At 61.8% G+C, this 81,505-nt stretch carries 86 protein-coding genes (1 of these 86 cut by a window edge); 43 read left to right on the forward strand and 43 right to left on the reverse strand.

All coding sequences use genetic code 11. From position 1 onward, the window contains the following. The 5 genes from G8767_RS23315 to G8767_RS23335 all read right to left on the reverse strand — a co-directional run. Positions 1-563, reverse strand: partial view of a GGDEF domain-containing protein gene (locus G8767_RS23315; protein ID WP_124569072.1) — the start only. Its footprint begins 580 nt before the window's first position; only the first 563 of its 1,143 coding nucleotides appear in the window; the start codon lies at positions 561-563; the stop codon falls past the left edge of the window. A 116-nt stretch (positions 564-679) separates the two neighbouring features. After that, positions 680-1,144, reverse strand: coding sequence for an Rrf2 family transcriptional regulator (locus tag G8767_RS23320; RefSeq protein ID WP_124569073.1), 465 nt, complete (start codon positions 1,142-1,144; stop codon positions 680-682). Between the two features lie 62 nt (positions 1,145-1,206). Then, positions 1,207-1,956 carry an SDR family oxidoreductase gene (locus G8767_RS23325; protein ID WP_124569074.1) on the reverse strand — a complete coding sequence of 250 codons (750 nt, stop codon included), beginning with the start codon at positions 1,954-1,956 and terminating at the stop codon, positions 1,207-1,209. Between the two features lie 74 nt (positions 1,957-2,030). Next, the gene (locus G8767_RS23330; protein ID WP_172436651.1) at positions 2,031-2,879 is read right to left on the reverse strand and encodes an LLM class F420-dependent oxidoreductase; all 849 of its coding nucleotides are present in this window, start codon (positions 2,877-2,879) and stop codon (positions 2,031-2,033) included. Between the two features lie 44 nt (positions 2,880-2,923). Then, on the reverse strand, positions 2,924-3,244 hold the full coding sequence (locus tag G8767_RS23335) for a GYD domain-containing protein (protein ID WP_095972012.1): 321 nt from the start codon (positions 3,242-3,244) through the stop codon (positions 2,924-2,926). An 81-nt stretch (positions 3,245-3,325) separates the two neighbouring features. Here G8767_RS23335 and G8767_RS23340 point away from each other — a divergent pair, with 81 nt between their 5' ends. From G8767_RS23340 to G8767_RS23355, 4 genes are all read left to right on the forward strand, one after another. Beyond that, the gene (locus G8767_RS23340; RefSeq protein WP_095972013.1) at positions 3,326-3,508 is read left to right on the forward strand and encodes a hypothetical protein; all 183 of its coding nucleotides are present in this window, start codon (positions 3,326-3,328) and stop codon (positions 3,506-3,508) included. 30 nt (positions 3,509-3,538) lie between these two features. Next, entirely contained in the window at positions 3,539-4,354 is an 816-nt protein-coding gene (locus G8767_RS23345; protein WP_166812048.1) for a DUF72 domain-containing protein, read from the forward strand. A gap of 70 nt (positions 4,355-4,424) precedes the next feature. Beyond that, positions 4,425-4,949, forward strand: coding sequence for a hypothetical protein (locus G8767_RS23350; protein WP_166812050.1), 525 nt, complete (start codon positions 4,425-4,427; stop codon positions 4,947-4,949). 33 nt (positions 4,950-4,982) lie between these two features. Then, entirely contained in the window at positions 4,983-5,438 is a 456-nt protein-coding gene (locus tag G8767_RS23355) for a PPOX class F420-dependent oxidoreductase (protein ID WP_030536493.1), read from the forward strand. A gap of 2 nt (positions 5,439-5,440) precedes the next feature. Here G8767_RS23355 and G8767_RS23360 read toward each other — a convergent pair whose 3' ends face one another. After that, a complete protein-coding gene (locus G8767_RS23360) occupies positions 5,441-5,881 on the reverse strand; it encodes a helix-turn-helix domain-containing protein (RefSeq protein WP_166812052.1) in 441 nt (146 codons plus the stop codon). A gap of 121 nt (positions 5,882-6,002) precedes the next feature. On the opposite strand from G8767_RS23360, the gene G8767_RS23365 reads away from it, so the two are divergent. Then, positions 6,003-6,407, forward strand: coding sequence for a PaaI family thioesterase (locus tag G8767_RS23365; RefSeq protein WP_019745591.1), 405 nt, complete (start codon positions 6,003-6,005; stop codon positions 6,405-6,407). 1 nt (position 6,408) lies between these two features. On the opposite strand, the gene G8767_RS23370 is transcribed toward G8767_RS23365, so the two are convergent. Then, positions 6,409-6,924: a MarR family transcriptional regulator gene (locus G8767_RS23370; RefSeq protein ID WP_166812054.1), complete on the reverse strand. Its 516-nt coding sequence runs from the start codon at positions 6,922-6,924 to the stop codon at positions 6,409-6,411. A gap of 58 nt (positions 6,925-6,982) precedes the next feature. Here G8767_RS23370 and G8767_RS23375 point away from each other — a divergent pair, with 58 nt between their 5' ends. Both G8767_RS23375 and G8767_RS23380 read left to right on the forward strand, forming a co-directional pair. After that, the gene (locus G8767_RS23375; RefSeq protein ID WP_124569078.1) at positions 6,983-8,416 is read left to right on the forward strand and encodes an FUSC family protein; all 1,434 of its coding nucleotides are present in this window, start codon (positions 6,983-6,985) and stop codon (positions 8,414-8,416) included. A 42-nt stretch (positions 8,417-8,458) separates the two neighbouring features. Then, positions 8,459-9,058 (forward strand): TetR/AcrR family transcriptional regulator, encoded by a 600-nt coding sequence (locus G8767_RS23380; protein ID WP_095972116.1) that lies wholly within the window; start codon positions 8,459-8,461, stop codon positions 9,056-9,058. 21 nt (positions 9,059-9,079) lie between these two features. On the opposite strand, the gene G8767_RS23385 is transcribed toward G8767_RS23380, so the two are convergent. Continuing rightward, on the reverse strand, positions 9,080-9,520 hold the full coding sequence (locus tag G8767_RS23385; RefSeq protein ID WP_166812056.1) for a VOC family protein: 441 nt from the start codon (positions 9,518-9,520) through the stop codon (positions 9,080-9,082). A 175-nt stretch (positions 9,521-9,695) separates the two neighbouring features. Between G8767_RS23385 and G8767_RS23390 the strand changes: the two genes are divergently transcribed. Continuing rightward, the gene (locus tag G8767_RS23390; protein ID WP_166812058.1) at positions 9,696-10,859 is read left to right on the forward strand and encodes a lipase family protein; all 1,164 of its coding nucleotides are present in this window, start codon (positions 9,696-9,698) and stop codon (positions 10,857-10,859) included. 65 nt (positions 10,860-10,924) lie between these two features. Here G8767_RS23390 and G8767_RS23395 read toward each other — a convergent pair whose 3' ends face one another. After that, positions 10,925-11,656 (reverse strand): TetR/AcrR family transcriptional regulator C-terminal domain-containing protein, encoded by a 732-nt coding sequence (locus G8767_RS23395; protein ID WP_166812060.1) that lies wholly within the window; start codon positions 11,654-11,656, stop codon positions 10,925-10,927. Between the two features lie 146 nt (positions 11,657-11,802). Here G8767_RS23395 and G8767_RS23400 point away from each other — a divergent pair, with 146 nt between their 5' ends. From G8767_RS23400 to G8767_RS23425, 6 genes are read left to right on the forward strand one after another with little or no spacing between them, the layout of a single operon-like run. Further along, positions 11,803-12,825 carry an ABC transporter substrate-binding protein gene (locus G8767_RS23400; protein ID WP_166812062.1) on the forward strand — a complete coding sequence of 341 codons (1,023 nt, stop codon included), beginning with the start codon at positions 11,803-11,805 and terminating at the stop codon, positions 12,823-12,825. Continuing rightward, positions 12,822-14,369, forward strand: a complete 1,548-nt coding sequence (locus tag G8767_RS23405; protein WP_166812064.1) for a multicopper oxidase family protein — start codon at positions 12,822-12,824, stop codon at positions 14,367-14,369. The genes G8767_RS23400 and G8767_RS23405 overlap by 4 nt, the downstream gene beginning before the upstream one ends. Positions 14,370-14,379: 10 nt before the next feature. Beyond that, positions 14,380-14,727 (forward strand): cupredoxin domain-containing protein, encoded by a 348-nt coding sequence (locus G8767_RS23410; protein WP_095972024.1) that lies wholly within the window; start codon positions 14,380-14,382, stop codon positions 14,725-14,727. After that, on the forward strand, positions 14,724-16,538 hold the full coding sequence (locus G8767_RS23415; RefSeq protein WP_346843026.1) for an ABC transporter ATP-binding protein: 1,815 nt from the start codon (positions 14,724-14,726) through the stop codon (positions 16,536-16,538). Before G8767_RS23410 ends, G8767_RS23415 begins: the two co-directional genes overlap by 4 nt. Continuing rightward, entirely contained in the window at positions 16,535-18,268 is a 1,734-nt protein-coding gene (locus G8767_RS23420; RefSeq protein ID WP_166812066.1) for an ABC transporter ATP-binding protein, read from the forward strand. The genes G8767_RS23415 and G8767_RS23420 overlap by 4 nt, the downstream gene beginning before the upstream one ends. A 25-nt stretch (positions 18,269-18,293) precedes the next feature. Further along, positions 18,294-18,983 (forward strand): YdcF family protein, encoded by a 690-nt coding sequence (locus G8767_RS23425; protein ID WP_166812068.1) that lies wholly within the window; start codon positions 18,294-18,296, stop codon positions 18,981-18,983. A gap of 95 nt (positions 18,984-19,078) precedes the next feature. Here G8767_RS23425 and G8767_RS23430 read toward each other — a convergent pair whose 3' ends face one another. From G8767_RS23430 to G8767_RS23465, 8 genes are all read right to left on the reverse strand, one after another. After that, positions 19,079-19,915, reverse strand: coding sequence for a methylamine utilization protein (locus tag G8767_RS23430; protein WP_166812070.1), 837 nt, complete (start codon positions 19,913-19,915; stop codon positions 19,079-19,081). Between the two features lie 74 nt (positions 19,916-19,989). Further along, a complete protein-coding gene (locus G8767_RS23435; protein WP_166812072.1) occupies positions 19,990-20,313 on the reverse strand; it encodes a cupredoxin domain-containing protein in 324 nt (107 codons plus the stop codon). Then, complete coding sequence (locus tag G8767_RS23440) at positions 20,313-20,660, reverse strand: plastocyanin/azurin family copper-binding protein (protein ID WP_003940240.1); 348 nt, start codon at positions 20,658-20,660, stop codon at positions 20,313-20,315. The genes G8767_RS23435 and G8767_RS23440 overlap by 1 nt, the downstream gene beginning before the upstream one ends. A gap of 26 nt (positions 20,661-20,686) precedes the next feature. Continuing rightward, the gene (locus G8767_RS23445) at positions 20,687-22,276 is read right to left on the reverse strand and encodes a multicopper oxidase family protein (protein ID WP_166812074.1); all 1,590 of its coding nucleotides are present in this window, start codon (positions 22,274-22,276) and stop codon (positions 20,687-20,689) included. After that, positions 22,273-23,592 (reverse strand): hypothetical protein, encoded by a 1,320-nt coding sequence (locus G8767_RS23450; protein WP_166812076.1) that lies wholly within the window; start codon positions 23,590-23,592, stop codon positions 22,273-22,275. Before G8767_RS23450 ends, G8767_RS23445 begins: the two co-directional genes overlap by 4 nt. Next, positions 23,589-24,260: a methylamine dehydrogenase light chain gene (locus G8767_RS23455; protein ID WP_029256402.1), complete on the reverse strand. Its 672-nt coding sequence runs from the start codon at positions 24,258-24,260 to the stop codon at positions 23,589-23,591. The genes G8767_RS23450 and G8767_RS23455 overlap by 4 nt, the downstream gene beginning before the upstream one ends. A gap of 75 nt (positions 24,261-24,335) precedes the next feature. Then, positions 24,336-24,944, reverse strand: coding sequence for a redoxin domain-containing protein (locus tag G8767_RS23460; RefSeq protein ID WP_095972032.1), 609 nt, complete (start codon positions 24,942-24,944; stop codon positions 24,336-24,338). A 43-nt stretch (positions 24,945-24,987) separates the two neighbouring features. Beyond that, positions 24,988-25,578 carry a MauE/DoxX family redox-associated membrane protein gene (locus G8767_RS23465; RefSeq protein WP_166812078.1) on the reverse strand — a complete coding sequence of 197 codons (591 nt, stop codon included), beginning with the start codon at positions 25,576-25,578 and terminating at the stop codon, positions 24,988-24,990. Positions 25,579-25,926: 348 nt separating this feature from the next. Here G8767_RS23465 and G8767_RS23470 point away from each other — a divergent pair, with 348 nt between their 5' ends. Together G8767_RS23470 and G8767_RS23475 are read left to right on the forward strand one after the other, a co-directional pair. Next, the gene (locus G8767_RS23470; protein ID WP_166812080.1) at positions 25,927-27,465 is read left to right on the forward strand and encodes an APC family permease; all 1,539 of its coding nucleotides are present in this window, start codon (positions 25,927-25,929) and stop codon (positions 27,463-27,465) included. Continuing rightward, positions 27,462-28,247, forward strand: a complete 786-nt coding sequence (locus tag G8767_RS23475) for an IclR family transcriptional regulator (protein WP_166812082.1) — start codon at positions 27,462-27,464, stop codon at positions 28,245-28,247. Before G8767_RS23470 ends, G8767_RS23475 begins: the two co-directional genes overlap by 4 nt. On the opposite strand, the gene G8767_RS23480 is transcribed toward G8767_RS23475, so the two are convergent. Genes G8767_RS23480 through G8767_RS23495 form a run of 4 tightly spaced genes read right to left on the reverse strand, consistent with a single transcriptional unit; the run spans position 28,231 to position 32,357 of the window. Then, a complete protein-coding gene (locus G8767_RS23480) occupies positions 28,231-29,571 on the reverse strand; it encodes a bifunctional adenosylcobinamide kinase/adenosylcobinamide-phosphate guanylyltransferase (RefSeq protein WP_166812084.1) in 1,341 nt (446 codons plus the stop codon). The two genes, G8767_RS23475 and G8767_RS23480, sit on opposite strands and share 17 nt — an antisense overlap. Further along, positions 29,571-30,359 carry an ABC transporter ATP-binding protein gene (locus G8767_RS23485; RefSeq protein WP_166812087.1) on the reverse strand — a complete coding sequence of 263 codons (789 nt, stop codon included), beginning with the start codon at positions 30,357-30,359 and terminating at the stop codon, positions 29,571-29,573. The genes G8767_RS23480 and G8767_RS23485 overlap by 1 nt, the downstream gene beginning before the upstream one ends. Next, positions 30,356-31,390, reverse strand: a complete 1,035-nt coding sequence (locus G8767_RS23490; RefSeq protein ID WP_095972038.1) for an iron ABC transporter permease — start codon at positions 31,388-31,390, stop codon at positions 30,356-30,358. Before G8767_RS23490 ends, G8767_RS23485 begins: the two co-directional genes overlap by 4 nt. Before the next feature lie 7 nt (positions 31,391-31,397). Then, positions 31,398-32,357: an ABC transporter substrate-binding protein gene (locus G8767_RS23495; RefSeq protein WP_095972118.1), complete on the reverse strand. Its 960-nt coding sequence runs from the start codon at positions 32,355-32,357 to the stop codon at positions 31,398-31,400. 308 nt (positions 32,358-32,665) lie between these two features. On the opposite strand from G8767_RS23495, the gene G8767_RS23500 reads away from it, so the two are divergent. Genes G8767_RS23500 through G8767_RS23510 form a run of 3 tightly spaced genes read left to right on the forward strand, consistent with a single transcriptional unit; the run spans position 32,666 to position 35,003 of the window. After that, positions 32,666-33,082: a GntR family transcriptional regulator gene (locus tag G8767_RS23500; protein WP_095972039.1), complete on the forward strand. Its 417-nt coding sequence runs from the start codon at positions 32,666-32,668 to the stop codon at positions 33,080-33,082. Further along, positions 33,079-33,948 (forward strand): ABC transporter ATP-binding protein, encoded by an 870-nt coding sequence (locus G8767_RS23505; protein WP_166812089.1) that lies wholly within the window; start codon positions 33,079-33,081, stop codon positions 33,946-33,948. Before G8767_RS23500 ends, G8767_RS23505 begins: the two co-directional genes overlap by 4 nt. Next, positions 33,945-35,003: an ABC transporter permease gene (locus tag G8767_RS23510; RefSeq protein WP_166812092.1), complete on the forward strand. Its 1,059-nt coding sequence runs from the start codon at positions 33,945-33,947 to the stop codon at positions 35,001-35,003. The genes G8767_RS23505 and G8767_RS23510 overlap by 4 nt, the downstream gene beginning before the upstream one ends. Before the next feature lies 1 nt (position 35,004). Here G8767_RS23510 and G8767_RS23515 read toward each other — a convergent pair whose 3' ends face one another. Then, on the reverse strand, positions 35,005-35,646 hold the full coding sequence (locus tag G8767_RS23515; protein ID WP_166812094.1) for a DUF4232 domain-containing protein: 642 nt from the start codon (positions 35,644-35,646) through the stop codon (positions 35,005-35,007). Between the two features lie 191 nt (positions 35,647-35,837). Between G8767_RS23515 and G8767_RS23520 the strand changes: the two genes are divergently transcribed. Both G8767_RS23520 and G8767_RS23525 read left to right on the forward strand, forming a co-directional pair. Further along, complete coding sequence (locus G8767_RS23520; RefSeq protein WP_166812096.1) at positions 35,838-36,683, forward strand: alpha/beta hydrolase; 846 nt, start codon at positions 35,838-35,840, stop codon at positions 36,681-36,683. Positions 36,684-36,707: 24 nt separating this feature from the next. After that, positions 36,708-37,781, forward strand: a complete 1,074-nt coding sequence (locus G8767_RS23525) for a VIT1/CCC1 family protein (RefSeq protein WP_166812098.1) — start codon at positions 36,708-36,710, stop codon at positions 37,779-37,781. Between the two features lie 8 nt (positions 37,782-37,789). On the opposite strand, the gene G8767_RS23530 is transcribed toward G8767_RS23525, so the two are convergent. Both G8767_RS23530 and G8767_RS23535 read right to left on the reverse strand, forming a co-directional pair. Continuing rightward, on the reverse strand, positions 37,790-39,622 hold the full coding sequence (locus tag G8767_RS23530; RefSeq protein ID WP_166812169.1) for an APC family permease: 1,833 nt from the start codon (positions 39,620-39,622) through the stop codon (positions 37,790-37,792). 94 nt (positions 39,623-39,716) lie between these two features. Further along, on the reverse strand, positions 39,717-40,928 hold the full coding sequence (locus G8767_RS23535) for a DUF2254 family protein (protein WP_166812101.1): 1,212 nt from the start codon (positions 40,926-40,928) through the stop codon (positions 39,717-39,719). 117 nt (positions 40,929-41,045) lie between these two features. On the opposite strand from G8767_RS23535, the gene G8767_RS23540 reads away from it, so the two are divergent. Both G8767_RS23540 and G8767_RS23545 read left to right on the forward strand, forming a co-directional pair. Continuing rightward, complete coding sequence (locus tag G8767_RS23540) at positions 41,046-43,412, forward strand: arylsulfatase (RefSeq protein ID WP_166812103.1); 2,367 nt, start codon at positions 41,046-41,048, stop codon at positions 43,410-43,412. A gap of 47 nt (positions 43,413-43,459) precedes the next feature. Beyond that, positions 43,460-43,597 (forward strand): hypothetical protein, encoded by a 138-nt coding sequence (locus G8767_RS23545; RefSeq protein WP_153211511.1) that lies wholly within the window; start codon positions 43,460-43,462, stop codon positions 43,595-43,597. Positions 43,598-43,603: 6 nt separating this feature from the next. Here G8767_RS23545 and G8767_RS23550 read toward each other — a convergent pair whose 3' ends face one another. The 3 genes from G8767_RS23550 to G8767_RS23560 all read right to left on the reverse strand — a co-directional run bounded on the left by G8767_RS23550 (position 43,604) and on the right by G8767_RS23560 (position 47,393). Beyond that, the gene (locus tag G8767_RS23550; RefSeq protein WP_166812105.1) at positions 43,604-45,259 is read right to left on the reverse strand and encodes an FAD-binding dehydrogenase; all 1,656 of its coding nucleotides are present in this window, start codon (positions 45,257-45,259) and stop codon (positions 43,604-43,606) included. Then, the gene (locus G8767_RS23555) at positions 45,256-45,921 is read right to left on the reverse strand and encodes a TetR/AcrR family transcriptional regulator (RefSeq protein ID WP_166812107.1); all 666 of its coding nucleotides are present in this window, start codon (positions 45,919-45,921) and stop codon (positions 45,256-45,258) included. The genes G8767_RS23550 and G8767_RS23555 overlap by 4 nt, the downstream gene beginning before the upstream one ends. A 140-nt stretch (positions 45,922-46,061) precedes the next feature. Continuing rightward, positions 46,062-47,393 carry an MFS transporter gene (locus tag G8767_RS23560; protein ID WP_166812109.1) on the reverse strand — a complete coding sequence of 444 codons (1,332 nt, stop codon included), beginning with the start codon at positions 47,391-47,393 and terminating at the stop codon, positions 46,062-46,064. A 157-nt stretch (positions 47,394-47,550) separates the two neighbouring features. Here G8767_RS23560 and G8767_RS23565 point away from each other — a divergent pair, with 157 nt between their 5' ends. Both G8767_RS23565 and G8767_RS23570 read left to right on the forward strand, forming a co-directional pair. Next, positions 47,551-48,714: an LLM class flavin-dependent oxidoreductase gene (locus G8767_RS23565; protein WP_095972049.1), complete on the forward strand. Its 1,164-nt coding sequence runs from the start codon at positions 47,551-47,553 to the stop codon at positions 48,712-48,714. A 150-nt stretch (positions 48,715-48,864) separates the two neighbouring features. Beyond that, on the forward strand, positions 48,865-49,401 hold the full coding sequence (locus G8767_RS23570; RefSeq protein ID WP_206029692.1) for a hypothetical protein: 537 nt from the start codon (positions 48,865-48,867) through the stop codon (positions 49,399-49,401). Positions 49,402-49,410: 9 nt separating this feature from the next. On the opposite strand, the gene G8767_RS23575 is transcribed toward G8767_RS23570, so the two are convergent. The 7 genes from G8767_RS23575 to G8767_RS23605 form a co-directional block, all read right to left on the reverse strand. Further along, positions 49,411-50,130 (reverse strand): maleylpyruvate isomerase family mycothiol-dependent enzyme, encoded by a 720-nt coding sequence (locus tag G8767_RS23575; protein ID WP_166812111.1) that lies wholly within the window; start codon positions 50,128-50,130, stop codon positions 49,411-49,413. Continuing rightward, the gene (locus G8767_RS23580; protein WP_166812113.1) at positions 50,127-50,969 is read right to left on the reverse strand and encodes a fumarylacetoacetate hydrolase family protein; all 843 of its coding nucleotides are present in this window, start codon (positions 50,967-50,969) and stop codon (positions 50,127-50,129) included. Before G8767_RS23580 ends, G8767_RS23575 begins: the two co-directional genes overlap by 4 nt. A 5-nt stretch (positions 50,970-50,974) precedes the next feature. Next, positions 50,975-52,051, reverse strand: a complete 1,077-nt coding sequence (locus tag G8767_RS23585; RefSeq protein ID WP_166812115.1) for a cupin domain-containing protein — start codon at positions 52,049-52,051, stop codon at positions 50,975-50,977. Further along, on the reverse strand, positions 52,048-53,733 hold the full coding sequence (locus G8767_RS23590; RefSeq protein ID WP_166812117.1) for an AMP-binding protein: 1,686 nt from the start codon (positions 53,731-53,733) through the stop codon (positions 52,048-52,050). The genes G8767_RS23585 and G8767_RS23590 overlap by 4 nt, the downstream gene beginning before the upstream one ends. Continuing rightward, a complete protein-coding gene (locus G8767_RS23595) occupies positions 53,733-55,844 on the reverse strand; it encodes an acetate--CoA ligase family protein (RefSeq protein ID WP_346843027.1) in 2,112 nt (703 codons plus the stop codon). The genes G8767_RS23590 and G8767_RS23595 overlap by 1 nt, the downstream gene beginning before the upstream one ends. After that, positions 55,841-57,538, reverse strand: coding sequence for an FAD-dependent monooxygenase (locus tag G8767_RS23600; RefSeq protein ID WP_166812119.1), 1,698 nt, complete (start codon positions 57,536-57,538; stop codon positions 55,841-55,843). The genes G8767_RS23595 and G8767_RS23600 overlap by 4 nt, the downstream gene beginning before the upstream one ends. 106 nt (positions 57,539-57,644) lie before the next feature. After that, positions 57,645-58,457, reverse strand: coding sequence for a PaaX family transcriptional regulator C-terminal domain-containing protein (locus G8767_RS23605; RefSeq protein ID WP_166812121.1), 813 nt, complete (start codon positions 58,455-58,457; stop codon positions 57,645-57,647). A 205-nt stretch (positions 58,458-58,662) separates the two neighbouring features. On the opposite strand from G8767_RS23605, the gene G8767_RS23610 reads away from it, so the two are divergent. Together G8767_RS23610 and G8767_RS23615 are read left to right on the forward strand one after the other, a co-directional pair. After that, on the forward strand, positions 58,663-60,012 hold the full coding sequence (locus G8767_RS23610) for an MFS transporter (protein ID WP_166812123.1): 1,350 nt from the start codon (positions 58,663-58,665) through the stop codon (positions 60,010-60,012). 46 nt (positions 60,013-60,058) lie between these two features. Further along, the gene (locus G8767_RS23615; RefSeq protein ID WP_166812126.1) at positions 60,059-60,886 is read left to right on the forward strand and encodes an alpha/beta hydrolase; all 828 of its coding nucleotides are present in this window, start codon (positions 60,059-60,061) and stop codon (positions 60,884-60,886) included. 485 nt (positions 60,887-61,371) lie between these two features. Here G8767_RS23615 and G8767_RS23620 read toward each other — a convergent pair whose 3' ends face one another. Further along, positions 61,372-61,887: a CGNR zinc finger domain-containing protein gene (locus G8767_RS23620; RefSeq protein WP_166812128.1), complete on the reverse strand. Its 516-nt coding sequence runs from the start codon at positions 61,885-61,887 to the stop codon at positions 61,372-61,374. A gap of 25 nt (positions 61,888-61,912) precedes the next feature. Here G8767_RS23620 and G8767_RS23625 point away from each other — a divergent pair, with 25 nt between their 5' ends. The 4 genes from G8767_RS23625 (at position 61,913) to G8767_RS23640 (ending at position 64,994) form a co-directional block, all read left to right on the forward strand. Then, complete coding sequence (locus G8767_RS23625) at positions 61,913-62,101, forward strand: hypothetical protein (protein ID WP_124569108.1); 189 nt, start codon at positions 61,913-61,915, stop codon at positions 62,099-62,101. 103 nt (positions 62,102-62,204) lie between these two features. After that, a complete protein-coding gene (locus G8767_RS23630) occupies positions 62,205-63,812 on the forward strand; it encodes an AMP-binding protein (protein ID WP_166812130.1) in 1,608 nt (535 codons plus the stop codon). 127 nt (positions 63,813-63,939) lie between these two features. Further along, positions 63,940-64,224: a hypothetical protein gene (locus G8767_RS23635; protein WP_095972054.1), complete on the forward strand. Its 285-nt coding sequence runs from the start codon at positions 63,940-63,942 to the stop codon at positions 64,222-64,224. Between the two features lie 38 nt (positions 64,225-64,262). Then, positions 64,263-64,994, forward strand: coding sequence for a hypothetical protein (locus G8767_RS23640; RefSeq protein ID WP_166812132.1), 732 nt, complete (start codon positions 64,263-64,265; stop codon positions 64,992-64,994). 46 nt (positions 64,995-65,040) lie between these two features. On the opposite strand, the gene G8767_RS23645 is transcribed toward G8767_RS23640, so the two are convergent. The 3 genes from G8767_RS23645 to G8767_RS23655 form a co-directional block, all read right to left on the reverse strand. Then, on the reverse strand, positions 65,041-65,235 hold the full coding sequence (locus tag G8767_RS23645) for a DUF1737 domain-containing protein (RefSeq protein WP_095972056.1): 195 nt from the start codon (positions 65,233-65,235) through the stop codon (positions 65,041-65,043). 49 nt (positions 65,236-65,284) lie between these two features. Next, the gene (locus tag G8767_RS23650; protein ID WP_240952681.1) at positions 65,285-67,240 is read right to left on the reverse strand and encodes an AarF/UbiB family protein; all 1,956 of its coding nucleotides are present in this window, start codon (positions 67,238-67,240) and stop codon (positions 65,285-65,287) included. A 269-nt stretch (positions 67,241-67,509) separates the two neighbouring features. Continuing rightward, positions 67,510-67,647, reverse strand: coding sequence for a hypothetical protein (locus G8767_RS23655; RefSeq protein WP_166812135.1), 138 nt, complete (start codon positions 67,645-67,647; stop codon positions 67,510-67,512). A 549-nt stretch (positions 67,648-68,196) separates the two neighbouring features. Here G8767_RS23655 and G8767_RS23660 point away from each other — a divergent pair. Together G8767_RS23660 and G8767_RS23665 are read left to right on the forward strand one after the other, a co-directional pair. Beyond that, positions 68,197-68,391 carry a hypothetical protein gene (locus tag G8767_RS23660; protein ID WP_166812137.1) on the forward strand — a complete coding sequence of 65 codons (195 nt, stop codon included), beginning with the start codon at positions 68,197-68,199 and terminating at the stop codon, positions 68,389-68,391. Positions 68,392-68,506: 115 nt separating this feature from the next. After that, a complete protein-coding gene (locus G8767_RS23665) occupies positions 68,507-68,881 on the forward strand; it encodes a DUF4259 domain-containing protein (RefSeq protein WP_166812139.1) in 375 nt (124 codons plus the stop codon). 34 nt (positions 68,882-68,915) lie between these two features. On the opposite strand, the gene G8767_RS23670 is transcribed toward G8767_RS23665, so the two are convergent. Both G8767_RS23670 and G8767_RS23675 read right to left on the reverse strand, forming a co-directional pair. After that, positions 68,916-69,362: a hypothetical protein gene (locus tag G8767_RS23670; protein WP_166811990.1), complete on the reverse strand. Its 447-nt coding sequence runs from the start codon at positions 69,360-69,362 to the stop codon at positions 68,916-68,918. A 73-nt stretch (positions 69,363-69,435) separates the two neighbouring features. After that, positions 69,436-70,317 (reverse strand): alpha/beta fold hydrolase, encoded by an 882-nt coding sequence (locus G8767_RS23675; protein ID WP_166812141.1) that lies wholly within the window; start codon positions 70,315-70,317, stop codon positions 69,436-69,438. Between the two features lie 112 nt (positions 70,318-70,429). On the opposite strand from G8767_RS23675, the gene G8767_RS23680 reads away from it, so the two are divergent. The 3 genes from G8767_RS23680 to G8767_RS23690 are packed head-to-tail and all read left to right on the forward strand — an operon-like array spanning position 70,430 to position 71,970. Next, complete coding sequence (locus tag G8767_RS23680; protein WP_166812143.1) at positions 70,430-71,074, forward strand: TetR/AcrR family transcriptional regulator; 645 nt, start codon at positions 70,430-70,432, stop codon at positions 71,072-71,074. Positions 71,075-71,083: 9 nt separating this feature from the next. Next, a complete protein-coding gene (locus G8767_RS23685) occupies positions 71,084-71,533 on the forward strand; it encodes a MaoC family dehydratase N-terminal domain-containing protein (RefSeq protein ID WP_124569115.1) in 450 nt (149 codons plus the stop codon). Next, positions 71,530-71,970, forward strand: a complete 441-nt coding sequence (locus G8767_RS23690) for a MaoC/PaaZ C-terminal domain-containing protein (RefSeq protein ID WP_166812145.1) — start codon at positions 71,530-71,532, stop codon at positions 71,968-71,970. The genes G8767_RS23685 and G8767_RS23690 overlap by 4 nt, the downstream gene beginning before the upstream one ends. Positions 71,971-72,046: 76 nt before the next feature. Here the strand turns inward: G8767_RS23690 and G8767_RS23695 are convergent, their stop codons facing one another. Continuing rightward, positions 72,047-72,901: a hypothetical protein gene (locus G8767_RS23695; RefSeq protein WP_166812147.1), complete on the reverse strand. Its 855-nt coding sequence runs from the start codon at positions 72,899-72,901 to the stop codon at positions 72,047-72,049. A gap of 123 nt (positions 72,902-73,024) precedes the next feature. Between G8767_RS23695 and G8767_RS23700 the strand changes: the two genes are divergently transcribed. The 4 genes from G8767_RS23700 (at position 73,025) to G8767_RS23715 (ending at position 77,119) form a co-directional block, all read left to right on the forward strand. Next, positions 73,025-74,086, forward strand: a complete 1,062-nt coding sequence (locus G8767_RS23700) for an FAD-binding oxidoreductase (RefSeq protein ID WP_166812149.1) — start codon at positions 73,025-73,027, stop codon at positions 74,084-74,086. Between the two features lie 119 nt (positions 74,087-74,205). Next, a complete protein-coding gene (locus G8767_RS23705) occupies positions 74,206-75,393 on the forward strand; it encodes an ATP-binding protein (protein ID WP_095972059.1) in 1,188 nt (395 codons plus the stop codon). Further along, positions 75,390-76,109 (forward strand): M50 family metallopeptidase, encoded by a 720-nt coding sequence (locus tag G8767_RS23710; protein ID WP_003940327.1) that lies wholly within the window; start codon positions 75,390-75,392, stop codon positions 76,107-76,109. The genes G8767_RS23705 and G8767_RS23710 overlap by 4 nt, the downstream gene beginning before the upstream one ends. A gap of 173 nt (positions 76,110-76,282) precedes the next feature. Beyond that, on the forward strand, positions 76,283-77,119 hold the full coding sequence (locus G8767_RS23715) for an NAD(P)-dependent oxidoreductase (protein ID WP_166812151.1): 837 nt from the start codon (positions 76,283-76,285) through the stop codon (positions 77,117-77,119). A gap of 54 nt (positions 77,120-77,173) precedes the next feature. Here the strand turns inward: G8767_RS23715 and G8767_RS23720 are convergent, their stop codons facing one another. Both G8767_RS23720 and G8767_RS23725 read right to left on the reverse strand, forming a co-directional pair. Beyond that, the gene (locus tag G8767_RS23720; RefSeq protein WP_019745531.1) at positions 77,174-78,181 is read right to left on the reverse strand and encodes an NAD(P)H-dependent glycerol-3-phosphate dehydrogenase; all 1,008 of its coding nucleotides are present in this window, start codon (positions 78,179-78,181) and stop codon (positions 77,174-77,176) included. A 97-nt stretch (positions 78,182-78,278) separates the two neighbouring features. Next, the gene (locus tag G8767_RS23725; protein ID WP_095972063.1) at positions 78,279-79,007 is read right to left on the reverse strand and encodes an FCD domain-containing protein; all 729 of its coding nucleotides are present in this window, start codon (positions 79,005-79,007) and stop codon (positions 78,279-78,281) included. 133 nt (positions 79,008-79,140) lie between these two features. Here G8767_RS23725 and G8767_RS23730 point away from each other — a divergent pair, with 133 nt between their 5' ends. The 3 genes from G8767_RS23730 to G8767_RS35905 all read left to right on the forward strand — a co-directional run bounded on the left by G8767_RS23730 (position 79,141) and on the right by G8767_RS35905 (position 81,433). Next, positions 79,141-80,529 (forward strand): gluconate:H+ symporter, encoded by a 1,389-nt coding sequence (locus G8767_RS23730; RefSeq protein WP_095972064.1) that lies wholly within the window; start codon positions 79,141-79,143, stop codon positions 80,527-80,529. A 12-nt stretch (positions 80,530-80,541) separates the two neighbouring features. After that, the gene (locus tag G8767_RS23735; RefSeq protein WP_003940404.1) at positions 80,542-81,072 is read left to right on the forward strand and encodes a gluconokinase; all 531 of its coding nucleotides are present in this window, start codon (positions 80,542-80,544) and stop codon (positions 81,070-81,072) included. A gap of 76 nt (positions 81,073-81,148) precedes the next feature. Beyond that, positions 81,149-81,433 (forward strand): SRPBCC family protein, encoded by a 285-nt coding sequence (locus G8767_RS35905; RefSeq protein ID WP_346843028.1) that lies wholly within the window; start codon positions 81,149-81,151, stop codon positions 81,431-81,433. Positions 81,434-81,505: the final 72 nt, after the last annotated feature.

An 81,505-nucleotide genomic window follows, 5' to 3' on the forward strand; every position in this document is an offset into this window, starting at 1 on the left:
AATCCGGTGGACACCGACAGCGAAGAGTCGGTATCCGGATCGGTTACAGCTCGAATTGTCAGTAGGGCAACGACGAACAGCGCGCCGATGATCTGTGCAGTGACTATCCGGGGGCTGTGGAATACCGACGAATAGTTCGCGACGACCACGAACAGAACGGCGCCGGTCAATGCCAGGAAACTCGCATGGATTCCGGCGAGCAGTATCAAGGACAAACAGATGTTGGTGAGCGCAATGAATCGAACGGATTGGCGGTGGCTCGGCCAGGATCGTCCGAGTGACCAACGAACCATGCAGTAGAGCGCGATCATGCATGCTGTGCCCGCCGCGAGCCGTTCAGGGAGTTCGGTTGCGCCGCCCTTCACGAATTGAGCCAGTACGGCGAGTGCCACGAACACAGCACACCAAAAGGTGACGACCACCCTGGCTGTCCCCAACATCGATCGAGCAGCCAGGAACCTCGGGAACCATTCGCCGTCGTAGGCAAGAGACCACCAGCGACTCAACAGTCCAGTTGTTTGACGAATGTTCTGCCCCAACCCCGCAGTGCCACTGACTCCCATGAAACCCCCTCCGAGATCTTGCGAAAATTCCCGGAAGATTCTTCGTCAAGATTTGATCCCCGAACAAGGTACCCGATAGTTGAACGATGGATTGATGCCTCGTGAGGTGAGGACTGCTAGGGCGTGATCGGCGCGGTCAGGATCTTTCTGAGGGCCGGAAGATCCAGGGTTGCAGCAAGATCTGCAATAGTGACCCCTGACAGCGATGCGCGCCAGGCTTTTTCGGCGTCGGCCATCACTTTGGCAATTCCGCAGGCGGAACGGCACTGTTCCGGTGGGGCGGCGAGGATTCCTTGCTGTCGAATCTCCGTGCACCGGAAAGCAGGTTCGGTGCCGTCGACGGCCTGCACGACGTCGAGAACGGTGATCTTCTCGGGAGCTCGGGTGAGGACGTACCCGCCGTCACGGCCCTCGGTCGGATTGACCAGACCGGCGTGCGCGAGCGCTCGCAGATGCTTCGCCAGGTATGTCTTCGACACCCCGTGAAGTTCGGCGAGTCTGGCTGTGGGTACCGGCCCCTCGGCCTGGCTGAGAACCACACAGCAGTGGAGTGACCACTCCACGCCTCCGGAAAGCTTCATGATTGGACTCTATCGACGCCGCGGAAAGTGGTGCGGGTCGGACATCGGTTCAGCAGTCGATGTCAGGCCTTCTCGGCAAGCCACGCGTCGTACGTTGTCGGCGCAATCCATGCATCGGCGCCGGGTGTCGGGGTGAGTGCCGAGTTGTCGAGTTTCGCGCCGAAGTAGCCGGCCTCGGGATCGGAGATCACCGAACGCTTGTCGCCGGTGACGAGGAACAGTCGCCGGACCAGTTCGTCGATACCCAGCGGTTCGGGCCCGGCGATCTCGACCGTGCCATTACGCGGCGCACCGGTCACTACCTCGGCGACGTGAGAAACGACGTCCCGCGACGCAATGGGTTGCAGATGTGCCGGCGTCGCATGGACCGTGCCGTCAGTGGTTCCGGCGTCGGCGATTCCGGCGACGAACTCGAAGAATTGGGTGGAGCGGACGATCGTGTAGGGGGTCGGGCCGGCCTTGACCAGGTCTTCCTGGGCGACCTTGGCTCGCATGTACCCGGAATCGGGCAGTCGATCGGCGCCGACGATGGACAGGATGACGTGGTGACCGACTCCCGCCTTCTCTTCCGCAGCGAGGATATGGCTGGTTCCGTCACGGAAGAAGGCCAAGACGTCTTCGTCCGACCACGAAGGGGAATTGGTCAGATCCACGACGACGTCGGCCCCCTCGACTGCCTCGGCGATACCTGCGCCGGTGGTGATGTCGATCCCGTCGCCGCGACCGAGTGCCTTCACGTCGTGCCCGGCGTCAGCGAGTTTGGCGGCGACCTGGCTTCCGATGAGTCCGCTTCCGAAAATGACGATTTTCATGATTTTCTCCTTTACTTGGATAAGTCGTGTCCAAGTATACTCGGACATGACTTATCCAAGTCAAGGGTTTCCCGTCAGCCGAAAAGTTCGGCGGCCAGTGCTTCGTAGGTCGCAAGTGGATCACCCTCGGCGGGAAGTGCTTGGATCGCAACGTGATCGGCGCCCGCCGCGACGTGCTCGCGTAGCCGATCCGCGATGGACTTCGCGGTACCGCGCGCAACCAGAGCGTCGATGACGCGATCGTTTCCCTCGTTCGCCAACTCTTCGGGTGCAAAACCGAGGCGCTCGAGATTGCTCGTGTAGTTGCGTAGGTACAGATACGGATTGGCAACGGCGGGGCGACCGATTGCTCTGGCCTTCTCCGGATCGGTTTCCAGAACAACCTTGTGCTCCGGGGCCAGGATCTTCGAGGGTCCGAGGATTTCGCGAGCTTCGGCCGTGTGTTCGGGGGTGGTCAGGTACGGATGCGCGCCGGCGGCGCGATCTGCGGACAGTTTCAACACCTTCGGTCCCAGTGCGGCGAGAACGCGCCGCGATTCCGGGACCTGGGCCGCGTCGAGTTCGTCGAGGTACGACACCAGCGAGGCGTACGGCTTGGTGTAGTCGCCGGTCGCCTCCGGGTGTCCGACACCAACACCGAGGAGGAATCGCCCCGGATGTGCGGCTTCGAGTCGGTGATAGGACTCCGCCACCTCGGCCGCAGGCGAGGACCAGATGTTGACGATTCCGGTCGCCACGGTGATGTGCTCGGTCGCGTCGAGAAGTTTCTCGGCGATTCGTAGATCGGCCCGCGGTGAGCCGCCGATCCAGATGGTGCCGAAACCGAGTTTCTCGATCGCGGTTCCCAGCTCGGGCGGCAAACCAGCCGCTCCGCGCCAGATTCCGTAGGTGCCCAGGTCAGGTGTTTGCGTAGTCTCCGTCACAGCGGGTGCAACTCGGCCGCTGCCGGGATCTATTCCTTCCGCCGTCATTTGCCCGGCGCTCGGTAGTCGGTCGGTCGCTTGACTGCCTCGTCGATCTGCTCCGGCGTGAGTAGTGTGATCGACTCCGAGCGTGCTGCACCTGCTGCAGCTGTGCGGATGCTCAATGCGGCGGCTGCGACATCGTCCGGCAGGTTGCCGATCACGAACATGTCGTGACCGCCCAGTGCGAAGTGGCAGGATTCGACTGTGCCGCCGATGCTTTCGACCATTCGGGCTATCGCGTCGCGCCGTGCAGTGCCTCCCTCCTGCTGTAGGCCGGCGGCGCCGGAGGGTGAGTACGTCACTTGCCAGAGGTATTTCGGCATTTCCACTCCTAGCTCGGGATGGGTACTTCGATCGTGTACCCGTAGGGCGCTCGGTGGCAATGGGTAGGGGACAATCACGGCATGGTTGGAACTCCGGTGATCGTGACTATCGTGTCCGTGTGTGTAGGTTTTGTGATCTTCATGCTGGCTGCCAGTGGTGCACGCGGAAAGTGGGACCGTCGCCTCGTGATCGCGTTGTTCGTCGCCGCGGTGGTGTGCCTGACCGTCGTACCGGTATCCGTGGCGCTCAGCGCGGGAGTGTAAAAACTCTCGACTGCCGCTTAGTCTGAGGCGATGGCAGATATTCGGGTAGGTATCTCCGGGTGGACGTATCCCGCGTGGCGCGGAGATTTCTATCCGAAAGGTCTTGCTCACCGCAAAGAATTGTCTTATGCCGCAGAGAGATTGACGTCGATCGAGATCAACGGCTCGTTCTATGCGCTGCAGAAGCCGGAAAGCTACACCAAATGGCGCAGTGAAACTCCCGAAAATTTCGTGTTCGCGATCAAGGGCGGCCGGTACATCACGCATATGAAACGGCTGCTCGACGCCCGTGACGGACTCGCCAACTTCTTCGCCGCCGGGACACTCGCCCTCGGACCCAAGCTCGGGCCGATTCTGTGGCAACTACCTCCGACGCTGCAGTTCGAACCGCAGCGGTTGGTCGACTTCTTCGACGGTCTTCCCCGCACCACGCAGGCTGCAGCCGATCTGGCAGCTCAGCACGACGACAAGCTCACCGACGACAGAGTGTTCGCCCAGACGGAGAGGGACGCGCCGATTCGTTACGCCGTGGAGGCGCGGCACGCCAGTTTCGAAACCGACGAAGCCGTCGACCTGATGCGCGAGCACTCCATCGGTTTCGTCGTCGCTGACACCGCCGGCAGGTACCCCCGCATCACCACTCCGACTACCGACTTCGTCTACGTGCGGATGCACGGGGACAAAGAGTTGTATGCGAGTGGGTACACCGACGAAGCTCTGGGCAAGTGGTCCAAGCGCTTTCAGGCCTGGGCGGACGAGGGCCTCGATGTGTACGTCTACTTCGACAACGACATGAAAGGCTTTGCGCCGCATAACGCAATGTCTCTGTTGGATCGGTTGCGCTGACGGATCGTCTCGCCTGTCGGTGGGCTGTGGCAGGCTTCCGCGTGAACGCGAAGACCGAGGAGACATCACGATGACGTCAGAACAGCGGACGCCAGAACAGCGGACGCCCGAACAGAGCTGGCCGACGCATTGGCCGAAGGTGGCCCGTGACATCGCCGACGCCACGGCCGACGCACTCGCCGCGGTGCGGGCGGCAAATCGTGACGGACTGCGCGGTGCCGTCGAAGAACTGCGCGGGCTCTCTTTCGAGCAGGTCAGTTCGGTTCACGCGGCGATCGTGCGCGAATTGCTCGAGGACACGCATCCCGACGGCTTGTCCAGTGAGGACGTGCAGGACGCACTGACTGCCTGCGCCAAGTCCACGATCGTGTGGCTGCCGGATCTGGACGTGCAGGCGCTCGCTGCGGTCTATACCGGGGCGCTCGGGATTTCGGATCTGGAGGACGATTCGTTCCGCATCGGGCACGGCGCGTACCTGCGTTCGGCGGTTCTGGTCATCGGGAGCTTGTCGACCGGAGTGAAGAAAGCTCAGAGCGCGTACATCATTCGTGCAATCGACGAAATCGCGCGTGCTCAGACCATCGAGATGCCCTGAGCGTCAGCTCGTAAATCGAATTAGGCTGAGGTCATGTCCAAGATCGCCAGCGCAGATCGTGTGTCGTTTGCAGAACTCCTCGAATTCGTCAGGCCGCGCCATCGGGCCACATTCGTGACGGTGAAGAAATCGGGCGAACTGCAGATCTCTCCGGTGACGTGTGGAGTCGACGACGAGGGGCGGATCGTCATCTCCACGTACCCGGAACGGGCCAAGGCGGCGAATGTCCGCCGCACGCCGGCGGTGTCTCTGTGTATCCACTCCGACGAGTGGAACGGGCCGTACGTCCAGGTGAACGGAACTGCGGAGTTGATCGATCTTCCGGATTCGGTGGAACCGCTGGTCGACTACTACCGATCCATCGCCGGTGATCATCCCGATTGGGACGAGTACCGCGAAGCCATGCGCAAGCAGGGCAAGAGCCTGATCCGTGTCACCGTCGACTCGTGGGGTCCGATCGCAACAGGCGGGTTTCCGCCCGGACGCTGACGCTATCGAGCAGGCGGCGAGAGTTCGACTACGTGCGCGTCTCTGGCGGCCAGCGGTTCTTGGCAGTGTGCACACACAACTCGGGCGTGCAGGATCTCACCGCAACGATGTTCGACGACGGTTGGCGGCGGACCCGTCGTCGCAAAGGTGTCTCCCCATTCCATGAGCGCCATCAGGATCGGGTAAAGCGCCTTCCCTGATTCGGTGGCGACGTATTCGTAGCGCGGTGGATGGTCTTCGTAGCGACGCTTCGTGAGGACGTCGGCGTCGACAAGGGTCCGCAGACGCGCGGCGAGGATGTCACGGCTGACGCCCGTGCCCGCGGCGATCTCGTCGAACCGTCGTTGCCCGAGGACGATTTCTCTGAGCACCAGAAGTGACCATTTCTCGCCGACGACCTCCAAGGCGTTGGCGATGGAGCAGTTGCGTCCTCTTGTCGCCATCGTCTCTGGGTCCCCTGTTTGTCGAAAAAGTTGGTTGGGAATTCCAACTTAGCACTTGACGGCATGTATTCGAGGGCGGAAGGTGGGTCGAGAAATCCAACGGAGCAGATGAGGGGTCGTCATGACGGAATTGAATCTCGAGGCAGCAAGCGGATTTGTCAGCGCTGCCGGATTGCAACTGGACGAGGTCTCCGGCACGAAGGTCGTCGGGCACATCGATCTGTCCGAGGCGCATCACACGCCGTGGGGTGTAGTCCACGGCGGCGTCTACACGACTGCTGTCGAGTCGGCCGCGAGCATCGGAGCCAGCACTGCAGTGGCAGATCGTGGCGAATTCGCCGTCGGCGTGCACAACGGAACGGATTTCCTGCGGGCCCGTACGGGTGGGCGCGTGGACGTCGTGGCTGTGCCGATACAGCAGGGCCGCGTTCAGCAGTTGTGGTCGGTGGTCATCACCGATCCGGAATCGGGCAAAGAGGTCGCGCGCGGTCAGGTGCGCTTGCAGAACGTACCGCTGCCGAAGTAGGTCAGTCCCAGATCCCCGAGTCGATGTTGAGCGAGATTCTTTTGAGCAGTGCCGTCAACTGGGCACGTTCGTCCTCGTCGAGTCCGGTCAGTACTTGACGGTCTCGCTCGACGCGTCGGGGAAACTCTGCCTCGACCAAGGCTCGGCCGGCATCGGTGAGTTGAAGCAGAACCACTCGCCCGTCGTGTTCGAAACGCTGACGCTCGACGTAGCCCAGTTTGGCCAGGCGATCCGCATGTTTTGTGGTGGCGGCGCCGCTGACCATCGTGACGGCGGTGACTTCGCTCGCCCGCAGGGGACGGTCGCTGCGAGCGAGCGCGCTCATCACGTCGAATTCGGCGCGAGAGACCCCGCTGGACGCCAGTGCGCGGTCGAGTTGGTGAAGAGACTGCGCGTTGATGCGGGCGATCCGGCCCATCACCTCGACGGGGGCGGTGTCGAAGTCGGGGTAGGCGCGCTTCCATTCGCGACGGACTCTGTCGATGAAGTCGTCTTCGGATCTGTCTGCCACGCCCATGGACCCATCTTGGCGACAGAATTCACATTACTTCACAAGTAATTTACTAGTGAAATAAATGTATGCTGGTTCGGTGACCCGAACCGAAACCGCAGCCAGGATGCCCAGCCGTCTCACTCATTCGAGTGAGGCCATTGCACACACCGTCTCCGGGGCGACGTGGCGAGCGGCTTTTCGCATCGGGTCCGCGGACGCGACCATCGCGCCCGCGATCAGGGTCGGACTCGCCACCGCCGTAGTGCTCGTGGTCGGCGGACTGCTCGGGCATCGGGAGTTGGCCGGCTTCGCGGCCTTGGGTGCGCTGTGTGCCGCCTTCGGTAGGTACGAGCCGTATCCCCGGTTGGCCGGCAAGCTGGCGATGGTCGGTGCCGCATTGGTGGTTTCCATCGCTTTCGGCGGCGCCATGGGTGTTGTGGGCGTTCCGACCTGGTTGCAGATCGGCATCCTCTCGCTGCTGGCCGGTGCGTCGTACTGCTTCATGTCGGGCTTCCGGATCACCGGACCAGGGCCGGTCATCCTCGTCTTCGCGGCGACCGGTGCAGCCGGATATGCCTCCAGTGTCGATGATCTGGCGAGACTGGTGACTGCCGGTGCGCTCGGAGTTCTGGTCGGTTGGGTGGCCGCGATGCTCCCAGCGCTCGTCTTGCCGATGGGCCCTGCGCGCCTGGCCGTGGCTCGTGCAGTCTCTGCGGTGGGGCGTCTCGAACAGTCCGGCACAGGCGGAGTGGAACCGGCGCTCGGATCGATTGCCAACGCCCGCTTGGTCATAGCGTCGAGTGGCCGGATCAAGTCGACCGTCGATCACGGCCGCGAATTGGTCGCGGTGCTCGACGAGGCAGAAGCGGCAGTACAGCAGTGGCAGTTGCACGGCGACGCCACCCTGATTCGCAGCATCGCTCGGCACGAGAAGGAGCTGCGGAAGCTCAAGCGCTCCAGCATGATCGAACACGACCTTGCGCCGGCACGAACCCTGGCCGCGCCCGAAGGCTATTTCCTCGAGGGACTGAATCGGCTCTATTCGCGCCCGGTCCGAATGAATGCTCTCCGCATCGTGGCAGCGTCGGCCCTGGCTGGTTGGCTCGCAGCGGGAGCCGGGCTGGAGCATCCGCTGTGGGCGTCGATGGGTGCCATCGCCGCGATGCAGGGACTGAACTACAAGCAGACCGTCCAGCGCGGGATTCAGCGGTTGGTGGGAAATGTCGGTGGCGCCGTCGTCGCTGCCGGGCTCATTGCGCTGACGCTCGGTTACTGGCAAGCCGTTGCCGTGGTCGTGATTCTGCAGACTGCTGCGGAGCTGCTCGTGATCAAGAACTATGCGCTGACGTCGCTGGCCGTCACCCCGATGGCACTCCTCCTCATCGGTTTCAGCGCTCCGATCGGGACCGAAGCGGCAGTGGCTCGCGTCGCGGACACGTTGATCGGCGTGGTGATCGGTGTTGTCGTCGCCGCTGTCACGATCAGTCGATCGGATCGCCACCACGTCACCGTGTGACCCAGTGCTGCTGTGTTTCCCATCCTCCGTAGGCTCCTGCAGGTGGAGGACAGCACGCCGATCGACGGCCGGAAACTGCGTTACCAGCATCGCCGTGCCGAATTGCTCGAGCAGGTAACCGCGTACGTCACGGCGAACGGCGTCGGTGAACTGTCCATGCGGCCGTTGGCCAAGGACCTGGGGATCAGCCATGCGACACTCATCCATCATTTCGGTTCGAAGGAACAACTGCTCACTGAAGTAGTCGCCACCCTGCGAGACAGCTCTTCTCTCGACATCTCTTCCGGGGCCGACATCGTCGAGATGATGACGAGTTACTGGAATCGGCGTACGTCAGCGGAATCGTTGCCGAACTTTCGGTTGATGTTCGAGATCTACGGACAGGCGTTGCTGCATCCGGAGCGGTATCGCGAGTTTCTCGATCATGTGGTGGGGGACTGGTTGGGTGGTTTGACGGAAGCTGCGCTCGCACATGGATGTCCGCCCGATCGCGCTGATCGTTACGCGACGATCGTGTTGGCGCAGATTCGGGGGTTGACGCTCGATCTCGTGACCACCGGTGACCGCGTCAGAATTGACGCGGCATTTGCCGAATTCGCGGCTGCGATGGGCGCTCTGGTCAGCTCCTGGAAGGCGATTTGACGGTCCGGTAGTCGTGACGCCTCAGCCGATCTGCTCGAACAGAGACACGATGATCCCTTCCGGTCCTCGGACGTAGGCCATGCGCACACTGTTCTCGTACTCGCCGATCCCGCCGATGAGCCCGTAACCGTCCGCAGCCACCGCGTCGACCGCCGCCTGCAGGTCGCCTACCTCGAAGGAAACATTGCGCAGCCCGATCTCGTTGGCCATCGGAGCAGTCGATCCGGGCACGTGGTCGGGTGTGACGAAGGACGAGAGCTCCAGCCGTGACCCTTCGCCAGGAGGGCGCAGCATCGCGATTTCACACTTGGCTCCAGGGATACCGCAGACGGTTTCCACGAACTCACCCTCCACGGATCCGGTGCCCTCCAGTTCGAGCCCCAGTCCGACGAAGAACGCCGTTGCCGATTCGAGGTTCGCGACGGTGATGCCGATGTGGTCGAAACGCTGTACGTGTGCCATGGATCCATCCTCCTGCGGTTGTTTCGTGCCGGTTCGATGCTAGGTCGGAGTCGGGGCCGGGATCTCGACATGTTCGTGTTGTCGAGCCGCAAGATTTTGCTTGACCGATCGGTTAAACAAAATCTACGATAACGTCCAACGAGGTCGCCCACCGCAAGAACCGGAGTCGTCAGACGTGAAATTCCAGTCGAAATCGTTTGCCCGCATATCCATCGCTGCGCTCTGCGCTGCAACCATCGGCTCCGCAGTGGCCGCGCCCGTCGCGTCCGCGCAGGCGCCGAGTGCGTCGCAGGCCACGGGCACGGTGGTGTCCAGTGAGCCGCTGCCGAAAGATCTGTGGATTCCGGGTACCGCCGACGCCAAGCGGTTCACGTACTGGACCATCGGTTCCAATGGCGGACCCGCGCTCAGCAGTGGCGCGTACTACGTCCCGGCCGGTCCCGCTCCGGAAGGCGGTTGGCCCGTCATCGCGTGGGCGCACGGCACCACCGGACTCGACGATTCCTGTGCCCCTTCGCTGGTGGGTCCCGGCCTGCCCGAACGTGACTACCCGTACCTGGGACGCTGGCTCTCGGAGGGCTACGCCGTCGTCGCCACCGACTACGTCGGTCTGGGAACACCAGGGCTGATGCCGTACCTCGACGGAAAGGTGGAGGCGCACAGCGTAGTCGACTCGGTCAAGGCAGCCCGGGTGATCGACCCCACCATCTCGAATCGTTGGGCGGTGGTCGGGCAGTCGCAGGGCGGCGGTGCGGCCATCACGACGGCCCGCTACGCCACCGAGTACGGAGGGGATTCGCTCGACTACCGCGGCGGCGTGGGCACCGGAGTGCCGGCCAACATCGAGTTGACCCTCCTGCCTGCAGGTCCGGGCTTCCCACCCATCGCACTCGGCGGTGGATTGACCTCGTACGCGCTCTACATCCTCGCGGGCCTGCGGGAAGCGCACCCCGAGATCGACCTGAACTCGTATCTCAACGAACTGGGACGGGAAAAGGTCGACTCGGCCGAAAAGCTCTGCGCCGCAGACCTGGACGAGGCATCCAAGGATCTGGTCCTCGGTGACATCTTCTCCCGCCCGCTCAGTCAGATCCCGAACTTCCAGGGTCTGTTGAACGATTACATGGGTGTGCCGACGAGCGGATACGATCGCCCCATCTTCATCGGGCAGGGACTGCTCGACGTGGATGTCCCTGCGCCGTCGGCGCTTTCGCTGGTTGCAGCCTTGGTCGCAAATGGTGAGCCGGTCACGTTCAAGACCTACAACACCGATCACAGCGGCGCCTTGGTCGAATCGCAGGCTGACACGATTCCGTTCGTCGCGAACCTGTTCCGTTAGTCGTACCCAGAGTCCAGATCATTCGAGGGGCCGCTGTCGCACACGTGCGACAGCGGCCCCTCGGGTCATTTCCGCGACTCTTTGATTGCGTCCAGCCGCGCCTCGAGGCCGTCGAGGACACGGTCGAGTGTGTAGCGATAGTGTTCTGCCCGTGTCGCTTCCGCAGTATCCGGTGGGCCGGCGAATTTCCCGATGAGTGCCTCCATCGATGAACGCGGATCTGTGGGCCCGTCCTTGCTCAGCTGATCCAGCATTGCGCCGTGATCGGGTGAAGGCTCCCCGCTGGGAATGCGCCTGGCGTCGTGCATGGCTATCAGTGTGGTTGTCGAGGTGAAGGCGACGGTGTAAGCCTGGGCGGCTTCCGCTCCGAACCCGGCGTCGGTCAGCGATGCCAATCCGGCCTCCATGAGTTCCCGGCTGCGCTCGGTGGCAACGCCGTTCATCAACAGCCACTGCGCTGCACCCGGACACTCGACCAGCGCTTCTCGCATTTGCACGAGCAGATGTGTCAGCCATTGGCGCCAATCTCTCTCTGCGGACGGCACGCTCACGGCCGAAATCGCGCTGTCGACCACCGCCGCCGAGAGCGCATCGCGATCTCCGACGAGTCGATAGACGACGGAGAACGACGTATCGAGTTCGCTGAGCAACTGCCGCAGCGACCACCCCTCGACTCCGTGCTCGCGACTGAGCCCGAGTGCCACGGTCAGCACGGCGTCCGCAGTGATCCCGGTGTTGTAGCTCCGGCGGCGCTGTGATGTCGCGGTGGGCTTCTTGTCAGGTGATGGCGCAGTCATGGTCCGACCGAGCTTAGCGGCGTCGGATCGGGGCATGCACTGGGCGCAACCGATTGACGGATGAACTTAGGTGAGGTTTACTTGCCAAATCCGAGCAGTGCTCCGATTTGTAGCGAACCCCCGATTTTTCGAAGCTGAAGGACACCATGAAGTTGAAAACGCGACCCGGTTATCTATCGAAGCTGGGTGCTTCGCTGCTGGTCAGTGTCGTTGCCCTGACTGCGGCCGCCTGTAGCTCGAGTGAGGCGGGACAGACGACGGAACTTGCCGAGGGAACGCATGCCGTGACCCACGAATTCGGTGAGACGTCGGTTCCGGACGACCTCGGGCGAATCGTTTCCCTGGACGAATACGCCGCACTCGGTCTCCTTGCCGTCGGCATCACGCCCGACGTGGTCTTCACGTCCTGGGGATCGGAGATCGGCCAGGACATCCTGGCCTCGGCAGGTACCGAGGTGGTCACGGTGCCGCCGCTCGGTGCGCCGCCGATCGAGCAGGTCCTCGCCCAGGATCCGGGACTGGTCATCTTCACGTCGATGGGCGATCGGAGCTACTACGACTCCATCGCATCGACGGTTCCCACAGTCCCGGTCCCTGCCGTGACCACTCCGTGGCGGGAGAATCTTGCCTTCTTCGGTCGGGCCTTCGATCGTCAGTCGGTTGCCGACAAGTTGACAGGCGCTTTGGAGGGCAAGATCTCTGACGTCTCTGCTCGCTCCCGTGGCGAAGCGAACACCGTGTCGGTGCTGATGAGCAGCTCTGGCATTCTTGCCACCACCACCGAGCAAGCACCGCCCTCGTTGCTGTTGGCGGAGAGCGGATTCGGGCGTCCCGAATCGCAGCGAGCGAATGCCGCGGGAGGCCTACCGTATGCACCCCTGTCCGATGAGGCGATTCCGGCGCAGGACGCTCGGATCGTTGCCGTCTTCGACGAGGGTGTATACGAATTCGGCAAGGTTGCCAGCGTCCCCGGGTTCTCGAGTCTTTCGGCGGCGCAGGAGAACCGGGTGGCCAAGGTCAACGGGGACATGTGGCTCGCTACTCACCCCTTTGCCACCTTCTGGATGATCGAGGACATGGACGCCATGGCTGGCGGCAATCTGGCCGGCACCGGTACCGAATCTGTTGCTGCGAACCGCTATCAGGAATTCACGGCGCTGACGGCATGAGTTCGAGTGCGTTGAGTCGGCGCCTGGCGCTGAGATGGGGAGCTGTGACGTTCGGATCTGCGGCACTGGGCTCTGTGGCGCTGAGTGCGTGCAGCCGTAGTGTGGCGAATGAAGTCAGTTCCGAAATTTCGCCGTTCGACGATGAAGTTCGTGCTGCCGAGCAATCGCGGTTTCGTAGCGGACGTACAGTTGAGCGGAATCTGACAGCCGCACCGGCTCGGGTGAATCTGGGCGGCAGACACGTCGACACGTGGTCGTACGGAGCAGAAGCAGTTGGCCCGGAGATCCGAATCTCCAAGGGAGACCGGCTGAACCTGCGGTTGCAGAACGACCTTTCGTCGGAGACGTCAGTGCACTGGCACGGCATTGCGATCCGCAACGACATGGACGGTGTCCCGCCGATCACCCAGGAACGAATCCAACCAGGTGCCGAGTTCACCTACGACTTCGTGGCTCCCGACCACGGAACCTACTGGTATCACTCCCATTCGGGGTTGCAGGCTGATCGAGGCCTCTTCGGTGCACTCGTGGTCGAGGACCCGAACGACCGGACCGGAGCCGACGAAGATGTCGTCATCGTGATCGACGACTGGCTGGACGGGCTGGGAACAACCCCGGATGCAGTTCTACGTGCACTGTCTCCGGAAGTTCAGGGAGGACACCACGGACACGGAGGGCCGCCGCCGGAAATCGACGAAGCAGAGATCGATTCTGCTGCACAACTTCTCGAGGACGGCCACGGGAGTTCGACAGCGCTCGGCGGCATGGCAACGCACATCACCTATCCATTGCACCTGATCAACGGACGATCGGCAGAAGATCCGTTCGTCGTCAGTGCGCCGGCCGGGACGCGACTCCGCCTGCGGGTGATCAATGCCGGGGCCGAGACTCCCTACCGATTCTCCGTAGCCGGGCACGAGTTGACCGTTGTCAGTGCTGACGGGCAGGACGTCTCCTACGCGGTCGGAGACGAGATTCTGATCGCGCCCGCGCAGCGATACGACGTATTGGTGACGGTGCAGTCTGGTTCGTGGCCCATAGCCGCGAAGGTGGAAGGCAAGACAGGTGGCGCTGCGTGCCTGCTTCGGACACCGGATTCGGTCGCGAGCGTCGACCTGACTTCTCCTGCAGTGCTGTCAGGTTCCGGCGGCCGACTCCTTCTGGAATCAGTGCTTCGCCCGTTCGGCGCGCTGGAGCATCAGGTGCCGGATCGTGAGTATTCGGTGGATCTCATTCAAGCCGGCGATCGATACGTCTGGGGAATGGCGGGCGCCGACGCAGGTCGGTTGATCATGAAGCAGGGCGAGCGAATACGAATCGTCATGAACAACAACACCGACATGTGGCACCCGATGCACACCCACGGGCACACCTTCTCGGTTCCCTCGTACGGCGGGCTTCGCCGAGACACCGTGATTTCGCTTCCGCGTACACAATTGGCGATCGACTTCGACGCCGACAATCCAGGACGGTGGATGTTCCATTGTCACAACGCGTACCACTTCGAGGCCGGGATGACTGCCGACCTCCACTACGTTCGATGAGGAGAGCAGAATGTCAGTTCGCACCGGGTTGACCACTTTGATCGCTGTTGCAGCCGTGTTTACCCTGACGTCGTGCGGTAGCGATTCGACGGGATCCACCGAGCAGACGCCGGTCGAGATCTCGGTGAAGAACCTTGCGTACACGCCGAACTCCGTCACCGTGCACACGGGACAGACCGTCACGTGGATTTTCGAGGATCAAGGTATGCCACACGATGTCGTGTTCGCGGAACTCGGGACCAAGAGTGACCTGCAAGGAAGTGGAACCTACAGCCAGACCTTCGACAAAGCCGGAACCTTCACGTACACATGCACACCACATCCGAACATGACCGGCACGATCATCGTCGAAGAGTGAGTGACGACATGAAAGTGAACGAGGCTGCAGCCTCGGATGATTCGCGCGGACTCGTCGACCGCGACGCTTTGGGCAGGATGATCGCGCCGGTGAGAGATCGACTCCTCCTGGGGGCGGGTCTGTCTGCGTTGTCGGTGCCGCTGCGCTTTCTGCCCTACGTTGCGGTGGTCGAGATCGCACGAGTGCTCTTGACCGGCACGTCGTTGAACGTGATCTGGTGGTGGGCCGCGATCGGCGCAGCGGGCACAGTTCTCGGTTTCGTGGTCTACAACGCGGCCCTGACGGTGTGTCACACCGCCGACGCACACTTCAAGTACTCGATCCGCTCGCGTATCGCGCGGCACCTGTCCCGAGTTCCTCTGGGGTGGTTCGCAAACGGCGGAACCGGTGAAGTGAAACAAGCGATGACCGACGACGTCAAACGGATGCATCTCCTCGTCGCTCATCTTCCTGCCGACGTGGTGCCTGCCATCCTGTCGCCGGTAGTGGCTCTGGTCTATCTGGTGGCGATCGACTGGAAGTTCAGTCTTGTCCTGGTCGGCTACATCGGAGTGTGTCTCGCCCTTACCGCACCATCGATGCGCAATGCGTATCGAACGAACGTCGACTCGTGGAACCGCGCCATGGCGACATTGACCTCTGCAACAGTCGAACTGGGTGACGGCATCGAGGTTGTCAAGACGTACGGGAGTGGGAGTCGCGCGTTCGCGCGCTACTCGAGTGCTGTGGATTCGATGGTCGCGGTGTGCGTGCGATGGATGTCGGGGATGGGAAGGCCGGTGGTCGCGATGTCGATCCTTCTCTCTCCGGCGGTGCTCATCGTGGTCATCACGGCGACGGGGATTGCACTGCTCTCCGGGGGCTGGATCACCCCGGTAGCTCTTGTTGCTTTTCTGGTCGTCGGGATAGGTGTGCCGTCGTCGGTTCTCCATCTGGGAACGATGGCCAACCTCTACCGCGAAGGCCAACTGGGAGCCACTCACGTCGAGGGCATTCTCGGCGAACCCGCGTTGGCCGAACCCCAGGAGCCGGTCTCGGCTCGGGGCACCTTGGTCGAGTTTGATTGCGTCGGATTCGAATACACCGCCGGGCAGCGCGTCCTCGAGAATATTTCCTTCGAGATGCAGCCGGGCACCGTTACCGCGATCGTCGGACCGTCCGGCTCCGGAAAGACCACGTTGGCACGTCTACTTCCGCGGTTCTGGGACGTGACGGACGGGTCTGTTCGCCTCGGTGGAAGCGATGTACGAGATCAGTCCAGTCGTGAAGTCTTGAAATCGATGGCCATCGTCTTCCAAGATGTTGTCCTCTTACGGGATACCGTGCGCGAGAACATTCGGCTCGGTCGGCCGGATGCAACCGATCTGGAGGTGGAGACAGCAGCGAAGCGGGCGCAGATTCACGACGTGATCATGCGACTGCCCGACGGGTACGACACCGAGATCGGTGGTAGTTCGGGTGGTGAGTTGTCGGGTGGGGAGAAGCAACGCCTGACCATCGCTCGCGCGATCCTTCAGAATCCGCCGATCGTCATCCTGGACGAGGCGACCTCGCAGGCCGATCCCCACAGCGAAGCGGCCCTTCAACGGGCGCTGGGCGAGATCAGTGCAGACGGCGGCACCATGATGGTGATCGCTCATCGACTGCACACCATCCGCTACGCGGACCAGATACTCGTACTCGACGACGGAAGAATTGTGGAGAAGGGTACACACGAACAGCTGTCGGAGTTCGGGGGAACCTACGCGCGGATGTGGGCGCTCCAGAATCCCCTCGGCGAGGACATGACTCCGCGGAAGGTACTTCAATGATTCGGGACCTGGACGAGATCCTCGGACGAGACAACGGGATGCGAGGCCAGATAGTAGGTTTCACGCTCGCCGGGATACTCGAGGGTGTCGTTTTCGCCTTGACGATCCCGATACTGAAAGCGGTTGTCCGCGGCGACTACGGCGCTGCAATTCCATGGGTTGTCTCGGCTGCTCTCGTGGCGGCGGCCTGCGGCGCCGTACGGTGGATAGCCGAGAATCGTGCGTACCGCATCGGAATCGAGCGTTTTGCCGGTGGAATCATGCACCGACTGGGCGAGCATCTGGTGCAGATTCCGCTCGGGTGGTTCAGTAAGGCAAACCGTGGAGCGTTCACTCGTCTGGTCACCGAGGGCACAGCGATCTTGATGAGCATCCCGGGAATGATCGTCGCGCAACTCGTCACCGTGACCGTCACTCCCGCGACCGTGGCGATCGCTGTCCTGTTCGTCGACTGGAGATTGTCCTTCGCGATGGTCGTCTTCGTTCCACTGGGGGTTCGCGCTTACCGCAACGTGCAGCGGGCGGTTGTGCCCGAATACGAGGCGATTGGAAAGAGTGAATCCGAATTGGCATCGCGCGTCGTCGAATATGCACAGGCGCAACAGGTTCTGCGCTCAGCCGGTAAGAGTGACGAAGGATGGAATCGGCTGGACGAAGCTCTTGTGTCCAACCGGGACGCACACCTCCAGGAAATCGGCTCGGTCGACAAGTATCTGCTGCGCTTCATGATCGTGGTTCAGGTTGCCTTCCTTGCCGTACTGGCTCTGGCGGCACTGCTGGTCACCACCGGGTCCATCGACACCGCAAGCGTGATCGTTGTTCTCGTGTTGGCCGTGAGGTTCGTGGAGCCGATGCAAATGCTCGCAGGATTCGGTGAAGGTATCTCACTGGCCCGGGTGTCGCTCGGATCTGTCCGAGAGATGATCGATGTACCGGTGCTGGCGGAGCCTGAGGTGCCGAAAGAGCCTACGTCGTATGATATTCGGTTCGATTCGGTCTCCTTCGGCTACGGCCCGGATCGCGTGATTCGTGGCGTGAGCCTCGAATTCCCGGAAAGTTCGGTCACCGCGTTGGTCGGCCCTTCCGGTTCCGGAAAGACAACGCTGGTTCGGCTGATCTCCAGATTCTGGGACGTTGACGAAGGAACGGTGTCGATCGGGGGAGTAGATGTTCGCGACATCGGAACGAGAGCATTGATGTCTCGGATATCGACTGTCTCGCAGCAGGTTTACCTGTTCGACGGAACCATTGTGGAGAACGTTCGGTTGGCGAGACCGGATGCCACCGAGTCGGAGGTCCGCCGAGCGGTGGTCGATTCCAGACTAGGCGAAGTGATCGATCGTCTGCCGAGCGGCGAAGAGACGAGAGTAGGTGAAGGCGGATCGCTGCTGTCCGGCGGTGAACGTCAGCGGGTGTCGATTGCGCGCGCCTTCCTCAAGGACACTCCGATAGTTCTACTCGACGAAGCGACTTCCGCCCTCGACGGCGAGAACGAAGTAGCGATCACCGAGGCAATTCACCGATTGGCCAGTGGTCGAACGGTGGTGGTCATCGCTCACCGCCTGTCGACTATTCAGGGAGCAGATCACATCGTGTTTCTCGAAGGCGGCACAGTTGAAGAGGTGGGTTCTCACCAAGACCTGATCGCGCACGGCGGAAAGTACTCGGATCTGTGGGCCGAGCGCAGTGGCGCGGAGGGATGGAGGATCGACCGAGCGCGAGAGCCATGAGCAAACCGTGTGGTTTGATCGAAGAATGGACGAAGCCGCTGCAGATCCGGTGAAACCGCCGCGGAAGCGCCGATGGCCTCGATGGGTCGCAGGCGTTGCGGTGCTCGGAGCAGTTGTCTACGCGGGCTCGATCGTGTGGATTTCCGTGGCGTCGGCCGGACATACGTCGGACGCCGCCGATGCTCCCGACGCTCCGGTGGTGATCGTGCTGGGCGCGCAGATCAAGGACGGTAAGCCGATGGCGTTCCTGAAAGGGCGACTGGACGCAGCAGTCGAACTGGTGGAAGCGGGAAAGGCTAAAGCGATCCTGGTCTCCGGCGACGCGAACGGAGGCTCGGGTGACGAGATCGCGGCGATGACGAACTACCTGGTGGAGAAGGGAATCGATGAGCGTCGCATCGTCGGGGATCCCTACGGCCTCGACACCTATGACACCTGCTTCCGGGCCATACATACGTATGGGGTGACCAAGGCGTTGATCGTCACTCAGGGGTATCACGTGCCACGCGCTGTGGCGTTGTGCCGAGACGTCGGCATCGACGCAGACGGGGTGAACAGCGATTGCGGGTGCGCAACTCCGACGCTGATCAAGAACGCCGCGCGGGAGTGGGTTCTTGCCAAGCCCAAGGCAGCGCTGGACATGCTGTGGAGTCGGGACGCAAAGGTGACGTCGCCGTCGGAGGACTCGGTCCAGGTGGCGCTGTCGATTCCCTGACGCGGGGTGAGTGCGCACGGTTTCTGTCGAGTGAACACACGCTCCCGAGAGTCGGAGCGTGTGTTCACTCGAGATGAAGGGTGCTAGCTCGACAGTCAGATCAGTGCTGCGGCGGCAAATGCTCCCAGTGCGATCAATGCCGCGCCGGTGACGCTCTGCACGCGACGGTCCACGACGCACATGATCGAGAGGAATCCCGGCATCGAGCCACCACGCTTGGTGTGCACGATTGCCGCGAGGCTGGGCATGCAGCGGCCAAGGGATACGACCGTGAACAGCGCCGCGCCGAGAGCCGGTGAACCCGAGGCGATGACGCCGAGCGCCAGGAGGTAGTACGCACTGGAGCGGATGAAGATCAGAAATCCCGGGCCGATGATCGCGCCGAAGATCAGCGAGACCTTCCAGGGCGCCATGGTGCGGCGCAGATGACGAGGAAGCTGTTGGCGCCGCATCGGAGTCGGCATCTTCATTGCACCCAGCTCGTGCAGCCCGTACGCAACCGCGACGACGGCCCAGACGCCCAGCGCCCAGCTGATCGGGACGTAGCCGGACATCGTCGCACCGAGGGCGCCGATCAATGCCCCGGTGACGGCCCCCGTCGTGACCGAACCCAGTGCGTGCCAGCCGAGTCGGCGGACGGGAGTCGAGGATCCCTTCCGATCTACCTGCTTCGGCGCGGCAACAACTCCGGCGACGGACATTCCGCAGGTCGACCAGTTCGCGGCCAGCGACGTAACCAGTCCGGCGCCGATAACAGCTGTGGTCAAAGCTGTTGTCGCGGACGGCGTGGCCACGAGTGCGAGGCCGGCACCCGCAGCAGCGCCCGCCGCGACGAGGCTGACACGGGTCGCGGTGCCGACGGAGCCTTGAAGGGTCGGCCGGATGTCAGGAACATCGGTCTGCAGTGGGCCGTGTGAGAGAACAGTAGTCATCAGATCCTCCGAAGTGTTTGTCGTTCAGGAAAAGTATTGAGTCGAAGTCGCAGCGAAAAGTGATGAGCCAGAGTTCACAGCACTGTGATGACTCCGATCATGTACGGGTGGACGGAGCACGAATACTCGTAGACGCCGACGCTCTCGAACGTGTGCCGGAACGTTCCGTCTCCGGTGATACCACTGTCGAACAGACCGGGTGATTCCACGTGATGCAGGAGTCCACCGTCGTCGAAGCGCCACTCGACGGTGCCGCCGTGTTCCACGGTGACGTCCATCGGGCTGAACTGAACATTGCTGATCTCGACCACCACGTCGGGGACGGGATCTTCTGTGCCGCAAGACGAAACATACGTTGCTGTGACGGCGAGGACGAAGCCGGCGATCCACCTCCTCACTATTGAACGATCACGGTGCCCACCATCATCGGGTGGGGCGTGCAGTGGTAGGTGAAGGTGCCGGCGTCGTCGAACGTGTACGAGAAGGTTCCCTCGGTGAGCAACTCGCTCTTCAGTTTCCCGTCGAGATCACCGTTGCCGACCACGTCGTGGGGGAGTCCGCTGTCGTCGAACTTCCATTCGACGGTCTGCCCCTTCTCGATGGTGACCGATGCTGGTGTGTACGCCATGTTCTTCACCTCGATCACGACGGCAGGTTCGTCAGACGACGCACCGGCGTCACTACTGCAGGCGGTGAGGCTCAATGCCGCGCAGGCTGCGAGGAAAGCGGGAACGAGTTTCTTCATGAGGGTTTTCTCCATTCTTCGACTTGTCAGCGGACGTAACGCAGATTTGCCGTCATGCCTGCTTCGAAGTGGTAGGCGTTGTGGCAGTGGAACATCCACTCGCCGGGGTTGTCGGCGTCGAACTCGATGGCAAGCTCGGTGCCGGGTAGGACGTTCACGGTGTCGCGGCGAAGCCCGCCGTAATCCGGTACCGCAAAGGTGTGGCCGTGGGTGTGCATGGGATGCCACATCGTGGACGTGTTCTTCATCGTGATGCGGACCCGTTCACCCTGTTTCATGACGAGCTTGCCCGCATCGGCTCCCGCCATTCCCCACACGTATCGATCGCCGGCCTGGATCAACTCGATGTGGTAGTCGCGATCAGGCGTCTTCGTCTCGAGCCGTGCGGATTCCGTTGGCCGGAGTTCGCTTTCGGTTACCAGCCGCCTGGCCAGCTCCGAGAGGTTTCCGCTCACATCCGGGTTCGCCAGGGCCAACGCGTCGGTGCTGCGTAGGACGGTCGACGCATAACCATCTCGGCCCTCGACCTTCGCTACCACCGGCCATGTTCCCGACTTCACCGTCACCAATACGTCGTAGCGTTGGGCCATGCCGACGATGATGGTGTCGGCAGGAGTTGGCTCCACGTCGTAGCCGTCGGTAGCGACGATTGTCATCTCGTGACCGGCCACAGCGAACCGGTACGGAGTTTCGGCCGCTGCGTTGACGATTCGTAGTCGCAGGGTCGAACCGGGCGCTGCAGTGACGACAGCAGGATCATCGGGTGGCCGCCCGTTGATCAAGTGCAGCGGATACGCGATGTGTTGAGTCATCCCGCCGAGTGGTTCGGAAGAACCGTGTCCGCCGCTCACCAACTGCTGCGCGACGGACATGTCGGCTTCCGGGTGTTCCGCCGGAGTTGTTGCCCCACCGCCGTGTCCGCCGTGCCCGCCCGAAATTGCCGGGTTCAGGGCCATCAGGACGGAATCCGGGTTGGTTCCCAATCCGTCGAGCCAGTCGTCGAGCACCAGGACGGCATCGACGTCGGCCCCGGTGGTGTCGTTCGGATCCTCGACGATCATGGCGCCGAAGAGCCCCCGATCGGCCTGTAATCCGCTGTGCGAGTGGTACCAGTACGTTCCCGGATCCGGGGCGATGAAGTTGTACTCGAAACTCGAACCGGCTCCGATGGGAGCCTGCGTGGTGGGTGCCGCGCCGTCCATGTCGTTGCGGATTCGAATTCCGTGCCAGTGCAGTGTTGTTTCGGCGTCGAGGCCGTTCTGGACGCTGACGTTCACCCGGTCACCGGACTTCAGTCGAAGTTCCGGAGCCACCGCAGCGCCTCCGTACGTCCACGTGTCCACGAGGCGTCCGCCAAGATCTACCGTCGAGAATCCGGCGGCAAGGGCAAACGCAGCGGTGGTCCCGTTCCAGGCTCGCGCCGATTCTGCGGCGGCAACTTCGGGGTCGGCGGGCAGGATGTAGTCGAGATCGGTCGTGGGCGTCGGAGATGCTGCAGTGGAACTGCATCCGGCAATCGTCCCCATGGCGCCGAGCCCGAGTGCTCCGGCGCCGAGCGCTCCCAAACTCAGGAAGCGGCGCCGGCCCATCACCACACCGGATCCGGGACGGCTCATCGGAGTACTTCTGGTGTGATCAACCCGCTGACATCCCCGACGTTGCCCGAGACATCGACGGAACTGACCTGCTCACCGGTGCTCGCGTTGTAACCCACGATCTTCTGCGGAGCGGAGCCTTCGACTTCTGGTCCCGAACCGAGCACGTAGAACGTGGCGCCGTCGACGGAGAAGGTCATGCTCTTGATGTCTGTCAGGCCGAGGTCTGCAAGCGTCAAGCTCTTCACCGGGGCGAAGGTCGTTGCGTCGGACAGGTCGATCTTGACCAGTGAGCCTCCCCGAGCAGAGTCCGGATGAATAGCCGTGTCCGTGTACGCGATTGCGAGCCGGGTTGCGTCGGCGTTGATGACGTTCTCCGAGAATCGACCGGAGTCCTGCCCAGCGTTCCCGATCGGCTTGACACCTTCCTGAGGCAGTCCGTTGGAGAAGTCGAAGACGTACACATCGCCGTTCTCACTGACCAGCAAGGCTTTTTGTGCTTCCGATGCCCACGTGACCTTTCGGGTGGAGACAAAATCTTCGGGTAGGACCTTGCTTCGGGCGGTTTCCTTGGGAACACCGTCGTCACCGATCGTGACGTGTAGCAGTTCCCGGGAGTCCTCGCAGACGCTGTACAGCTCGTGATCGACCATCCACGTGAACGGACCGCAGCCGACTATCTGGAGTGCGCCGGTTGCTTCCTTCTTCTCGAGATCGACCACTCTGATGCCGTACAAACCGTCATCCCAAGTGACAAAGAACTTGCCGTCCGAGGTCACCGCATTGGAGCCGGGACGGGAATGTACGCGTGCGACGTCCGGAAGCATGACCTCGGCTGGTTCCAGCAGGTTGCCGGAGTAGGTGCTGACCGTGAAATCGGCTGCGCCACGGGAACCTCGGGGGCGCCACACCTCCGCAGCGAGCACCGCAGGATCTTCGGCGGAATCCCCGACGAATCCGTGAATGACCGGATCCCAGATGCCCGGGCCGACGGTGATCCGGCTCTCGGCCACACCGGTCTTCGGATCGATGACGTTGACGCTGAGCTCGAGCTGGCCGAATCCACCTTCGACGCCGAGGAGGCGGTCAGCTGCGATCGGGGTGATCGAACCGACGTGCAATGGCTCGGGAATGGTATCGCCGATTTCCTGGTCGTCGTGTCCGAGGGAGATTCCCTCGCCCGGAGCAGTGAACGGAACTGTCGGATAGGTGACATCACCTGCGCTGGACGGTTCGTCGTCGTCGGACGAACTGCAACCGGCCAGCGCGAGTACGACGGTGAGTGGGATGACGGCAACGGCGGGGCGCGCCAGTTTTCGGGTTCGCGGACTGCTCATGATCCGGCACCGACCTTGGGGCGCTCGGCCGGTCGAGTCTGGCAGTCCTCACCGATGATGGGCGCCATCGTGCAGGTGTATGCCTGAGACTCGTCGGAGACACACCAGATGATTTCCTGGTCGTAGCTTCCGGAGACCGGGTTGTACATCACGGCCTGCATGTCCGGTTCGCCGCAGAATGCGTTGGAACACGAAGGCGCACCACAGCAGTCGTAGTAGGCGATCAGATAGGTCTTACCGGTATCAGGGTTCGTGCAGCATCCGACCCAGAACTCTGCGCCGGGCTTGCTGCCGGGGGCGCAGGTGGTGACACCGCCGCCGTTGCATGCGGCACAAGACGTTCCGTCCATGTTGCACCAGCGCCAGTACTCGCACTCGGCCGGATCTTTACCGTCGTAGACAGGGACAAGGGGTTCGGGGCCAGGTGCCGGTGCAGGAACCTCGGGCTCTTGGGCGAAGGCACTACGCGTCACAGGAAGTGTGCTGATCAGTGCCACTCCTGACACACCCATGGTCCACTTGCCGATCCGACTGATCATGGACCGCCGCGAAACTCGTTCGGAAAGTTTGCGTCCGGTTCGACTGGTGAGCGAACCGCCTTGGCCGGCCATCCATTCGGCCTGGGCCTGAACTGTCGCCTCGTCGACGGGATATCGGTTCTCAGTCATGTTGTGCTGCGGGAATTCATTGTCGTCCAACGATTTTCTCCTGATTCGTGAAGAGGATCGAACTGTGCGGGAAGATCAGGCCGCGCTGCCGGATTTCGCCTGGGCATGAAGGTGCTGGAGTGAGGGGGTGCCGGTTTCGAGTGCATTGAGCAGGCTTTCCACCTGAGCCATGTGATTGCACAGGCCCTTCCCTCGGATCTTGCCGTGCTCGTCGAGAATCACGCCGTACGGAGTGGTGCCCACCTGGTACGCGATACCGACGTCGCGAGCGTCGATGTAACTGAGCTCGGAACCGATCCCGCTGCCGGCCAGGAACTCGCGATGCTCCTCGGGTGTTCCGTCGGAGATGATGATCACGTCGAGATCCGATTCGGCTCGGGCCATTGCCCTTACGCCGGGAAGAAGGCTCTTGCACGTCGAGCAACTCGGTGCTGTGAACAGCAGGAGTTGGGGCTTGTCGCGGTGACCACCGACTCCGACGGTTCGTCCTTCCTGGTCGATCAGACCGGCAAACGACGGGCCGACCTGTTCGACCTTGGGGCCGGTATCCATCATCCGGGCGCCAAGAGGTCCGAGACGTACTTGGACGCGGCCGATTTCACGAGCCAGAGCAAGAACCATCAGGAAGAGAACGGCTACGGCGATCACCAGGATCACGGTCGCGACGAGAAGGAAAGTGGTCATCGTGGAAGTCCTGCCTTCGAGTTTTCGGTGCGGTGGGTGTGGTTCACGAGCCGTACCGGGATGTGGTTTCGGCGGTGCGGAGTCGGATGGAGGCGCTCGACAGGTAATCGTCGACAGGGCGTCGCCCCAGATGGACCACCGAACGAATCTGTGCGAGAGCAACTCCAGCCAGAACGAGGAGGAATCCGAAGGTCGCCGCCACGACCTGGACGCCGATCTCAGCCTGTCCGGCGGTGGCCGCCACTGCCACAGCGATCACCGCGAGTGTTCCGGCACGAACGGCGTGGAACCATCCGATTCGCGGAATCTCGCCGACTCCGAATGCAAAACAACCGCAGTCCAGATCGCGTCGCCCACGCAGGAGGTTGATCGTGAGGCCCGTGAAGAACGACGCGAACATGACGGCAGCAGCCAAGGCAGCGAGGCGATGGGCAACGCCGAGAACCAGAAGGATGCCTACGACGGTTTCCGCGACGGGAAGGATGCGAGCGATCGGCGCTTCGAGTCGTACCGGCAACACTTTGTATCCGCGCACTGAACGAAGGACCCCGTCGTGCTCGTTCAGCTTGGGAATGCCGGCGAGCAGGAGAACGAATCCGATGATCGCCGAAGTGGTGGCGCTGACCAAGCCCATGCTTCCTCCGTTCCTCTCAGGTAGTGCCGGTGGTGTGTGGGACACATCCTGTACGGGCGATGCTGCGAATCCGCGTCGACCGCGCTACGCCTGGACGAGGTGCAACTGAGAGAGCAGTTGTCGTGTGAGAATCGGAGAACTCGCAGGTGAAGCCGCTGCCGGCGGGGCAGGGTATCGTCGGCCGCCGTTGATCCGGCATGACGCGGGGTGGGAAACAGAGTCGGATTCCCACTTGAAAGTTCTGTGCGCGCCATCGTGGAAACTGCGCGGAAACATAAGCGGACTAACTTGACCGAATTCTGACAATTCGCTCGTAGGTTCGGGCCTGGACGCGACGGACGGTGAGACATGGCCGTGAGTGCGGCACTGCGTGCAGCGATCACGCGAGCGCAGAATGCGGATCAACACAGTGAGCCCGTGTTCTCCCCGCTCCGTGGTCTCGGACGGGGACGTCTGACCCCGATCGATCTGTTGGGGCAGTCACTCTCCACGATCGCACCCGCAACGGGAATGGTGTTCATCGCCTTGTGGATGATCACTTACAGTCCCGGTTACGTCGGGTTGGCTGCGATTGCTGCGACAACTTCGGCTGTTTTTCTCGTTGCGTTCTGCATCACTCAGTTCACACGGAGACTGGCCGCAGCAGGATCGTTGTACAGCTTCGTCTTCCAAGGCTCCGGTATCCGGGCGACACTGACAGCGGGCGCTGCACTGGTGCTCGGGTATCTCGGAATCTCGGTTTCGGTTTTCTCCCAGGCAGTTCCGAGTCTGCTCGATACCATCGCCATTGTCGGACCTGACGTGCGGGGGACTGCGGCGACGGTGATCACGACGGTGGCGATTGCCTTGGCCGTCGCGTGGATTGCAGTGCGAGGCGTTCGGTTCGCCACTCGAGCGATCCTCGTTGTCGAGGCGTGCTCGCTGATTCTGATCGTCGTGGTCATGCTGGCGACGCACAGTGACACGACAACTGCTGTTGCCCTGCCGAATCCGTCGCTGAGTGCAGTTCCGTTTCTCGCGATGCTGACGGTACTCAGCATGGCGGGCTTCGAAAGTTCGGCCTTCTTCGGCCCGGAAGCGAAGCGACCACTCATCAGCGTCACACGCACGGTCCTCATTTCGCCGATCATCTGCGGGGTCCTCTTCGTTTTTGCGGCCTGGGCGGCGATGACCGGCCACGGCGCAACGATCGTCGGAGCGTACTTCGAGGGAACGGCATCCGGGGCCAGCGCGGAGGTGGTTCTGGCAGTCAAGATCGGAATGACGTGTTCCTGGTTCGCATCCACTCTCGGTTGTGCGCAGGCGGGTTCGCGGTTGTTGTACTCGATGGGGATCGAACGGGTGCTGCCTGCGCCGCTCGCTCGCGTGCACAGACGGTTCCGCACCCCGTACGTTGCGGTACTGACGTTCGTCGCGGCAAGCGCGATTGGAGTATTCATCTATTCGGATACGGTTCGCGACGATTCGGGATCCTTCGACGGCGTGGTGGAGACCGCGTTGGTCTGCGCTTACACGCTGGTGGCCTTTGCTTCGTGGAAGTTCTTGCGCCGAATCGGGGAACATACTTCGCTGACCCGGATATGCACGGTGTCGGTGAGCGTCGTCGGTGCCGGTCTACTGGTCTACATCGTTCTCGACGGTGCGGTTCACGGGATGTGGGCACTGCCGATCGCTGCTCTTGCTGTTGCTGTGTCGGGGACAGTGTGGAGTTCGTTGCTTCGACGAGCCAGACCTGAAAGCCTTCTGATGGTGGGCGCTTTCGACAGCGTCGAGACGGCGGACCTGTTGCCTGGTGCTGGCACTCTGCTGATAGACGGTGACGGGCGAAGGCGACTCGTGCCGGATCGTGGGACCGCCGAGGGTAACTCGCCGGAGCATGGGCGGTGACCGCGGACCGTGCAACCGCTGGTCCACGATCAGACAAACGGATCGGCGAAGAGACCCACTTCAGTGGGCAACAACCGCGTGCAGTTCAGAAGGCGCTGGGGATGCTCGAGGCGGTGGCTCATCTGGGACCGGGAACAACCGCGAAGGAGATCGCCACTTTTGCAGGCGTCCCTTCGGCCACGGCGTATCGCATGCTCAATCTGTTGGTGGCGGAGGGCTTCCTCGTACGAGTGCCAGACCTGTCGGGGTTCGCGTTGGGGCGTCGAACTGCCGAGCTCTCGCATGCGGCGTCGTCGAGTGGTCCGGCGCCGACGCTGCACGAGCGTGTCGAGGACATGCGGACACACACGAGGTTCGGATTGCACGTTGCGTCATTCGCCGGTGGGCGCTTGCGGTTCGTCGACAAGGATCCGGACCACGAGATCATCGGAATAGCCGCACTGCCGAAGAACCTTCACGCGAATGCGCTGGGGAAGGTTCTGTTGGCGCACGACGAGCAGTTGCTGTCGGGTTTGGAACTTCGTCAGGTCACGGAGTTCACCATCGGTGATTTCGATGCTTTGTCTGAACAGCTGAGATCGGTTCGTCTGCAGGGTTATGCATTCGAGAACCAGGAATGTCGCCTGGGTCGATCCGCGGTGGCAGTACCGGTTCGCGATCACGCAGACCAGGTGGCCGGCGGGTTGTGTGTTCAGGGAGCGAGCGGGCGAGTGACGGAGGGGGATCGAGAGTTGGTCGGGTTCCTACTTGATTGTGCGCGTCAGCTCACCGGATTGCTCTGACATCACCCCGCAGGTGCTGGGGGAGTCCGGCGGTCATCAGGACCACGGACTCCGATTCACCGGCGATGCGGCTGTTCACCAGACCGAGCAGATCGCGGAACAGCCTCCCGGACTTCGTGTCCGGGACGACGCCGCTTCCCACTTCGTTCGTGACGGCGACAATCGGAACCGGACAGGCGGTCCAGGCGTCGGCCAACCGGTCGATATCTGCGTGGACGGCGCTGAGATCTTTTGTCGCCCACGCCTGATGTCGGTCCAGACGTGCGGTCAACCACGTGCCGAGGCAGTCGAGCAGGATCGGTGTTGTTGCGCCTAAAAGAATCTCGGACACCTCGGAGGTCTCCACCGTCGTCCACGTCGACGGCCGCCGCGCGCGATGCGACGCAATTCGTTCGATCCAGTCGGGATCGTCGTCCTGCGGATCCCCGGTGGCGATGTACGTGACGTGCCGGTAGCCGGCAAGCAAGGCCTCTGCGTAAGTGGACTTGCCCGAACGGGCGCCACCGGTGACCAGAGTTCGATGGCTCTGTCCTACCCCGATCTCGAGTGCAGTTCCATCCGGAACCGCTCGCGCCCCGGACACGCGAAGTGCCTCCGCGAGTTCGTTTTCGGCTGGGTTGTGGTGCCCGAGGTGTACGGCAACCACATCGGTTCTGTCGGTGATCGCGGTGCAATTGCGTAGCTGTGACACGGTTCTCGCGAAAGTCGGCAGATCGTGGTGCCCGGTGCCGTGGTCAGTTTTGTAGCCGAAGGTCTCTTCGAGAAAGACGGCGTCGAAACAGGCGTCGGCGAGGGCGTCGACAGTGGATTCGGGCAGCGGTCCGGTGTCGGTGGCCCAGAAGACTCGGGTCCCGGATGCGTCGGTGATGTCGTAGAGAAGGGTGGGTACTTCGTGCGCGCCTTCGAGTGTGCGAACACGACAGGTGCCCAACATGATCGACTGACCGGGCTCGAGCGGCGTGAAGGTCACCGGATCGGCGGGGCCTACCCAGTCTCGGCAGAGATCGAGCGCGTCCGGTGGCCCGAGAACCTGTAGTGGTTCGGTGCGAGAGGCCCATGACCGGAACAGTAATGCCATCGGGCCCAGATGGTCGGGATGAGAGTGCGTCAGCAGAATGTGTTCCACGTCTGCCAATGTGCGTCCGTAGCGCGACGCCGCTCGAGGTACTTCCGGACCACAGTCCAACAGGATTCGGTTGTCCACCAGAGCGGCAGTGTGCCCGCGAATGGTTCCACTCGACAAGGCCGCCAGACAGGAAGGGCACGTACAGAACGGGTTCGGCCAACCGTCAGCAGCACCGGTGCCGAGCAACACCAGTTCCATCAGCGCGTGCCTTCCTGCCGAATCGGAACAACTATGGGACCGCTGGGCCGGTCCAGGATTTCGACCCGAGCTCCGTACACACGGCCGAGAAGGTCGGCTTGCAATACCGCTGAGGGCGCGCCGTCGGCGACGACGCGGCCTTTGTCCAGCAACACGATTCGTCGCCCGTATTGACCTGCGAGGGTGAGGTCGTGCATCGCGGCGATGACCGTGATGTCGTCGGCTTCTCGCAGCTCCTCCACCAAGTCGAGAACCTGCTGCTGGTGGCCGATGTCGAGAGCACTGGTGGGTTCGTCCAGGAGCAGTACCTGCGGCTCTTGAGCCAGTGCCCGAGCCAGGACCACGCGTTGCAATTCGCCGCCGGAAAGTTCGGTGGCTCGTCGATCGGCGAACTCGGTGAGGTCGAGCCTTTCGATCACCGAGGAGATCACCGAACGATCTGTGGCGGTTTCGGTGCCGAAGCGTCGGAGATACGGTGTACGGCCGAGCGCAACCAGTTCGGCAACCGTCGCGCCCTCGGGTACCACCGGACGCTGAGGCATCAGCGCGACGACGGCGGACATGGCCTTGCGGCTCGAACTGCGTGGGTTGAGTCCCCCGACGGTGAGTTCACCGGTGGACCGAATCAATCCAGCGAGGGCATGCATCAAGGTCGTCTTGCCGGCGCCGTTCGGCCCGACCACGGCAACCCAATCGCCGGGTGTCACATCGAGATCGATGCCGTCGACGACGTCTTTGCCGCCGAGGTTGATTCGGAGGTCGCGGCATCGCACTGCGGTGTCGGTCATGCGGAAACTCGACTGCGGCGCAGAACCAGAAGGAAGAACGGGGCGCCGATCATCGCGGTTACAACGCCGATCGGGAGTTCGGCCGGCGCCATGACCGTGCGGGCGGCGACGTCGGTGAGGACGAGAAACGCCGCACCCAGCATGAGTGACAGGGGGAGAAGCAGCCGATGCGACGGGCCGACGACCAGTCGAACCGCATGGGGAACAACGATTCCGACAAAGCCGATGAGCCCACTGGCGCTTACTACTGCAGCTGTTCCCAGTGTTGCAGCGAGCACCAGTACCAGGCGCGATCTGGCCGGATCGACTCCGAGGCTGGCGGCTTCGACGTCACCTACCGCCATCACGTCGAGTACGCGCCGGTGTACGAGGATGACGACAGATGCCAGCACGACGTACGGCAGGACGACCAGAACTTCCGACCAACCGTCGGTGGACAATCCGCCGAGCAGCCAGGAATAGACCTCACGGAGTGAATCGTCGAACCGCTGCTGAACAAAAGTCTGCGCTGCATTCGTGAACGCCGCGACAGCGACACCGGCGAGGATGATGACTACCGCGTTCTGCGGCCCGCCAATGCTTCGGCCGAGCGAATATGTTGCGAACACGGCCAGCACACCACCGACGAAGGCGGCCATGGGAATTCCGAACATGCCCAGGGCGCCACCCGAAACGATGGCGAGGGTCGCACCCAGTCCGGCTCCGCTCGAAACGCCGAGGAGATACGGATCCGCCAAGGGATTTCGGAACACACCTTGGTATGCGGCGCCGGCCACGGCCAACATGGCTCCGACCAAGGCGCCCAGGATTACTCGCGGAAGCCGGATCTGCCAGAGAATCGCCTGCTGTGTCGCGGTGAGACCGGAATCGATGTTGATGCCGGGTATTCCGTCCAGAAGCTCGAGAATGGTCCGATCAGGTGTCAAACCTGCCGGCCCCACCAGAACGCCGATCAGCAAGGCAGCGCACAGAATCAGCGCGGCGCCGAGCAGAACGGCCGTCCGATGATGGGAGATACCGGCTTTGATCATCGAATGCTCAGGCCGCGGGAACTTGGGCAACGATGGCCGCGACAGCCTTCACCTGATCGGCGACACGAGGTCCCCACCGGCTGGAGAGGTCTTCGTCGAGCACATGGATCTGGTTGCCGGTAACCGCTTTCATGCCGCTCCACCCGGGTCGGGCGGCGACGGATTCTGCAGTCACTCCGCAGCATTGGGAGTCTGCGAGAAAGATGAGATCGGGATTGGCCTGCACCACGAATTCGGCCGACAGCTGCGGATAGTCGCCCTGCCCCGCGGCGTCGGCGATGCTCTTCATTCCGAACAACGAGTAGATCTGCCCGACGAAGCTCGAACTCGTGACGGTGTAGAGCGAGGAGTCGAGTTCGTGGAAGTACGTCAGCGGCTGTTGGCGCGCAGGAACACTGGCGACAGCGGCGTCGATGTCCGAGCGCATGGTGTCGACGACCTCGGTGCCCTTGTCCTCGTGGCCGGTGGCCTTCGCGACGCGCTCGATCTGGGCGTAGACGTCGTCGATGCTGGTCGCTGCCGGTAACAGGAGCGTCGGCACCTTCGCCTTCTGCAGTCCGGACACAAGATCGTTCATGTCATCCGACGCGATCACCAGATCCGGTGCGTAACCGAGGATGGCTTCGACGTTCGGTTGAAAGCCCGAGAGGTCGGTGACCGGGATACCGGCCGGGTAGTCGGACTGATTGTCGACGGCCTTCACCTGGTCGCCCGCGCCGACGGCCCACAAGGTTTCCGTGGCGCTGGGACTGAGCGACACGATCGACTGCGGACGTGACTCGATGGTGATGTCCGTGCCGGAATCCGTGGGACCGGAAACAACAGTCACCGGGAACGAACCGTCCGAGGCGGCTGTGGTCGTGGGTGCGTCGGACGTCGAACTACTGCAGGCACCGGCAAGCAGTGCGGTGCTCACCGTCAGCGCTGCAAGTACGGATCTGAATCTACGTGTCGGCCGAGTACTCACAGCCACCCCTCCGCTAGTGGACGAGGGCCGCGAGCAGCGCGGCCGCGAGGGGAAGCGCCACGAGCGGTCCTTCGTCCGAGAACCATCGTGTCGCCACGAGGCCGGTGACCTGACTCGTTCGCCTCGAGTAGTGCCGGGCGAATTCACAGTTGCGTCGACAGTGCCGGGGTTTCACCGAACTTCACACGAGCAGCGTGGCACCCCGGCAAGCCGGGGCATCTGCACTTTACAGGGGTCGTCGGGCTTGACCCGGGAGGTCAAGGCAGGGTAAATATCTATTCCACTAATGAACTAGTGAAAGGGTTCGGATGATCGACTTCCGTATCGACCGCCGATCCGGCATTCCCACTTACGTGCAATTGGTCCTTCAGGTGAAGCAGGCGCTCAGGCTCGGTGATCTCCACGTCGGGGATCGGCTGCCCACAGCCAAGGACGTCGTGGGAGCGCTCGCGATCAACCCGAACACAGTCCTGAAGGCCTACAAGGAACTCGAGCGCGACGGACTTGTTGCCCCGAGGCCTGGATTGGGCACGTTCGTCGTCAAGTCCCTGGCGAAGCCCGGCATGGCGGAAAGCTCTGCGCTGAGGCGCGAGTTGGCTCGCTGGGTGGCAGATGCCGTCGCCGCCGGACTCGAGCGCACGGACATCGAAGCATTGGTGAGCTTGGAGCTCGAGAAGACGTTCATCGAATCGGATCCGTCCGGAAAGCAGGGGGAGACATCATGACTGCGCAAGAATCGGCACTGACGATGCAGGACGTGGACAAGCGCTTCGGCAAGAAGAAGGTGCTCGACGCCTGCACTTTCGAGGTGGCCACCGGAAGTATCACTGCCCTGGTGGGGGTGAACGGAGCGGGCAAGTCGACACTGATGTCCTTGGCGGTCGGATTGACGATGCCTGACCACGGTTCGATCTCGGTCCTGGGTAGCACGCCGGATCAGGACGGCATCTGCCCAGGCCTGTCCTACCTCGCTCAGCACAAGCCGCTGTACCCCAAATTCACTGTTGCAGAACTTCTTCGATTCGGCGCGTACACCAACGACGAGTGGGATGCGAAGTACGCTCTGGATCTGGTGGAGCGCGCTGGGATTTCTCTCGATGCAAAGGCGAAGACGCTGTCACCAGGTCAGCGAACCAGGGTTGCACTGGCTTTGGCACTCGGACGCAGGCCGCAACTGCTGCTTCTCGACGAGCCCTTGGCGGATCTTGATCCCGTGGCGCGGCGATCCGTGGCGACCACCCTGCTCGAAGACGTTGCCGAGTACGGCACCACGGTTCTGTTGTCGTCACACATCGTCTCCGAACTGGCAGACGTCTCGGATCGACTACTTCTACTGGGCGGCGGAAACGCGAGATTGTCCGGACCGTTGGATGAATTGATCGCTGCCCATTACGTATTGATCGGGGACGGCGATCCTTCGGACGTGGTCGGCGCCGGTGCGGTCATTCATACCGACAAGGGGATGCGGTCGAATTCTCATGTGGTGGAGGGAGTCCGTCCGAGCCCTCGGGCCGGCTGGGTGATCGACGACGCAACGCTCGACGACGTGGTGCTCGGGCACCTGAGCGCAGAAACGATGGTGGCGGCATGATCTGGGTTACGTGGCGGCATCACCGCACATCGGTCGTTGTGTCGTTGGGATTCATCGCAGCTTTGGCTATAGCAGCGATAGTCGGCGGAATCGGAACTCGACGTACCTCGGGAGTGGACGGCGGAGGGACTTACCTCGAGTGTGTCGGGATCGGTTGGGATTGTTGGGCGGATACCACCGTCACCGGTGTGAACACGATCGCCGCTGCCTTACCAGTACTACTCGGGGCGCTGGTGGGTGCGACCGTATTCTCCCGCGACATCGATCAGCAAACACATGTTCTCGGTCTGACGCAGTCGGTGAGTCGAGCACGATGGTTCTGGATGCGAGTCGTTGTTGTCTTTCTTCCGCTCACTGCCGCAGCCGCGATCCTCGGTTTCATTCTCGAAGCCGCTCGGGTCGGATTCGAGAGTTGGAGTTATGTGGTCAACGTCGGACCCGTTCAGTCGTATGGAATGAGTTCGATGCTCTTCCCTCTGTTCAATTCCAGCGGAATTGTCTTGGGTGCATACACTTTCATGGCGTTGATCGCCGGAGCTGCGGTATCACTGCTGGTGCGATCACCCATCGCCGCGGTGGCCGTCACCTTGATTGCCGTCGCCGGTTTGATGGTGGGATTCCAGAATCTGGCACGGCCGCACTATGCCGAGCCGACTGTGCTGACACAAGGTATCGACCAAGACACCTTCTACGCAACGTACGTCATGGATTCCTCGATGGCGTGGATCGTGCGAAGCGGATACACCGATGCCAACGGAAAGCCCGTCGAGATCGACTATCAGGCGTGCACTACCGATACAGCCGGCAGTGAATACGATCAGCGAACCGACGAGAGTGACGTGGATTTCTACGTTCGCCAAAAGGCCTTCCTGGCCCAACTCGATGCCGACTACCGTGCGTGTGTGCTCGCGCAGGGAGTGGACCACTACGAAACGCGGTACCACTCAGTCGACCAGGTCCGACGATTTCAGTTCACGGAAGCTGCACTCGTCCTGATCCTTTCGGGCCTGTTCCTCCTGCCGGCGCTCTGGGGCCTACGACGCCTCAAGCCGTGACTCAGCGGGCGACCGGCGCGACCGTCAGTTGGTTGATGTTCGCGCCGGTCATCGAGCAACCCTTGGTGGGGTAGGCGAGGAAAACCGAGTCGTAGCTGTTGGGCGGGTAAACCTTCAGTCCCGCAACGTCGGTCACGCCGCACTGATCTGCCGGGTAGTTCTCGACATTCGTGGCGCGCACCAAAGACGTTGCGGCGGAGCCAGGGGCAAGGGAGACGAGTGAACCGGATCCGGAACGACCGGCGGCAGCACCCACTTCGCTTCCGGACGCTCCCGTGACATACGAGACGCCAGGGAAACCGTCGAGCGTGCACGTGCGGCCGCCCGTGTTGGTGAAGACAACCGGAAGCTCCACGGAACCGGCGGCGCCGTTCGGCTGGCCAAGGGTGACGTTCAGTTCCCCCATGGCGCAGCCTTCGGGATTGGGCGCTGTCGAGGTTGTGGTTTGGGTGTGATCGGTATGGGTCGTAGAGGGTGAAGCGGTACCGGTCGGGGTCGTCGGCGCAGAGGTAGTCGTCGTGGTGGCAGGAGCAGGTGAACTCTCGGCTGTTCCCGTTTCATCCGAGCCGCAACCGCTGAGAAGGGCGAGAGCAGCAAGTGGAGCCGCCAACAAGCCGATGTTGCGCATGCGGTTGGGATTCATCGCTCTGTACTCCTCAAGCTGGTCGACAACTGTCTCCGGAACATCCGTGTCCGGTATATCCGAGTTTGAAGCTGGATGTGCAGAAACGAATCAGGCTCGCCGGTGATCAGGACCTACTTCCCGGATGGATTGCCGCTGCGGATCTAGCATGAGAAATGACCTGTCCGGATCGCGACCACCGGGAGTAGCGCATGTTCACCTTCACCAGCGACGACGGAGTGGTCATTCATGTCCACGAATGGCCCACCGAGCAGGAACCTCGAGGGGTTGTTCAACTCGCGCACGGTATGGGTGAGCATGCAAAACGCTACGCACACGTTGCCGAAGCTCTGAATGCTCGCGGCTTCCTCGTCTACGCGGCGGACCACCGCGGCCACGGTGAGAGCATGCACGCCGGCCCAGGCAACATCGGCGACGACGGCTGGAACCGCTTGGTGGCAGACATGGTGACCCTCACGGGGATCATCCGCGACAAACACCCCGGCCTGCCCGTCGTACTGCTCAGCCACAGTCTTGGTTCGTTCGCTTCGCAGCAGTACATCCTCGATCATTCGCACCTGATCGACGCCGTCGCACTGTCGGGGACTACCGCCGTCGATCAACTGATCGAGAGCCTCGTCAACGACGGCCCGGACGTCCTCGCCCAGTTCAACGCCGAATTCGAACCGGCCCGTACTCCGCACGACTGGCTCAGCCGTGACGAAGCGCAGGTGGATTCATACATCAACGATCCGCTGTGCGGTTTCAGCCTGGACGACGCCGGTATGGGCGGACTTATCGCAGCGGGACCGAGGTTCGTCGACGTCGAGGGTGTGCGACAAGACCTTCCGATCCTGGTCTTCGTCGGCACCTCGGATCCTCTCAACGCCGCGCTGAGCCGTACCGACGTCGCAGTCGAACGGTACAACTCGGCGGGGATCGAAGACGTCACCTATTACACCTATCCGGGCGCCAGGCACGAGATCTTCAACGAGACCAACCGCGACGACGTCATCAACGATCTGACGACGTGGATGGACCGCGTACTCGAAGCGTGACCGCCTCACCGGAAGGGGAACACGATGTCCACAGTTCCGGCCGCACGACCCGATCCAGACCCGCGAGATGTCAAGCGCTGGAGACGATACCTCGCCGACGAACAAGCCGAGGCCGCCGTCTACCGCGACCTCGCGGGTAGGCGTAGCGGCGAGGAGCGCGAAATCCTTCTCGCACTGGCCGATGCGGAGGGCCGACACGAGGCGCACTGGCGAGCGCTACTCGGCGATCACGTCGGCAAACCACTACGCGGTGATATCCGCACTCGGATACTGGGCTTTCTGGCCAGACGCTTCGGCTCCGTCTTCGTGCTCGCTCTTGCGCAGCGCGCGGAGACGCGATCCCCGTATCCCAACGACGCCGACGCGACCGCATCGATGGGCGCGGACGAGAAGATCCACGAAGAAGTGGTGCGGGCCTTGGCCACTCGGGGTCGGAACAGACTTTCGGGGACGTTTCGTGCCGCCGTCTTCGGAGCCAATGACGGCCTGGTCAGCAACCTCGCTCTCGTACTCGGCATCAGTGGTAGCGGCGTCTCCAACCAGATCGTTCTGATCACCGGCATGGCCGGGCTTCTGGCCGGCGCCCTGTCGATGGGAGCCGGCGAGTACGTTTCAGTCCGCTCGCAGCGAGAGTTGTTGGAAGCGTCCAATCCTGGTCCCGCGGCCAGCGAAGCTGTCGGCCTGCTCGACGTCGACGCCAACGAATTGTCCCTGGTCTACCGGGCCCGCGGCATGTCCGCCGAGGAAGCGGACCAGCGCGCCGCCGAGGTCCTCGCGAACAGCACCTTCGGCGCCGCGGACGTTATCGACGACCATGAAGCCGTCGGAACCGGATTGGGCGCAGCGGCGGCAAGTTTCTGCTTCTTCGCCTCGGGCGCAATCATTCCGGTGTTGCCGTATCTGTTCGGTCTGGAAGGCATGACAGCCCTGATCGTCGCATCTGTTCTCGTGGGGATCGCGTTGCTGACGACGGGCGTTGTGGTCGGGTTGCTGTCGGGCGGACCTCCGTTCAAGCGGGCGCTACGCCAACTTGCGATCGGTTACGGCGCTGCCGGCGCGACGTATCTACTCGGCATGTTGTTCGGGACCTCGCTCTGAGCGTCGGCTCATGCGCGCAGGGCTGGATCGCGGTGAGCCGGATCGATCCGGACCGGGATTTGGCACACCACGGCCTCGGTGTGTTTGCGCAGTGCATGGGCGATTTCATCGGTTCGTTGGCTCGGGAGGAACCGGTGCCATCTGGTCGCCGGGTCGATGGTGGCGACGACGACAAAGGTTTCGCGGTGGGGGAAGTGTGTGCGGATGTATCGAGCGAGGGTGTTCCCCACGGAATTCTCGGTGTCCTCGATGACGATCAAACGCGAATTCGGGTGTCGGGCTTGCCATCGGCGGGTGAAGTCCGTCGTCGATTCGTGGGCCAGGCAGACTCGAATTGCGATGGGCTGCGAAGACATTGCCGTTGCCGCGGCCATCGCGCGGGTGGAGAGCGACGTAATTTCGGACACGGGTACTAGGACCGCTGGTTTGTATCCGATAGACAGAGAATCGTTCTCACCCTGAACGGTTAACCGCGTACCGATATGTGTGTACGCGCCGCGGATGCGTTCCATGCCGAGGACGAGCGCAGGGAGCGCGAGAGCGATCAGCCAGGCGCCCTCGGTGAACTTCATGGCGGTAGTCACCACTGCTGCGATCGAAGTCAACGCAGCCCCGAAACCGTTGAGCGCTAGGCGCCACTTCCAGCCAGGCGTCTGTTCGGCGAGCCAGTGGCGCACCATGCCGAACTGCGCGAGCGTAAATCCGATGAACACACCGATGGCGAACAGCGGCACCAAGGTGTTCATGTTTCCGCCGGATCCGATGAGCAGGAGAGCACCGACGCCACCGAGCGACAAGACGCCGTACGTGAAGACGTCGCGCGTCGACTTCCGGCTGAAGCGGTGCGGGAGCACGTTGTCGTCGGCAAGGATCCGCATCAGGTTGGGGAGTCCGCCGTAGGAGGTGTTCGCGGCCAATGCAAGCAGAATCACGGTGGAGAATTGGACGACGTAGTAGCCCACACCATTTCCGAGGGCAGCGGACGTGAGCTGCGACAGGACTGTTGTTCCGGGGATCGGGGCCAGTGAGAACTTTTCGATCAACACGGCAAGGCCGATCAGCATGGTGCCCAACAGGATTCCCAGAGCAACTTCGGCGCGCTGAGCGCTGCGCACGCGAGGCTTTTTGAAACTGGGAACCGCGTTTGCGATGGCTTCGACACCGGTCAATGCGGCACAACCACTCGAAAATGCCTTGAGCAGAAGGAGAATGCCGATCGTGTGTGCGTTGACGGCGACGAAGGGAGCCGTTGCGGCGGCAGGGCTTTCCCGAAGCAGTCCGGCGCCGATCACCGTGAAGATGCTGACGACAAAGATCACGGTGGGCAACATGAATACCCGCGCGGAATCTGCGATGCCACGCAGATTCAGTGCCGTGATGCCGCCGAGTATCGCCAGCGCAATCCAGACCGTGTAGGGAAGAAGCGAGGGGAAGGCGGAGGTCAGGGCCGCGACACCGGCTGCGATCGACACCGCGACGTTGAGTGTGTAGTCGACGATCAAGGAGGCGGCGGCGGTCAGGCTCGCGCGGGGGCTCAGATGCTTCTTCGCGACGGCGTAGGCGCCACCACCTTCGGGAAATGCGGCGATCACCTGGCGATACGACGCCACCAGGACGACAAGCAGCACGGCGATGGCGATCGTCACCGGCACGGTGAAGCCGATCCCCGCGCCGCCGGCGAGGGCCAACACCAACACGATGGCCTCTGGACCGTACGACACCGAGGCCATCGCGTCGAGCGACAGACCCGCCAGTCCGGTTGCGACGGAGAGCTTTTGCTTCTCAGGTTCGCCGCCGGGGCGGGTGGTCGACGATATGACTCCACGGTGTCCGAGTATCACTGCATGTCTCACCGAGCCAGTATCGTCATTTCCCGCAGCACTGAGACTGATCTTGACGATGCCTTGACGCGATGGCCCGCAAATCTGTACGGGTTCACAACGGCGGCTCGCGTCGACGAAACCCGTCGGACATCTGGCTTACCCAACCAGCGCGCGTGGCGAGAACGTCGCGGTTCGGAGACTCCGAGTGAGCGGCGACGTGCGAAAGTAACTCGCGAAGCCGACCCAGAACGAGCGGCGAGTTTGATGCAGAGGCTATGACGTCGTCCAGTCCGGTACGCACGAAGGTCGTGAAACCGGGCAGCGGAACCACCACGCGCAGTTCACCACGCTGGTCGAGGGCCCGGATCGAATCTGCTCGTACGGAGGCCACGCGCGAGAGGAGGTCCTCGATCTCGTCCAGAGCCTGGACGGCCGTAGCAGGATCGTTGATCGCGGGTGAGAGCGCTCTGAGCGCGATGTCGGCCAACAACCGAAGCGCGAGTAGGGGGTCCTGCGTGAAGGTTCGCTCACTCCCACTGATCAGGGCGTCGAGGATCGCGTCGGCGGGCATGGGTTCGCCGTAGACGTCGGCGAGCGGCAGTCTGCCTCGCAGAGTGCTGCCTGGCGAGACTCGGAAGACCACAAGAGCGTGACAGCCGCGAGCTTTGTGCAGCAGATCTTCGACGAGGATCTGCTGCAGAACGGCGGGCGGCCGATGCCACTCGATCGTCATGATCACCGGAAGCGTTGGTAGAGGCGGTAACTCCCGATCGGTGTCGGGGTATACGGATTCGACGACTGCTCGTCCACGGCTCGAGATGGAGGCGAGGACCGGAGCCAATTGGATGGCCGAGAAGGCGCGCAGTTGGAGCAGTCTGATCAGCGTCAGCGTGGCCAAGAGTGCCAGCACTGCGAGACTGGGCACGACCACGGACACATCCGTTTCGTTGCTGATGGCGAGTGCTGCCGTGATGTCGAAAACCGACTGGCCTATCGCGAAGGCAAACGTACGCCACACGATGGGGTCGTCGCGGAACAACAAGAGGCGAGGGGTGAAGGTGGTCGCAGCCCACTGGACGACGAGGAACAGCAGCGAGAAGATCACTGCGACTACACCCAGTAACCCCAGTCCGAGGGCAACGAGCATCTCGCTGACCTGACGTGCGGGAATCATCGGGCCGCTCCGGATATACGGCATCGCCAGTCCGGCAGCCAGTCCTACGACGACGCACAGGATCTGGGTCAGGCCGGCACGTACACGGCGCCGGGGGACGAGGAAGGCATGCCCGATCGGGGTGGGAGCGAAACGTCCGGGCTGATCCACACTTCAAGCCTCCACGCTGCGGTAATGGTGCGCCTTCACCCGAAACGGATGATGTCGATGTCGTCGTGATCCTGAAACGCTTGAAAGAGCCATGTGAGAGACAGAAGGCGAGACGTCATGACGGATCCGACGGGCCAGAGCCGCGCTGTACTACCGATCCCGGATCGACAACATCTTGGTCTGGTGACGTACGACGCGAAGGATCCGGACACCGAGTTTCCGCCGATCACTCCGTTACTACCACCGACCGGGGCACCCAACGTTCTGGTGGTCCTGTTGGACGACGTGGGATATGGCGCAAGCAGTGCCTTCGGCGGACCGGCGGACACTCCGACTGCTGAGCGGTTGCAAGGTAATGGGCTCACGTACACGCGGTTTCACACGACGGCACTGTGTGCTCCGACCCGCGCCGCTCTTCTGAGCGGGCGCAACCATCATTCCGTCGGCATGGGATCGATCACCGAAACCGCTACCTCGGCTCCTGGTCTTTCCGGCCTGCGGCCGAATACCAAAGCCGCACTGCCGATGACGTTGAAACTCAACGGATACTCGACGGCGCAGTTCGGCAAGTGTCACGAGGTTCCGCCGTGGCAGACATCCCCGGTGGGACCGTTCACGTCGTGGCCGACGGGAGACGGCGGATTCGAGCACTTCTACGGATTCATCGGCGGGGAGAACAACCAGTATTACCCGGCGCTGTACGAGGGCGTCGCGCCTGTGGAGCCGGACAAGACACCGGAGGAGGGCTACCACCTCACCGAGGACCTGGCCGACCACGCCATCGACTGGGTTCGGATGCAGAAGTCCTTGGCTCCGGACAAGCCGTTCTTCGTCTACTTCGCTCCCGGCGCTACTCATGCGCCGCACCATGTTCCGAAGGAGTGGGCCGACAAGTACGAGGGCCGGTTCGCCGGAGGTTGGGACGCTCAACGCGAGAAGATCCTCGAGCGGCAGAAGCAGCGGGGAGTCGTTCCCACGGATGCGGTTCTCACCCCGCGCCCTGAGGCGATTCCGGCGTGGGAGGACATGGGTGAGGAATTGACGCCTGTCCTCGAACGCCAAATGGAAGTCTATGCAGGATTTCTCGAACACACCGACTTCCATGTCGGCAGGCTTGTCGATGCGATCGAAGAACTTGGAGCTCTCGACAACACCCTCGTGTACTACATCATCGGAGACAACGGAGCGTCCGCAGAGGGGACGATCAACGGAGCCTTCAACGAGATGGCCAACTTCAACGGACTCGCGGCCATCGAGACGCCCGAGTTCATGGCGGAAGTGAAGGACAAGTTCGGTACCAAGGACGCGTACAACCACTATTCCGTGGGGTGGGCGTGGGCAATGTGTACGCCGTATCAGTGGACGAAACAGGTTGCGTCGCATTGGGGTGGCACTCGCAACGGGACAATCGTGCACTGGCCGGCAGGGATTCGGACCAAGGGGGAGACGCGGTCGCAGTTCGCCCACGTCATCGACGTTGCACCGACGATCCTCGAGGTCACGAAACTGCCGGAACCGACCTTTGTCAACGGCGTCCAGCAATCACCCATCGAGGGGACCAGCATGGTCTACACCTTCGACGACGCCGAAGCCCCCGAACGTCACGATCTGCAGTACTTCGAGATGGCCGGCAACCGTGGAATTTATTACAAGGGTTGGACTGCGGTCACGCGTCACAGCACTCCGTGGCTGTTCTCGGAGGTGCTTCCCGCTCTCGACGACGACGTGTGGGAACTCTACGACGGGTCACAGGATTGGACGCAATCCAATGATTTGGCCGCTGAGATGCCGGAGAAATTGGCTGCACTGCAACGCTTGTGGTTGATCGAAGCGGTCAAGTACAACGTGCTTCCGATCGACGATCGTAGATTCGAGAGGTTCAACCCTCACATCGCAGGGCGTCCGCAGTTGGTATCCGGGAACAGGCAAGTTCTGTTTCCCGGAATGAAGCGACTGAGCGAGCACAGCGTGCTGAGTATCAAGAACAGATCATTCAGTGTCACAGCAGCAGTCGACCTCGCGGATGGCGTTACTGCCAACGGTGTGATGATCGCGCAGGGAGGCAGGTTCGGCGGCTGGGCGCTCTACGCGCGGGAAGGCCGCGCGAAATTCGTCTACAACCTGCTCGGCATGACCGAGTTCGTCATCGGTTCCGACGTTGACATACCGGCAGGATCACATCAGATCAGGGCCGAGTTCGCCTACGACGGAGGTGGTCTCGCGAGGGGTGGCGGTGTCACGATCTATCACGACGGTCGCGAAGTGGGTTCGGGTCGCGTCGAGCAGACCCAACCGATGGTCTTCTCTGCGGACGAGACCACCGACATCGGTGACGACTACGGCATGCCTGTCAGTGTCGATTACAGTGGCGCAACCAGTTTCAACGGCCGTATCGAGTTAGTGCAGATCGACGTCGGCGACGACGACCATACCCACCTCATCGATCCGGAGGAGGTGGCGCGAGTGGCGGTGTCCAGACAGTGATTTCACCAGTAAGAGCAGCAGCCACAATCTCCTGAGGGAGGGTCGCAATGCCGACCGTCATCCGCACTGTCCACGATCTGGTTCGCCACGCGCGCGGGCCGACGCATCATCACCACCATCAATCCGTGCACGAGGCACGGCGAATGCGCGCCCATCACATACTGGTCACGCATTCGCTCGCCTGATCTGGGCTACAGGTCGCGCGCCAGTGCTCGTCCGGCTGCGCGGCCGGAGAAGATGCAGCCACCGAGGAAGGTCCCTTCGAGCGCGCTGTAACCGTGGACTCCACCGCCGCCGAAGCCCGCGACCTCGCCGGCCGCGTACAGGCCGTCGAAGACGCTGCCGTCGGCCTTGATGACCTGTGAATCCAGGTTGGTTTCCAAGCCGCCGAGGGTCTTGCGGGTGAGCAGGTGCAACCGGACCGCGATCAGTGGTCCGTTCTTGGGGTCCAAGATCTTATGTGGTGCAACGACACGCACGATCTTGTCTGCCAACAGATTACGGGCGCCGTGGATGGCGGTGACCTGGAAGTCCTTGCTGTACTTGTTGTCGACTTCGCGGTCGCGGGCGATCATTTCGCGTTCGATGTCCTCGTAGTCGAGGAGCGGGTCGTCGGTGAGGGCGTTCATGCCGTCGACCAGATCGCGAAGGTTGTTGCGCACCACGAAGTCGGCGCCCTTCTGCTTGAACGCTTCTACCGGCCCCGGCGCACCCTTCTTGATTCGTTCGAGGAGGAGTTTGAAGTCGCGATTGGTGAAGTCGGGGTTCTGTTCCGATCCCGAGAGCGCGAACTCCTTCTCGATGATCTTCTGATCGAGGATGAACCACGTGTACTCGTGGCCGCTGTCCAGGATGTACTTGAAGGTCCCCATCGTGTCGAAGCCCGGGAAATTGGGGACGGGCAGACGCTTGCCGGTGGCGTCGAACCACATCGAGGACGGTCCGGGGATGATGCGGATTCCGTGGTTCGGCCAGATCGGATTCCAGTTCTGGATGCCTTCGGTGTAGTGCCACATGCGGTCGCGGTTGACGATGTTTCCGCCCGCGGATTCGGTGATTTCGAGCATGCGCCCGTCGACGTGTGCGGGCACTCCCGTCAGCATGTGCTTCGGTGCCTTGCCGAGTCGCTCGGGCCAGTTCTTCTTCACCAGTTCGTAGTTGCCGCCGATTCCACCGGAGGTGACGACGACGGCCTGTGCGGCGAACTCGAATTCGCCGATGGGGGTGCGGGAGCTCTTCACGCCGCGCAGATCACTGGAAGGTTCGAGGACGGTTCCTCGTACACCGGTGACCGCACCATCGGTGACGACGAGTTGATCGACTTGGTGGCGGTGCTTGAACGTGACCAGCCCACGCTTCTGAGCGGCGATGACCTTGGTCAGGAAGACGTCGACCACGCCGGGACCGGTACCCCAGGTGAGGTGGAAGCGCGGGACCGAATTGCCGTGTCCGAGAGCCATTCCGCGACCGCGTTCGGCCCAGCCGACGTTGGGCATCAGGCGAAGACCCAGATCGTGCAGGTACTGACGCTTGTCTCCGGCCGCAAACTCGACGTACGCCTTGGCCCACTGTCGCGGCCAGTGATCTTCGCGGTCGCGGTCGAATCCGGCAGTGCCCATCCAGTCCTGCATTGCCAACTCGAGGGAGTCCTTGATGCCGAGGCGACGCTGCTCGGGGCTGTTCACGAGGAAGAGCCCGCCGAGAGACCAGAATGCCTGGGCTCCGAGGTTTGCCGCGTTCTCCTGTTCCACCACAAGGACTTTGCGGCCGGCGCGCGTCAGTTCGTAGGTGGCGACCAGTCCCGCCAGCCCTGCCCCGACAACGATGACGTCAGCTTGTTCGCTCACGACAGCTCCTCTTCAGATTGGTTGTTCTGGATTATTTCGCTGTAGGACAGCAGGATTCGAGTGAAGATATCGCGACGCAGCGCGAAGGCGGCGCTGGTGTCGGTATCGACGAGGCACTGGACGCTCGTGCCGTCGTGAACTGCGACCAATGCTCGTCCCAACGACGTCGGGTCACCGACGATTGTTCGACCGACATCGCTGAGTGCGGACTCCACGATGGGAAGCAGGGTCCGAAGAATTGCGTCTTCACGGTCGGCAAGCGCCTTACGAAGTGCCGGGTTGCGGAGCGCGTGGGCTGTGAATTCCGCGTTGATCCGGTACCACTGCGGGTCGACCGGAACCACGGACACGATTCGGGCCACGGCGGAATGGATGTCGACGGCGTTGCCGGCGGTGATCGACTCCGTCGCCAACCGCAGATCGGCGAGCATTGCTGCAGATCGCTGCTCCCACATCGCGAAGAACAGTTCGTCGAGTGAATCGAAGTTGGAGTAGAACGCGCCTCGGGAGTACCCGCCGCGTTCGCAGATCTGCTCGACCGTTGCGTGTCCGAACCCGGATTCGGAGAAGACGTCCGCGGCCGCGTCGAGCAGTCGCTGCCGGGTCTGACCACGGCGTTTGGTGACACGCTTGGCCGGCGAGTTGTCCGTTCCAGTCGTCATCGGCGCCTCCGTCGGGGTGGACCCCAAACGATACACCGATGTATCCGATGCGTAGGCGTATCTTGAGCTGTTCTTCTTCTCAGGTATTTCTATGCATATCTAGTGAATGTGCAATAGATGTGGATATTCAGGTGTGATCGCTACAGATGCAGATCACGCTTCCTGATCGCCGCAGTGGCAACGACGCTGATCACCGACGTGGCAACCAGATACCCACAGGCCAGCCACGGTGAACCGCCGCTGGCGCCGATCAGTGCAGTCAGAATCAGGGGAGTGACGCCGGAGGCGTAGATGCCCGAGAACTGGTAAACGACAGACAAGCCGGTGTATCTGATTTCGGTGGGGTAGAGGCTGGCGTAGAGCGTTCCCTGGGCGCCGTAGAACAAGGCATGAATCACTCCGAAGACCACGACCATCGCGACTCCGAAGAGCAGAAGGTTCTCGGTCCCGAACAATGCGAAGGAGGGGAAGATCGCGAGGCCGTACGCGGCGATGCCCACGATGTAGACCTGTTGCGGGCCGAACCGATCGGTGAGCAATCCGGAGAACGGCAGCAAGATCGCCATCACGACCGCGGCGACGGTGACCACGAGAAGTACGGGAACCTTCTCGAAATGCAGAGTCTTGGTTGCATACGTGATTGCGAAGACGCCCCAGGTGTTGAACGCGGCGCCCTCGCCCCAGCGAGACAACATGCCCAGTACGGTGTTTCGGGCGACCTTTCCTTGGAAGACTTCCTTGAGCGGTGCGGAGGAGCGTTGTTCGAGGTCGCGAACGGCCTGAAAGGCGGGCGTCTCGTCCACCTTCAAGCGGACCACCAACCCCACGATCACGAGCACCAAGCTCAGGACGAAGGCGATGCGCCAGCCGAAACGGAGAAACTGTTCGTCGTCGAATACCGTTTGAAGCAACGCGAACATTCCTGTGCCCAATGCCAACCCGAGAGCCAATCCGATCTGCGGGATGCTGCCGAACAGGCCACGCTTCTTCTCCGGGCTGTGCTCCACCGCCAGGAGAACGGCTCCGGCCCACTCGCCACCGAGAGCAAATCCCTGCAGGATACGAAGCAGCAGAAGCAGAATCGGAGCAACAACCCCGATCTGAGCGGCGGTCGGAAGAACACCCATGAGCGCCGTCGCGATACCCATGATGAACATTGTGAGAGCAAGCGTCTTCTTGCGTCCGATGCGATCGCCGATGTGACCGAACACCACTCCACCGATAGGGCGAACGAGAAAGCCGACCGCGAAGGTCGCAAAAGAAAGCATGGTCCCGACGAAGGAACTCTGATTGGGGAAGAACAGTTGGTTGAAGACCAGGCTCGCGGCCGTCGCGTAGAGGAAGAAGTCGTACCACTCGACCGTCGTGCCGAGCAGGCTTGCGGCGACGACGGTTCTCAGTCTGGAACGTCGCTCACCGTCGGTCTCGTTCGAGAATGGTGAATTGTGCTCGACTTCGGCAAACGTGGTCATCGGAGCCCCCGGGTAGCGGTGCAAATTCACGAAAGTATCGCCGGAGTCGAAAGTGGGCACCCATAGCGATCAGGGTGATTTCAACCCTGTTCTTCGAGGTGGAGTGTGGTTGTAATGACAGAAGAGTTCTGCCTGTTCGTCGACGAAAGGAATCACCGTGTCACTGCGCTTCCACTGGTTCTTGCCTACTTACGGTGATTCCCGGAATCTGATGGCGGGTGGGCACGGCAGCTCGATGTCCGGTGATCGTCCGGCGACGCTGAAATACCTCAACCAGATCGGTGCGGCCGCCGAGACGAACGGTTTCGAAGCCGTCCTCACGCCCACCGGCGCGTGGTGTGAAGACGCATGGCTGACGACGGCGATGATGATCGAGACCACCGAGACACTCAAGTTTCTGGTTGCTCTGCGACCGGGATTGCTCAGCCCCACGCTGGCCGCCCAGATGGCCGCAACCTTCCAATGGCAGTCTGGCGGTCGTCTGCTGCTCAACGTCGTGACCGGCGGGGAGGACCACGAGCAGCGCACGTTCGGTGATTTCCTCGACAAGAACCAGCGGTACGCACGATGCGGTGAGTTCCTCGACGTGATCCGCCAGCTGTGGTCCGGTAACGGGCCAGTTGATTTTTCCGGTGAGTATGTCAACGTGGAAAAGGCTACGCTGCAGCGTATTCCGGATCCGGTACCGCCGATCTTCTTCGGCGGATCCTCGCCGGCAGCCGGAACCGTCGCATCGCGTTACGCCGACACCTACCTCACCTGGGGTGAGACGCCGTCCGCTGTCGCCGCCAAGATCGCCTGGATTCGTGACCTCGCGGAAGTTCAAGGTCGTCACCTCGACTACGGAATCCGTTTGCACGTCATAAGCCGGGACACCTCGGAACAGGCATGGGCAGAAGCGGATCGACTGCTCAGCGCGCTCGACCCGGCGACCGTCGAGCAGGCTCAGGCGAGTCTTGCGCGATCCGGCTCCGAGGGTCAGCGTCGGATGCTGGAATTGCACGGCGGCGGTTCGGCTTACAAGCAGGGCGTCGGAGCAAGGTCGCTGGAAATTGCGCCGAACCTGTGGACCGGCGTCGGGTTGGTCCGAGGGGGAGCGGGCACCGCATTGGTCGGTTCGCACCAAGAAGTGGCTGATCGGATTGCCGAGTACGCGGCGATCGGTCTGGATCACTTCGTACTGTCGGGCTATCCGCATCTCGAAGAGGCGTATCAGTTCGGTGAGGGCGTGCGTCCGATCCTCGAAAAGCGTGGATTGGTGGCACCGCACGGTACGGCCGGCGGACCGGTGCGAACGCCCTTCGTCTCCAGTGGGAACTGAGTCGAACAGCGAACTCTTCGAGAAGGGGACGTATGTCCCGATCTTTCGGGAATGACCTCCTGGCGGGACAATTGGGCCATTTCGGGCGCTAGATCCGATCTAGGCTGCGCACTGTTGCCGAACTCAAGGCGCAGTACGAAAGGAACCTCGATGAAGCTGGGCACGAGTGGAGTACGTCGCGTAGTGGGAACCGTCGCGGTTGCCGCTGCAACCGCGGCAGGCGTCGCGATGGTCAATCCTGCAACTGCGTCGGCCGAGGTGGTCCCGCCGGTCGTCTCGTACAAGGTGGCCGGAAACGATCTGGCACTGACGATCACGAACAACAACACGGGCATTGCCCCGTTGTGTCAGGCGTTTGTCGTCAATGCCGCGGATTCTGCTGCTGTGCTTGATGATCCGCTGAAACTGCTAGATCCGAACCTTGTGGTGTACCCCAAGATCACCGATCCGGCCTCGCTTTTCGACGTGGGCAAGGGGCAGACGGTCACCAACACCGTGACCGATGTTCCGGACGGAACCTACGCCGTGCTCGGTGCCTGCTTCGATCTTCTCGATCTCGAGACGTTGGGCAAGCCGGTTCCTGGCGTGCCGAGCCTCGTTGTCATCGGCGGACCGTTCAGCGGCATCAATACCGGCAGCTTGAGCGACCTGTTCGGCAGTGGCAGCGCCGAGGGCCTTTTCGAGTAGTCATGCTGGTTACAACCACCGGGGAGGTTCGCTTGAACTGCCGTCGATGGTCACTCCGACAGCTCCTCGTCGTGTTGCCCACCTGACGACAGCTGGAAGTTGTCCACTGACCGTGGTGCGCGGCGAACTTCCATCGACTACGACGATGGGAGACGATCCGTCAACGGCTAGCACGAGTCCAGCGCCTTCGTCATTTTCCCGCCACATATCGATGATGTCGATCAGCAGCCCGTCGGACACCTCCTCGGGGAAATCTCCGAACCGCCCACCGTTCCCGAGGTCGACTGCGTGAATCCACACTTCACGAGTGCGCATCCACAATATCTCGGAGGCCGGCACGATCCGCCCGCGTGCTGTTCGGACTTTGGACTTCCACGCTGACTCCGGAAGGTTCCTCCACTTTTCATCGAGTCGAGCCACTGTGTGATCGAAGAGGTTTCGGATGGCTGCCGGCGACAGAGTAGCTCCTTCGTCGATTTCGCGGGCGCGTTGCTCCGTCGACTCGTACATCGGGGTTTCGACCCCGCACGCCGCCCAATCCATCAGTCGGCACAACGCCGCAGCGTTGTACGCGACATGCGCGACGAGGTGGCGTCGAGTCCATCCGGGCAACAGTGTGGGTTCGTCCATCTCGATGTCGGTCAGCTCAGAGAGCCGCTGCGCAAAGTAGGAGGTACCCCGTCGAACGATCAAAAGTCGCTCGTCGAGCGAAATTTCGTGGAATGTCACTTTGGCGTGCCCTGCTTGACGATGGTCTTGTTACGCACCGAGCCTAGGCCTTCGATGGCAACCTCGACGGTCTGACCGTCCTGGATATAGACGCCGGGCATGCGTGCGTGCCCGACGCCGCCGGGAGTACCTGTTATGACCACATCTCCCGGTTGAAGAGTGACGATATGGGAGATGTACTCGACCAACTTGCTGGGGGTGAACACCAGATCATCGGTGGTGGTCGTCTGCATCTTCTGGCCGTCGAGCGTCGTTTCGAGAGTGCCGCCGAAAGTGTAGGAATCGGTCGTGGTCAGAAACGGCCCGAATCCACTGGTCTTTTCGAAGGTTTTGCCCTGGTCCCACTGAAGCGTGCGGTACTGATAGTCCCGCATCGTGTAATCGTTCATGATCGAATAGCCGGCGATGTAGTCCTCGGCATCGGGTTCGGAGACCTGGTAAGCCTGCTTGCCGACAACAAAGGCAAGTTCGCCCTCCCAGTCGAGCTGTGCCGCAGCATAAGACGGGACGACTACATCGTCGTACGGTCCGATGAGCGCCTCGCGGAACTTCGCGAACAGTGTCGGATACTGGGGGAGTTCACGCCCCATTTCCTTGATGTGGTTCGCGTAGTTCAGGCCGACGCAGATGATCTTGCCGGGGCGGGGAACCACGGGGGCATAGTCGGCCCCTGCCAAGTCGACCCGGTCACCGGCGGCCGTCTCGGCAATGTCACGCCAGTTCGGGTCCGCGAGCAGAGCGGACAGATCGACGTACCTGTCGATGACGGTTGCCGATGTGTCGTCGTCGACACGCACTGCGATCGTGGTGTCGTTTCGACGTAGCGTAGCGAGTTTCATTGCGGTCAAGCTCCTTCAGTAACAAGTGTGCGAGCAAAGTGCAATTTCTCGACGATCGGCGCGTCCGAGAAGGTGAAGAGATCGAACTGGGTGTCGGCCTCGATGGAGCATTCCGTCCACGACGGAACGACGATCATGTCTCCGGTCTCTACCGCATGGTTCTCGCCGTTCAGAACGAACTGTCCACTACCTTCGAAGACCTGGTAGACAGTCGAACCGACATCACGTCGAGGGCGCGTGTGCGACCCTTGTCGTAGGCGGTGGAATTCGGCACGAATCGTCGGCATGACATCGCCACCGTTGGTGGGGTTCGTGTAGCGGACGGCAGCATGCCCCGGCTCGGTCGTGGCCGCGAATCCCTCGTCCTCGAGCTCCAATTGCGCCTTCAGCGCCGCGTCCGTGTATTCCCACCGGTACGCGGCGATCGGCGAACTGGACTTGGAATCCAATCCGACGAGCGGCCGCAGACCCGGATGGGCCCAAAGGCGTTCGGAGCGTGAGATGTCCGGCGTCGAGTCGTCGGTGACGTTCTCCGAGCCGAATTCGAAGAACCCGGTGTCGGTGTAGTGGACGAACGGGATGTCGAGGCCGTCGATCCAGGCCATCGGCTGATCTGTTTCATTGTGGTGGCCGTGGAAGTTCCAGCCCGGGGTGAGCAGGAAGTCGCCACGCCGCATTGCCACGGGGTCACCGTTTACTACGGTCCATACCCCTTCGCCTTCGACGACGAAGCGAAATGCGTTCTGCGCGTGTCGATGTTCGGGAGCGACTTCTTTCGGGCCTAGATACTGGATGGCCGCCCACAGCGTAGGTGTGATGTAGGGAGTCCCCTGAAGGCCGGGGTTGGCCAGTGCGATCGCTCGCCGTTCACCGCCTCTGCCGACCGGAACGAGATCACCTGCACGCTGCGCCAAGGGATAGAGCGTCGACCACTTCCATACGAAGGGAACGGCTTTGGGGTTCGGCGTCATAGGCATCAAGTCACCGAGTTGAGTCCACAGTGGCATGAGGTTCTCGGTCTCGAAGTTTCGGTAGAGCTGGTCGAGCATCGTATCGTCGGGATGCGCTTGGCTGTCTGTCATTTGTTGTCCTCCTGCTCACGCGTAAGTCGTGTGCGTATGTCCTCGCGCATTGCTTTCTTGTCCAACTTGCCGACTTTGGTCGTCGGTATTTCGTCGACGACTACCAGTCGCTCGGGAAGCTTGAACCGGGCCACTCCGGCTGTGTTCATCACCTGGATCACATCGTCGAGGTCGATTGTTCGTCCAGGTGTGACCGAGATGTAGAGGCAGAGTCGTTCGCCGAGCTTGGGGTCAGGCATAGCAACTGCTGCCGCCATCTCGATGCCCTCGACCTGGTACGCGAAGTTCTCGATTTCCTCGGCAGAGATCTTCTCCCCACCGCGATTGATCATGTCCTTGTCGCGGCCTGCAACGACAAGGTTGCCGTCCAGTCGCCGCACCACGATGTCGCCGCTCGCGTACCATCCGTCCACTGTGAACGCGCGGGCATTGTGCTCGGGAGCGCGGAAGTATCCGCGCGGTGTGTAGGGTCCACGAGTCAACAGGGCGCCGGGAACTCCGTCCTCGACCGGTACACCTCGTTCGTCGACGACGGCTATTTCGTCAGCCTCGCTGACCGGCCTTCCCTGTGTGTTGGTGATGACCTCGAGGTCGTCGTGCAACCGGGTCATGTTGATCAAACCTTCAGCCATGCCGAACACCTGCTGAAGCCGTGCACCGAGGACGGGTTCGACGCGCGCTGCCAGCTCGTCGGGCATGCGCGAACCGCCGACCTGGAGAACGCGGAGAGTCGAACCGGACAGCGTGTGATGCTCACGCTGGTGCTCGATCCAGGATTGAGCAACTGCCGGAACCACAGTCGCGACGGTCACTGCTTCTGCGTCGATTACCGCCAGCGCGCGATCGGCTCGGGCTGAGGGCAGCATCACGACCCGCCCGCCCGCGAACAAGGCGCCGAGGATGCCAGGGCACGCGAGTGGAAAATTGTGACTACTCGGCAGGGCGCCCAGATACACGGTTTCCGAGGTTATTTCGGTGACTGCATTGCAGCGGATGATGTTGTAGGCGTAGTCGTCGTGCGTACGGACGATCAGCTTGGGTAGCCCGGTCGTTCCGCCGGAGAGAAGGAAGCATGCCACATCTGCGCCTGCGGGGTCATAGTCGGCGTCGTCGAAGACAGCTGCCGTCCCAGCCAGTTCGGCGAGGCTGTACTCGGGGGTTGCTGGGATCCCGTCGGCAGACAGCGCACCGAGTACCAGGATCGCTCGTACGCTCGAGACCTCAGCCGCTACTTCTCGGGCGATGACCCTCAAATCGGTATCCTTGTCGTTGTCAGCAACGACGATGGCAACGGCGTCCGACAACGCAGCCAGATGCGTCAGTTCGTGTCTGCGGTGCGCAGGCAGAGCCATGACCGGCACGACACCGATACGGAAGCATCCCAGAGTCAATGCGACGAACTCCCACGAATTGGGAAGCTGCAGAACGATTCTGTCCCCGGGTGTCAGGTTCAGATCGAGTAGAGCCTGCGCGAACGACGCCGAAGCATCCCATAACCTGCGGTACGTCATTCTGGTTGGACCATCAACGAGGGCAATGGTTTCGGGATGCAATCGTACTCGTTCGGCAACGTAGGAACCCAGCGATTTGCCACGCCAGTAACCCGCTTCTCGATAGCGCTGGACTGCATCCTCGGGCCAGGGCACGACACCGTCGATCGCAATGGGGGTACGCGTACTCATCACTGGTGTCCTTCGTTGGCAAAGCGTGAGGTTCCGACGACGACAGCGTCGAGAGCCACGAGCCCGTTCTCGGTCAGGCGAAGTGGGTTGATCTCGAGATCGCCGATCTCTTCGTGATCGAGGACGTATCCAGCCAGTGCGACTGTGGCACGGGCAAACTCGTCTCGATCGAGACTCGGACCCCCGCGCCATCCATGAAGGAGCGCAGAGGTGTGCAGATCGTCGAGCATTGTCGCTGCGGCTGACAGAGTGACATGACCGCTCCGGATTGCGACGTCACCGATTGCTTCGGCGGCCGTTCCCCCGAGCCCCGCGACGATGATGGGTCCGAAGACCGGATCCCGCCTGACGCCGAGAACCAGGTCTACTCCCGGGCCGGCCATGCTCTCCAACAGATAAGCGGGCGCGTTTATCTCGTCCAGAGAATCGAGAGCGGCATCGAGTTCCTGCTTGGTTCGGATGAAGAGGTGTACCCCGCCGATCTCCGTCTTGTGCAGCACGGATGCGTCGAGGATCTTGGCCACAACAGGGTGTTGAAGTTCGGTGAATGCCTGGTGTGCGTCGGCTCTGTTGTGCGCCACGCGTCGATCCGGTGTGCGAATACCCAATGCGTCCAACAGATCTTTGCCCGCAGCCTCGTCGACCGGCAGTGAGACGAGTGGGGTGTTCGGAGACCGGAACTCGTCCGTGTAACGACGCCCGAACTGAATTTTGGCGTCGTCGACGAGGGCGCGGACACCATTGGCCAACGACGTTGGGCCGGCCAGCACGGGGAGCGCTAGCTCCGCGGCAGACGTGGTGGCGGTGGATACCGCCACCCTCGGGCCGCCGATGCCGAGCACTACCGGCAACTGCGCGCGCACCGAGGACTCGTCGACAGCAGTAGCCAGATCGATCGCGTCCGGTTCGGCCAGAGCGTAGACGGCAAGTACATCGACTTCGGAATCCTGTGCAGTCACCGCCAGCACGGACGCAAAACTCTTGCCGGGCCTGCCTGTGTCGACGGGATTTGCTTGGTATGTCAATGGCGGCAGCAGGTCTGACAGTTTGCGCTGAGTCGTATCGCTGAGCGTCGGAACGCGCACCCCGCCGGCCAACAGCGCGTCGAGCACCATGAGACCCGGTCCGGCCTGTGCGGTGACCAGCCCGATTCCCGGAGATTCGGTGGCCGGGAGACGAGTGCGGCTCAGTACCGCGAGAGCGTCGACGAGTTGGTGTTCGTCGTCGACCACGACGGCGCCTGCTTCGGTGAGCAACGCACGCGTTGTGCGCCATGAGGTGGCGAGTGCCCCCGTGTGAGATTCGGAGAATGCCGACACGTCGCTGCGTCCCACGACGATGGCCACAACAGGTTTGACCGTACTGACGTCCCGGATCGCGGACAGCAGCGTGGGCCCGTCCTCGATCGACTCGACGTGAAGGGCAATGGCGGTGATCGCATCGTCGTGCTGCAGATAACGCAGGACATCGGAGTTCGTGACATCGACACCGTTGCCGAGGCCGACACCGAGCCCGATGCCGACACCGCTCTCGGACAGTAGGAAGGACAACGCGTGGTTCATTCCGCCGCTTGCTGCGACTACGGCCACGGTGCCGCTGGCGATGTGCTGGACGGTCGGCACGAAACTGACGGTGGTACGACCGGGGAGGAAGAAGCCGGATGTGTTGGGGCCCAGCAGGCGAATACCGGTTTCGTCCGTGATCGATTTCAGGCGATGTTGCAACTCGATGCCTTCCGCACCTGCTTCGGCAAAACCTCCGGCGCAGATCAAAGCGGCCCGTACTCCACATTCGGCTGCGTCACTCAGAGCACTTGGCGTAGCAGCCGCAGGTATGCAGAGAACAGCCAGGTCTATCGGGGCGCCGTGGGATTGTGTGGCAGCCGCAATCGAGGGGTGGAAGCCGTCCTCGGCCCCACGCGGATTGATTCCGAACGTGCTGATCGAACCATCGCTACCCCGTTCGATCGCATCGAGCATTACCGAGCCGAGTTTTCCCGGCGATAGCGACGCACCGAACACTGCAATGGATTCTGGACGGAACATCGGGTCGAGAGATCCAACTCCGTCGGTGAACTTCGTGAGATGCGACTGTGGGCTGATGGTTGTCACTTCGAGGTCTCCGATGCGATGGTGCCGGGCGTCTGTACGGGAGCGCCTTCGATTGCGACGGCGTCGGCCCGCCCGGAGAGTACGAGGGTGGCCGCGCAATCTCGCCGGTCCACCGCGCGTCGTACCCGTATCGATGCTTCGTTGTCCAGGACGATTGCCGGGATATGATGATGGAGACGTACATGCTCGGCTGAAAGTACTCGTGAGAGTTCGGTTCCCCCACGAACTACCACCGCGTCGGGCTCACCTGAGCAGAGCGCATCGAGTTGCGCTGCGGCCTTCGGATCGAGGGTAGTTCGGTCTGAGCGAGGGGCTGTGAACACCGGGACGGTGGCACTGGCGTCGTGGCGTGCTACGAGGGTCGAAGTGCCGTCGGTGAGGCTCACCAATTCGGAGGTAGCGTCGACGATGCTCAACAAACGTGAATCAAATTCCGTTGCAGCGATTTTCAGCGTCGTATCCAAGGGCATGGCGCCATTCTGTTCGAACCACGCGCGTTCGGCCGCTTCGACGAAATGCGGATCCCGGATTCGGATTTTTTCAGCCGAGATGGATCGAGTGAAGAAGTGAAATCCGAATTGCCATGGCTCCAACTCCCGGTAGTACTCACCGAAATGATCCCACCAAGCAAGACTCGGAACCGAGGAATCCTGGACCTTGGCGACCTGTGGGCGGCGGATCTGCTGGAACTCCGACAGCGCAGTATCGAGATCGGTTGTGTGGCCGGCGAGTGTCTGCGCAAGGACAGCTGCATCCTCCATCGCCATCTTGGTGCCTGAACCGACCGAGAAGTGCGCTGTGTGCATTGCGTCGCCGAGGAACACCACCGGCGTCCCGCGATCGGTGTGACTGTGCCAGTGCTGGGTGCGACGGGTACGGAAGTTCGCCCATCGCGAGTTATTGGCGACCAAATTCGCGCCGTCGATCTCATCGGCAAAGAGGTCTTCGAGGTAACTCTGTGTCACGCCATCCGACTCGCCTGGAGGGGTCGACATGTCGAACCCGTCCAATCCTGCTCTGCGCCAAGTTTTTTCGTCGGTCTCGACAATGAACGTACTGAGGCCCGACCCGATGGGGTAGGCATGCACTGCAAAGTTGCCATGCACGGACTGCTTGTGAAGGAAGGTCAGACCGTTGAACTGAAAGGTCGTACCGAACCAGATGAATTTTACTGCGGCCTCCTCGACGGAGTGCTCCAGATCTGTTGAGAAAGATTCTCGCGCTGCAGAATTGGTGCCGTCGGCCGCGACGATCAGGTCGTAGACCCCTTGTTCGTCGAGTGAGCGTACCGATACGTTCGTCGAATAGTGCAACCGTGCTCCCAACTCGTGCGCGCGATCCCTGAGCGCGCCGAGTAGCACACGACGATGCACGGCAGACATTCCGTTTCCGCCTGCCTCGGTGACCTGGCCTTTGGCGTGAACCTCGATGCTGTCCCAATGTCTACCGTGCTCAGTCAGGGTGTTTCGGAGAATGGGATCGACACGGTCGATGTTGTCCAGCGTGGCGTCCGAGAACACGACTCCGAATCCGAACACGTCGCTCGCGAGGTTTCGTTCGAAGACGTCGACAGCTGCACCGGGAACATTGTGGGCCAGTGCAATTGCCGTGAAAAGACCACCCGGCCCGCCTCCGATGCACGCGACGCGCAGCGGTTTTACGGCGGAACCGTGGTGTTGGTTTGGGATGGACATCGATGTCGGCCCCTAGCGTGGGAGTGGGCCCGGATCTCGGGCGGATGTGAATCAATTGTGTGTCACATCAACCCGCTGTGTCAATAATTTTGTTACATGTTTCGGGTTATCGGTCTTCGGCCTCCCCGTCTGCAGCTACCCGCATGACAAATTCCGTGGCATTTGCACGAAGTTCGTCGTGGCACTCGATGAAGATTTCATGGGCGGCACGACCTCGCCATCCCGGCGGCAACAGTGAATCGGGAAGGTCAGGGTCGCGGAACGGATATCGGCGATAGTTTTGCACCAACTTCATGCGCTCGACCAGTGCGTCTTTGCCCGCGAGTCCACGGCGGAAGCTGGCCAAACGCGGTTGGAACTCCTCGATGAACGATTGATAGTCGACACCGAGTTCGGCGAGGTCCCAGCAGCCGTCGGCGATCGTGCGGTCGGTCGTCAGGCCTGCCGTCTGACTTCGGAGGAACTGAATTTTCAGCTCGTCCTCGCCGCTGAGCATTTCGCGAAGCTGCTTTTCCCTGTCGTGGGGCGAGAACCACACTGCACTTCCGTAGTTGCCGAAGCCATGCCAGTTCATTGCCGTTTGGATACGCTTGCGCTGCTCACGACTCAGCGTGTTCTCGTCTACCAAGGCTTGCGTCCAGGTTCGATCCCAGTCGTCGAAGTGCCTCTCGAAGATGCGCGACCGCCCGTCGTCGAGAAGGCGCCAACTCTTCTCGTTGAGTGTGTAGGACACCTCGCGACCGTTTTTGGTCGAGTCGAACCATCCTTCCTTGCGTAACCGTGCCATCACGACACGCACGGTTGCCGATTCGACGCCGAACACTGCCATCAGTTCAGTCAAGGCCCCCAGCTTGACCGACCCTCCCATGTAGCGGAAATACTCGCCGTACAGGTCGAACACCAGCGCGCGTGGCCGCATTTCGAGCCCCCTTTTCACGAAGATTGATCTACTACCGACTTGATCTGCCACTGAATTAATATGTGTCATTTCTATTGACTTTCCAGTACATTATGTCACATAGTGACTGTGCTCACGTAGCTGCGGAGCCATTCTTCGCCTCGAGTCGCGACTTCCACATCAACGCCCTGCCAGTGTCTCGGGCGCTACCTCAAGGAGGAATCAGTTGAATTCCCTGACCGCGGCGGGATCTGACGCATCGACCGCCCGTCGTTCCAGCGCCATGGTTGTCGCCCTGTGTTTCGTGATCATCGTCTTCGATGGTTATGACCTGGTTGTCTATGGGGCCACCGTCCCGTCCTTGCTTGCGTACAAGCAGTGGGAGTTGACCCCTGGCGAGGTCGGGGCGATCGGAAGCTACGCGCTGATGGGTATGCTTCTCGGAGCACTGATTTCGGGTTGGCTTGCTCCGCGTGTCGGGGCACGGGCGATCATTTTGACGTCACTCACCTCGTTTTCGATCCTCATGGGTCTGACTGCGCTTTCCCCCAACCCGGAAATCTTCGGTCTGCTCCGCTTTCTCGGTGGGTTGGGGCTTGGCGGAGTCGTTCCAACGGTCATCGCCCTCACCGTCGAGTATTCACCGCCGGCTCGTCGGCAGTTCAATAACGCACTCATGTACAGCGGCTATTCCGTAGGCGGCATGATGGCCGCTCTCAGTGCGATCGCTCTGCTACCGGAGAACAGTTTCCGGCTCATGTATGCACTCGGGCTACTTCCCCTCGTCACTATCGTTCCTCTGGCCTGGCGATTTCTTCCCGAATCGGTCGCCTTTCTGGTCGGGAAAGGCCGAACGGATGAAGCGAAGCTCCTTGCGGACAAGTTCGGCATCTTCGCAGATTCCACGGCCGCATCCGACGAGGGGCACAGGAGTATGGCGTCATTGGTCAAGGGGCCACGAAAGATTCCGCTGCTGCTCTTGGTTGTCGCGTCCTTCTGTGGACTACTCCTTGTATACGGCGTCAATACCTGGCTGCCGAACATCATGCGTCAGGCCGGCTATTCGCTCGGTAGCTCCCTGAGCTTCTTGCTGGTCCTCAATATCGGTGCCATTGCAGGTGCGCTGATCGCTTCTCGGGTCGCGGATCGATTCGGCAGCAAACCGGTTACCGTGGCGTCGTTCCTGCTGGCAGTACAGGCGATTCTTGCCTTGGGCCTTGGGCTTCCGCTCTACGCTGCGATGATCGTCGTCGCGTTTGCAGGGCTCGGCACCGTGGGCACTCAGATTCTCGTCAATGGTTATGTTGCAACAATTTTCAGTGGCAGTGACCGAACTTCCGCACTGGGGCTTTCGCTCGGTCTGGGCCGTATCGGTGCGATATTCGGCCCCATCCTCGGTGGATGGATCGCGTCGTCGTCGCTCGGTGTGGATTGGAACTTCTATACCTACGCTGCGTTCGCGGGCATCGGGTGTGTCGCCGTAGCGCTCGTCAGCAACCGGACTTTCGCCGCACGTACGGCGACGCTTCCGCCCGCCGGGCTACCGACACCGACCCCTCAGTCGACTACGTACTGACGTCGATGGGCACTCGAAACCAGACTCCTCACAGAATAGAGACGACATGACTCACATCGATCCACATCTGCCCACAATTCGTACGGAGACAATCACATCCATCGATGGAACGCCGCTGGGAATACGTCACCTGGGCTCCGGCTCCCCGATTGTGCTTGTGCACGGCAGCGTCTCGACAGGGGAATCTTGGCTTCCAGTGGCCTCGTTCCTGGCGGCCGACCATTCCGTGTTCGTGCTCGATCGCCGCGGAAGGGGATTGAGCGGCGACGCGCACGACTACACGGTGAGCACGGAGGCCGCCGACATAGCGGCAGTCGTGGCGAGAGCAAGTGAAGAGACCGGCGCTCCACCAACTCTGCTCGGACACTCGTACGGCGCGATCTGTACCCTGGAAGCGGTTCGGCTCGGCTTGGACGTCGCGGCACTTGTGCTTTACGAACCGCCCCTGCCGGTGGATGGTCCTGTCGCCGGCAATTACCTTGCACCGTACGCAGCCGCGGTCGCTGCATCCGACTACGACGCGGCGATGCGTATAGCGCTGGAACACTTCGTTCGCCTTTCCCGTGCAGAGATCGAGATGATGGTAGCGACACCAATGTGGGGGGAGTTTCTCCACCTTGCACCCTCCTGGACCCGCGAACTTGCCGAGACCGACAGAAGTGTTACCCATCTGTCCGAATACGGTTCATTGGCTGTCAGATCCCTGTTGCTCGTTGGGGAATACAGCCCGGCACACCTCGTTGGGGCTTCTGCTTTCCTCGAATCGAAACTACCGAATGCTACGAGGCAGGTACTCGAAGGGCAGGGCCACAGCGCGAATGTCATGACCCCGAGCTTGATTGCTGATGCCATCCATTCCTTTATGGTCCAATAGGTGTTCAGCCGAGCTCTGCGAGCTTCTGCTCGAATACTCGTAAACAACTACGTCGCAGTATATTTGGTGCAAGCATTGAACAGTGCACTCAGCCTGTCGTGCGGTTCGCGGCGGGCTTCTGCAACTGTGCAGTGTTCACGGCATCGATTGCGTGGAATGTCGAATGAAAGGAGCCCTTTCATGAAGGTCGCTCGTGGCACATTCGGGTGACTGCTGGTGCCCGTAGCGGCTGTCGTACGTTCAATTTGTTGAGCACGGCATGTTCCCTTTGTCCACAGACGAGCAGCTTTTCTTGCCGCCCCTGCGAACGGTGGGAACTCTCGAGGTTCGACTGACGCCTCGGTCGTGCTTGCCGAGACTCGATCGATACCACGCGAAGACGGAAGAAGCCGTTCGACGGAATTCATCGGGTGCCTGAGGACGGCAAATCAGCCGAGGCGGATCGGATTTCGAGGTAGTTGGTCCCACGTCGTAGTAGGTGCAGCTCACTTGCGTGCACGATGACGCCGCACCGCGTCGCGATTCGCGCACGTGGGGGAGCAGTACCGCTGATTGCCGTTGCGTGAGGTGTCTGCGTAGATGTTGGTGCACTCGCCCAGGGTGCACCGACCTAATCGGTGCATACCGCGGCCGACGAGGTGTAGCGCCGTGCCTACCGAGAAGAGTGCCTTGAGGACCTCGGCGAGCGACTGTTGGGGATCGCGGTAGTGCAGATGCCAGCCGTCGTTCGCGTGGTTGGTCATACGCGGATACGCCGACGCTTGCTCGAGCATGACGTTCACGAGTTCGGCGCGGGCTGCCTCCTCCGTGACGTCGACGATTTTCGACCACTCGATCAGAAGGTCGAGGGTCTCGTCGAGGTCCTTCTCGGCGATGGGGAAATCGAGAATGATGCCTGCATCGACGCAGCGTTCGACGAGTTCGGCCAAGGTCTCGGGATTTCGATTGGCCAGGTCGGCGGCCAATGTCACCGCATATTCACCGTAAGGGTTGAGATGCATAATGCCATTACATCATGCTCGGTGGATGAAGAAAACAGAGCTCGCGCCGATCGGTTGCATCCACCGCTGGGAGATCGAATCCCGGCATCGGACCAGCGAGGGGACGGTCACCTATCTGCGCTGTCATTGTGGGTCGTGGCAGACCCTGCTCACCGAATGGATGTCGGGCGGGGCAGCCTCGGCCGTTGCCGCACCGATAGTCAGGTCCAGGTAATGATCAGCTAATCGTTCCGTTTCGCCTCGCGTGACATGGAACGTGTTCTAGATTCAGGGTTGTATGCCTCGATATCGCGGCGCAGACTCTGAAAGGGAAGACGATGCAGTTCAACCTCGCTGATGTATTCGAAACCGTCGCCAGCTCGGTACCTGATCGCGTCGCCTTGACTTACGAGGGAGAGAACTTCTCCTACGCTCAGTTGGATGCGGAAGCCAACCGAACCGCCAATCTGCTCGCGAAAGCCGGTATCTCACGTGGCGATCATGTAGCTCTGTTCCTGAAGAACAGCGTCGAACATGTCACGTCGATCCTCGGGTTGATCAAGATCCGCGCGGTCCCGATCAACGTGAACTACCGATACACGCCAGCTGAACTGGAGTACATCTTCACCAACTCCGATTCGGTCGCGGTGGTCATGGAACTGCCCGAGCATCAGCGTGTCCTTGCTTCCCTCTTCGGTGCATGCCCGAAGGTCAAGACGGTGATCGTGATCGGCGAGATCGACGCAGAACTGGTCGCCGCAGCGAAAGCGCATGAAGTTTCTGTAGTTTCGTTCGACGACGCCCGTGAACAGTCGCCAGTGGGGGAGTTCGACGCTCGTTCTGGTGACGACGTGTACCTCCTCTACACCGGCGGGACCACCGGATATCCGAAGGGCGTCATGTGGCGTCATGACGACTTCTTCCGTAAGCCGCTCTCCGGCGGTAATCCGTACGGAGAGGAAGCGCGACAGGACCTCGCCGAGATTGCCAGTGCTGCAAAGGAATTTCCGGAACTCTCGTTCCTCATTGCCGCCCCGCTGATGCATGGCGCCGCGTTGTACTCGCTGTTCACCTTCCTCACGCTCGGTGCGCGAGTTGTTCTACGGCGCGAGTTCGACGCGGAGAAGGTCGTCGAAGCGATCGAGAAGGATTCGGTACAGGTGATCTTGATCGTCGGCGACGGCATGGGACTCCCGTTGGTCGACGAGATGGAACGACGCAAAGACGAGGTCGATTTCAGCACCCTTTTCTCGATCACGTCGGGTGGCGCGATCTGGTCCACCAGCGTTCGAGACCGCATGCTGGCGGTGAAGCCGGACCTACTGTTGCGCGACAACTTCGGAGCCTCCGAGTCCGGTAACGACGGAGCATTCTCCATCGACGAGGCGGGCAATCTGCGAATGCCACCCTCACCCAACATGATCCTGGTCGACGAGCGTCTCGAAGAGATCCCCGCCGGCTCCGACGACGTGGGCTACATCGCGCGTATCGGAAACGTCCCGCTCGGGTACTACAAGGACGAAGAGAAGACCGCCCGCACGTTCCCGACCCGTGCCGACGGCACCCGCCTTTCGGTGCTCGGCGACATGGGCAAGGTCGAAGCGGACGGAACGATTGTCTTCCTGGGCCGCGGCTCACAGTGCATCAACACTGGCGGCGAGAAGGTCTTCGCGGAGGAGGTCGAGGCTGCCCTTCACGCGCATCCGGCAATATCGGACGCGCTCGTGGTCCCTGCACCCGACCCGCGCATGGGGCAGCAGGTCGCAGCGGTGATCGCGACCTACCCCGGATCCGACGAGCTGACTCTCGAAGTGGTACAGGAGCATTGCCGCAAGACGTTGGCCGGATACAAGGTGCCGCGCACGATCGTGCTGGTCGATGAAGTCAAGCGAACCCCGGCGGGAAAGGCGGACTACCGCTGGGCGACGACACTGGCGTCGTCCTAGCGGCGTGGGGTGAGCGACGACGAACTTTCACACGGATTTCACCACGACATAGGGGACATACCGGAAAGATGGCGCAGAGTAAGTCGTTCGCGCCTTGCGTCGTCACTCCACGAAAGGGTCTCAGCTCATGCTCATCATCGGAATACTTCTGTTCGGGATCGTCATCGGAGCGGGAGCCCAGTTGATTCTGGGGCAAAAGGCCGCACGAGTGGATTGGACCTTCGCGTTCATCGCTGGAATCGGTGGTTCGCTGGTGGGCGGACTGCTTGTGAGTTTGATTGCAGGCGACGGAATATCATTGCGCCCCAGCGGCATCCTGGGGTCCCTCGCCGGCGCTGTCATCATCACTGCGGGTTGGCAGTGGTACCGCCGGAAGAACGCAACTACAGCCCCGCGGCCGTCTGATCGCTGATTTCCCCAGTTTCGTCAGGGGACGAAGAGTCTCACATCATGAACGAATTGCTCGATGAAGTCCTCACCGCACATGGCGGAGTCGAACGTTGGCAGTCGGTTTCAGCGATCACGGCCCGGGGACGCTTGAGCGGTCTGTTGCCTCAGCGCTTCGCAGGCAACAAGCTGGCGAAGTTCACGGTCGAGGTTCAAGTCGCCGATCAACACACTGTCCTCCATGACTTTCCGCATGTCAGCGAGCGCGCTGTGTTCGACAAGGGCGTCGTGCGGATCGAAACCCGTGACGGTGAACAGCTGGACGGCCGAGCGGACCCGCGTCCGGAGTTCTTCGGGATGAGTGGAATCCGACGCAACTTTCACTGGGATGCGCTCGACACCGCCTACTTCGCCGGATACGCCTTCTGGAATTACTTGAACGCGCCGTTGCTCCTGGCCCGCGACGACATCACTGTCACCGAAGCCGAACCGTGGCAGGAAGCCGGGCAGCAATGGCGACGATTAGAGGCAACATTTGCGCCGGGACTCGACACCCATTGCCCGCAACAGACCTTCTACGTCGACAACGGTGGCCTCATCCGCCGTCACGACTTCGTTGCCGAACCGGTGGGCAGTTGGGCGAAAGCTGCTCTCTATTGCGACCAGCACCGCCAGTTCGACGGTCTCACCCTTCCCACTCGACGGCGCGTACTTCCGCGAGTCCCAGGCGGCCGCGTTCTCTCGCGGCCGACGCTCCTGGCGCTTGACTTCGACGACATCGAGATCAAGCGATGAACACCGGCATGATTCATCCTTGTCTCGGACGACCCGTCACAGTCGGCTACGCGCGGGATCGCGCCTCGGTCGGTGGCAGCACTATCGCTTGAGCGACGATCACATGCTCACCGTCGAATGTCGCAGCGGGAGAACCATGCAGGACGTATCCGTCGGCGAGAGCCGCGGATACGCGACGGCAGAACTCCGCATCGTCGGGTCCGGTCAACAGCCGATACGGCAAGCGCTCGATCTCAGACACGGATCTGACCTTACCGCCAGTGCTCAGTGCCGGCGTGCGTGCTTGTTCGCTACCTGTTGTCGAGCGTGAACAAGCGGAACACGGTCCGCATGCACAGAACGACGCCGACGAAGCCCAGTACCGCACTTCCGAGTGCGTAGCCCGACAGCTGAGGTGTGAGTTGAGGACCGCCGGGTACGAATAGCAGGATCGCCGCAACTATCAGGGCGGTCACTCCAGCCGCCATACCCAGGGCGTTGTTCGCCGACCGTCGGAGCCATCGCCTGTCGTCGGGATGTGCGACGGAGCGGGTTCGAAGTGTGAAGTTTCCCGACGCGATCGAGGTCGCGATCTGGTCGAGCTGACCAGGCAGGCGCCTGACCACCGCGGTTGTGACCGCCGTCGTCGACAAGATCGCCTGCGCGGCTGCAGCCGGGCTCGCGACCTGGGTCAACAGTCGAGGTACTTCGGCCCGAACAGCTGCGACGAGGTCGATCTGCGGATCCAGGAGCCGGAGGGTGCGCTCCAAAGACGCGAGCGAACGGAATGCGGCGGCAACGTCTCCCGGCACTCCAATTCGGTGCTCTCGAAGCACGGTGAACATTCGCGCGAACGATGCCATGGAAACATTGGGTTGGACACTGAGCAGGGTGATCTCTCGGCCTACCTGGTGACGTAGTGCTCCTCGATCCACTTCGGACGGTACGTCGAATGCCATGAGCATCGCGTCGACGGTCGCCACCGGATCACCTGCCAGGGCGGCGTTCAGGAGCACGGCGAACAGGATCCGTGTCTCTCCGTCCAGAACTCCGACAGCCCCGAAGTCGAGTAGCCCGATACGTCCGTCGTCGAGGATCAGGATGTTTCCGGGGTGAAGATCGGCGTGAAATACCCCGTGGACGAAGATCCCGTCGAGCAACGACGCAAGAAGCTCGGTGGCAATACTGCTGCGGGCGTCGACATCCACGTCGGTGAGCGCTGCCTCGCCATCGGAAAGTGGTGCGCCGCGAAGACGTTCCATCACGAGCACCCGTCCGCTACTGAGGTTGGGGTAGATGTGAGGAACGACGATATCCGGGCGGTTCGACATGGTGGAAGCAATTGCGCCGGTATTCGCTGCTTCGGTGCGGTAGTCGAGTTCCTCGAGTAGTGACGTGACGAGGCCGCCGGCGAGTCGATGAACGCCGATGTCGTGTGCCCAGGGAAAGCGGGTCTCCGCAAGCGATGACACGCGGAGGAAGATATCGCAATCCACGCTCACCTGTGTGCCGGCCTCGGGTCGTTGAACCTTCACCACCACGTCGGTGCCTTCGCTGGTGCGCGCGGAATGCACCTGTGCAACAGAGGCGGCGGCGAACGGCTCCATATCGAACCAAGAGAACACCGCCTCGGGGGTGTCCCCGAGTTCCGATGCCAGTAGCTCCTCAATGCCGTCGGGATCAGCTGGGCGTGCCGAACTTTGCAGTGACGAGAGTGCGCGCGCCAACTCGGGTGGGATGAGGTCGTCTCGCGTCCCGAGGATCTGTCCCAACTTCACGAAAGTGACACCGCATCGGCTGACGATATCCACCAACGCGTCCCCGAACTGAGGTGCGGACGGTCCGGCACGGAGAGCAGACCCGCCTCCCGCTCGCATGAAGATGCTCACGATCTGGACGTACCGTTTCGTCCGTCGCCAGGATTTGCGGCTGCGCCGCAAGGCTTCTGACGGGCCAGGTAGGGAACCCGTAGGAATGACGACTTCGAGGAAAACCAATGCGGCCAGGCATGCTGCGAACACCCAGAGCGCGACAACTCCGAAGAATATGAGCGCGGTTCCCACGCTCACCAGAAGTTGATCGTCCTGGTTGGCAATTCCTGCAAGTGTTGCGACGTATCCCGACAGTGGAACGCCCACCGAGAGGGCTATCACCGCGACCGCAAGTGTTCGCGGCCATCCGACTCTCGTCCCCAGCGTTCGTCGCATCACGCCCGCAAGTGCCGCTGCTAGAAATGGCGTCGTGACGATCCAGACCATCAAGTCCATTGCGATAGCGTACGGGCTCGCTATCTGCATTTCATCCAGGAAAACCCTGAGCTCACCCCGACCGACGGGTAACAAGACAGCAAGGGCCGAGCGTCGAACATGCTTGGGCACTTCGGCGTTCATTCGCCCCGATGTCGAATCGTCCTGATCGACCGTCCAACACTTCATGCTCGTCAAGCGATGTCCGGGCACTCTTCGAGTGGAGTCGTACCGCCGAAGAACAAGCCGCGATGGATGCCGCGCAGACGTTGGGCCGAGAGTGGACGCCCTTATAGAATGGGGCCGCCGGTGAACAAGTTGACAAGACTCACAGCGAAGAACTGCACGATCGCAATGGCGGTGGCAAAGGGGTCGCCCGCATACGTAGCCTGGTTGACCCATTCGTTGAAGGCGCTGATCGAACCCATTGTGGTTCCTTTCGTGAAATGTGTTTTTGCATAAAAGTTTTCAATATCGGAGCTACGCGCAGCGACAGTGCGATCAGGGCAGGTTCGTTACGAGTACCCCGCGATGGACGTCATCGTCAAAATCACGATGTCGGCAACAAGCGCGACGACGGCACCGATCGGATTCTGGATAATCCACGAAATTACATCAGCCATGTTCTCAGTCCTCCTGCAGTGAGACGTAGAGTCGAATATGTAACGGGTACTGGTGATATACGCGATACGGGTTCTATTTCTTGTTGACATCCTCCGACTGGCAAGTCATCAGCGCCATTGATCTTCGGTGCCCGGCGTGTGAAGTCGTTCCTTCGTGAACAGTTGCCCAGCGAGATTCGCTTTCCGGATTTGACACTACCGCCCCCTCCGCCTGATCCGCCTTCCTTCCGGAGATCGATGGCTGTCCTTCGTATACTTGTTACGCAATCGACGGAATCGCGTGTGGAACGGCGATGCGCAGCGCAATTCCTGAAACTGGACTCTTGCAACATATTTCGGACATCTCGTCCATCCGTGAATCGTTTCTTGACCGTGCACCAAAAGAGTCTTGTCGGTCGGTTAGTGTTGACGGTGAACCACTACGTGGAGGTAACTGTGCAGATCTGGAATTTGTTGATGCTCAAGCTTTCAGCAATCGGCGGGTCGCCGAAGTTTCGGAAGATAGCCGACAGCCCGATTTGGGCGGGCAGCAACGACCGCAAGCTCTGACTGTGCGAGGGTCGGACGCTCACCGCCGGTCGCGACCGTAGCGACCGTAGCGAGATTGTCGACCTGAAAATTTACTGTCGACCTGAAAATATCCACGATCGATACGGGAGGGCTTGTGGGAGTCTGGGGTCCGGGGAACTTCGACAGTGACACTGTCGCGGATGGGTTGGGGGTACTGACCGGCCGAATCGTGGACGACATCACCGCCGAGTTCGAAGACGATTCGAGTCTGGAGCCGGACGAATGGGGTGGGGAGATGGTGCCGGCCTGGCTCGAGATCCTCACCGATATTGCCCAGACGAAACGAGTCGGTGTGACCTTTCCGTCGACGCAAGTGCTGATCGACTGGCGCGATCGATACCTGCGCGTGTGGGATGGCTACATTGATGAACTCGAACCGGACGAGGATCACAAGATCGCTCGACGCGCAGTGCTCGTCCACACCTTCGAGCGGGCGGTTGCCCTCGCCGCCGAGCGGGAACAGGCTTGAACCTGGCGCGGCCGCGCTACTGAACATCGATCCGTCAGTTCCCCGGTGGAACGACGGTGCACGTGAACCCTCCGGAAGTCATTGCGTTGGCTTCTCCGACGATCGAACAGAGAGCTTCGGCGGCGTCGGTCGCCAATGCTCGGGCGGCGCTGGGGGTTCGACCTCGGGCAGTCACCGCGAGCCCAGGTGCATCCGCATCCGTGATCGTCAGATCGGACTCGTAGTCGGAAGCTCTGCCACCGAGTATCTGCGCGAGTTTTTCAGCAGGAACAGGCATGCCATCGGAGGCTTCCCGATTGCCGATGTACGCATCGCGCGGGGACCCGTCGTAGAGTCCGGTTCGATTACTACTGAACTGAACTACCGCAGATGCGGTGAAGGAGATGGTCTTCGTCCACCACAGACCTCCCGCCACGACCAAAACGGTGGAGGCAACGGCCACCACTAGCTGACCGCGGCGGTCGGAGAGGAATGTTCGCATCAATCAGTTGTACCGCCTTGGTCAGCTGATTGACCGGCTTCATCACCACACTGTTGGCCGCTTGTCCACGAGATCACGTTCGCTTCGCGTCGTCATGATTGCGGATGAACTTCATGAGTCGGGGAATTACCCGATCAGGTATGTGACCCAGGATTCCGTGACCGGTTCCGGCAAAAATTTCCACCTCGGCTTCAGGTGCAAGATCAGCCAGCCTCGCGGCTACCTGCTCGGGGTTGGAGACCACCGTCTCAGCACCGGAGATTACGAGCACGGGAACTGAAATCGACTGCACTTCTGCATCCTTGAGCATTCGTGCCCACCCGATACCGGGCCGGTAGTTCAGCGCTTCCTTGGCGAGGGCGAACTCGAGGTCGCCGAGAACGTACCCGGGGGACAGCCAATCGTTGAGCTTGCGAATATTCTTGTCGGTGCGGCGCATACCGGCGCGGACCATCTTCAGCAGCACACGCCACGAGGGCTTGTCGAAGACTCCACCCGGTTCGATGAGCGTCACACTCGCCAGTCGTTCAGGGGCGTGCAGTGCTACGAGAACGGCATGCCACGCGCCCTGCGAATAGCCGACAAGGTGGACGCGATCGACCTCGAGTTCGTTCAATACCTCGCTGATCCAGGTGGCGAAGTCGGACTCCCCGGTCAATGGAGAAGTCTGGACACTGAGGCCTGGTGTGCCGATCGTGTCCAGTGCGAACACGACTCGGTCTCGGCACAGGTCCTCGATGACGATGTGCCATTGCAGACAGTTGGCCCCGAGAGAGTGCACCAGGACGATAGGCGTCTCCGTGCCGGTACCCGACCTGCGAACATGGGTGGTTCCGAACGATGTCGCCACGTCGAGTTGTGTCGACGGAACCGGCCAGGTGCCTTCCAGTTCTCGGTAGATGCTCTCGTAAGCCTGCTTTGATGCCTCGTTCCTGAATCGTCCGATCTTCGGCATGAGCCTCCCTCTCGCTGCTTTCAATTTTGATGGTATGACCGTATCACTAATGCGGTACGTGCGTATCATTAACGAGTCAAAGTCATCCATTCGAAAGGGGAAGGACAGCCTCATGCCGCGACTGGTCGACCATGAAGTGAGGCAACGGGAGATCACCGATGCGGTGCGGCGAGTGATTGTCGACGGTGGGCTCGCGGCGGTGACATTTCAGTCCGTTGCTGCCGAGGCCGGGATTTCGGTGCGACTCGTGCAGTACTACTTCGGCACGAAGCGGGAATTCCTTCTCGCGACGCATCAAGCTGTGCGTCAGGATGCGGGTGCTCGCTTGATGCAGGAGTTGTCTGTTCTTGGCGCGGAAGCGACACCCCGCGAGGTTATTTCAGCGTTCCTTGTTGGCATGCTCCCACTCGATCGACAACGTCGAGAGGAAGCGATTGTTCTCGGCGCCTTCCACGCTGCCGCACTGACCGGACAAGGAATCGCCGCCGAGGAAACCCTCACTGCCCCAAGAGAGTTGACAGCGCTCATTTCCGGCCAGCTTCAACGAGTGGCCAATCGGGACGCGGTTGCGCCGTCAATGGATCCCGACCTCGACGCCGAGCTCATTCTGGCGGCTGTCGCCGGGCTCGCCCAGGGGATGCTTCCCGGCTACGCCACAGCAGAATTGGCGGTCCAGTTGGTTGAGCGTCTCCTCGATCGGATTCTCGGGCCGGCGAGACCTCAGGCCACGAATCAACTCGAAGTCGGCCGCCGTTAGTATTCCGGAATGTCTCCTGTGAACCCAGCGCTCGCCGGCCGGGTGTTTCCCTCGTCTTCGTACCTTGTCGGGCGCGAGAAGATTCGCGAGTTCGCTCTGGCGGTGCGTTCGAGCAATCCCTTGCACCATGATGTCGGTGTCGCCAGGGAGGCCGGGTTCGTCGATGTCATCGCGCCGACAACATTCACAACCGTTGTCCAGCAACGAGCGATCATGGCACTGCTGCGCACGCCGGATACTGGGCTCGATCCGACTCGTGTGGTCCATACTTCCGAGAAGATCGAGCATCAGCGTCCGATAGTCGCCGGCGATGACCTGTCTACGACACTGACGATTACAGGGGTGACAGTGCGAGCAGGCAGTGCGATCCTGTCGACAGTTTCCGAGATCCACGACGCGACCGAGGCTTTGGTCGCGACGGTCACCTCGACCCTGCTGGCGAGAGGAGAAGAGGCATGACCATTCCCGCCGTGCCGGTCTTCGAGAACCTCGTCCTCGGTGACATCGTCGCGAAGGTCGATCTGGTCCTCACTCGTGATGACCTAGTTCGCTACGCCGGTGCCTCCGGCGACATGAACCCGATCCATTTCAACGACGCAATCGCTACTGCGGCTGGGCTACCGGGAGTTCTGGCGCACGGAATGCTCACCGCCGGAATTGCTTTGCAGGCCATCGTCGACTGGGTTGGTGACCCGAGCGGTGTGATCTCGTATGAAACTCGCTTTACTCGGCCCGTCGTAGTCGATGCCGTCGATGGTGCAGATCTCTCCGTCGCTGCGAAGATCGCGCGGATCGACTCCACAACGCGGATTGTGCGTATCGATGTCACCGTCATGCACAAGGGCCAGACGGTTCTGGGAAAGACCCAAGCGCACCTTCAGTTCCCGGGCGCCTGACAAGATTGCGTGCCGTCAGCGGTCACATCGGGACCTACGCGTCCGAGCGGGAGATCAACTGCATTGTGGCGCAGCGCTACCGGAAAGACGCCAACAGCTCGTCCGACGCTTGCATCGGCGCGTATCCGTCGGCGATGACGCGCCGACAGCCGTCGAGCTCGACGGTGAGCAATCGTTCCTCGTTCGTAGGACGGTCCACGTAGATCGTCGATGCCACCTCGGTGGCCAACGCGCCACAGTCGGGAGCGGGTGGAAGCCCGTCGAAGGTTTCCGTCGTAGACGATGTGCCTACGAATGCGGTGGCGGAGAATCGGCAGAAAACGCTGCCCGCCGACAGCGACGTCAGCGCCGCGGTACCTGTTGTGGCTGGTCGGTAGGCCGGCCGGCAATGCGACAGTTCGTAGATCTGGTCGTCGGACAACGCTATTCGGTGTTCGGTACTGCCGACCGGTGTCAGTTCCTTGATGGCGGCCAGGCCACCGGGTTTCGGTAGTCCACACGAGTCGGAGGGGTGCCCCGGCCGAGTTGCTCGGCCTCGATCGTCGACCAACCAGAATTGGTCCAGGACAGCCAGGCTGTAGTTGTCACCGCAGCTTCCGGGGAACCAAGTCTTGTGCGCGGACGAGCGGTTCAGCATTTTCACTGCCCGACTGAAATCGCCCTCCCAACGGTGAGCATAGAAGCTGACGGTTCGGTCGGCTGCCACGTTGTCGCTGATGTACGGGTCGCACGTGACGGCGGCGACCGGTACGAAATCGTCTGGAACCGTCGCAGTTGGTGTCGTCTGGAGCGGGCCGATCGGATACGGGGTCGCGCACCCCAGCGTCTCGGCGTCGACTATTACGGCAACAGGACGGTCGGGGATGGTCACGTGCCACATGCCGGCAACAGCGAGGATGACGATCACGACTGCGAACCAACGCCAGAGCATGAGCACACCGTATCGTTCCCGATGTGCGCCGAGCGGGAACAGGCCTAGTCCTTCGCTAACCGCCGACGTCCTTGCATCCAAATTGAGTGGATCCAGGTTGCGGCTCGAAGATATGGTCCACTGGTGACGGAACCAAATGGTCGAAACGACAGTCCGATCCTGGTGATTGGTGCCGGTGTCGTCGGCGCGTCGATCGCGTATCACCTGGCGCGCGTTGGTCTCAGAGTCACCGTGCTGGAGCACGGCTCGGTGGCCGGAGGGGTGACCGGCAACTCCTTTGCCTGGGTCGGCCTCTCGAAGAGTGCCGCAGAGACTTATTCCGATCCGTTCCGGCAAGGCGCCGCAGTCGAATTCGACCGCCTGGAGCGCGAACTCGTCGAGCCAATCGGTTTGCGCCGCAGAGGCGCTATCACCTGGGAAGAGACGGAAGCGGAGACCCGAGCGTTCGTAGATGCACATCGAGCACTCGGCCATCCCGTCGACCTCATCGGTAAAGAGGAAATCCTTGCTCGTGAGCCGGGATTACGGAGGGCTCCGGTGGTGGCAGCGTACGCGCCTGATGACGGCGGCGTTGACCCGGTTGCGTTCGCTCGATCGCTCCTGCGAGCTGCCGAATCATATGGTGCCACAGTGCATTCCGATGTCAGTGCGCTCGGGGTGCTCACGGAGGGCGCGAGAGTGTGCGGAGTAGTGACTGCCGACGGTCCCGTCTACGGATCGACCACCGTGCTCGCTGCAGGTACCGCGATCCCCGAGCTCGCGGCGTCGGCGGGAGTCGACGTCGAGGTCGACGCCTCCCCGTGTTGCCTCATCAGATTCTCGACGCCCCCCCCGTTGGTGAACGGAATACTCTCCACTCCGGATTTCGAGATCCGGCAATTGGACGACACGACACTGATTGCGGCTGAAGATGTTCCGGTCGGGTTCTCCGGAGATGCTCGCGAGCTGGCCGAGCCGACGCTGCAGGCAGTCCGCAGTCAGCTCGTTGACGGTGACCACGTCGAACTGATCGAGGCGGTAGTCGCTGACCGTCCCATCCCGCGTGGTGGCCGCCCATTGTTGGGCTTCGCCGAAGGCGTGTCTGGGCTCTATCTGGCCGCGGCGCATCCCGCGATCATTCTGGCCGGAGCAATTGGAGCCCACGTGGCCGGGGACTTCGCCCGAGCGTCGAGCCTGGACTGTTAGACGACGGTACTCGGAGCTTGGTTCGACGAGGTCGAGCAGCTATTGCGGTTACTAGTTCTCTCTAGGACACGCGCTAGAGAGCGGGATATTCAGCTACATGGCTTGTACCGTCGATGGGCATGGACCCCGTGCGCAACCCGTATGCCCCCGGTGCCGGTCAGCGACCGCCGGAACTCGCCGGGCGCGACAAGCAGATCGATGCCTTCGACGTCGTGCTCGAGCGGATTGCGCGTGGCCGCCCGGAACGAAGTGTTGTCCTCACCGGATTGCGTGGCGTCGGCAAGACCGTCCTGCTCAATCAGTTGCGTTCGGCGGCGATCTCCCGCAGCTGGGGGACCGGAAAGATCGAGGCACGACCCGATCAGGATTTGCGACGCCCACTTTCGTCGGCGCTCCACATGGCGGTCCGAGAGATCGCGGTCTCGCATCGCGATCCGGAACGGGTCGAGCAGTTCCTCGGAGTCCTCAAGTCGTTTGCCCTGCGCGCCACCGCGGACAAGGGAATGCGTGAGCGTTGGCAACCAGGCATCGACGCACCTGCGATCAAAGGTCGCGCAGACAGTGGCGACATCGAGATCGACCTGGTCGAGTTGCTGCTCGACGCGTCGTCGCTGGCCAGGGATGTCGGTGTCGGGATCGCCATCTTCATCGACGAGATGCAGGACCTCGGGGCTTCGGATGTCTCGGCGATCTGCGGGGCCTGCCACGAGTTGAGTCAGGACGCGGCGCCGCTGATCGTGGTCGGGGCAGGGCTTCCACATCTGCCTGCTGTGCTGTCGGCGTCGAAAAGCTACTCGGAGCGCCTGTTCAGCTACCACCGGATCGACCGTCTCGAGAGGGAAGCGGCGGATCAGGCACTGATCGCACCTGCCGAGCGTGAGGACGTCGAGTTCACCGAATCTGCGCTCGATGCCCTCTACGAAGCGGCTGACGGGTACCCGTACTTCGTTCAGGCCTACGGGAAAGCCACGTGGGATGTGGCGGCGTCAAGTCCGATCACGGCAGACGATGTGCGCGTCGGCGCGCCGACGGCGGAGGAAGAACTCGCTGTCGGTTTCTTCGGGTCACGGTACGAGCGAGCAACGCCCGCGGAACGCGAGTACATGCGGGCCATGGCCGATCTCGCCGGGGACGACGGACCGGTCGCGACCGCGAAGATCGCCGTCGAGTTGGGACGTAAGCCGGCTTCCCTGTCGCCGGCACGCGATGGACTGATCAAGAAGGGGCTGATTTACTCGGCAGAACGTGGGTCCATCGGATTCACGGTCCCGCACTTCGGCCGATACCTGCGCGGGCAAGCGGAGTGAACGCTCTCGAAACCGCGTGGGATCGGGTGGCGGCGCTCAGTCCCAATCCGCCGGCGTGGGTGGTTCAGCTGGCCGCGTTGATCGCCGTGATCATCGTTCTCGAACCGCACCTGTGGCGGATCGCCCGCAACGTCGTCACCATCGCGCACGAGGGCGCTCATCTGATCGTCGCCGTCCTGGTCGGTCGACGCTTGAAAGGTCTTCGCCTGCATTCGGATACGTCGGGTGTTGCGATTTCGTCGGGCAAGCCGACCGGCTTCGGCGTCATTCTGATGACGTTCGCGGGTTACGTGGGACCGTCGATTCTCGGCCTGGGCGCGGCCGGTTTGTTGGGTGCGCAGCGTGCGGTCTCGGTGCTGTGGATCGGTGTATTCGTCATCGCGGTGATGATGGTTCTGATCCGAAACCTCTACGGAGTCTTCTCACTTGCCGTCGTGGGCGCAGTGTTGTTCGGTCTCGTCTGGTGGGGGACCCAGGAGCAGCAAGTTGCTGCAGCGTACTTCTTGACGCTCTTTCTGCTCTTTGCCGGGCCTCGCCCCGTCGTGGAACTTCAACGGCAGCGAATGCGACGCGGTGGAGCGCCGGATTCGGATGCCGATCAATTGGCCAGGCTCTCACCGATACCCGCGATCGTCTGGGTAGGTTTGTTTCTGCTCGTGAACGTCGCGGTGCTGGTGCTCGGCGGATGGTGGATCCTGCGCCCGGTGGGTGGCTGACCGCATTGATCCGTTGTCCTGACGGGACAAGGGATCAACGATTCTTGATGCTCAGCGGACGTAGTCATCGCGGTGAGGCGCTCATATCGTGGAAGTCGACGAGTGGTCGTGTCGGGACTTCCCTCGGCCACATCCGCAGCGACGATGACCGTCGACGATGACAAGGATTCGTTTTGGACGACAAAAACTTCCGGGGACGAACCGCAATCATGTCCGGCGGGAGCCGTGGTATCGGACTTGCCATAGCCCGTGCGGTAGCGCGCCGCGGCGGGAACATCGTGTTGCTCGCCAAGACCGATACGCCGGATCCCAGGCTGCCCGGAACCATCCACACGGCTGTGGACGAGTTGAACGGGCTTGGGGGTCATGCCATTCCCGTCGTCGGTGACGTGAGGAGCGACGACGACATCGCACGGGCAGTGGCTGCAGCGGTAGAGCACTTCGGTGGCATCGACATCGTGGTCAACAATGCGAGCGTCCTCGACATTTCGAAAACCGAAGACCTCGCGATGAAGCGGTTCGATCTGATGCAGCAGGTCAACGTCCGTGGAACCTTCGCGCTCACCCGCGCGTGCCTTCCGTACCTTCAGGTGTCGGCCAACGCGCACGTGTTGACGCTGTCGCCGCCGCTCAACTTTTCGCCGCACTGGTTGGGTGCCCATCCGGGCTACATGCTGGCGAAATACGGAATGACGTTGGCGGCCTTGGGTATCGCCGCCGAGTATTCAGGTGCACCGATTTCGAGTAATTGCCTGTGGCCGGAGACCATGATCGCCACGGCCGCTGTCGGAAACCTGCTCGGGGGAGATGACAGCATCGATCACTCGCGTTCACCCGAGATCATGGCCGATGCGGCGGTCGAGATTCTCGGGCGTCCCGCCGGCACGGATACCGGTCGCACGGTGCTCGACGTCGAGATCCTGCGCGAGGCGGGGATCTCGGATTTCTCGCAGTACGGCGGTCGGTCACCGCTGGCGATCGACATCTTCGTCGACGCTCCATCTCACTGATCTCGGGCGATCTACAGGTATCTAGCTAAATTGCTAGATATCTGTAGAACTTCCTCACGCCACCTCGTGCTCGCCGCCTGGAGCAACTTTCTGAAGCCCGCGATACGCGTCGCTGGCACTTTGACGGCCACCGATGACGGCCTCGACCTCCGCGGCGATCGGCATGTCGACGCCGTATTCGCGGGCCAGATCCATGACGGTGGGGGCGGTCTTGACGCCCTCTGCGACCTGACCGAGCTTGGCGACAGCCTCCTCGACGGTCAGGCCCTGCGCCAGAGCTTCGCCGACGCGACGGTTACGAGAAGTCGGAGCCATGCAGGTGGCAATCAAATCGCCGACGCCCGTCAAGCCGGCAAAGGTACGCGGGTTGGCGCCCATCGCTTCACCGAGGCGGGTCATCTCGGCGAGGCCGCGTGCGAGCACCATCGCGCGGGTGTTGTCACCGACGCCCAAGCCGTCCGCCATGCCAGAGGCGATGGCGACGATGTTCTTGAGGATGCCGCCGAGTTCGCAGCCGAGCACGTCGGTGTTGCGGTAGACACGGAAGACCGACGACGCGAAGAGTGGTTGCAGCGCGGCGGCGACGCGATCGTCCTGGGTGGCCACGACCGATGCCGCGGCCATGCCGTCGACGATCTCCTTGGCGATGTTGGGGCCCGCGAGCAGTCCGACGGGATGGCCGGGCAGGCACTCGGCGATCACTTCGGTGGGACGCTGCCGGGTGCCGGGCTCGAGGCCCTTGGACAGTGACAACACCGGGACCCACGCCCGAACCTCGTTGGCGATCTCGGCGAGGGTGGCGCGAACGGCGTGCGACGGCACTCCGCAGACGAGTACGTCCGCTTCGCGAGCGGCTTCGACCAGATCCGAGGTTGCCTTCAGTCCCTTGGGAAGTTTGCGCTCACCAAGGTATTTGGAGTTGGTCCGTTGCGAATTGATCTCGTCGGCCGCTTCGGAATTTCGTGCCCACAGCAGGGTGGGAGTGTTGCGGGCAGCGAGGCCGGCCACCGTGGTTCCCCACGATCCGGCACCGAGGACGACGACGCGTACCGGGCGGGCCATCAGAGTGCGCTGTTCTGGGTAGCGAGTGCTGTCATGGCGCCAAGCGTTCCACTTGCGGAGCAGTTGCGGGCCAATTCCGCCGAGTCTGTGGCTCGACTTACAGATGAGGCGGCGGTTCGGGGCTTTCGCGCATTGTTTCGACCGCTTCTGCGGATTCCGCGACGATCGAACGCATCGCGGCTTCTGCCGCGACGGCGTCCCCGGCCTGAATGGCTGACGCGACCACTCCGTGCAGGTGAATAGCTTCGGGGTCGGCTTCGTGGGGCATCAGCGAGTGGCGGGTGCGGCCTTCGAGTATCTCGACGACGATCTGCGACATCGCACGCAGCATCGGGTTGCCGGAGGCGGCGAGCAGTGTGCGGTGGAAGTCGGAGTCATGGCCGAGATAGGCATCGGTATCGGCAGCGCGAGAGGTAGCTGACATGCCGATGACGGCTGCGGTGAGAGCGCCGCACTGCTCGGGTGTTGCTCGCGTTGCGGCCAGTCGTGCAGCCAAGGGTTCGATACCGGAACGGAGTTCACTCAGGATCGACAGCTGCTCGAACCGATCCGGACCGGCCAGTTGCCAGCGGATGACATTGGGGTCGAGTGAGTTCCAGTGCTCGGAGCCGAGGATGGTGATTCCGACGCGTCGACGAACCGAGGCCAATCCGAGGGATTCGAGAACGCGGACGACTTCGCGGATGACGGTTCGTGACACGTCGTAGCGCGTTGCGACCTCGTCGGCCGAGATCGTGGTTCCCGGAGCGAGAACGCCACCGACTATGTCTTGGCCGAGCTGTTCCAGCATCGAGTCGTGTAACTGCTGAAACGGGACAGAAGGCATATGTAGATCGTCCCATGCGTATGGAGTAAGCCCGGTGGAAGCCGGATAAATACTACAAATTAGTGTCTGCTCTTGAAATTGTAGGTTAATTAAGGAACAGTGACCTCAATCACTCATCGGACTGGGAGTCCCTATGAACACCACAGCATTGCTGGCGGCCGAGGTCGTCCCCGCTGGTAGCGACGCACGATTGATCATCGCTGCGGTCGCCGGCGTCGCGGTCATCATCGCGCTGATCACCTGGCTGGACCTGCATCCCTTCCTCGCGCTGTCCATCGGCGCGGTGGGCGTCGGGCTGGCGGCAGGCCTCGGTTCGGCCGAGTCGGTCGCGGCGTTCGCCACCGGCTTCGGGTCGACCATGGGAAGCGTCGGAATCCTGATCGGTTTCGGCGCGATGTTCGGCAAACTCCTCGCCGATTCCGGCGGTGCCGACCGCGTGGTCGACACACTCGTCGGCCGATCCAGCACCAAAGCACTCCCGTGGACCATGGCTCTGGTCGGCGCGGTCATCGGTCTGCCGATGTTCTTCGAGATCGGTCTCGTGCTGTTGATGCCGGTCATCATCCTCGTCGCGCGGCGCTCCGGCTTGTCCCTGATGCGTATCGCGATCCCCACCCTCGCGGGCCTCTCGGCCATGCACGGGTTGGTTCCCCCTCACCCCGGGCCGCTGGTTGCAGTCTCGGCATTGAACGCAAACCTCGGCCTCACCCTCGCGCTCGGTGTCCTCGTCGCGATCCCCACTGTTGTTCTCGCCGGACCGGTCTTCAGTAAGTACGCCGCGCGGTGGGTCGACGTGAAGGTCCCGGATCTTTTTGTCACAGGCGAAGATCGAGGTGAGGAAGAGAAGCAGCAGCGTCCCTCGTTCGCAGCGACTCTCGCAGCGATCCTCCTTCCGGTTGTTCTCATGCTGGGCAAAGCGTTCGCCGACGTGATCGCTCCCGATTCCGAGGCACTCCCCAAGTCCGTCCTCGACTTCCTCGGAACACCCGTCGTCGCTTTGGGTCTCGCTGTTCTGGTCGGGATGGTGCTTCTGGGTCGCGGCGGCGGGATGGACCGCAAGGCCATCTCGAAGTCACTCGAAAGTTCCCTACCTCCCATCGCAGGCATCTTGTTGATCGTCGGTGCCGGAGGCGGTTTCAAGCAGGTCCTGATCGACACCGGTATCGCCGGGGTGATCGCCGACGCGATCAAGGGCAGCAGCCTTCCCGTGCTGTTCCTGGCCTGGCTGGTGGCGGTATTGATCCGCGTCGCAACGGGTTCGGCAACGGTGGCGACGGTGACGGCGTCGGGCATCCTCGCTCCGGTTGCGGCAGACCTCTCGTCGGCGCACGTCTCGCTGATGGTGTTGGCGATCGGTGCAGGCTCGCTCTTCCTCTCGCACGTCAACGACGCCGGATTCTGGTTGGTGAAGGAGTATCTGGGCGTCAGCGTGGTACAGAACCTCAAGACCTGGACCGTGATGGAATGCATCATCTCGGTATCGGGCCTGGCCGGAGTGCTCGTGTTGAGCGCATTCATCTAGGTAGGCGAGCACATGAACAGCGAAGCGGCACAGCAGAAGCAGTATCCCGTGCTCGTCCTGATGGGTGTCTCGGGTTCGGGAAAGTCGACGGTCGGCGGCATGCTTGCCGGAGCGATGGGCTGGGACCTTCAAGAAGGCGACGATCTGCACCCGCAGGCGAACATCGACAAGATGGCCACCGGGCATCCGTTGAACGACGAAGATCGCTGGCCCTGGCTCGACAAGATCGCCGTCTGGATCAAGAGCCATACCGACGCCGGTCAGCCGGGCATCGTCACGTGTTCGGCACTCAAGCGGAGTTACCGCGACGTTCTTCGCGGTGAGCACGTCGTATTCGTGCACCTCGCCGGTTCGCGGGATCAGATCGGCCAGCGTTTGACCGCCCGCCTCGATCACTACATGCCCGCCTCGCTTCTCGACTCCCAGATCTCGACGCTCGAGGCCGTGGACCCGGACGAACAGGCCATCGTCGTCGACGTGGGCGGGAGTCCCGCCAAGATCGCGGAGGAGATCCTGCGACGGGTGGAGACGTTCGAATACTGAGCAAGCCAGGTGCGTGGGCGCCCGCGGTTCGGGTTACGGTGCAAGGGTGACTGCTGCTGCGCAGACAGACTGAACCGTGACCGACTTCGACTTCCACAGCGTCTGGACGCTCCCTGCCTCTGCCGACCGTGTCTACGACGTTCTCGCGAACGCCGAGAGGTATTCGCAGTGGTGGCCTCAGATACGCCGAGTCCGGACGAGCGACGAGCATTCAGGCTCCATGTCCATCCGCAGCGCTGTCCCTCTGACGCTGCTGGTCTTCGGGCGGCGCGAGGTCGAAGATTCAGTTGCCCGCTATCTGAAAGTGGATAGCGTCCCATGGAGTGGTGTACTTCGGATCGGTGAACCATCAGGTTCGTGATCAACGAGTCGTGTTGTAGGTTATGCGGTTTCGAGTTCGGGTGTCAAAGATTCAGTCGTTGCTTCGTGGGTC

The sequence above is a fragment of the Rhodococcus sp. IC4_135 genome, from assembly GCF_011602025.1.
Classification (GTDB): Bacteria; Actinomycetota; Actinomycetes; order Mycobacteriales; family Mycobacteriaceae; genus Rhodococcus_F; species Rhodococcus_F baikonurensis.

Excerpts from the sequence above, each read along its gene's own strand:
- G8767_RS23580 (WP_166812113.1), bottom strand. The coding sequence starts at position 50,969 with ATGAAACTCGCTACGCTACGTCGAAACGACACCACGATCGCAGTGCGT.
- G8767_RS23670 (WP_166811990.1), bottom strand. The coding sequence starts at position 69,362 with ATGCGAACATTCCTCTCCGACCGCCGCGGTCAGCTAGTGGTGGCCGTT.
- G8767_RS23525 (WP_166812098.1), top strand. The coding sequence starts at position 36,708 with ATGTCCACAGTTCCGGCCGCACGACCCGATCCAGACCCGCGAGATGTC.
- G8767_RS23405 (WP_166812064.1), top strand. The coding sequence starts at position 12,822 with ATGAGTTCGAGTGCGTTGAGTCGGCGCCTGGCGCTGAGATGGGGAGCT.
- G8767_RS23705 (WP_095972059.1), top strand. The coding sequence starts at position 74,206 with ATGGACCCCGTGCGCAACCCGTATGCCCCCGGTGCCGGTCAGCGACCG.
- G8767_RS23320 (WP_124569073.1), bottom strand. The coding sequence starts at position 1,144 with ATGAAGCTTTCCGGAGGCGTGGAGTGGTCACTCCACTGCTGTGTGGTT.
- G8767_RS23370 (WP_166812054.1), bottom strand. The coding sequence starts at position 6,924 with ATGGGCGTGGCAGACAGATCCGAAGACGACTTCATCGACAGAGTCCGT.
- G8767_RS23445 (WP_166812074.1), bottom strand. The coding sequence starts at position 22,276 with ATGAGCCGTCCCGGATCCGGTGTGGTGATGGGCCGGCGCCGCTTCCTG.
- G8767_RS23425 (WP_166812068.1), top strand. The coding sequence starts at position 18,294 with ATGGACGAAGCCGCTGCAGATCCGGTGAAACCGCCGCGGAAGCGCCGA.
- G8767_RS23690 (WP_166812145.1), top strand. The coding sequence starts at position 71,530 with ATGACCATTCCCGCCGTGCCGGTCTTCGAGAACCTCGTCCTCGGTGAC.
- G8767_RS23635 (WP_095972054.1), top strand. The coding sequence starts at position 63,940 with ATGCTCATCATCGGAATACTTCTGTTCGGGATCGTCATCGGAGCGGGA.
- G8767_RS23515 (WP_166812094.1), bottom strand. The coding sequence starts at position 35,646 with ATGAATCCCAACCGCATGCGCAACATCGGCTTGTTGGCGGCTCCACTT.
- G8767_RS23480 (WP_166812084.1), bottom strand. The coding sequence starts at position 29,571 with ATGGAACTGGTGTTGCTCGGCACCGGTGCTGCTGACGGTTGGCCGAAC.
- G8767_RS23505 (WP_166812089.1), top strand. The coding sequence starts at position 33,079 with ATGACTGCGCAAGAATCGGCACTGACGATGCAGGACGTGGACAAGCGC.
- G8767_RS23650 (WP_240952681.1), bottom strand. The coding sequence starts at position 67,240 with ATGGACTTGATGGTCTGGATCGTCACGACGCCATTTCTAGCAGCGGCA.
- G8767_RS23470 (WP_166812080.1), top strand. The coding sequence starts at position 25,927 with ATGGCCGTGAGTGCGGCACTGCGTGCAGCGATCACGCGAGCGCAGAAT.
- G8767_RS23560 (WP_166812109.1), bottom strand. The coding sequence starts at position 47,393 with ATGACCACGTTTGCCGAAGTCGAGCACAATTCACCATTCTCGAACGAG.
- G8767_RS23340 (WP_095972013.1), top strand. The coding sequence starts at position 3,326 with ATGGTTGGAACTCCGGTGATCGTGACTATCGTGTCCGTGTGTGTAGGT.
- G8767_RS23510 (WP_166812092.1), top strand. The coding sequence starts at position 33,945 with ATGATCTGGGTTACGTGGCGGCATCACCGCACATCGGTCGTTGTGTCG.
- G8767_RS23360 (WP_166812052.1), bottom strand. The coding sequence starts at position 5,881 with ATGGCGACAAGAGGACGCAACTGCTCCATCGCCAACGCCTTGGAGGTC.
- G8767_RS23605 (WP_166812121.1), bottom strand. The coding sequence starts at position 58,457 with ATGCGGCCACGCGCGCTGGTGTTCGACCTGTACGGCGAGTATTTCCGC.
- G8767_RS23460 (WP_095972032.1), bottom strand. The coding sequence starts at position 24,944 with ATGACCACTTTCCTTCTCGTCGCGACCGTGATCCTGGTGATCGCCGTA.
- G8767_RS23730 (WP_095972064.1), top strand. The coding sequence starts at position 79,141 with ATGAACACCACAGCATTGCTGGCGGCCGAGGTCGTCCCCGCTGGTAGC.
- G8767_RS23485 (WP_166812087.1), bottom strand. The coding sequence starts at position 30,359 with ATGACCGACACCGCAGTGCGATGCCGCGACCTCCGAATCAACCTCGGC.
- G8767_RS23395 (WP_166812060.1), bottom strand. The coding sequence starts at position 11,656 with ATGACTGCGCCATCACCTGACAAGAAGCCCACCGCGACATCACAGCGC.
- G8767_RS23545 (WP_153211511.1), top strand. The coding sequence starts at position 43,460 with ATGCCGACCGTCATCCGCACTGTCCACGATCTGGTTCGCCACGCGCGC.
- G8767_RS23335 (WP_095972012.1), bottom strand. The coding sequence starts at position 3,244 with ATGCCGAAATACCTCTGGCAAGTGACGTACTCACCCTCCGGCGCCGCC.
- G8767_RS23410 (WP_095972024.1), top strand. The coding sequence starts at position 14,380 with ATGTCAGTTCGCACCGGGTTGACCACTTTGATCGCTGTTGCAGCCGTG.
- G8767_RS23365 (WP_019745591.1), top strand. The coding sequence starts at position 6,003 with ATGACGGAATTGAATCTCGAGGCAGCAAGCGGATTTGTCAGCGCTGCC.
- G8767_RS23680 (WP_166812143.1), top strand. The coding sequence starts at position 70,430 with ATGCCGCGACTGGTCGACCATGAAGTGAGGCAACGGGAGATCACCGAT.
- G8767_RS23455 (WP_029256402.1), bottom strand. The coding sequence starts at position 24,260 with ATGACTGAGAACCGATATCCCGTCGACGAGGCGACAGTTCAGGCCCAG.
- G8767_RS23345 (WP_166812048.1), top strand. The coding sequence starts at position 3,539 with ATGGCAGATATTCGGGTAGGTATCTCCGGGTGGACGTATCCCGCGTGG.
- G8767_RS23440 (WP_003940240.1), bottom strand. The coding sequence starts at position 20,660 with ATGAAGAAACTCGTTCCCGCTTTCCTCGCAGCCTGCGCGGCATTGAGC.
- G8767_RS23490 (WP_095972038.1), bottom strand. The coding sequence starts at position 31,390 with ATGATCAAAGCCGGTATCTCCCATCATCGGACGGCCGTTCTGCTCGGC.
- G8767_RS23350 (WP_166812050.1), top strand. The coding sequence starts at position 4,425 with ATGACGTCAGAACAGCGGACGCCAGAACAGCGGACGCCCGAACAGAGC.
- G8767_RS23590 (WP_166812117.1), bottom strand. The coding sequence starts at position 53,733 with ATGAGTACGCGTACCCCCATTGCGATCGACGGTGTCGTGCCCTGGCCC.
- G8767_RS23615 (WP_166812126.1), top strand. The coding sequence starts at position 60,059 with ATGACTCACATCGATCCACATCTGCCCACAATTCGTACGGAGACAATC.
- G8767_RS23450 (WP_166812076.1), bottom strand. The coding sequence starts at position 23,592 with ATGAGCAGTCCGCGAACCCGAAAACTGGCGCGCCCCGCCGTTGCCGTC.
- G8767_RS23640 (WP_166812132.1), top strand. The coding sequence starts at position 64,263 with ATGAACGAATTGCTCGATGAAGTCCTCACCGCACATGGCGGAGTCGAA.
- G8767_RS23725 (WP_095972063.1), bottom strand. The coding sequence starts at position 79,007 with ATGCCTTCTGTCCCGTTTCAGCAGTTACACGACTCGATGCTGGAACAG.
- G8767_RS23585 (WP_166812115.1), bottom strand. The coding sequence starts at position 52,051 with ATGACAGACAGCCAAGCGCATCCCGACGATACGATGCTCGACCAGCTC.
- G8767_RS23735 (WP_003940404.1), top strand. The coding sequence starts at position 80,542 with ATGAACAGCGAAGCGGCACAGCAGAAGCAGTATCCCGTGCTCGTCCTG.
- G8767_RS23620 (WP_166812128.1), bottom strand. The coding sequence starts at position 61,887 with ATGCATCTCAACCCTTACGGTGAATATGCGGTGACATTGGCCGCCGAC.
- G8767_RS23555 (WP_166812107.1), bottom strand. The coding sequence starts at position 45,921 with ATGACGACTGGAACGGACAACTCGCCGGCCAAGCGTGTCACCAAACGC.
- G8767_RS23430 (WP_166812070.1), bottom strand. The coding sequence starts at position 19,915 with ATGACTACTGTTCTCTCACACGGCCCACTGCAGACCGATGTTCCTGAC.
- G8767_RS23655 (WP_166812135.1), bottom strand. The coding sequence starts at position 67,647 with ATGGGTTCGATCAGCGCCTTCAACGAATGGGTCAACCAGGCTACGTAT.
- G8767_RS23540 (WP_166812103.1), top strand. The coding sequence starts at position 41,046 with ATGACGGATCCGACGGGCCAGAGCCGCGCTGTACTACCGATCCCGGAT.
- G8767_RS23625 (WP_124569108.1), top strand. The coding sequence starts at position 61,913 with ATGAAGAAAACAGAGCTCGCGCCGATCGGTTGCATCCACCGCTGGGAG.
- G8767_RS23385 (WP_166812056.1), bottom strand. The coding sequence starts at position 9,520 with ATGGCACACGTACAGCGTTTCGACCACATCGGCATCACCGTCGCGAAC.
- G8767_RS23355 (WP_030536493.1), top strand. The coding sequence starts at position 4,983 with ATGTCCAAGATCGCCAGCGCAGATCGTGTGTCGTTTGCAGAACTCCTC.
- G8767_RS23520 (WP_166812096.1), top strand. The coding sequence starts at position 35,838 with ATGTTCACCTTCACCAGCGACGACGGAGTGGTCATTCATGTCCACGAA.
- G8767_RS23465 (WP_166812078.1), bottom strand. The coding sequence starts at position 25,578 with ATGGGCTTGGTCAGCGCCACCACTTCGGCGATCATCGGATTCGTTCTC.
- G8767_RS23720 (WP_019745531.1), bottom strand. The coding sequence starts at position 78,181 with ATGGCCCGCCCGGTACGCGTCGTCGTCCTCGGTGCCGGATCGTGGGGA.
- G8767_RS23400 (WP_166812062.1), top strand. The coding sequence starts at position 11,803 with ATGAAGTTGAAAACGCGACCCGGTTATCTATCGAAGCTGGGTGCTTCG.
- G8767_RS23570 (WP_206029692.1), top strand. The coding sequence starts at position 48,865 with ATGAAGCTGGGCACGAGTGGAGTACGTCGCGTAGTGGGAACCGTCGCG.
- G8767_RS23325 (WP_124569074.1), bottom strand. The coding sequence starts at position 1,956 with ATGAAAATCGTCATTTTCGGAAGCGGACTCATCGGAAGCCAGGTCGCC.
- G8767_RS23375 (WP_124569078.1), top strand. The coding sequence starts at position 6,983 with ATGTATGCTGGTTCGGTGACCCGAACCGAAACCGCAGCCAGGATGCCC.
- G8767_RS23695 (WP_166812147.1), bottom strand. The coding sequence starts at position 72,901 with ATGCTCTGGCGTTGGTTCGCAGTCGTGATCGTCATCCTCGCTGTTGCC.
- G8767_RS23630 (WP_166812130.1), top strand. The coding sequence starts at position 62,205 with ATGCAGTTCAACCTCGCTGATGTATTCGAAACCGTCGCCAGCTCGGTA.
- G8767_RS23685 (WP_124569115.1), top strand. The coding sequence starts at position 71,084 with ATGTCTCCTGTGAACCCAGCGCTCGCCGGCCGGGTGTTTCCCTCGTCT.
- G8767_RS23600 (WP_166812119.1), bottom strand. The coding sequence starts at position 57,538 with ATGTCCATCCCAAACCAACACCACGGTTCCGCCGTAAAACCGCTGCGC.
- G8767_RS23675 (WP_166812141.1), bottom strand. The coding sequence starts at position 70,317 with ATGCCGAAGATCGGACGATTCAGGAACGAGGCATCAAAGCAGGCTTAC.
- G8767_RS23500 (WP_095972039.1), top strand. The coding sequence starts at position 32,666 with ATGATCGACTTCCGTATCGACCGCCGATCCGGCATTCCCACTTACGTG.
- G8767_RS23420 (WP_166812066.1), top strand. The coding sequence starts at position 16,535 with ATGATTCGGGACCTGGACGAGATCCTCGGACGAGACAACGGGATGCGA.